Origin of the sequence: Actinoplanes sp. NPDC000266 (assembly GCF_042899005.1) — a bacterium.
Classification (GTDB): Bacteria; Actinomycetota; Actinomycetes; order Mycobacteriales; family Micromonosporaceae; genus Actinoplanes.
Genome location: NZ_JBIAZI010000006.1, coordinates 57,364 through 167,601, shown reverse-complemented (window position 1 = coordinate 167,601; position 110,238 = coordinate 57,364). Strand labels below are relative to the sequence as shown.

General features: G+C 69.7%; 121 protein-coding genes, 4 tRNA genes, 2 pseudogenes and 1 riboswitch (2 of these 128 cut by a window edge). Of the genes and pseudogenes, 97 read left to right on the top strand and 30 right to left on the bottom strand.

Features of this window, described 5'->3' with window-relative positions:
- Window positions 1–153: the 3' end of a DUF8832 domain-containing protein gene (locus tag ACFY36_RS24980; protein ID WP_499748347.1), read on the top strand. Its footprint begins 945 nt before the window's first position; only the last 153 of its 1,098 coding nucleotides appear in the window; the start codon falls outside the window, past its left edge; its stop codon occupies window positions 151–153.
- Here ACFY36_RS24980 and ACFY36_RS24975 read toward each other — a convergent pair.
- On the bottom strand, window positions 150–1,280 hold the full coding sequence (locus tag ACFY36_RS24975; RefSeq protein ID WP_499748346.1) for a class I SAM-dependent methyltransferase: 1,131 nt from the start codon (window positions 1,278–1,280) through the stop codon (window positions 150–152). The genes ACFY36_RS24980 and ACFY36_RS24975 overlap by 4 nt on opposite strands.
- 94 nt (window positions 1,281–1,374) lie before the next feature.
- Between ACFY36_RS24975 and ACFY36_RS24970 the strand changes: the two genes are divergently transcribed.
- Together ACFY36_RS24970 and ACFY36_RS24965 are read left to right on the top strand one after the other, a co-directional pair.
- Window positions 1,375–2,034 (top strand): biliverdin-producing heme oxygenase, encoded by a 660-nt coding sequence (locus ACFY36_RS24970; RefSeq protein ID WP_499748345.1) that lies wholly within the window; start codon window positions 1,375–1,377, stop codon window positions 2,032–2,034.
- 1 nt (window position 2,035) lies between these two features.
- On the top strand, window positions 2,036–2,335 hold the full coding sequence (locus tag ACFY36_RS24965) for a DUF2470 domain-containing protein (protein ID WP_498694257.1): 300 nt from the start codon (window positions 2,036–2,038) through the stop codon (window positions 2,333–2,335).
- A gap of 28 nt (window positions 2,336–2,363) precedes the next feature.
- Here ACFY36_RS24965 and ACFY36_RS24960 read toward each other — a convergent pair whose 3' ends face one another.
- From ACFY36_RS24960 to ACFY36_RS24950, 3 genes are all read right to left on the bottom strand, one after another.
- Window positions 2,364–4,343, bottom strand: a complete 1,980-nt coding sequence (locus tag ACFY36_RS24960) for a DEAD/DEAH box helicase (protein ID WP_499748344.1) — start codon at window positions 4,341–4,343, stop codon at window positions 2,364–2,366.
- Window positions 4,344–4,601: 258 nt separating this feature from the next.
- Complete coding sequence (locus ACFY36_RS24955; RefSeq protein ID WP_498656917.1) at window positions 4,602–4,826, bottom strand: DUF3107 domain-containing protein; 225 nt, start codon at window positions 4,824–4,826, stop codon at window positions 4,602–4,604.
- 37 nt (window positions 4,827–4,863) lie between these two features.
- Window positions 4,864–5,523: a TetR/AcrR family transcriptional regulator gene (locus ACFY36_RS24950; protein WP_498656919.1), complete on the bottom strand. Its 660-nt coding sequence runs from the start codon at window positions 5,521–5,523 to the stop codon at window positions 4,864–4,866.
- A 143-nt stretch (window positions 5,524–5,666) separates the two neighbouring features.
- Here ACFY36_RS24950 and ACFY36_RS24945 point away from each other — a divergent pair, with 143 nt between their 5' ends.
- The 6 genes from ACFY36_RS24945 (at window position 5,667) to ACFY36_RS24920 (ending at window position 13,541) form a co-directional block, all read left to right on the top strand.
- Window positions 5,667–8,636: a hypothetical protein gene (locus ACFY36_RS24945; RefSeq protein WP_499748343.1), complete on the top strand. Its 2,970-nt coding sequence runs from the start codon at window positions 5,667–5,669 to the stop codon at window positions 8,634–8,636.
- Window positions 8,633–9,595 (top strand): alpha/beta fold hydrolase, encoded by a 963-nt coding sequence (locus ACFY36_RS24940; protein WP_499748342.1) that lies wholly within the window; start codon window positions 8,633–8,635, stop codon window positions 9,593–9,595. The genes ACFY36_RS24945 and ACFY36_RS24940 overlap by 4 nt, the downstream gene beginning before the upstream one ends.
- Before the next feature lie 67 nt (window positions 9,596–9,662).
- A complete protein-coding gene (locus tag ACFY36_RS24935) occupies window positions 9,663–10,553 on the top strand; it encodes a DUF3152 domain-containing protein (protein WP_499748341.1) in 891 nt (296 codons plus the stop codon).
- 106 nt (window positions 10,554–10,659) lie between these two features.
- Window positions 10,660–11,841, top strand: coding sequence for an adenylyltransferase/sulfurtransferase MoeZ (moeZ, locus tag ACFY36_RS24930; RefSeq protein ID WP_499748340.1), 1,182 nt, complete (start codon window positions 10,660–10,662; stop codon window positions 11,839–11,841).
- A 106-nt stretch (window positions 11,842–11,947) separates the two neighbouring features.
- Window positions 11,948–12,754 carry a prenyltransferase/squalene oxidase repeat-containing protein gene (locus ACFY36_RS24925; RefSeq protein ID WP_499748339.1) on the top strand — a complete coding sequence of 269 codons (807 nt, stop codon included), beginning with the start codon at window positions 11,948–11,950 and terminating at the stop codon, window positions 12,752–12,754.
- Window positions 12,755–13,028: 274 nt separating this feature from the next.
- Window positions 13,029–13,541 carry a hypothetical protein gene (locus ACFY36_RS24920; protein WP_499748338.1) on the top strand — a complete coding sequence of 171 codons (513 nt, stop codon included), beginning with the start codon at window positions 13,029–13,031 and terminating at the stop codon, window positions 13,539–13,541.
- Between the two features lie 368 nt (window positions 13,542–13,909).
- Here ACFY36_RS24920 and ACFY36_RS24915 read toward each other — a convergent pair whose 3' ends face one another.
- The 3 genes from ACFY36_RS24915 to proB all read right to left on the bottom strand — a co-directional run bounded on the left by ACFY36_RS24915 (window position 13,910) and on the right by proB (window position 16,880).
- The gene (locus ACFY36_RS24915) at window positions 13,910–14,326 is read right to left on the bottom strand and encodes a hypothetical protein (RefSeq protein WP_499748337.1); all 417 of its coding nucleotides are present in this window, start codon (window positions 14,324–14,326) and stop codon (window positions 13,910–13,912) included.
- A 186-nt stretch (window positions 14,327–14,512) separates the two neighbouring features.
- Window positions 14,513–15,757, bottom strand: coding sequence for a glutamate-5-semialdehyde dehydrogenase (locus tag ACFY36_RS24910; protein ID WP_499748336.1), 1,245 nt, complete (start codon window positions 15,755–15,757; stop codon window positions 14,513–14,515).
- A 10-nt stretch (window positions 15,758–15,767) separates the two neighbouring features.
- Window positions 15,768–16,880, bottom strand: coding sequence for a glutamate 5-kinase (gene proB, locus ACFY36_RS24905; RefSeq protein ID WP_499748335.1), 1,113 nt, complete (start codon window positions 16,878–16,880; stop codon window positions 15,768–15,770).
- Between the two features lie 61 nt (window positions 16,881–16,941).
- Here proB and ACFY36_RS24900 point away from each other — a divergent pair, with 61 nt between their 5' ends.
- The gene (locus ACFY36_RS24900) at window positions 16,942–17,247 is read left to right on the top strand and encodes an MGMT family protein (RefSeq protein ID WP_499748334.1); all 306 of its coding nucleotides are present in this window, start codon (window positions 16,942–16,944) and stop codon (window positions 17,245–17,247) included.
- The gene (locus tag ACFY36_RS24895; RefSeq protein ID WP_499748333.1) at window positions 17,244–18,053 is read left to right on the top strand and encodes a class I SAM-dependent methyltransferase; all 810 of its coding nucleotides are present in this window, start codon (window positions 17,244–17,246) and stop codon (window positions 18,051–18,053) included. Before ACFY36_RS24900 ends, ACFY36_RS24895 begins: the two co-directional genes overlap by 4 nt.
- Here the strand turns inward: ACFY36_RS24895 and ACFY36_RS24890 are convergent.
- Window positions 18,046–18,726 carry a TetR/AcrR family transcriptional regulator gene (locus ACFY36_RS24890; protein WP_499748332.1) on the bottom strand — a complete coding sequence of 227 codons (681 nt, stop codon included), beginning with the start codon at window positions 18,724–18,726 and terminating at the stop codon, window positions 18,046–18,048. The genes ACFY36_RS24895 and ACFY36_RS24890 overlap by 8 nt on opposite strands.
- Before the next feature lie 103 nt (window positions 18,727–18,829).
- Here ACFY36_RS24890 and ACFY36_RS24885 point away from each other — a divergent pair, with 103 nt between their 5' ends.
- Complete coding sequence (locus tag ACFY36_RS24885; protein ID WP_499748331.1) at window positions 18,830–19,762, top strand: NAD-dependent epimerase/dehydratase family protein; 933 nt, start codon at window positions 18,830–18,832, stop codon at window positions 19,760–19,762.
- Between the two features lie 7 nt (window positions 19,763–19,769).
- Here the strand turns inward: ACFY36_RS24885 and ACFY36_RS24880 are convergent, their stop codons facing one another.
- Window positions 19,770–21,161: a gamma-glutamyltransferase gene (locus ACFY36_RS24880; RefSeq protein WP_499748330.1), complete on the bottom strand. Its 1,392-nt coding sequence runs from the start codon at window positions 21,159–21,161 to the stop codon at window positions 19,770–19,772.
- Between the two features lie 49 nt (window positions 21,162–21,210).
- On the opposite strand from ACFY36_RS24880, the gene ACFY36_RS24875 reads away from it, so the two are divergent.
- From ACFY36_RS24875 to nuoH, 6 genes are all read left to right on the top strand, one after another.
- The gene (locus ACFY36_RS24875) at window positions 21,211–22,539 is read left to right on the top strand and encodes an MFS transporter (RefSeq protein WP_499748329.1); all 1,329 of its coding nucleotides are present in this window, start codon (window positions 21,211–21,213) and stop codon (window positions 22,537–22,539) included.
- A 72-nt stretch (window positions 22,540–22,611) separates the two neighbouring features.
- The gene (locus ACFY36_RS24870; protein WP_499748328.1) at window positions 22,612–24,075 is read left to right on the top strand and encodes a pyridoxal phosphate-dependent decarboxylase family protein; all 1,464 of its coding nucleotides are present in this window, start codon (window positions 22,612–22,614) and stop codon (window positions 24,073–24,075) included.
- Between the two features lie 13 nt (window positions 24,076–24,088).
- Window positions 24,089–24,637 carry an NADH-quinone oxidoreductase subunit B gene (locus tag ACFY36_RS24865; RefSeq protein WP_498700786.1) on the top strand — a complete coding sequence of 183 codons (549 nt, stop codon included), beginning with the start codon at window positions 24,089–24,091 and terminating at the stop codon, window positions 24,635–24,637.
- Between the two features lie 11 nt (window positions 24,638–24,648).
- Entirely contained in the window at window positions 24,649–25,947 is a 1,299-nt protein-coding gene (locus ACFY36_RS24860) for a DUF2252 domain-containing protein (RefSeq protein WP_499748327.1), read from the top strand.
- A 21-nt stretch (window positions 25,948–25,968) separates the two neighbouring features.
- A complete protein-coding gene (locus ACFY36_RS24855; RefSeq protein ID WP_499748326.1) occupies window positions 25,969–26,574 on the top strand; it encodes an NADH-quinone oxidoreductase subunit C in 606 nt (201 codons plus the stop codon).
- Window positions 26,574–27,533: an NADH-quinone oxidoreductase subunit NuoH gene (gene nuoH / locus ACFY36_RS24850; RefSeq protein ID WP_499748325.1), complete on the top strand. Its 960-nt coding sequence runs from the start codon at window positions 26,574–26,576 to the stop codon at window positions 27,531–27,533. The genes ACFY36_RS24855 and nuoH overlap by 1 nt, the downstream gene beginning before the upstream one ends.
- Before the next feature lies 1 nt (window position 27,534).
- Here the strand turns inward: nuoH and ACFY36_RS24845 are convergent, their stop codons facing one another.
- A complete protein-coding gene (locus ACFY36_RS24845) occupies window positions 27,535–27,822 on the bottom strand; it encodes a hypothetical protein (protein ID WP_499748324.1) in 288 nt (95 codons plus the stop codon).
- A 12-nt stretch (window positions 27,823–27,834) separates the two neighbouring features.
- Window positions 27,835–28,377 carry a Uma2 family endonuclease gene (locus ACFY36_RS24840; RefSeq protein ID WP_499748323.1) on the bottom strand — a complete coding sequence of 181 codons (543 nt, stop codon included), beginning with the start codon at window positions 28,375–28,377 and terminating at the stop codon, window positions 27,835–27,837.
- Between the two features lie 74 nt (window positions 28,378–28,451).
- On the opposite strand from ACFY36_RS24840, the gene ACFY36_RS24835 reads away from it, so the two are divergent.
- From ACFY36_RS24835 to ACFY36_RS24790, 10 genes and pseudogenes are all read left to right on the top strand, one after another.
- Window positions 28,452–29,072, top strand: coding sequence for a NuoI/complex I 23 kDa subunit family protein (locus tag ACFY36_RS24835; RefSeq protein ID WP_499748322.1), 621 nt, complete (start codon window positions 28,452–28,454; stop codon window positions 29,070–29,072).
- Window positions 29,069–29,626 (top strand): annotated as a pseudogene (locus tag ACFY36_RS24830) (NADH-quinone oxidoreductase subunit J family protein); the annotation flags it as partial. The gene ACFY36_RS24835 and the pseudogene ACFY36_RS24830, both read left to right, overlap by 4 nt.
- 392 nt (window positions 29,627–30,018) lie before the next feature.
- Window positions 30,019–30,393 (top strand): NADH-quinone oxidoreductase subunit NuoK, encoded by a 375-nt coding sequence (gene nuoK, locus ACFY36_RS24825; RefSeq protein ID WP_499748321.1) that lies wholly within the window; start codon window positions 30,019–30,021, stop codon window positions 30,391–30,393.
- The gene (locus tag ACFY36_RS24820; protein ID WP_499748320.1) at window positions 30,390–32,285 is read left to right on the top strand and encodes an NADH-quinone oxidoreductase subunit 5 family protein; all 1,896 of its coding nucleotides are present in this window, start codon (window positions 30,390–30,392) and stop codon (window positions 32,283–32,285) included. The genes nuoK and ACFY36_RS24820 overlap by 4 nt, the downstream gene beginning before the upstream one ends.
- On the top strand, window positions 32,282–33,736 hold the full coding sequence (locus ACFY36_RS24815; protein ID WP_499748319.1) for a complex I subunit 4 family protein: 1,455 nt from the start codon (window positions 32,282–32,284) through the stop codon (window positions 33,734–33,736). The genes ACFY36_RS24820 and ACFY36_RS24815 overlap by 4 nt, the downstream gene beginning before the upstream one ends.
- Window positions 33,733–35,190: an NADH-quinone oxidoreductase subunit N gene (locus ACFY36_RS24810; protein WP_499748318.1), complete on the top strand. Its 1,458-nt coding sequence runs from the start codon at window positions 33,733–33,735 to the stop codon at window positions 35,188–35,190. Before ACFY36_RS24815 ends, ACFY36_RS24810 begins: the two co-directional genes overlap by 4 nt.
- Window positions 35,191–35,387: 197 nt before the next feature.
- Window positions 35,388–36,257 carry a zinc metalloprotease HtpX gene (gene htpX / locus ACFY36_RS24805; protein ID WP_499748317.1) on the top strand — a complete coding sequence of 290 codons (870 nt, stop codon included), beginning with the start codon at window positions 35,388–35,390 and terminating at the stop codon, window positions 36,255–36,257.
- Window positions 36,258–36,403: 146 nt separating this feature from the next.
- Window positions 36,404–37,672 carry an MFS transporter gene (locus ACFY36_RS24800; RefSeq protein ID WP_499748316.1) on the top strand — a complete coding sequence of 423 codons (1,269 nt, stop codon included), beginning with the start codon at window positions 36,404–36,406 and terminating at the stop codon, window positions 37,670–37,672.
- A 648-nt stretch (window positions 37,673–38,320) separates the two neighbouring features.
- Entirely contained in the window at window positions 38,321–38,692 is a 372-nt protein-coding gene (locus ACFY36_RS24795) for a hypothetical protein (RefSeq protein WP_499748315.1), read from the top strand.
- A gap of 108 nt (window positions 38,693–38,800) precedes the next feature.
- Window positions 38,801–39,259, top strand: coding sequence for a DUF4396 domain-containing protein (locus tag ACFY36_RS24790; RefSeq protein ID WP_499748314.1), 459 nt, complete (start codon window positions 38,801–38,803; stop codon window positions 39,257–39,259).
- Here ACFY36_RS24790 and ACFY36_RS24785 read toward each other — a convergent pair.
- Complete coding sequence (locus tag ACFY36_RS24785; protein WP_499748313.1) at window positions 39,250–39,870, bottom strand: class I SAM-dependent methyltransferase; 621 nt, start codon at window positions 39,868–39,870, stop codon at window positions 39,250–39,252. The genes ACFY36_RS24790 and ACFY36_RS24785 overlap by 10 nt on opposite strands.
- A gap of 56 nt (window positions 39,871–39,926) precedes the next feature.
- Here ACFY36_RS24785 and ACFY36_RS24780 point away from each other — a divergent pair, with 56 nt between their 5' ends.
- The gene (locus ACFY36_RS24780; RefSeq protein ID WP_499748312.1) at window positions 39,927–40,385 is read left to right on the top strand and encodes a DUF1707 SHOCT-like domain-containing protein; all 459 of its coding nucleotides are present in this window, start codon (window positions 39,927–39,929) and stop codon (window positions 40,383–40,385) included.
- Here the strand turns inward: ACFY36_RS24780 and ACFY36_RS24775 are convergent.
- On the bottom strand, window positions 40,382–42,514 hold the full coding sequence (locus tag ACFY36_RS24775; protein ID WP_499748311.1) for an acyltransferase family protein: 2,133 nt from the start codon (window positions 42,512–42,514) through the stop codon (window positions 40,382–40,384). The genes ACFY36_RS24780 and ACFY36_RS24775 overlap by 4 nt on opposite strands.
- 120 nt (window positions 42,515–42,634) lie before the next feature.
- Here ACFY36_RS24775 and ACFY36_RS24770 point away from each other — a divergent pair, with 120 nt between their 5' ends.
- Genes ACFY36_RS24770 through ACFY36_RS24760 form a run of 3 tightly spaced genes read left to right on the top strand, consistent with a single transcriptional unit; the run spans window position 42,635 to window position 45,184 of the window.
- On the top strand, window positions 42,635–43,645 hold the full coding sequence (locus ACFY36_RS24770) for an LLM class flavin-dependent oxidoreductase (protein WP_499748310.1): 1,011 nt from the start codon (window positions 42,635–42,637) through the stop codon (window positions 43,643–43,645).
- 43 nt (window positions 43,646–43,688) lie between these two features.
- A complete protein-coding gene (locus ACFY36_RS24765) occupies window positions 43,689–44,522 on the top strand; it encodes a GNAT family N-acetyltransferase (protein WP_499748309.1) in 834 nt (277 codons plus the stop codon).
- Window positions 44,519–45,184 carry an MOSC domain-containing protein gene (locus ACFY36_RS24760; RefSeq protein ID WP_499748308.1) on the top strand — a complete coding sequence of 222 codons (666 nt, stop codon included), beginning with the start codon at window positions 44,519–44,521 and terminating at the stop codon, window positions 45,182–45,184. Before ACFY36_RS24765 ends, ACFY36_RS24760 begins: the two co-directional genes overlap by 4 nt.
- 30 nt (window positions 45,185–45,214) lie before the next feature.
- Here the strand turns inward: ACFY36_RS24760 and ACFY36_RS24755 are convergent, their stop codons facing one another.
- Window positions 45,215–45,772: a Uma2 family endonuclease gene (locus ACFY36_RS24755; RefSeq protein WP_499748307.1), complete on the bottom strand. Its 558-nt coding sequence runs from the start codon at window positions 45,770–45,772 to the stop codon at window positions 45,215–45,217.
- Between the two features lie 175 nt (window positions 45,773–45,947).
- Window positions 45,948–46,028, bottom strand: a tRNA-Tyr gene (locus tag ACFY36_RS24750).
- Window positions 46,029–46,177: 149 nt separating this feature from the next.
- Here ACFY36_RS24750 and ACFY36_RS24745 point away from each other — a divergent pair.
- Genes ACFY36_RS24745 through ACFY36_RS24735 form a run of 3 tightly spaced genes read left to right on the top strand, consistent with a single transcriptional unit; the run spans window position 46,178 to window position 47,835 of the window.
- On the top strand, window positions 46,178–46,672 hold the full coding sequence (locus tag ACFY36_RS24745; RefSeq protein ID WP_499748306.1) for a YajQ family cyclic di-GMP-binding protein: 495 nt from the start codon (window positions 46,178–46,180) through the stop codon (window positions 46,670–46,672).
- Between the two features lie 30 nt (window positions 46,673–46,702).
- Entirely contained in the window at window positions 46,703–47,011 is a 309-nt protein-coding gene (locus ACFY36_RS24740; RefSeq protein WP_499748305.1) for a hypothetical protein, read from the top strand.
- A gap of 14 nt (window positions 47,012–47,025) precedes the next feature.
- The gene (locus tag ACFY36_RS24735) at window positions 47,026–47,835 is read left to right on the top strand and encodes a sulfurtransferase (RefSeq protein WP_499748304.1); all 810 of its coding nucleotides are present in this window, start codon (window positions 47,026–47,028) and stop codon (window positions 47,833–47,835) included.
- Here the strand turns inward: ACFY36_RS24735 and ACFY36_RS24730 are convergent.
- A complete protein-coding gene (locus ACFY36_RS24730; RefSeq protein WP_498694319.1) occupies window positions 47,830–48,156 on the bottom strand; it encodes a hypothetical protein in 327 nt (108 codons plus the stop codon). The genes ACFY36_RS24735 and ACFY36_RS24730 overlap by 6 nt on opposite strands.
- 465 nt (window positions 48,157–48,621) lie before the next feature.
- Here ACFY36_RS24730 and ACFY36_RS24725 point away from each other — a divergent pair, with 465 nt between their 5' ends.
- From ACFY36_RS24725 to truA, 55 genes are all read left to right on the top strand, one after another.
- On the top strand, window positions 48,622–51,156 hold the full coding sequence (locus ACFY36_RS24725) for a putative bifunctional diguanylate cyclase/phosphodiesterase (RefSeq protein WP_499748303.1): 2,535 nt from the start codon (window positions 48,622–48,624) through the stop codon (window positions 51,154–51,156).
- Window positions 51,157–51,277: 121 nt separating this feature from the next.
- Window positions 51,278–51,350: transfer RNA gene (locus ACFY36_RS24720), tRNA-Thr, on the top strand.
- A 46-nt stretch (window positions 51,351–51,396) separates the two neighbouring features.
- Window positions 51,397–51,469, top strand: a tRNA-Met gene (locus ACFY36_RS24715).
- A 107-nt stretch (window positions 51,470–51,576) separates the two neighbouring features.
- A complete protein-coding gene (gene rpmG, locus ACFY36_RS24710) occupies window positions 51,577–51,744 on the top strand; it encodes a 50S ribosomal protein L33 (protein WP_184953737.1) in 168 nt (55 codons plus the stop codon).
- A 71-nt stretch (window positions 51,745–51,815) separates the two neighbouring features.
- The gene (locus ACFY36_RS24705; RefSeq protein WP_499748302.1) at window positions 51,816–52,265 is read left to right on the top strand and encodes an FAS1-like dehydratase domain-containing protein; all 450 of its coding nucleotides are present in this window, start codon (window positions 51,816–51,818) and stop codon (window positions 52,263–52,265) included.
- Window positions 52,266–52,649, top strand: coding sequence for a MaoC family dehydratase (locus ACFY36_RS24700; protein ID WP_499748301.1), 384 nt, complete (start codon window positions 52,266–52,268; stop codon window positions 52,647–52,649).
- A gap of 281 nt (window positions 52,650–52,930) precedes the next feature.
- Window positions 52,931–53,003, top strand: a tRNA-Trp gene (locus ACFY36_RS24695).
- A gap of 104 nt (window positions 53,004–53,107) precedes the next feature.
- Window positions 53,108–53,476 carry a preprotein translocase subunit SecE gene (secE, locus tag ACFY36_RS24690; protein ID WP_499748300.1) on the top strand — a complete coding sequence of 123 codons (369 nt, stop codon included), beginning with the start codon at window positions 53,108–53,110 and terminating at the stop codon, window positions 53,474–53,476.
- Between the two features lie 81 nt (window positions 53,477–53,557).
- Complete coding sequence (gene nusG / locus ACFY36_RS24685; protein ID WP_499748299.1) at window positions 53,558–54,337, top strand: transcription termination/antitermination protein NusG; 780 nt, start codon at window positions 53,558–53,560, stop codon at window positions 54,335–54,337.
- 63 nt (window positions 54,338–54,400) lie between these two features.
- Entirely contained in the window at window positions 54,401–55,114 is a 714-nt protein-coding gene (gene rplA, locus ACFY36_RS24680) for a 50S ribosomal protein L1 (protein WP_499748298.1), read from the top strand.
- 69 nt (window positions 55,115–55,183) lie between these two features.
- The gene (locus ACFY36_RS24675) at window positions 55,184–56,038 is read left to right on the top strand and encodes an ATP-binding cassette domain-containing protein (RefSeq protein ID WP_499748297.1); all 855 of its coding nucleotides are present in this window, start codon (window positions 55,184–55,186) and stop codon (window positions 56,036–56,038) included.
- Window positions 56,035–56,715, top strand: coding sequence for a hypothetical protein (locus ACFY36_RS24670; RefSeq protein ID WP_499748296.1), 681 nt, complete (start codon window positions 56,035–56,037; stop codon window positions 56,713–56,715). Before ACFY36_RS24675 ends, ACFY36_RS24670 begins: the two co-directional genes overlap by 4 nt.
- A gap of 268 nt (window positions 56,716–56,983) precedes the next feature.
- Window positions 56,984–57,529: a 50S ribosomal protein L10 gene (gene rplJ / locus ACFY36_RS24665; protein WP_360245606.1), complete on the top strand. Its 546-nt coding sequence runs from the start codon at window positions 56,984–56,986 to the stop codon at window positions 57,527–57,529.
- Window positions 57,530–57,583: 54 nt separating this feature from the next.
- Complete coding sequence (rplL, locus tag ACFY36_RS24660) at window positions 57,584–57,967, top strand: 50S ribosomal protein L7/L12 (protein ID WP_499748295.1); 384 nt, start codon at window positions 57,584–57,586, stop codon at window positions 57,965–57,967.
- 467 nt (window positions 57,968–58,434) lie between these two features.
- Window positions 58,435–61,875, top strand: a complete 3,441-nt coding sequence (rpoB, locus tag ACFY36_RS24655) for a DNA-directed RNA polymerase subunit beta (RefSeq protein WP_097322784.1) — start codon at window positions 58,435–58,437, stop codon at window positions 61,873–61,875.
- A 90-nt stretch (window positions 61,876–61,965) separates the two neighbouring features.
- Window positions 61,966–65,856: a DNA-directed RNA polymerase subunit beta' gene (locus ACFY36_RS24650; protein WP_499748294.1), complete on the top strand. Its 3,891-nt coding sequence runs from the start codon at window positions 61,966–61,968 to the stop codon at window positions 65,854–65,856.
- A 96-nt stretch (window positions 65,857–65,952) separates the two neighbouring features.
- The gene (locus ACFY36_RS24645; protein ID WP_499748783.1) at window positions 65,953–66,267 is read left to right on the top strand and encodes a hypothetical protein; all 315 of its coding nucleotides are present in this window, start codon (window positions 65,953–65,955) and stop codon (window positions 66,265–66,267) included.
- A 26-nt stretch (window positions 66,268–66,293) separates the two neighbouring features.
- A complete protein-coding gene (locus ACFY36_RS24640) occupies window positions 66,294–66,755 on the top strand; it encodes a hypothetical protein (RefSeq protein ID WP_499748293.1) in 462 nt (153 codons plus the stop codon).
- A gap of 433 nt (window positions 66,756–67,188) precedes the next feature.
- Window positions 67,189–67,563, top strand: a complete 375-nt coding sequence (gene rpsL / locus ACFY36_RS24635; RefSeq protein ID WP_014440718.1) for a 30S ribosomal protein S12 — start codon at window positions 67,189–67,191, stop codon at window positions 67,561–67,563.
- 1 nt (window position 67,564) lies between these two features.
- On the top strand, window positions 67,565–68,035 hold the full coding sequence (rpsG, locus tag ACFY36_RS24630) for a 30S ribosomal protein S7 (RefSeq protein ID WP_097322781.1): 471 nt from the start codon (window positions 67,565–67,567) through the stop codon (window positions 68,033–68,035).
- 87 nt (window positions 68,036–68,122) lie between these two features.
- Window positions 68,123–70,219: an elongation factor G gene (gene fusA, locus ACFY36_RS24625; RefSeq protein WP_499748292.1), complete on the top strand. Its 2,097-nt coding sequence runs from the start codon at window positions 68,123–68,125 to the stop codon at window positions 70,217–70,219.
- A 131-nt stretch (window positions 70,220–70,350) separates the two neighbouring features.
- The gene (gene tuf, locus ACFY36_RS24620; protein WP_499748291.1) at window positions 70,351–71,544 is read left to right on the top strand and encodes an elongation factor Tu; all 1,194 of its coding nucleotides are present in this window, start codon (window positions 70,351–70,353) and stop codon (window positions 71,542–71,544) included.
- 306 nt (window positions 71,545–71,850) lie between these two features.
- Window positions 71,851–72,159, top strand: a complete 309-nt coding sequence (rpsJ, locus tag ACFY36_RS24615) for a 30S ribosomal protein S10 (RefSeq protein WP_097322778.1) — start codon at window positions 71,851–71,853, stop codon at window positions 72,157–72,159.
- 13 nt (window positions 72,160–72,172) lie between these two features.
- Window positions 72,173–72,823: a 50S ribosomal protein L3 gene (gene rplC / locus ACFY36_RS24610; RefSeq protein WP_499748290.1), complete on the top strand. Its 651-nt coding sequence runs from the start codon at window positions 72,173–72,175 to the stop codon at window positions 72,821–72,823.
- Window positions 72,820–73,467, top strand: a complete 648-nt coding sequence (gene rplD / locus ACFY36_RS24605) for a 50S ribosomal protein L4 (protein WP_499748289.1) — start codon at window positions 72,820–72,822, stop codon at window positions 73,465–73,467. The genes rplC and rplD overlap by 4 nt, the downstream gene beginning before the upstream one ends.
- Entirely contained in the window at window positions 73,464–73,766 is a 303-nt protein-coding gene (gene rplW, locus ACFY36_RS24600; protein ID WP_499748288.1) for a 50S ribosomal protein L23, read from the top strand. The genes rplD and rplW overlap by 4 nt, the downstream gene beginning before the upstream one ends.
- A gap of 14 nt (window positions 73,767–73,780) precedes the next feature.
- Window positions 73,781–74,620 carry a 50S ribosomal protein L2 gene (rplB, locus tag ACFY36_RS24595; RefSeq protein ID WP_499748287.1) on the top strand — a complete coding sequence of 280 codons (840 nt, stop codon included), beginning with the start codon at window positions 73,781–73,783 and terminating at the stop codon, window positions 74,618–74,620.
- Between the two features lie 13 nt (window positions 74,621–74,633).
- A complete protein-coding gene (gene rpsS, locus ACFY36_RS24590; protein WP_097322773.1) occupies window positions 74,634–74,915 on the top strand; it encodes a 30S ribosomal protein S19 in 282 nt (93 codons plus the stop codon).
- Between the two features lie 31 nt (window positions 74,916–74,946).
- The gene (gene rplV, locus ACFY36_RS24585) at window positions 74,947–75,408 is read left to right on the top strand and encodes a 50S ribosomal protein L22 (RefSeq protein WP_499748286.1); all 462 of its coding nucleotides are present in this window, start codon (window positions 74,947–74,949) and stop codon (window positions 75,406–75,408) included.
- The gene (gene rpsC, locus ACFY36_RS24580) at window positions 75,408–76,238 is read left to right on the top strand and encodes a small ribosomal subunit protein uS3 (protein WP_498694336.1); all 831 of its coding nucleotides are present in this window, start codon (window positions 75,408–75,410) and stop codon (window positions 76,236–76,238) included. Before rplV ends, rpsC begins: the two co-directional genes overlap by 1 nt.
- Before the next feature lie 3 nt (window positions 76,239–76,241).
- Window positions 76,242–76,667 carry a 50S ribosomal protein L16 gene (rplP, locus tag ACFY36_RS24575; RefSeq protein WP_097322770.1) on the top strand — a complete coding sequence of 142 codons (426 nt, stop codon included), beginning with the start codon at window positions 76,242–76,244 and terminating at the stop codon, window positions 76,665–76,667.
- On the top strand, window positions 76,667–76,900 hold the full coding sequence (gene rpmC, locus ACFY36_RS24570) for a 50S ribosomal protein L29 (protein ID WP_360245572.1): 234 nt from the start codon (window positions 76,667–76,669) through the stop codon (window positions 76,898–76,900). The genes rplP and rpmC overlap by 1 nt, the downstream gene beginning before the upstream one ends.
- Window positions 76,897–77,175: a 30S ribosomal protein S17 gene (gene rpsQ, locus ACFY36_RS24565; RefSeq protein WP_499748285.1), complete on the top strand. Its 279-nt coding sequence runs from the start codon at window positions 76,897–76,899 to the stop codon at window positions 77,173–77,175. The genes rpmC and rpsQ overlap by 4 nt, the downstream gene beginning before the upstream one ends.
- 140 nt (window positions 77,176–77,315) lie before the next feature.
- Window positions 77,316–77,684 (top strand): 50S ribosomal protein L14, encoded by a 369-nt coding sequence (rplN, locus tag ACFY36_RS24560; RefSeq protein ID WP_015619002.1) that lies wholly within the window; start codon window positions 77,316–77,318, stop codon window positions 77,682–77,684.
- Window positions 77,681–78,001 (top strand): 50S ribosomal protein L24, encoded by a 321-nt coding sequence (rplX, locus tag ACFY36_RS24555; protein ID WP_498661509.1) that lies wholly within the window; start codon window positions 77,681–77,683, stop codon window positions 77,999–78,001. The genes rplN and rplX overlap by 4 nt, the downstream gene beginning before the upstream one ends.
- Entirely contained in the window at window positions 78,001–78,570 is a 570-nt protein-coding gene (gene rplE, locus ACFY36_RS24550; RefSeq protein WP_499748284.1) for a 50S ribosomal protein L5, read from the top strand. The genes rplX and rplE overlap by 1 nt, the downstream gene beginning before the upstream one ends.
- A gap of 2 nt (window positions 78,571–78,572) precedes the next feature.
- Complete coding sequence (locus ACFY36_RS24545) at window positions 78,573–78,758, top strand: type Z 30S ribosomal protein S14 (protein WP_023358191.1); 186 nt, start codon at window positions 78,573–78,575, stop codon at window positions 78,756–78,758.
- 121 nt (window positions 78,759–78,879) lie between these two features.
- Entirely contained in the window at window positions 78,880–79,287 is a 408-nt protein-coding gene (rpsH, locus tag ACFY36_RS24540; RefSeq protein WP_499748283.1) for a 30S ribosomal protein S8, read from the top strand.
- A gap of 17 nt (window positions 79,288–79,304) precedes the next feature.
- Window positions 79,305–79,844: a 50S ribosomal protein L6 gene (gene rplF / locus ACFY36_RS24535; RefSeq protein ID WP_499748282.1), complete on the top strand. Its 540-nt coding sequence runs from the start codon at window positions 79,305–79,307 to the stop codon at window positions 79,842–79,844.
- Complete coding sequence (gene rplR, locus ACFY36_RS24530; RefSeq protein WP_498656988.1) at window positions 79,841–80,236, top strand: 50S ribosomal protein L18; 396 nt, start codon at window positions 79,841–79,843, stop codon at window positions 80,234–80,236. Before rplF ends, rplR begins: the two co-directional genes overlap by 4 nt.
- A 13-nt stretch (window positions 80,237–80,249) precedes the next feature.
- Window positions 80,250–80,873, top strand: a complete 624-nt coding sequence (gene rpsE, locus ACFY36_RS24525) for a 30S ribosomal protein S5 (RefSeq protein ID WP_097322762.1) — start codon at window positions 80,250–80,252, stop codon at window positions 80,871–80,873.
- Window positions 80,873–81,055: an uL30 family ribosomal protein gene (rpmD, locus tag ACFY36_RS24520; RefSeq protein ID WP_498694339.1), complete on the top strand. Its 183-nt coding sequence runs from the start codon at window positions 80,873–80,875 to the stop codon at window positions 81,053–81,055. The genes rpsE and rpmD overlap by 1 nt, the downstream gene beginning before the upstream one ends.
- Window positions 81,055–81,498, top strand: a complete 444-nt coding sequence (gene rplO / locus ACFY36_RS24515; RefSeq protein WP_097322761.1) for a 50S ribosomal protein L15 — start codon at window positions 81,055–81,057, stop codon at window positions 81,496–81,498. The genes rpmD and rplO overlap by 1 nt, the downstream gene beginning before the upstream one ends.
- Before the next feature lie 243 nt (window positions 81,499–81,741).
- Window positions 81,742–83,085, top strand: coding sequence for a preprotein translocase subunit SecY (secY, locus tag ACFY36_RS24510; RefSeq protein WP_498656991.1), 1,344 nt, complete (start codon window positions 81,742–81,744; stop codon window positions 83,083–83,085).
- A 65-nt stretch (window positions 83,086–83,150) separates the two neighbouring features.
- A complete protein-coding gene (locus tag ACFY36_RS24505; protein ID WP_030436520.1) occupies window positions 83,151–83,804 on the top strand; it encodes an adenylate kinase in 654 nt (217 codons plus the stop codon).
- Window position 83,805: 1 nt separating this feature from the next.
- Window positions 83,806–84,639, top strand: coding sequence for a type I methionyl aminopeptidase (map, locus tag ACFY36_RS24500; RefSeq protein ID WP_499748281.1), 834 nt, complete (start codon window positions 83,806–83,808; stop codon window positions 84,637–84,639).
- A 45-nt stretch (window positions 84,640–84,684) separates the two neighbouring features.
- Window positions 84,685–85,242: a DUF1707 SHOCT-like domain-containing protein gene (locus ACFY36_RS24495; RefSeq protein WP_499748280.1), complete on the top strand. Its 558-nt coding sequence runs from the start codon at window positions 84,685–84,687 to the stop codon at window positions 85,240–85,242.
- A 189-nt stretch (window positions 85,243–85,431) separates the two neighbouring features.
- Window positions 85,432–85,653, top strand: a complete 222-nt coding sequence (gene infA, locus ACFY36_RS24490) for a translation initiation factor IF-1 (protein ID WP_007073013.1) — start codon at window positions 85,432–85,434, stop codon at window positions 85,651–85,653.
- A gap of 49 nt (window positions 85,654–85,702) precedes the next feature.
- Window positions 85,703–85,819: a 50S ribosomal protein L36 gene (rpmJ, locus tag ACFY36_RS24485; protein ID WP_015619018.1), complete on the top strand. Its 117-nt coding sequence runs from the start codon at window positions 85,703–85,705 to the stop codon at window positions 85,817–85,819.
- A 147-nt stretch (window positions 85,820–85,966) separates the two neighbouring features.
- Window positions 85,967–86,347: a 30S ribosomal protein S13 gene (gene rpsM / locus ACFY36_RS24480; RefSeq protein ID WP_097322757.1), complete on the top strand. Its 381-nt coding sequence runs from the start codon at window positions 85,967–85,969 to the stop codon at window positions 86,345–86,347.
- 17 nt (window positions 86,348–86,364) lie between these two features.
- Window positions 86,365–86,772: a 30S ribosomal protein S11 gene (gene rpsK, locus ACFY36_RS24475; protein WP_014440747.1), complete on the top strand. Its 408-nt coding sequence runs from the start codon at window positions 86,365–86,367 to the stop codon at window positions 86,770–86,772.
- 16 nt (window positions 86,773–86,788) lie between these two features.
- Complete coding sequence (gene rpsD, locus ACFY36_RS24470; protein ID WP_097322756.1) at window positions 86,789–87,415, top strand: 30S ribosomal protein S4; 627 nt, start codon at window positions 86,789–86,791, stop codon at window positions 87,413–87,415.
- Window positions 87,416–87,502: 87 nt separating this feature from the next.
- The gene (locus ACFY36_RS24465) at window positions 87,503–88,525 is read left to right on the top strand and encodes a DNA-directed RNA polymerase subunit alpha (RefSeq protein WP_097322755.1); all 1,023 of its coding nucleotides are present in this window, start codon (window positions 87,503–87,505) and stop codon (window positions 88,523–88,525) included.
- 35 nt (window positions 88,526–88,560) lie between these two features.
- On the top strand, window positions 88,561–89,145 hold the full coding sequence (gene rplQ, locus ACFY36_RS24460; protein ID WP_499748279.1) for a 50S ribosomal protein L17: 585 nt from the start codon (window positions 88,561–88,563) through the stop codon (window positions 89,143–89,145).
- A 65-nt stretch (window positions 89,146–89,210) separates the two neighbouring features.
- Complete coding sequence (gene truA, locus ACFY36_RS24455) at window positions 89,211–90,020, top strand: tRNA pseudouridine(38-40) synthase TruA (RefSeq protein ID WP_499748278.1); 810 nt, start codon at window positions 89,211–89,213, stop codon at window positions 90,018–90,020.
- On the opposite strand, the gene ACFY36_RS24450 is transcribed toward truA, so the two are convergent.
- Window positions 89,998–90,789 (bottom strand): hypothetical protein, encoded by a 792-nt coding sequence (locus ACFY36_RS24450; protein ID WP_499748277.1) that lies wholly within the window; start codon window positions 90,787–90,789, stop codon window positions 89,998–90,000. The genes truA and ACFY36_RS24450 overlap by 23 nt on opposite strands.
- A 95-nt stretch (window positions 90,790–90,884) precedes the next feature.
- On the opposite strand from ACFY36_RS24450, the gene ACFY36_RS24445 reads away from it, so the two are divergent.
- Both ACFY36_RS24445 and ACFY36_RS24440 read left to right on the top strand, forming a co-directional pair.
- A complete protein-coding gene (locus tag ACFY36_RS24445; RefSeq protein WP_499748276.1) occupies window positions 90,885–91,484 on the top strand; it encodes a class I SAM-dependent methyltransferase in 600 nt (199 codons plus the stop codon).
- 23 nt (window positions 91,485–91,507) lie between these two features.
- Window positions 91,508–93,163 (top strand): ABC-F family ATP-binding cassette domain-containing protein, encoded by a 1,656-nt coding sequence (locus ACFY36_RS24440; RefSeq protein WP_499748275.1) that lies wholly within the window; start codon window positions 91,508–91,510, stop codon window positions 93,161–93,163.
- Window positions 93,164–93,202: 39 nt separating this feature from the next.
- Here the strand turns inward: ACFY36_RS24440 and thiC are convergent, their stop codons facing one another.
- The 11 genes from thiC to ACFY36_RS24385 form a co-directional block, all read right to left on the bottom strand.
- Entirely contained in the window at window positions 93,203–94,735 is a 1,533-nt protein-coding gene (gene thiC / locus ACFY36_RS24435) for a phosphomethylpyrimidine synthase ThiC (protein ID WP_499748274.1), read from the bottom strand.
- A 75-nt stretch (window positions 94,736–94,810) separates the two neighbouring features.
- Window positions 94,811–95,569, bottom strand: a complete 759-nt coding sequence (gene thiD / locus ACFY36_RS24430; RefSeq protein ID WP_499748273.1) for a bifunctional hydroxymethylpyrimidine kinase/phosphomethylpyrimidine kinase — start codon at window positions 95,567–95,569, stop codon at window positions 94,811–94,813.
- Window positions 95,566–96,123 (bottom strand): thiamine phosphate synthase, encoded by a 558-nt coding sequence (locus ACFY36_RS24425; protein WP_499748272.1) that lies wholly within the window; start codon window positions 96,121–96,123, stop codon window positions 95,566–95,568. The genes thiD and ACFY36_RS24425 overlap by 4 nt, the downstream gene beginning before the upstream one ends.
- Window positions 96,117–96,863 carry a thiazole synthase gene (locus ACFY36_RS24420; RefSeq protein ID WP_499748782.1) on the bottom strand — a complete coding sequence of 249 codons (747 nt, stop codon included), beginning with the start codon at window positions 96,861–96,863 and terminating at the stop codon, window positions 96,117–96,119. Before ACFY36_RS24420 ends, ACFY36_RS24425 begins: the two co-directional genes overlap by 7 nt.
- Window positions 96,860–97,060 carry a sulfur carrier protein ThiS gene (gene thiS, locus ACFY36_RS24415; RefSeq protein ID WP_499748271.1) on the bottom strand — a complete coding sequence of 67 codons (201 nt, stop codon included), beginning with the start codon at window positions 97,058–97,060 and terminating at the stop codon, window positions 96,860–96,862. The genes ACFY36_RS24420 and thiS overlap by 4 nt, the downstream gene beginning before the upstream one ends.
- Window positions 97,060–98,055, bottom strand: a complete 996-nt coding sequence (gene thiO, locus ACFY36_RS24410; RefSeq protein ID WP_499748270.1) for a glycine oxidase ThiO — start codon at window positions 98,053–98,055, stop codon at window positions 97,060–97,062. Before thiO ends, thiS begins: the two co-directional genes overlap by 1 nt.
- Window positions 98,052–98,639, bottom strand: coding sequence for a thiamine phosphate synthase (locus tag ACFY36_RS24405; RefSeq protein WP_499748269.1), 588 nt, complete (start codon window positions 98,637–98,639; stop codon window positions 98,052–98,054). The genes thiO and ACFY36_RS24405 overlap by 4 nt, the downstream gene beginning before the upstream one ends.
- Window positions 98,633–98,744, bottom strand: a riboswitch (TPP riboswitch). It overlaps the preceding gene by 7 nt.
- A 48-nt stretch (window positions 98,745–98,792) precedes the next feature.
- The gene (locus tag ACFY36_RS24400) at window positions 98,793–99,227 is read right to left on the bottom strand and encodes a ribonuclease domain-containing protein (RefSeq protein ID WP_499748268.1); all 435 of its coding nucleotides are present in this window, start codon (window positions 99,225–99,227) and stop codon (window positions 98,793–98,795) included.
- A gap of 75 nt (window positions 99,228–99,302) precedes the next feature.
- Entirely contained in the window at window positions 99,303–100,523 is a 1,221-nt protein-coding gene (locus tag ACFY36_RS24395; protein ID WP_499748267.1) for a hypothetical protein, read from the bottom strand.
- A gap of 122 nt (window positions 100,524–100,645) precedes the next feature.
- Complete coding sequence (locus tag ACFY36_RS24390) at window positions 100,646–101,395, bottom strand: ABC transporter ATP-binding protein (RefSeq protein ID WP_499748266.1); 750 nt, start codon at window positions 101,393–101,395, stop codon at window positions 100,646–100,648.
- Entirely contained in the window at window positions 101,392–102,513 is a 1,122-nt protein-coding gene (locus ACFY36_RS24385) for an ABC transporter substrate-binding protein (protein WP_499748781.1), read from the bottom strand. Before ACFY36_RS24385 ends, ACFY36_RS24390 begins: the two co-directional genes overlap by 4 nt.
- A 409-nt stretch (window positions 102,514–102,922) precedes the next feature.
- On the opposite strand from ACFY36_RS24385, the pseudogene ACFY36_RS24380 reads away from it, so the two are divergent.
- The 4 genes and pseudogenes from ACFY36_RS24380 to ACFY36_RS24365 all read left to right on the top strand — a co-directional run bounded on the left by ACFY36_RS24380 (window position 102,923) and on the right by ACFY36_RS24365 (window position 107,333).
- Window positions 102,923–105,933, top strand: a pseudogene (locus tag ACFY36_RS24380) (sensor histidine kinase).
- A complete protein-coding gene (locus ACFY36_RS24375) occupies window positions 105,930–106,337 on the top strand; it encodes a roadblock/LC7 domain-containing protein (protein WP_097322740.1) in 408 nt (135 codons plus the stop codon). Before ACFY36_RS24380 ends, ACFY36_RS24375 begins: the two are co-directional and overlap by 4 nt.
- A 32-nt stretch (window positions 106,338–106,369) precedes the next feature.
- Entirely contained in the window at window positions 106,370–106,732 is a 363-nt protein-coding gene (locus ACFY36_RS24370; RefSeq protein WP_097322739.1) for a DUF742 domain-containing protein, read from the top strand.
- Window positions 106,713–107,333: a GTP-binding protein gene (locus tag ACFY36_RS24365; protein WP_097322738.1), complete on the top strand. Its 621-nt coding sequence runs from the start codon at window positions 106,713–106,715 to the stop codon at window positions 107,331–107,333. Before ACFY36_RS24370 ends, ACFY36_RS24365 begins: the two co-directional genes overlap by 20 nt.
- A gap of 184 nt (window positions 107,334–107,517) precedes the next feature.
- Here ACFY36_RS24365 and ACFY36_RS24360 read toward each other — a convergent pair whose 3' ends face one another.
- Window positions 107,518–108,321, bottom strand: a complete 804-nt coding sequence (locus ACFY36_RS24360) for an SDR family oxidoreductase (RefSeq protein ID WP_499748265.1) — start codon at window positions 108,319–108,321, stop codon at window positions 107,518–107,520.
- A gap of 72 nt (window positions 108,322–108,393) precedes the next feature.
- Between ACFY36_RS24360 and ACFY36_RS24355 the strand changes: the two genes are divergently transcribed.
- Entirely contained in the window at window positions 108,394–109,011 is a 618-nt protein-coding gene (locus ACFY36_RS24355; protein WP_499748264.1) for a TetR/AcrR family transcriptional regulator, read from the top strand.
- Between the two features lie 182 nt (window positions 109,012–109,193).
- On the opposite strand, the gene ACFY36_RS24350 is transcribed toward ACFY36_RS24355, so the two are convergent.
- Window positions 109,194–110,238, bottom strand: the 3' portion of a protein-coding gene (locus tag ACFY36_RS24350) for a uroporphyrinogen-III synthase (RefSeq protein ID WP_499748263.1). 59 nt of this gene lie beyond the right edge of the window; 1,045 of the gene's 1,104 nt are visible here — the last part of the coding sequence; the start codon falls outside the window, past its right edge — the gene reads right to left on this strand; it ends in the stop codon at window positions 109,194–109,196.

Here is a 110,238-nt window from a genome sequence, read left to right as displayed (position 1 = left end):
GCGTACGTCCACGTGCACCCGGAGACGCAGCTGGTCGACGGCAAGGTCAAGTTCTGGCTGGCTCTGCCGAGCGCCGGCGCCTATCGGATGTTCTTCGACTTCCAGGTTGCCGGCGCGGTCCACACCGCGGCGTGGACCGCGCGCGTCGACTAGGAGAGCATTTTCTCCAACGCCGGCGTCACGCCCCACTGGGTCGTGAGCGCCTCGTACTCCGCCCGCTGCGCGTCGGTGGGCGGAGTCGTCGTCCTCCGGGCGCGCAGCAGCAGGTTGCGGGGCGTGTGGGCCGAGTCGATGAACTCGACCACCTCGACCTTGTAGCCGCGCAACCGCAGCAGGCCGGCCCGCAGCGAGTCGGTCAGCACGTCCGCGAACCGCTCGCGCATGATGGCGTGCCGGGTCAGCTCGCCGAACGGGGCCGGCGCCGGGCGGCCCTTCAGCTGCGCCGCGATGTCGTGGTGGCAGCACGGCGCGGCCAGCACCCACTCGGCGTTCCAGCTCACGGCCCGGGCCAGCGCCTGGTCGGTGGCCGTGTCGCAGGCGTGCAGCGCGAGCACCAGATCGGGATTGAACGGCAGCTCCGCGTCCTCGATCGTGCCCGCCACGAACGTGACGTCCTCGGCGCATCCCAGCTCGGCGGCCACCTCGGTGTTGCGTACCCGCTGGTCCTCCCGGACGTCGACCCCCACGACCTGGACCTTCACGCCCCGCCCGGTGAGATAGCGGTACGCGGCGAACGTCAGATAGGCGTTTCCGCAGCCCAGGTCGACCACGCGCAGCGGCGACGGCAGCTCGGCCGGCAGCGCGGCGGCCAGGGACCTCAGGAACGCGTCGACCTGGCGGCGCTTCGCCGCGTTGCCACCGATGACCTTGAAGAGCGGGTCGCCCGGATCGAGCAGCCACTGCTTGGCCCGGTCGTGCTCACTGGTCGCCGGAGCGGCGGCAACGGCGGCCGATCGGTGCACCTGTGCGTCACCCTTCTTGGTGACACGCAGCTGCAGCGTGCCCGTCGAGGACTCGACATGCCAGTTGCCGAAAGGCTCGCTGAGCAGCTCGTCGATGGCCGGCGAGGAAGGGTCGACGTTGCGGGTGAACGGACGGGAACCGTCGTTGGTCACGATCTGCAACTTCGGCCCGGCCTTGAGCGTCACCGGGCGTACCTCGGCACGAACGATTGATGGGGTGTGACCACGACGCTTGCCCGCCGCCACCGCACGGGTGAGACCGGGAGCAAGGATCATGTCCCGGACCTCGGCCAGGGCGTCGTCGAGCGATTGGGGCATCCCTCAATAATGCCTCGGAGCGGCGGGCACCCTCGCAAGTGCTTGCCGTGGCAAAAGACTAGGCTGTCGGCGCGAGAAGCGAGGTGCCACGTCGATGTCGTTGATGGCCGACCCGCCCGGGGCCGACCGGCTCTCCGTCCGCGTGCGCCGCGGCACCAGCGCCTGGCATGACGCCGCGCAGCGCAGCGGCTTCCTCGACGCCCTCGCGGGCGGCCGTCTGGCCTGGGAGGCCTACGCCGATCTGACCGCGCAGCATTGGTTCATCTACGAGGCGCTGGAGTCGGCCGCCACGACCATGGCCGACGATCCGGTCGTCGCCACCTTCCTCTTTCCCGAGCTGCGGCGCCTGCCTTCGCTCGAGGCCGACCTGCGTTTCCTGTACGGCCCGAACTGGCTGGACCAGGCGACCGCGCTGCCCGCCACGACCGTCTACTGCACGCGGTTGCGTGACGTGGCGTTCCGCGCTTCGACGGGCTTCGTGGCGCATCAGTACACGCGCTACATCGGCGATCTTTCCGGAGGCCAGTACCTAGGACCGGCGATTGCCCGGGCGTACGGCTTGCCGAGCCCCGACGGACACCGGTTCTTCCAGTTCGCCGGGGTCGACCCGCAGGCGTTCAAGGCGCACTACCGCGGCCTGCTCGACGGTGTGCCCTGGTCGCACCCCGAGCAGAACGAGTTCATCGCGGAGGTCTCCGAGGCGTACCGCCTCAATATCGACCTGCTGACCGAGTTGCAGCACAAATGGAGCTGACATGACGGACCCGTTCACTCCCGAGGTCGTGGAGCAGATCGCCCACCACATGAACGGCGACCACGCCGAGGACAACGTGCTGATCGTGCGCGCGCTCGGCGGCATGCCGACCGCGACGGCGGCCCGGATGTCCGGGCTGGACGCCGACGCGATGGAGTTCGCCGCGGTGGTCGACGGGATCGAGGTGCCGGTGCGCATACCGTTCTCGGAGCACCTCACCGAACGCCGTCAGGTGCGGGCCGAGGCAGTCCGCATGTACCGGGACGCCTGCGCCGCCCTGAACGAAGAGCCCCGCCACTGAGTGACGGGGCTCTTTCGGTAGTACGGAATCAGGCGGTCGTTCCCACGCCGGCTTCCGAGCCGCCGGTCATCTCGGCCGGAGCGCCGGCTGCCTCGGTTGCGTTGGTTGCCTCAGGCGCGTTGGTTGCCTCAGTCGCGTTGGTTGCCTCAGGCGCGTCGGTCGCCTCGGTCGCGGAACCCGAGCCGGATCCACGGCTTCCCCGGCCGCCACGGCGACGGCGGCGGCGCGGCGCGCCCTCGTCGTCCCCCTCCGGAGCCGACGATTCGGAGATTTCCGAAATGTCGGAAGCGGTGGGCTCGGTGTCGGTGCTGTCGGAGAAGATCGGCGTGGACACTCGGCGACGGGTCCGGGTCCGGGGCTTGACCTCCGCCTGGTCCGAGCCGGTGGCGTCCGAGTCGGTGGCTACCGAGCCTGTGGCTACCGAGCCTGTGGCAACCGAGCCTGCGGTGTGCGAGCCTGCGGTGTCCGAGTCGATCGCCTCGGTGGCCGCCGGGGCGTCCGCGCCCGGCTCGGAGACCCGGCGACGACGGCGCTGGCGCTTGGGACGCTCGGCCTCGTCATCGCCGCCGCTCGAAGGCGCGGAGCTGGACGGGCCCGAGCTGGACGGCGCCGATCCGCCACGCGGTGAACGTCCACCGCGCCCACGGTCGCGGTCGCCCCGTCCGCCGCCGTCACGGCGACGGCGTCCTCCTCCGCCCAGGTCCTCCTCGACCTCGGCCGACAGGCCGGCCCGGCTGCGGTCGGCGGTCGGCAGCGTGCCCGAGACGTCGGCCGGGATGTCCAGGTCGCTGAACAGGGCCGGGCTCGTGTGGTACGTCTCCGGCGGCTGCGGCATGTTCAGGCCCAGCGACTTGTCGATGAGGACCCAGCGGGGCATGTCCTCCCAGTCGACGAAGGTCACCGCGACGCCGGTCGCGCCGGCACGGCCGGTGCGGCCGATGCGGTGCGTGTACGTCTCGGGGTCTTCCGGGCAGTCGTAGTTGATCACGTGGGTGACGCCGGAGACGTCGAGGCCGCGGGCCGCGACGTCGGTGGCCACGAGCACGTCGATCTTGCCGGTGCGGAACGCCCGCAGGGCGCGCTCGCGCGCACCCTGGTTCAGGTCACCGTGCACCGCGGCGACCGCGAAGCCGCGGAAGTCGAGGTCTTCGGCGACCCGGTCGGCGGCCCGCTTGGTGCGCGTGAAGATCATCGTGAGGCCGCGGCCGTTGGCCTGCAGGATGCGCGCGACCATCTCGAGCTTGTTCAGCGGGTGGGTGCGGTAGACGACCTGCTTGGTCAGCGGCGACGCGGCGCTGTCGGCGGTGTGGCCGGCGTGGATCGTCACCGGGTGGTGCAGGAAGCGCCGGGACAGCGCCACGATCGGGTCGGGCATGGTGGCCGAGAAGAGCATCGTCTGGCGCTGCTCGGGGAGCATGGCCAGGATCTTCTCGACGTCCTCGAGGAAGCCCAGGTCGAGCATGCGGTCGGCCTCGTCGAGCACGAGCGCCTTGATCGAGGTGAGCTTGAGCTGCTTCTGCTTGGCCAGGTCGAGCAGGCGGCCGGGCGTGCCGACCAGGATCTCGACGCCCTTCTTGAGCGCCTCGACCTGCGGCTCGTAGGCGACGCCGCCGTAGATCGGGAGGACGCGCACGCCGCGGGTGCTGCCGGCCGCGGCCAGGTCACGGGCGACCTGGAGGCCGAGCTCGCGGGTGGGCACGACGACGAGGGCCTGCGGCTTGCCGTCGGCGCCCTCGGACGGCGCGGTCATGCGCTCGAGGATGGGCAGGCCGAAGCCGAGGGTCTTGCCGGTGCCGGTCGGCGCCTGGCCGATCAGGTCGGTGCCGCGCAGCGCGATGGGCAGCGCGTATTCCTGGATGGCGAAGGCCCGGGTGATGCCGGCCTTGGCCAGCGCCTCGACGGTTTCGGCACGGACGCCCAGCTCGGCGAAGGTGGGGCTGTCGACGCGGACCGGAGCGCGATCGGTGACTGGTACCAGTGCGGGTTCAGTGGACTCGATGTCGGTCATGAAGTTTTACGGGTGCCTCTCGTGGTGCGCCCGTGGAAGTCTGGGGCGCGGTATGGGTAGGGCGCGGGCCACACGCTGGAAAAGCGGGCCGCGCGCGCGTTGGCCGCCACAATCAGTGGAGATGGCGATCGGAGGAGATCGACGTCGACGGCAACTACGCCATTCTACCTGACTCCGCGATCGTGCACCTCAGAGCGGATATACGCCGAGGGCGCCCCCTCGAAATGAAGGGGCGCCCTCGTGCGGTGCTGAAGCGAATCAGCGCGAGGTGAAGCCGAACGGCCGGTTGCTCGACTCGGCGATCTCCACGTAGGCCACCTTGGCGATCGGAATGATCACCTTGCGGCCCTTTTCATCTGTGAGCGACAGGACGCTGTCCTTGGCCATCGCCTCGGTCACGGCCTGCTCGACCTCCGCCGGGGTCTGCGCGCTCTCGAGCACCAGCTCACGCGGCGTGTGCTGCACGCCGATCTTGACCTCCACGGGGCCCTCCCTTTTCGCGGTCTTACCGCTGGCAAGGCTATCCGATTTCCGCCGCCGCGCCCCCCGATGTGCCGCCCTGTAGCGGGAAGCTGGCGATCCCGCGCCAGATCAGCGCAGCTACGAGCGCTTCGGCTTCAGCTTTGGGCGTACGCCGGCCGTTCGCCAGCCAGAACTGGGCCGACTGTCCGGCCGCGCCGACGAGGCCGGACGCGAGCAGCTCGGCCTGGTCGCCGCTGAGGTTGGTGTCGGAGATGATCGTGTCGGTGACGGCCGCGATGCAGCCCTGCTCGACGCGCTCGACCCGCTGCCGCACCTGGGCGTCGTTGCGCAGATCGGACTCGAAGACGAGACGGAACGCCTCGCTCTCGTGGTCCATGAAGTCGAAGTACGCCCGGACGGCGCCCTTGACCCGCTCCTTGTTGTCCGCCGTGGCGAGCATGGCGTCACGAACCTTGGCGATTATCGCGTCGCAGTGCGTGTCCAGCAGCGCCAGGTAGAGCTCCAGCTTGCCGGGGAAGTGCTGGTAGAGGACGGGCTTGGAGACGCCGGCCTTCTCCGCGATGTCGTCCATCGCGGCCGCGTGGTAGCCGTGCGCCACGAAGACCTGCTGAGCGGCGGCCAGCAGCTGCTTGCGGCGCGCGGAGCGCGGCAGCCGGGTCGGCCGTGCGGTCTGGGCCCCGCCGGATGCAGCGGTCATATCTGTCGAACCTCCAGGGGGAGCCTGCTCGGATTGCCCGGATCGGCGTGTGATGCTGTCGTCGGGCAATTGTCGCGCCGCTGCAACTTATCGCCACTGCAACCACACGGTAGCCTCAGCGGGGGCGGAGCGAGGAGCGCGCGGTGGATGAATCAGGGCATTCCGGAGACACCGGAGCCGCGGAGAGCGGCGACGGTGGTGAGTCGCGTGAGCGCACCAGGGTGAACGGCTGGGCGACCTCCGACAGCCCTTGGTCCTACCAGGGTCCCGCGGCCGATCCGGAGTCCGAGGTGCCGGCGTGGCGCCGTTCCGGGGCCGAGAGCCGAGCGTTCCCGCGTAATCCGGCATTTCCGTCATCGGCCGTCCCCGCTTCGAGTGCGCCCGCACCCGCCCCGCCCGGCTTCGTCGAGGCCGGCCGCACCGGCGAGATTCCCCCGTCCGTGGCGCCCGAGTCACCCGCGCCGCGCTGGGACAACCGCCCCCGCTACAGCGACCTCCTCTCCCACCTGGCCCCGTCGTCCGGCACGAGCGCCCCCTCGTCCGACGCGAGCGCACCGTCCTCCGGCACGAGCGCCGCGTCCTCCGGCACGAGCGCCCCGTCCTCCGGCGCGGGCGCCCCGTATTCCGGCGCGAGCGCCCCGTCCTCGGGCATGAGTGCCCCGTCGTCCGGCACAGGCGCCTCGTTCTCAGGCACGGGCGCCTCTTTCTCCGGCACGGGCGCCTCGTTTTCCGGTGCGAGCGCTCCGTCGTCCGGCACGGGCGCCTCATTCGCCGGCGCGAGCGCGCTGTCGTCCGAGACGCGCCCGCAGAGCCTTTCCAATTCGCCGCCGCCGATCGCGCAGACCAGCGCGCCCGCCCATCCCGGCATGACCACCGGCGAGATCCGCGAGCCGGGCCTGCGCACCGGCGAGATCCGCGAGCCCGGCCTGCGTACCGGCGACCCGCTCATGTCGCTGCGCCGCTTCGATGTGCCGACACCCAACAGCGCACCCCCTTATCCGTACGAGGGTGACCTCGACGAGACGCAGGACGCGCCGCCCCCGCCGCCGATCGCCCGGCAGCGCTCCGCCGTGCCGATGGTCCGCCCGGCCGCGCCCGACGCCCGACGCCCCGACTGGGACGCCGGCGAGCCGGCGCGGCACGCTCTGAACACCCCGGCCCAGGGCGTTCCCCGGGTCGAGCGGGTACGTCCCGAGGCCGCCGCCGAGGAGCCCGAGCCGTCCCGCCCGGCGTACGACCCGTCGAGCTTCCCGCGCCGCCTGTCCTACGAGCCGCCGACCCCGGCGCCGTACGAGCCGCCGTTCGGGGGATTCGGCAGCCGGGCCGGCGAGACCGACCCGCGAGGGTTGCCCCAGCGCGTGCCGGCCCAGCCGGACGTGCCCCAGGTTCCGGAGCCGCCATTGGTGGAGCCCACCGCCGAGACGCCCGCGCTGGCGCGGATCGCCACCCATCTGCGCCGCGGTGACGTGCTGCCGGTCGAGGAACGCCAGGAGGGTTTCGACGTGCGAGCGATCCTCGCCGCGGTCCGTGAGGTCGAGGGTGTCCGGGACGCCTCGCTGCGCTCCACCCCGGCCGGCGCGCACAGCCTGCGCCTCGACCTGGCCGAGGGCGCCGACCCGGCCGAGGTGAGCCGCCAGGTCGCCCGCCTGCTCCAGGACCGGATGGGCCTCGACGCCGCCATGCAGGGCGAGGGCCAGCCCACCCCGCCCCCGGCCGACTCACCGGCCCCGGCGCCGGTCTCACCGTCCGCGCTCGTTCCCCGGGCCCGCCCACAGGTGCCCACGGCCTCCCACGCGCCGACGACCTCGCAGGCCCCGGCGTCCGCCGCCCCGGTCTCCCCGGCCCGGACCTCCGCCCCCTCCGCCGGCCCGGCCTCTCCCGCCTGGTCCTCCGAGACGCCTTCCGCCCGCCTTCCCGAGACGTCTCCCGCCTGGTCTTCCGAGGCGCCGGCCCCTTCCTCCCGGCCCTCGACGGCGCCGACATCTCCCGCCTGGTCCTCCGAGGCCTCGCCGACTTCCACGCCGACTTCCACGCCGACGTCCTCTTCGGGCTCGACGGCTCCCTCGCAGGTCTCCGCGGCGCCGGTCTCACCCGCCCGATCGTCCACGGCGCCGGTGTCACCCGCCCGGTCGTCTACAGCCCCGGTGTCACCCTCCCGGTCGTCCACGGCGCCGACGTCTCCCGCTCGCTCCTTCCCGGCGCCGGCCTCAGCGCCGCCGATCAGCCCGGCGGAGCAGCTGGCGCCCGTCTCCTCCCCGCCGGCCGCGGCGACGCGCCCCGACACACCGGCACGCTCGGACCCGGGGACGCGCTTCGATCCGACACGCCCAGATCCGACACGCCAGGATGCGGGGGCGCGGGCGGACACAGCGCGCTCGGACCAGGGCCGCTCCGACACGCTGGGCCGGCCCGACACGCTGGGCCGGCCCGACACGCTGGCGCGTTCGGACTCGGCGCGGTCGGATCGGGGCACGCGCTCCGACACGGCACGGTCGGACACCACGACGCGCCCGGGCGGCCGGGCCGCCGCCGCCCCACAGGCAACGGCGACCCCCACGCGATCGGCCGAGCCGGTGTCGCGCCGGAGTGAGATCTTGGCGCAGCACGCCAAGCCGGACACCTCCGAGACCTTGGAGGGGGCCGAGGTCGTACCCAGTGGCCTCGACTGCGGCCCGCCCCGCCCGCTCTATCCCGGCGAGCATCCCGGTCCCCGCGTCGTCATCGAGAACGTCCAGGTCAACACCTTCGGCGCCGATGCCACGGTCGAGGTCAAGCTGGCCGTCGGCCCGCGCACCGCGTCCGGTGTGGCCACCGGCCCGGCCGTGGACGGCTATCTGCTGCGGCTCTGCGCCATGGCCACCGCCGGCGCCGTCGACGAACTGCTGGCCACCTCCGAACATCCCGAAGGGCCGGCCCGCTGCTTTGTGGAGCACGCCGCCGCCGTCCCGTTCGGAGCATCCCAGGTCGCCGTCGTCGTGCTCTTGCTGTCCTGTGGCGGCTGGGTGGAGCAGCTGGCCGGCTCGGCCGTGGTGACCAGCGACGACCGGCACGCGATGGTCCGGGCCACTCTGGCCGCGGTCAACCGCCGGCTTGAGGCACTCTTGACCAGATGAGAGGCGCGATCCTGGCTCCCGACGGCGCACTGCTGCCGGAGGGCGAAGCACCAGCACCCTGGCCCGCCCGCAGGGTCACGATCGGCGGGGCGATGCTGCACGTCCGGGACACCCCCGGCACCAGCTCCACCGCCGAGCCGGCCGTCTACGTGCACGGTCTCGGCGGTTCGTCGCAGAACTTCACCGACGTCGCCGGCCTGCTCGCCGAGCGGTTCGACGCGCAGGCGGTCGACCTGCCCGGCTTCGGATACAGCGATCCGAGCCCGCGCTATTCGATCCCCGCGTTCGCCGCCACCTTGATCGGATATCTCGAGCACGACGGCCGTGGCCCGGTCCATCTGGTCGGCAACTCACTGGGCGGGTCCATCGCCGTACGGGTCGCCGCTCTGCGCCCTGATCTCGTGCGGACCCTCACTCTGATCTCACCCGCGATGCCGTTCCTCGACCCACGGCGTACGGCGCAAGGTCCTGTCCTGCCCTTGCTTGCCTTGCCGCGTGCCCATCGCTTGCTTGCGTGGGGAATGGCCCGGCTGACCGCCGAGGAGATGGCCGAGCAGGTCTTGGCCGCGTGCTTCGGCGACACCAGCAAGGTCACCCCGCAGCGCCGGGCCGAGGCCATGGAGGAGATCAAGCTCCGCTACACGGTCGCGCACTATCCGAAGGCCTATCTCGGGACGCTGCGCGGACTGGTCTCCAGCTTCCTGCGGGCGTACCTGCCGGGGGAGAACTCGCAATGGCGTCTCGCGGCCCGGGTCGAGGCGCCGACGCTGGTCATCGGCGGCCTCAACGACAAGCTGGTCGACGCGCGGGTGCCGGTGCAGGTGGCCCGTACGATCCCGGACTCGCGCCTGTTGATCCTGCCCGGCGTCGGTCATGTCGCCCAGATGGAGGTGCCGCGCCTGGTGGCCCGCGCCGTCGTGGGCATGCTGGACGACGTCGCGGCCCCGGTCGGCCGATAGCGAAACCGGCTACACAAGATCCATACGGTGCGACAGTCCCCGGCCTCGTGTGCGAGGCTGGCGGACGATGATCGACGAAGCACCGGCACCGCGAAGAGACCGTCCCGATCGGTGGCGGCGCTGGTGGCTTGTGGTGTTCGCCCTGGTCATCGTGGTTGCCGCGGGCTTCGCGGTGGGCCGGCGCATCGAGCAGGGCAACCCGGCGTCGGCCGCGCCCTCGGTCTCGTCCGCGCCCGTCGTCGCCTCCTCACCGACGTACTCCTCCTCGCCGGCGCCTTCGATCGAAGCGACCACGGCGCCCTTGAACGAAGCGACCACGGCGCCTTTGATCGAAGCGACCACCAAGCCGGCGCCGACGAAGGCCACCCCGCCGCCCACGCACGGTCCGGGCGTTTTCACGTACGCCGCCACGCGCGGCCCGGTGATCGGCACGAAGGGGCCGCTGCGCCGTTTCAAGGTGGCCGTCGAGCGGGGCAGCGGCGAGAACGTGACCGAGTTCGCGGCCGCCGTCGCCGGCACGCTGGGTGACAAGCGCAGCTGGACCGGCACCGGCCAGCTGCGGCTCCAGATGGTCCCGGGCGCGGAGAAGGCCGACTTCACGGTCTTCCTGGCCACCCGCGACACCGCCGGCAAGATGTGCCTTCAGGGCGGCACCAACATCCGGGTCGGCGGCGTCCCGTACACCTCGTGCCGCACGACCGGGCGCGCCATCATCAACCTCGATCGCTGGCGGCTCTCCGCGCCGCCGTACCTCAAAGCAAAGGTCTCCCTCGGCGTCTATCGGCAGTACGTGATCAACCACGAGGTCGGCCACGAGCTCGGACATCACCATCAGAACTGCCCCAAGGCCGGCGGACCGGCTCCGGTGATGGTGCAACAGACATTGACCTTGCGAGGTTGTACGGCCTACGCGTGGCCCACGCGCAACGGCAAGATCTTCACCGGACCGGCCATCTAAAATTCCCGCATCCCGCATGTCGGGCCGGTGGTGATTGTCATGGCCCCCATCGGCCGGTACGAGCGACAATGGGTCCCGATCCTTACCGTCAACCCGGGGAGTTAACGTGGCACTGCCCCCGCTCGTCGAGCCGGCCGCAGAGCTGTCGATCGATGAGATCCGCCGCTATTCGCGGCACCTGATCATCCCGGATGTCGGGATGGACGGTCAGAAGCGGCTGAAGAACGCCAAGGTCCTGGTCGTCGGCGCGGGCGGTCTCGGTTCGCCGGCGCTGCTCTACCTGGCCGCGGCCGGCGTGGGCACGCTGGGCATCGTCGACTTCGACACGGTCGACGAGTCCAACCTGCAGCGCCAGGTCATCCACGGCGTCTCCGACGTGGGCCGGCCCAAGGCCGAGTCCGCCGCGGCGAGCATTCGCGAGATCAACCCGCTGGTGAACGTGGTCATCCACAACACCGCGCTCGACCGCGACAACGTCAAGGAGATCTTCAGCCAGTACGACCTGATCGTCGATGGCACCGACAACTTCGCGACGCGTTACATGGTCAACGACGCCGCGGTGCTGCTCGGCAAGCCGTACGTCTGGGGCTCGATCTATCGTTTCGACGGCCAGGCCTCGGTCTTCTGGGAGGAGCACGGTCCCTGCTACCGCTGCCTCTACCCGGAGCCCCCGCCGCCCGGCATGGTGCCGAGCTGCGCCGAGGGCGGCGTCCTCGGCGTGCTGTGCGCGTCGATCGGCTCGATCCAGGTCAACGAGGCCATCAAGCTGATCACCGGCATCGGTGAGCCGCTGGTCGGCCGGCTCATGGTCTACGACGCCCTCGAGATGGAGTACCGCAAGATCAAGGTTCGCAAGGACCCGGACTGCGCGCTCTGCGGTGACAACCCGACCGTCACCGACCTGCTCGAGGACTACGAGGACTTCTGCGGCGCCGTCTCGGACGAGGCCCAGGAGGCCACGCTCGACGCCACGATCACCGCCCGTGAGCTGAAGGACTGGCAGGACGCCGGCAAGGACGTGTTCCTGGTCGACGTGCGCGAGCCCGCCGAGTACGAGATCAACCGGATCCCGGGCTCGGTCCTGATCCCCAAGGGCGAGATCCTGTCCGGCGAGGCGCTGTCGCGCTTCCCGCAGGACCGGCAGATCGTGCTGCACTGCAAGTCGGGCGTGCGCTCGGCCGAGGCGCTGGCCGCGATCAAGGCGGCCGGCTTCAAGGACGCCGTGCATGTCCAGGGCGGCATCGTGTCGTGGGTCAACACCGTCGACCCGTCACAGCCGTCGTACTGATACACCCATCGGGTGTCACGCTGGGGAGTCGTCCATCGATTCCCCAGCGTGATTACCGGCCGAGACGGCACAGCGGAACGCGTCCCGTGGTTGTAGCGTCACCGGAGTGGTAGATATCGACGCCGCCATCGGGTATGTCGTGGCGCACGGGGACCCGGTCGAGCGGGCGCGGCTGTCCTACCTGCGCACGGGGCAGCGTCCCGACCCGCAGGTGATCGAGCGCATCGTCGCCGGTCAGCTCGAGAGCGGGGGATGGCCCGCGGCGGCCGACGCCTCGACCCCCTCGATCGACGCCACCGCGTTCCGCCTCAACGAGCTCGACGACCTCGGCGGCCTGCACGGCGAGCCGGTCGACCGCGCGCTGGCCTGGCTGGCCACCGTGCAGCGCCAGGACGGCACCTGGCAGGAGGACGAGTCGCTGGCCGGCGAGGCGCCGGCGTGGGCGATGCCCGGCGATCCCGAGGCGACCCTCTACCTGACGGCCCTGGCCGGCTTCTGGATGACCGTGGCCGAGTTCGAGGCCCACCCCCATCTCGACGTGCCGGCCCGGTACGGCTCGGCGCTGGCCGCCGCGGCCCGGTGGGTCGTCGTCCAGCTGCGCCCGGACGGTACGTGGCCGTCCTTCCTGGCCGCCGGATGGCACGCGGCCGGCCTGCTGCACGGCCAGCAGTACTTCTACGAGTCGGCCCGCCTTCAGCTGGTCCTCGGCGACCGGCTGCCGGAGATGTCGCCGGCCGACATCGCCTCGATGGCGGCCGCGCTGCGCCGGATGAACCTGGGCGACGACTGGCTGTTGCAGAGCGTGCGCAAGCGGCTGGGCGACACCCAGCGCACCGACGGCGGCTGGGACAGCGCCGAGGGCCCGATCTTCGACGTGAACACCACGCTGACCGTGCTCCGCGCCTGCCGCTGAAACTCTCAGTGCCCGCACAGGTCGGACACAGGGTCAAGTGCTGCAACCAAGCTGCACCCCAATGTGCCTGCTCGGCTACCGTCCCGCTACCCGAGCGACATCACGCTCCGTAATAACGGCTTATGGGCTGTCCCGGACAAGACCGGCATAGTGATGGCAGGCCCAGCGAGGGCCGAGGCGAGGCGAAGATCCGCTGGGCGATGAAGATGGTCGCTCCAGTCCGGCGGGGAGTCAGTAGCGAAACCGGCGCCTCCTTACCTGGAGGAACGCCATCATGCGTAAGTCAATCAAGCGCGCCGTCGTCGCCGGTACCGCCATCGCCGCCGTGGGCGTGGTCGGGGTCTCGTACGCCGCCTGGGACGCCAACACCACGGGCAAGGCCTACGCCAAGGCCGAGACCGGCACGAACGTCGTGGTCACCCAGGCCACGACCGACGCCTCGCTGTTCCCCGGCGCCACCGGCGACGCGTACATCAAGGTCGAGAACCCGAACAAGTACCCGGTCCGCATCAGCAAGATCGCCTGGACCCCGTCGGACGGCGTCGCGGCGACCCCGGTCGCCGGCAGCACGTGCAACAACACCGGCGTCTACTTCGGTGACTTCAGCACCGGCCCGGTCGGCACCAACGGCGTTCTCGCCGGCCTCGAGCTGGACCTCAAGGCCGGCCAGACCCGGACCTTCAAGCTGAAGGACGCCGTCCGCATGATCAACAATTCGGAGAACGGCTGCCAGGGCGCGACCTTCAGCATCCCGGTCGCCGTCACCGCCGCCAGCAACGCCAGCTGATCCGGCTCCGGCGGCGGGGAGCGATCCTCGCCGCCGGCCCGTTCTCCGGAGATACCCATGAGAATGCCTCGTTCCGCGATCGGCGCCGGCCTGATGGCGCTCACTGTGCTGACCACCCCGGCGGCGGCCCTGGCCAACTGGGACGCGACCACCGACGGCCCGGCCGTCGTGCGGGCGGCCGAGCTGCCCCGCACCGGATCACCGGTGACGGCCGTGAGCGGCTCCCGGGTGAAGGTCGACTGGCCGAACACGACAGGGGTACCGATCCGCGGCTATCGGGTGACACGCATCGATCGGTCGACCGGACACACAGTCAGCGCGGCCGGCAGCTGCGGCGGCTTGGTGACGAAGAGCAGTTGCACGGACCGTCACGTCGGGGCCGGCCTGTGGTCGTACGAAATCGTCGCCGTAGCCGGAAAGAACTGGATCTCCCCGCCGGGCGTGAGCGCACCGATCCGCGTGGGCAGTGAGCCGACCGCAGTGGACAAGCCAACGTCACCCGCCCGGCCCGAGCCGTCGAGTTCACCCGAGTCGACCCATACGCCCGGGCCGTCCAACCCGCCGGAGTCCTCCAACGCGCCCGAGCCGTCCAACCCGCCGGAGTCGTCCAACGCGCCCAAGCCGTCCGACGCGCCCGAGCCGACAGCCTCGCCGCGGCCGTCGCCGCCCTCAATGTCGCCGCGGCCGTCATTGCCCTCGGCCTCGCCATCGGCGCCGGCATCCTCAAGGACTTCGTCCGCCCCGTCTCCTTCGGCTTTGCCAACAGGGTCGTAAAAGTCCGCCAAGCCCGCATCGTCCGCAAACCGAAATCTCGGGCAAGCCCGAAATATCCGGCTGAGCTGGCGGCGTCGCCGAATCCCCAGTCGGCTGACTCTGCGCTCGGCGGAAAGTGGCTCTCCGGACAAATCCGAAAAGTCGGGCCGGGAGGTCGACGTGGAGTCGGCGGGCTGGCGGCCTCGCGCTACTTCGTCCTACCTCGTGTGGCCGTTGCCGGTGACGATGTACTTCGTCGAGGTCAGCTCGGGCAGACCCATCGGGCCCCGGGCGTGCAGTTTCTGGGTGCTGATGCCGATCTCGGCGCCGAAGCCGAACTCGCCGCCGTCGGTGAAACGGGTCGAGGCGTTGATCATTACCGCGGCGGCGTCGACACGGGCGGCGAAGCGGCGGGTGGCCGCCAGCGACTCGCTGATGATCGCCTCGGTGTGGCCGGTGCCGTAGCGGCGGATGTGCTCCAGCGCGTCGTCGAGCGAGTCGACCACGCCGACTGAGATGTCGGCCGACAGATATTCCGTTCCCCAGTCCTCTTCGGTCGCCGGCACCACGTTCTCGTCGTACGGCGACACCCGGGCGTCGCCGTGCACCGTCACCCCCGCGTCGGCCAGCTCGGCCAGCATCAGCGGCAGGAAGCGGTCGGCGATCTCGCTGTGCACCAGCAGCGACTCCGCCGTGTTGCACACCGACAGGCGCTGCGTCTTCGAGTTCAGCACCACCGCGAGCGCCTTTTCCAGGTCGGCTGCCTCATCGACGTACACATGGCAATTGCCCACGCCCGTCTCGATCACCGGCACCGTCGACTCCTCGACCACTGCCTTGATCAGCGAGGCGCCGCCGCGCGGGATCAGGACGTCGACCAGGCCGCGCGCCCGCATCAGCTCCTTCACCGAGTCGCGGGTCGTGGCGTCGAGCAACTGGATCGTGTCGGCCGGCAGGCCGGTGTCGGCGACCGCCTTGCGCAGCACCGCCACGATCGCCGCGTTCGAGCTGAGCGCCGAGCCCGAGCCGCGCAGCAGCACCGCGTTCCCCGACTTCAGGCAGATGCCGGCCGCGTCGGCCGTCACGTTCGGCCGGCCCTCGTAGACGATCCCGACCACGCCGAACGGCACCCTCACCTGGCGCAATTCGAGGCCGTTGGCCAGCGTCGAGCCGCGCACCACGTCGCCTACCGGGTCGGGCAGCGCCGCCAGCTCGCGCAGTCCGTCGGCCATCGCCGTGACGCGCTCGGGGGTCAGCGTCAGCCGGTCGATCATCGCGTCGGACAGCGAGGCCGCGCGCCCGTTCCGTACGTCGACCTCGTTGGCCGCGACGATGTCGCCGGTGCTCGCCTCCAGGCGGTCCGCCATCAGCAGGAGGGCTCGGTCCTTCTCGGCCCGTGTCGCGCTGGCCAGGTCGATCGAGGCCACCCGTGCGTCGGCGGCCTGCTGCAAGACGGTGCTCATGGTGGCCCTCTCAGAGGAGTACGAGGTCGTCGCGGTGGACTACTTCACGTTCATAGCCTGGCCCGAGCGCCGCGGCCAACTCGGGGGTGGAGCGTCCCAGCAGCGCCGGCAGCTCGACGGCGTCGTAGTTGACCAGCCCGCGAGCGACCGGGGCGCCCGAATCGGCGTCGACCAGGTCGACCGGGTCGCCGGCGGCGAACGAGCCGTCGACCGCCGTGATACCGGCCGGCAGCAGCGACTTGCGGCGCGCCACCACCGCGGCCACCGCGCCCGGGTCGAGGTGGAGCCGCCCGCGCGGCGCGGTGGCGTGGGCCAGCCAGAAGAGCCGGGCCGCGGGCCGGTGCGCCGCCGCCCGGAACAGCGTGCCGACCTCCTCGCCGGCCAGCACCGCGCCCGCCTGCGGGGCGGCCGTGAGCACGACCGGGATGCCGAATCCGGTGGCTATCCGGGCCGCCTCGACCTTGGTCACCATGCCGCCGGTGCCCACTCCCGACTTGCCCGGGGCGGCGATGCTGATGCCCTCGAGGTCGGAGTCGTCACCGACGTACGAGATCTTGCGGGAAGTGGGGTCGGACGGGCTGCCGGTGTAGAGCGCGTCCACATCGGAGAGCAGCACCAGCAGGTCGGCGTCGACCAGGGCCGCCACCAGCGCCGCGAGCCGGTCATTGTCGCCGAAGCGGATCTCCTCGGTGGCGACCGTGTCGTTCTCGTTCACGATCGGCAGGGCGCCCAGGTCGAGCAGTTTGCGCAGCGTGCGATAGGCGTTGCGGTAGTGCGCCCGCCGGGTCACGTCGTCGACGGTGAGCAGGATCTGGCCGACCGTCAGCCCGTGCCGCGCGAAGCCGGCCGTGTACCGCCCGATCAGCAGGCCCTGCCCGACCGACGCGGCTGCCTGCTGGGTGGCGAGGTCGCGTGGTCGCCGGCGCAGCCGCAGCGGGGCGAGCCCGGCCGCGATCGCTCCGCTGGACACCAGCACCACTTCGCGTCCGCCGGTCGCGAGACCGCCGAGCGCGTCGACCAGCGCGTCGACGCGCTGCTCATCGATACCGCCCGAGGCCGTGGTCAACGAGGACGAGCCCACCTTGACCACGATCCGCCGGGCATCGGTCACTTCTTCGCGCACCCGGCCAATTCTGCTCGGACGGGCGCCCGGAACCGGGCCGAGATCCCATATCGTGGCCCGAGTGACACCGCAGGAGTACGTCGAAGAGGTGCTTTCACTCGTCGAGCGGATCCCCGAGGGGCGCGTGATGTCGTACGGCGCGATCGCCGACGTGCTCGCCGATCTCTCGGGTCGCAACTCGGCCCGCCAGGTCGGCAGCATCATGGCCCGGCACGGCGGCGGTGTCCCCTGGCACCGGGTGGTGAACAGCGCGGGCCGCATGCCGCCCGGCCACGAGCGGGAGGCCCGTCAACGTCTGCTCTCCGAGGGCGTCCCCCTCAAGGGTGACCACGTGAACATGGCCCTCGCCAGCTGGATGCCGTCATGAGGACCGGAGAGCCGAGCCGTACGGCGATGAGCGCGGCCCGCTACCGCGCGGCGCACCAGATCCTGGAGCAAGGCAAGATCTTCAAGGACGATGTGGCCGTACGTCTCCTCGGGCTCCCGGAGGAGGAGTTGCTGGCCGACGCCCCGCGCCGGGCGATGCGGGTCTTCATCGCGGCCCGCCACCGCTTCGCCGAGGACGCGCTCGCGGCCGCCGTCGACCGGGGCGTCCGCCATGTCGTGGTGCTCGGGGCCGGTCTCGACACGTTCGCGTACCGCAACCCGTACGCCGAACTCAGAGTGACCGAGGTCGACCACCCGGACACCCAGCGCTGGAAGCGCGAACGGCTCGCCGCCGCCGGCATCACGGTCCCGCCGTCGGTGACCTATCGGGGCGTGGACTTCGAGCGCGAGTCGTTGAGGCTCGAGTTGGAGGAGCCGGCGTTCTTCCTGTGGCTGGGCGTGGTGCCCTATCTGACCAGGGAAAGCTGCCTCGCCACACTGCGGTTCGTCGCCGAGCGTGACGGCAACGAGGTCGTCTTCGACTACGCGCAGTCCCCGGCGACCATGCCGCGGGAGCGTCGTGAGCAGCTCGAGGCGCGGGCTTCACGGGTGGCCCGGCTGGGGGAGCCGTGGCTGACGTATTTCGAGCCGCCGGAGATCGCGGCCGAGTTGACCGGGCTCGGTTTCGGGGCGATCACCGATCTCGGGCCGTCCCAGCTCGCGGCCGCCTATTTCGGCCGGCCGGACGTCCCGCCCTCAACACCGGGCGGCCACGTGCTGCACGCGGCTACTTCGGCCATCAGATGAGGCCGATGCGGTCGGCCTCGCCGCGCATCTGATAGTCGAAGAAGCCGCGGCGGTCCTCGTCGACCGAGTTCTTGAGCTGGCCGAAGAGCTCGGCGCTGATCGCGCCCCCGAGGTGCAGGAAGGACGACAGGGCGGCCGCGACCAGCCGGGGCGGCGCGCCCGGGGTGTACTGCTCGGCGACCCGGCCCAGCTCGTCGGCGAACCCGCCGGTGATCGGCTCGCGGTCGGCGACCCGGCCGGCCAGATAGGCGTCCCGCACGATGCCCGCGATCAGCAGGATGACCCTGGTCGCGGGGCCGACGGTGTCCTGCGGGGCCTCGTATCCGGGCACCGGGCTGCCGTAGATCAGGGCCCATTCGTGCGGATTGGCCAGCGCCCAGTCCCGTACGGCGTGGGTCGCACCTAAAAAGCGATCAAGGTCGCCGGCCGGCGCGGCGGCCGCCCGCTCGGCCGCGTCACCCACCGCGTTGTAGGCGTCGATGATGAGCGCCGTCAGGAGTTCGTCGCGGCTCGCGAAATAGCGGTAGACCGCGGACGAGGCCATGCCCATGTCCCGCGCGACCGCACGCAGGGAGAGGTTCGCACCGTCCGTGACCAGGTGACGTTTCGCCACTGCCTTGATCTCTTCGGTCATCTCGGCCCGCACCCGGGCACGTACTCCTGAGGCGCTCATGCAGACCAGTGTGCCATAACGAGAGCAGTGCTCTTGCTTTTACTCAGTGCTCGTGCCATCGTTGGTCCTGTCAGAGAGCACTGCTCGCAAAGGAGAACACCTAATGGCTTCGCATGTGATCGTCGGTTCCGGCCCGATCGGTTCGAACGTCGCCCGCCTGCTCGCCGACCGGGGCGAGAGCGTCACGATGGTGACCCGCAGCGGCAGCGGCCCGTCGCATCCGCTGATCGAGCGGGTCGCCGCGGACGCCTCCAACGCCCGCCGGCTGACCGAGCTGACCGAGGGCGCGCAGGCGCTCTACAACTGCGCGAACCCGAAGTACACCGAGTGGGAGAAGCTCTGGTTCCCGATGAACGACGCGATGATCGCCGCTTCCAAGGCCAACGACGCGGTGTACGTCATCACGGGCAACCTCTACGTCTACGGCCCCCAGCCGGGCGGCCACATGACCGAGAGCACCCCGATGGCAGCGGTCGGCCGTAAGGGCAAGGTCCGCATCAAGATGTGGCAGGACGCCCTGGCCAGCGGCGCCCGCACGGTCGAGGTGCGCGGCTCGGACTACATCGGCGAGGGCGCGGTCGGCGTCTTCTCGGCGGTCCTGTTCCCCGCCATCGAGAAGGGCAGCAAGTCGGCCTGGGTCCCCGGCGACCCGACCATGCCCCACAGCTTCACCTACACCGGCGACATGGCCCGCACGATGGTCACCTTGGCCGCCGACTCACGCGCCTGGGGCAGCGCCTGGCACACCCCGACCAATCCGGCCATCACCATCAAGGAGCTGGCCGACCGTTACTGCACCCTGACCGGCAAGCCCCACCTCACACTGCACAAGATGCCCCGCTTCATGATGCGCACGGCCGGCCTGGTCCACCCGATGAGCCGCGAACTGGCCGAAATGGACTATCAGTTCTACGCCCCCTTCCATCTGGACAGCTCCCTGACCGAGCGCACGTTCGGCCTGACCGCGACCCCGCTCGACATCGGCATCCAGGAAACCGCCGACGACGCCCGGTCCATCGCCTCCCGCACGATGTGACCGCCTTTCACAGGAGCAGGCCGACGCCGTCGCGGCGGGGATCGCCGGAGGCGCCGGCCTGACCCACGGCGGTCACGCCGCCGAAGTAGTGGTTCTTGTCCGGCCACTGCCTGATCTGGAACCCCGCCCCGGCCAGCGCGGCCAGCTCGTCCCGCCGGCATCCCGGCTCGGCGTGCACGGTGTCGTCGACCACGTGGAACCGCGACCGCCCGATCGCCCCGCCCATGTCGAGACCGTCGACCAGCACCCCGAGCAACGTGGTGATCAGCGCCGTCCTGATCCGCGACGCCCCGGCCGACCCGGCCGCGACCGCCAGATCGCCCTCCGGGTCGATCACCACGAGTGGGCACATGTTCGACGACATCCGCCGGCCCGGCGCCAGGTCGCTGGTGATCAGCTCACCCTCGCCCAGCATCGAGTTCAGGTTGATGCCCAGCCCCGGCAGCCAGACCCCCGACCCCAGCCCCAACGTCGTGGTGATGACGCAGGCGTTCCCGTCGGCGTCCACCACCGACACGTTCGTGGTGTCACCGATCTTCTGCCGCCCCTGGTCCCGCAACGCCGTGGCGACCCCGACGGCCCGTCCCGGCAGGCTCAGATCGTCCGGCAGCCCGGCGATCGTGTCGACCGTCCTATTGAGATCGTGCCGCGCCCGCACCCGGTGCCCCGCCAGCATCGCGTGGTCGACCGGCGTCTCCAGCACCCGGTAGTCGGCCAGGTCCCGCAGCCCCAGACTGCCGTTGGCCGCCCGGACCGTGTCGACCATGAGCTCCGCGTACTCACCCGTGTAGAAGATCTCCGGCCCGGCCGCCGCGAGGTTCTCCATCGCCGTGCCGAGCCCCTCGTGGCGCAGCAGGTCGCCGCCCTGAAGGCGCCGCCCACCCGGCATGTAGACGTCGGCGCCTTCACCCCAGGCCAGTGCGGGCGCACAAGCGTCGAGCGTCTGCGCGTGCGCCGGCGGCACCGCCACCCCGCTGTGCGCGATCGCCGTCGCCGGCGCCACCACGTCGGCCCACGGCAGACGCCCCCACCGCCGGTGCACCTCGCCGCAGCCGGCCGGCACCCCCGGAACCGCGACGCTCGCCCCGCCGATCGAGTAGACCTGCGGCATCCCGCCGAAGAACACGTCGACCGCCAGCATCGGCCCGGCCTCGCGATCCCCGTCGGTGCCCGGCACCGCGACGAAGAAGTCGAGGCACGTGACCTCGCCGGTGGCCGCGTCGAAGTAGGTGGCGAACCCGCCGCCGCCCAGCCCGGTGTAGATGGTCTCGGCCACGCAGCAGGCGAGAACGGCCGCGACCGCCGCGTCGGCCGCCGTGCCGCCCGCGCGCAGGATGCGCAGCCCGGCCTCCGCGGTCGCGGGATGGCTGGCGGCGACCCCCGCAGGAACCCGTTTCATTTCGCGAAGCGTAGAGCCAAGCGCGTGATCATGGTTACCATCCGCGTTCATGACGACTGCGGGTCCCTCTCCCGACGTACGGCCGGCGCCGGCGCTGCCTCGTCGTGTTTTAGCCGGATATTCGGTGGGTTCGCTGGTGACCGGCGCGTTCGGCACCGTGCCGGGTTTGCTCCTCCTGCCCTATCTGACGGATACGTTAGGTGTGGCGGCTGGCGTCGCCGGCCTCCTCGTCCTGCTGCCGAAGGCGTGGGACGTCCTGGTCAACCCGGTCGCCGGCCGGATCTCCGACCGCAGCGGCGACCGCCGTCCCTTCCTGCTCGTCGCCGGCCTGCTCCTGGGCGTGCTCTTCGCCGCGATCTTCGCCGGCCCGTTCGGCAGCGGGGCCGCCGCCGGCGCCTACGTCGCCGTCGCCTTCCTGGTGGCCGCCACGGCGTACGCCTTCTTCCAGGTGCCCTACGTCGCCATGCCGGCCGAGCTGACCGACGGCTACGGCGAGCGGACCCGCCTCATGACCTGGCGCGTCGCCGTCCTGGCGCTGGCCATCCTGATCTCCGGCGCGCTGGCCCCGCTGGTCGTCGAGCAGGCCGGCGGCGGCTTGGTGGGCCATCGCTGGTCGGGCATCTTCGTCGGCCTCCTCATCATCGTGGGCACGCTGGGCGTCTACTTCGGCACGCGCGGCGCCGCCACCCGCACCGCGCCGGCGGCCGAGCCCGACCTGCGGACCCAGCTGCGCGTCGCGGCGGCGAACCGCCCTTTCCGCGCGCTGCTGCTCTGCTGGGTGATCCAGGCCGTCGGGATCGGCACCATGCTGGCCGGCGTGCAGTACTTCGCCGACCACGTCGTGGACCGGGATTCGGGCGCCACCTTCCTCTTCGCCGCCTTCGTCGGGCCGGCCCTGCTCGTCATGCCACTGTGGACGCGGGCGGGCCACCGTTACGGCAAGCTGCGCTCGCTGGTGGCCGGGTCGCTGCTCTTCGCGGCCGGCGCGCTCGTGCTGCTCGCCGCGCCGGCGCTGCCGCCGCTGCCGATCTATCTGATCGTCGCGGTCATCGGCGTGGGTTATGCCGGACAGCAGGTCTTCGCGATGGCCATGCTGCCGGACTGCATCGCCCACGACACCGAGCGAACCGGGAAGAGGCAGGCCGGCGTCTTCACGGGCCTCTGGACAGCCGGTGAGACGCTGGGCCTCGCGCTGGGTCCGGGGCTTTTCGCATTGGTCCTCCAGGTCTTCGGATATGTGTCGTCGTCGACGGGCGAGGCCGCCCCGCAGGACGACACCGCCCGGCTGGGCGTGCTGCTCGGTTTCACCGTGGTGCCGGCCGTGCTGGTGGCTGCCGCGGTCCCGCTATTACGCGCCTACAGGGACATCGAGCGCTAGATACTTTGGTAGGGGTCGGGCCGATCCTTTGGTCGCTTATCGCCGAGAGGGCCGTGGGCTAGCGTCATCGGCATGTTCGAGGCACTGCCCGACAAGGGCGTTCCAGGTGACCAGATCCTCGCCGAGCTCCAGCAGCTGCGGTCGGCCGATCTGCCGACACACGGCGGCCGCCTGTTCGCCTATGTCTACGACCCGGCGCTCGACGGCCTCGACGACCTGGCCCGCGCCGCCTATGCCATCTCCGCGCATGTCAACGGCCTCGACCCCACCGCGTTCCCGTCACTGCTCGCCATGGAAAACGCTCTGGTCGGCGCCGCGGCCGGCCTTCTCGGCGGCGACGAGCAGACGGTCGGCAGCGTCACCAGCGGCGGCACCGAGTCGCTGATCCTCGCCGTGAAGGCGGCCCGCGATTCCCGCCCCGATCTGGCGACGCCGCGCCTGGTGATCCCGTCCACCGCGCACGCCGCCTTCGCCAAGGCGGCGCACTACCTGCGCGTGGCCCTCGACGTCGTCCCGGTCGGCGACGACCTCCGGGCCGACCCGGCCGCCCTGGCCGCGGCCATCGGCCCCGACACCGTCCTGGTCGCCGCGTCCGCTCCTTCTTATGCACACGGCGTCGTCGACCCGATCCCGCGGATCGCGGCCGTCTGCGCCGAGCGCGGCGTGCGATTCCACGTCGACGCGTGCTTCGGCGGCTGGGTGCTGCCCTATCTGCGGCGCCTGGGCGCCGACCTGCCGCCGTTCGACTTCTCGGTCCACGGCGTCACGAGCATTTCGGTCGACCTGCACAAATACGCGTACGCGCCCAAGGGCGTGTCGATCCTGCTCCACCGCGACGAGACCCTGCGCCTGCCGCAGTATTTCGCGTATGCGGGCTGGCCCGGCTACACGATGATCAACCCGATCATCTCGTCCACCCGCTCGGGCGGCCCGATCGCCGCCGCCCTGGCCACCCTGCGCCACATCGGCGACGCGGGCTATCTCGAGCTGGCCGGCCGCACGCGCGAGGCCGTGAAGCTCCTGGCCGACGCGGTGACGGCCACCCCCGGTCTCCGCCTCTTCGCCCCACCCGAGACCAGCGTCGTCTGCCTGACCTCCGACGAGGGCGGCGGCGGGGTCGACCTCTTCGTCCTCGCCGACGAGCTGGCCGCGCGCGGGTGGCACACCCAACCGCAGATGGCGTACGCCGGCATGCCGCCCACGATCCATCTGACCGTGACGGCCTCGGTGCGCGCGACGGCGCCCGAATTCGCCGGCGACCTGGCCGATGCCGTCGCCGCGGCCCGGGCGGCCGGGCCCGTCGTGCTGCCCGCGCCGTTGCTCGAGGCCGCCGGGGCGCTGACCCCCGAGATGGTCACGCCCGACCTCATCGCGGGGCTGGCCGAGACCATGGGGCTCGGCGGTGGCGACTTCACCAAGATGGCCGCCGTCAACTCCTTGCTCAACGTGGCGCCGCCCGGCCTGCGTGAGGCGCTGCTCACCGGCTTCCTGAGCCTGCTCCAGCGGCCAGGTGGCCAGGGACAGGGAGTAGGTTGAGGCTGTGTCCGGTCTGCCAGGTGTTGTCGGGGATCCCATCAAGTTCGTGCTGAACTGGGGGCGGCGCTATTCGCTCTGGGTGTTCAACTTCGGGCTCGCGTGCTGTGCGATCGAGTTCATCGCGTCCAGCATGAGCCGGCACGACTTCATGCGGATGGGGGTCATCCCGTTCGCCCACGGGCCCCGGCAGGCCGACCTCATGGTCGTGTCGGGGACGGTCACCGACAAGATGGCACCGGCCATCAAGCGGCTCTACGACCAGATGCCCGAGCCCAAATACGTGATCTCGTTCGGCTCCTGCGCCAACTGCGGTGGGCCGTACTGGGACTCGTACTCGGTCACCAAGGGTGTCGACCAGCTGATCCCGGTCGACGTCTACGTGCCGGGGTGCCCGCCGCGGCCCGAGGCGCTGCTGCACGGCATTCTGCGACTGCAGGAGAAGATCGCGGCCGAGCAGGCCGGGCCCGGCGGGGTGTCCCGGCCCGACCCGTTGGCCGGTAGGCGGGATGTCTCGTCACTCAGCGCTCCGATCGTGACCCCGCAGGGTGCAAGCGGGGACTAGTCTCCGCAGGTATGACTGAGCACCGCGCGGACTTCATCATCGAAGTTCTGACCAGGGAATTCGGCGGGTTGATCGCGGTCGATCCGGCCGCTTTCCGGCGCAAGTTCCGCAAGATGGCCGCGTCGCCGTTCGCCTTCTACCGGGGCAGCGCCTCGCTCTTCTACGCCGACCTGTCCGGCGGGTTCGCGGACGACAGTTTCCTCGACGAGCGGACCAGCCGGGTCTGGATCCACGGCGACCTGCACGCCGAGAACTTCGGGACGTACATGAACTCGTCCGGGCAGCTCGTCTTCAACGTCAACGACTTCGACGAGGCGTACGTCGGACCCTTCTCCTGGGATTTGAAGCGCTTCGCGGCCAGCGTGGCGCTCATCGGATATCAGAAAGCCCTGTCCGACGACAACATCACCGCCCTGGTCACGACGTTCGCGCGGTCCTATCTGACCGAGCTGCGGGCCATCGCGACCGGCGGCGACGACGCCATCGGCTCGATCACCCTGGACAACGCGGACGGTGTGCTCCGGCGCGTGTTGCAGGAGGCGCGCCTCAACACGCGGGTCGACCTGCTCAGCACCCAGACCGTCATCGACGACTACGAGCGGCGGTTCGCGCTGCTCGACGGCGTCTACGAGACCGACGAGGCCACCGACGCCGCCGTCACAGAAGCCTTCGAGCAATATCTGACCACGCTGCCGCACGCCACCCGGCCGGTGGCCAGCCACATCAAGGACATCAAGCTGCGCAAGGGCGTCGGCATCGGCTCGGCCGGGCTGCCCAGCTACAACCTGCTGCTCGAAGGGCACACACAGGCCCTCGAGAACGACGTGATCATCTACATGAAGCAGGCGCAGGTGCCGGCCGTGGCGCGCTGGATCGACGACGAGCGGGTCCGCTCCTACTTCCAGCACCAGGGCCACCGTACGGCCGAGTCGCAGCACGCGTTGCAGGCGCACGCCGACCTGTGGGTCGGCTACACCACGCTGGACGGTGTCGGCCAGCTCGTCGCCGAGGTCTCGCCGTACGCGGCCGACCTCGACTGGGCCGACGTCAACGAGCCCGAGGAGCTCACCGGCGTGATCTCCGATCTGGGCCGGGCCGTCGCCCGCATGCACTCGGTGGCCGACGACGAGTCCAGCCACGACCTCGTCGACTTCTCCACCGAGGAGGCCATCGTGGCCGAGATCGACAAGGACGAGGCCGGTTTCGTACGGCACCTGGTCGAGTTCGCCCATCGGTACGGCGACCAGGCCCGGGAAGATCATCAGGACTTCGTCGACGTGTTCCGCAACGGGCGACTGCCGGGCTTGTGAAAGCCCCCATAAGATGACGCCATGACGCCTGAAGAGGTCGGCGAGCGCCTGGTCGCGCTCCTGACCGACGACTCCCCGGACGCGCCTCCGGGCGAGATCGTCGCCGGCCTCTCCGGTGGCGGCCCCGGCCACGAGCGGGCCGTCCTCGACGTGCCCGCCGCCCGGTGGTGGGAGACGGTCGGCACGGCCAAGCACAACGGCGCCCTCGGCTGCGACTTCTTCGACTGGCTGTCCGCCGTCGACGAGGGCGACGACGGGTTCCGCGTCGTCGCCCACCTCTACTCGACGCGCCGCCGGCACGCGCTGCTGCTGCGCACCCTCGTGCCCCGCGACGAGCCGGTCATCGAGTCGGTCACCGAGCTGTTCGCAGGGGCCGACTGGCACGAGCGCGAGACGCACGAGATGTTCGGCATCACCTTCGCCCGCCACCCCGACATGCGCCCGCTGCTGCTGCCGCCCGGCTTCGAGGGCCATCCGCTGCGCAAGGAGTTCGTGCTGGCCTCCCGTGTCGCCAAGGCCTGGCCGGGCGCCAAGGAGCCGGGCGAGTCCGAGGCGGGTACGGCGAAGCGCGCACCCATGCGCCCGCCGGGCGTGCCCGCCCCCAACGAGTGGGGACCCCAAGCCTGATGCCACTGTGGCTCGATCTCACGATCAGGGTGCTGGCCGTCGTTGCCGGCTTCCTGGTGCTGCCGCTCGTCGTCGGCCAGACCGAGCACAAGGTGATGGCCCACATGCAGGGCCGGCTCGGCCCGATGTACGCCGGTGGCTATCACGGCTGGGCGCAGCTGGTCGCCGACGGGGTGAAGTTCGTCCAGAAGGAGGACATCACACCCCGCGACGCCGACCGGCGGGTCTTCCGCCTCGCGCCTCTGGTCGCCCTGTTCCCGTACCTCCTGGTCCTGCTCGTCATCCCGCTCGGACCCGGCGGCCTCGTCGCCCAGGCGCTGGACGTGGGTCTGTTCTTCGTCCTGGCCGTGCTGGGCGTGGGCGTGGTGGCCGTGCTGATGTCGGCGTGGGCCTCGGCCAACAAATACAGCCTGCTCGGCGGCCTGCGCGGCGCCGCCCAGCTGCTCGGCTACGAGCTCCCGCTGGTGCTGGCGGCGGCGAGCGTGGCGATGGCAGCCGGCACATTGAGCCTGCCCGGCATCGTCGAGGCGTGGCGTCCCTGGTGGCTGCTCTGGCAGGCCCCGGCCGCGATCGTCTTCTTCATCGCCGGCCTGGCCGAGATCCGCCGCCCACCGTTCGACATGCCGATCGCCGACTCGGAACTGGTCTTCGGCTACATGACCGAATACACGGGCCTGCGCTTCGCGTTCTTCCTCCTGGCCGAATACGTGGGCATCGTCGTGATCGCGGCCCTGACCACGGTCCTGTTCCTGGGCGGCTGGCACGGCCCGTTCGAAGACCAGCTCGGCTGGCTGTGGACGCTGGTGAAGATCTTCGCCGTCTCGTTCGTCATCATCTGGCTGCGCGTGAGCTACCCCCGCCTGCGCGAGGACCAGCTGCAACGCCTCTGCTGGCTGGTCCTGGTCCCGCTCTCCCTGGCCCAGCTGGTCCTGACCGCGACCGTCAAGGTTCTGACGTAACTCAGAGATAGCGCGGAGCGAGCACCACTTCCCTCGGCTCGTAGAAGGCGGCCCTCCGCTGTGCCGCCGCGTCGGTCGCCGCGAGGACGTCCGGCCTGAACGCGCACTGCCGGCTGATCCGCACCTCGACGCCCTGCGTGACCTGGAACGACGAAGGGCAGGAGTCCTCCATAGACGACATGAGACGCATCGCGATGATCTGGTGGACATCCGTGGGGGAGGGATGCACGAGAAGCACGCCGTCGAGCAACTCGGTGGTCCAGGCACCCTCGGGAGGGCGGCTGGTCATCACGGACCTCATCTAGAGATTTCGCGGGCGAACGCTGGCCAGCGGGATCTCGATGGCCCAGGGCTGCTCGACACGGATGGTGTCGTCGCCCGAGAAGACACCGGTCTCCTCGTAGCTCTGGGTTTCCGGGTTCAGCTCGAAGGCGGTGACTTCCAGGCCGTTCAGGGTTTCGATCAACCAGAAGTGGGGGATCCCGGCCCGGGCGTAGGCGGCCGGTTTCGTCACGCGGTCGATGCCCTGGGTGCCCGGCGAGACGATCTCGGCGACGAGGGTGACCTCGGCGGCGGGGAACTTGCCGGCTCCGGAGCGTGTCGCCTCGAAGTCGACCGCCATCAGATCGGGGATGAACACGTTGTGGGGATCCAACTCGACTTCGTTCGCGTGGGTGACGAAGAGATGGCCGGGGCAACTTCTCGTCAGGGCGACGCCGAGCGACACCGTCAGTGCTTGGTGAGCGCACGGGAACGACGAGGACGTGTGCAGCCTGCCGTTGAACAGTTCGCGGCGGATGTTGTCGACCGGGAAATTCTCGAGATCGCTCGTCGTGGCGGTCATTGGACGCACCGTACTGGAAGATCTGGCGGGGGTGTGCTCGCGTCACTCGGCCGGACGGGGCAGGATGTCTCTTTGTGAGTGACGACGGGGAGCGCGGCACGCCCGGCAAGGGTCTGGTCCAAGGGCTCGCGGTCACGCTCAAGACGATGACCAAGCGGTCCACCACTCAGCAGTATCCCGATGTCGAGCCTGATCTGCCGCCTCGTAGCCGTGGCGTGATCGCTCTTCTCGAGGAGAACTGCACCGTCTGCATGCTCTGTGCGCGCGAGTGCCCGGACTGGTGCATCTACATCGACTCGCACAAGGAAGAAGTCGTCGTGCCGGGGGCGGCTCGGGCGCGTCAGCGCAACGTGCTCGATCGGTTCGACATCGACTTCTCGCTGTGCATGTACTGCGGCATCTGCATCGAGGTCTGCCCGTTCGACGCGCTGCATTGGACGCCCGAGTTCGAATACTCCGAGGTCGACGTCCTCGACCTGCTGCACGACAAGGACCGGCTGGGCGAGTGGATGCGCACCGTGCCTCCGCCGCCGGCTCACGACGTGCTCGGCGAGCCCTCCAAGGAGGAGGCGACGGCGGAACGCAAGGCCGCGGGTCCGGGTGCGGCCACTGCCGCCAAGACCGCGAGGCCTTCCGTACGCCGTCCCGCCGGCCCAGCCGCACAGCGCCCCGCCCCGACGGAGCCGGAGCAGTGACCGTCGCGGACGCGCTGATGCTGGCTCTCGGCGTGATCGCGGTCGGTTCGGGCGCCCTCGTCGTCACCAGCACCCATCTGGTTCGGGCCGGTCTCTATCTGGTCGTCAGCCTGGGCGCGATCGCCGGCCTCTATCTGGTGCTCGGCGCCGAGCTGGTCGCCTGGGTCCAGGTTCTCGTCTACGTCGGCGCCGTCGTCGTCCTGCTGCTGTTCGCCGTGATGCTCACCCGGGCCCCGATCGGTCCGTCGCCCGACCTGGACCGTCCGGCCGGGCCGGCCGCCCTGATCGGCGCCGGCGTCGGTGTCGGGCTGTCCGTGCTGCTCATGGACGCCTTCCGCTGGACCCGGTACGAGCTGCCCCCGCCGGGCACCGGCCGCCGGGTCGGTGAGCAGATCTTCGGCGCCTGGGTGCTGCCGTTCGAGGTCCTCTCGATTCTGCTGCTGGCCGCCCTGGTCGGCGCCATCGTCCTCTCCCGTCCCGACATCGGCGCCCGGCCCGGCGCCGACCCCGCCGACGTGGGGCCGCCGCCGAGCCCGATCGACGAGTCGCCCGAGGTGGTGGCCCGCCTGGAGCGGATCGCCGCCCGCCAGGCCGCCGCCCAGGCCCGGGTCCGCGCCCAGCACGCGGCCGAGGTGGCCGCGGCCAACCAGGCCGCCGCGGCCGAGAACGGGGCCGCCGAGAGCGTCGCCGTCACGGGCGTGGACACGAAGACCGCGGAGCGCCGCGACCCTTCCGAGATGACCCGCGACGAACTGCTCCGCGAGCAGGCCCGCGACGTCGTCTTCCGCGCCCGCGAGGCCGGCCCGGCGCTCGGCGGTGAGGATCCGCCCCCGCCCGACACCGGCCCGCGCAAGGTGGAGAACACGGTCGGCGAGCCCATCCCCGACCAGGAGCAGCCGGCGCTGCCGCCCGCGCCGAGGGAGCTTCCGAAGGGGGATGACGCCTGATGCACGCCGTCATCCCGTACGTGATCGCCGCCCTGCTCTTCGCCCTTGGGGTCTACGGCGTGCTGCGCCGGCGCAACGCGATCCTCGTGCTGATGGCCGTCGAGCTCATGCTCAACGCCGTCAATCTCATCCTGGTCGCGGCCGACGCGTCGATCAAGTCGACGCTCACCGGCGTACAACCGGAGGCCTGGGCCTATCCCTCGGCCGAGCCGAAGGCCGGCGCGATCTTCGCGCTCTTCATCATCGTCATCGCGGCCGCCGAGGTCGGCGTCGGACTGGCCATCGTGTTGCAGTACTACCGTCTGCGCCGCGCCGTCGTGCTCGACGACGTCGCGCTGCACCAGCACGAGGACGAAGAGCAGGTGACCGGGTGATCGCCGCCTTGATTCCCGGCGTGCCGCTGCTGCTGGGCCTCATCGGTCTCCTGCTGCCACCGGGCGACGGCGACCGGCGGCGCCCGGCCGCCACGCTCGGTATCGCCGGGGCCGCCGCCTCACTCGTCGTGACGCTCGGCCTGTTGCTCTTCGCGCACAAGCCGATCGACTCCAGCGCACACTGGGTGAGCATCGGCGACATCGACCTCACGGTCGGTTTCAGCGTCGGCGTGGCCGCCCTCTACGTCGCGCTCGCCGTCGCCACCGTCGCCCTCTTCGTGCAGATCTACTCGGTCGCCTATCTGCACGACGATCCGCGCTATGCCCCGTACGCGGCCCAGATCAGCCTCTTCACCGGCGCCATGCTGCTGGTCGTCACGTCCGGCGACCTGATCGGCGTGCTGGTCGGCTGGGAGGTCATGGGCGCCTGCTCGTACCTGCTCATCGGCCACGACCGCCGGCTGCCCGAGGCGCCCGCCGCCGCCGTGAAGGCCTTCCTGGTCACCCGGGTCGGCGACGTCGGCTTCCTGCTCGGCGTCGCGATTCTGATCGCCGGTGCCGGCACCTCCCGGATCGCCGACCTGCTCGCCCACGACTACTCCAGCGGCACCCTCACCGCCGCCCTGCTGCTGATCCTGGCCGGGGTGGCCGGCAAGAGCGCCCAGTTCCCGCTGCACACCTGGCTGCCCGACGCGATGGCCGGCCCCACGCCGATCTCGGCGCTGATCCACGCGGCCACGATGGTCGCCGCCGGCGTGTACGTGGTCTTCCGGCTCTACCCGCTCTACGACGAGTCGCCGGCCGCGCTCGCCACCCTCGGTGTCATGGCCGCGATCACCATCCTGCTCGGTGCGCTCAGCGCGACCGCGCAGGACGACATGAAGCGGGTCCTGGCCTGGTCGACGGTCAGCCAGATCGGTTACATGACCGGCGCGCTCGCGGTCGGCTCGCCCGCCGCGGCGCTGTTCCACTTGCTCACCCACGCCGCGTTCAAGGCGCTGCTCTTCCTCGCGGCCGGTGCGGTGATCCATGCCGTCGGCACAAACTATCTCTCCCGGATGGGCGGGCTGCGCGAGCACATGCCCGTGACGTTCTGGTCGTTCGTCGTGGGCCTGGGCGCGCTCGCCGGCGTACCCCCGCTGTCGGGTTTCTGGTCCAAAGAGAACGTGCTGACCGCGGCCGCCCATGCCACCGAGGGTGGCGAGACGGCGCCCGTGTGGGTCGGCTGGGTGGTCTGGCTGGCCGCCCTGTTCGCCGTCCTGGTCACCGCCTGGTACGCGACCAGGCTCCTGCTCCGCGCCTTCTTCGGCATCTCGCGCGCCCACGGCCCCGACGGCCCGGACTGGGAGATCGGCTTCGACGACGCCCGCTACACGGCGCCGAGCACCGCGCATGATCCGCCCGGTGCGATGCGCTGGCCGATTCTGATCCTCGCGATCCCGGCCGCGCTGCTCGGCCTCGTCGCGTACGCGCCGGGCTTCCGGACCGCCCTCGAGATGGAAGATCCGCACTTGAGCGTCGCCATCGTCCTGCCGTTGCTGCTGCTGGCGGCCGGTGCGGGCGCGGCGTGGTGGCTCTGGCAGGCGGTTCCGGGCGCCGATCCGGCCGCGGCGCTGGGCCCGGCCCGGCATCTGTTCGCCTCCGGCTTCCACCTCGACACCATTCAGGACCGCTTGGTGGTACGCCCGGTACGCGCGGCCGCGAAGGTCATCACCGCCACTGACGAGAAGGTGGTGGACGCGGCCGTCGAAGGCACCGGCACCGGAACCACCGGTGTCGGGAACGCGCTGGCCGTGGCCCACCGGGTGCCGCTGCCGGCCGCCGCCGTGGCCGTCCTCGCCGGCGCCCTGCTGCTCGGCGCCGTGGCTGTCTGGTTCGGAGCCGCCACATGACGATCTACCAAGTCGCGCTGGTCGCCGTCGTCGCGCTGCCCGCACTGGGCGCGGCCGTGGTGGCGCTCCTGCGGGACCGCACCGCCCGCATCGTCGGCACCGCCTTCGCCGCGGCCACACTGGTGCCGATCATCCTGCTGCCCTTCGGGAAAAATGAGGCGTCGCGCCTCTGGACCGAGGTGGACGTCTCCTGGGTCCCGGCGCTCAACCTCGATTTCCACCTCGGCGTGGACGGCGTCTCCTACCCGCTTGTCGCGTTGACCGGCCTGCTCACGGTGCTCTGCACGGCGTACATCCAAAAAAGCTCCGGCCGTGCCCTGACCGCCCTGCTGTTGGTCCTCGAAGCCGGCATAGCCGGCACCTTCCTCTCCTTCGACCTCATCCTGTTCTTCCTGTTCTTCGAGGTCGTGCTGCTTCCGATGTACGCCGTGATCGCCGGCTGGGGTGGCGAGGACCGGCGCCGGGCGGCCCGCAAGTTCGTGCTCTACACGCTCTTCGGCTCGGTGTTCCTGCTGCTGGGCGTCGTCACCGTCACGGTGTCGGCCGGCACCGGCGACCTGGCCGCGCTGGCCGGTGGCGCCGGGCTCGACCGCACCACCCAGTACGCGGCCTTCACCCTGCTGGCCATCGCGTTCGCGGTGAAGGCGCCACTCTGGCCGCTGCACACGTGGCTGCCCGACGCGCACACCCAGGCCCCCACGGTCGGCTCGGTGATCCTGGCCGGGGTGCTGCTCAAGATGGGCACCTACGGCCTGATCCGGGTCGGCGTCGGCGTCGCCCCGCTCGGCGCCGAGAAGGCGGCGCCGGTGCTGGGCATCCTGGCCGTGGCCGCCATCCTGGCCGGCTCGCTGATCTGCCTGCGGCAGACCGAGCTGAAGCGGCTGATCGCCTACTCCAGCGTCGGGCACATGGGCTTCGTCCTGCTCGGCATCGCCACCCTGAGCGAGACCGGCCTCCAGGCGGCGCTGCTCGGCAACGTGGCGCACGGGCTCATCACCGGCCTGCTGTTCTTCCTGGCCGGTTCGATCAAGGACCGGGCCCACACCGGCGAGCTGTCCGAGCTCGGCGGCCTGCGCGAGACCGCGCCCCGGCTGGCCGGCGTGCTCGGCTTCGCCGCGATCGCCTCCCTGGGCCTGCCCGGCCTGGCCGGCTTCTGGGGAGAGGCCTTCGCCGTCGTGGCCGCGGTCCAGCGCGGTGGCGGCCTGTGGACGACGCTGGCCGTGCTCGCGGCGATCGGCGGCGCGCTCACCGCGGCGTACTTCCTCCGGCTTCTCCGCAGGGTGACGCACGGGCCCGCTCCCCAGTCGGCTTTGATGCCGGGAGTGACCGGGGCTGAGTGGCTGGCCTGGTCGCCGCTCGCCGCCCTGACCCTGGCCGTCGGGCTCGCGCCGGCCCTGGTGCTGGTCGCGACGAGCGCACCCATGCGAGCCCTGACGGAGGCCCTGCCATGACGGCGCAGACAGTCGACCACGTCTCGCTGCTGCCGCTGTATGCCGCGGCCGGCACCGCGGTCCTCGTACTCCTGGCCGACCTGCTCTTCGCCTCCCGCGCCGCGATCTTCGCGGCGCTGACGGCCGGCGGCGTCGCCACCGCGGCCGGCGCGATCGTCGTCGGCGGGTCCCGGGTGGGTACGTTCTGCGCGCCGTCCTGCTCCTGGGTGCCGAGCCCGCTGGCCATGGTGTCCGCCGTCGTCTTCGCCGGTCTCACCGTCGGCGTGCTCGGCCTGTCGGTGCCGTCGCTGCGCCTCGGGACCGCCCCGGCCGGGGAGTTCTGCTTCCTGCTGGCCTGCTCGATGACCGGCGGCGTGGTCGTCGGCTACGCCGGCGACCTCATCACGCTGATCGTCGGCGTGGAGACGCTGACCCTGCCGCTCTACCTGCTCGTGGGCCTGCGCCGCTTCGCCCCCGGCGAGAAGGCGAGCACCGCCTCCGCCTCCGCGTCGGTGACGTTCTTCCTGATCAGCGTCATCTCGACGGCGATCGCCCTGCTCGGCGCGGCCCTCAACTACGCGGCCACCGGCGCCCTGCACCTCGACCGCCTCGTCGACGGCACCGGCCCCTTCGCGCCCGTGGCCGACGCCGGAATCGCGCTGCTGGTCATCGGCCTGGCCTTCAAGGTCGCGGCCGTGCCCCTGCACGCGTGGGCCCCGGCGACGTACGAGGGCGCGCCCCTGCCGGTCGCCGCCTACCTGTCGACGGCCTCGAAGCTGGGCGGCGTCCTCGCCCTGGCCGCGATCGTCGCCCGGGTCGACGCGGCCGCGCTGACCGGCGTCCTGGCCGTGCTGACGATGACGGTGGGTAACCTCGTCGCCCTCCGGCAGACCCGCATGGTCCGGCTGCTGGCCTGGTCGTCGATCGCTCAGGCGGGCTACATCCTGGCCGCGCTGGCCCTGGGCGGCGCGGGCGTGGCGGCCGCGGTGGCGTACTCGGTCTTCTTCGTGGTCCTGGAGTTGATCGCCTTCGGCGTGGTGGTGGCATTGCGGGCGCCGGGTGCGGACGGGGGACCGCTGCTCGCCTATCGCGGGGCGGGCCGGCGCTCACCGTGGCTGGGCGCGGCATTGGTGCTGGCCTTCGCCGGCCTGGCCGGGTTGCCGCCGGGCCTGGCCGGGCTCTTCGCCAAGGTCACGGTGGTGGACGCCCTGATCGACAACGACCATGGGTGGCTGGCCGGGGTGGTGGCGCTGAACGCGGTGATCGGCCTGGCCTACTACGTGAGGGTGTCGGCGCTGCTCTACACAAAGCCGGAGGCACCGGGCATTTCGGTCGCCGACCCGGCACTGCTGGAGGCGGCCACACACCCGCGCTTGCCCGTCTCCCGCACCGTCGGCTTCGTCGTGGCCGCCGCGTCGCTGGTGGCCGTGGCCCTCGGCTTCGCCCCGCAACTGCTCTTCGACGCCCTCAGCTGAGACACCCCGCCCTCCCAAAGGGGGCCCCCATCCTGACACCCATTCTCGCCAAAAACCGCAAGATCGTGCGGGTGCCTGTGGATAACTCCCACGCCCCGGCCTTCAGCGAACTCACAGTCCGTGACGGATGAATTTCCCGGCGGGCGATGTTCCATGGGATGCGGGTCCTACCGGATCCGCATGCTGAAGGAGTTGCTGTGCACAGCCATCACAACGGCCTCAAGACGGCCGCTCTGCTGGGTCTGCTCACCGCCCTCATCCTGGGCGCGGGCTATTGGCTCGGCGGCAGCGGCGGCCTGGTGTTCGCGGTGGTCATCTCGCTGGCCCTGAACGCCGGCTCGTATTTCTTCTCCGACAAGCTGGCCCTGCGGGCCATGCGCGCCCAGCCGGTCAGCGAGGCCGAGTTCCCGGCCCTCCACCAGATCGTCCGTGAGCTGGCGACCACCGCCGGCCAGCCGATGCCGCGGCTCTACGTCTCGCCGACGATGCAGCCGAACGCGTTCGCGACCGGCCGCAATCCCCAGCATGCCGCGGTCGCCGTGACCACGGGCATCACCCAGTTGCTCGACCGGCGTGAGCTGCGGGCCGTCATCGGCCATGAGCTCTCCCACGTCTACAACCGGGACATCCTGATCTCGAGTGTGGCCGCCGCGCTGGCCGGCATCATCACGAGCATCGCGCAGCTGGCGATCTTCCTGCCGCTGGGCGGTTCGGACGACGACGACAGCCCCAACCCGGCCGCGCTGCTGGCGATGCTGATCCTCGGCCCGATGGCCGCGACGATCATCCAGCTGGCCATCAGCCGCAACCGCGAGTACCAGGCCGATGCCGACGGCGCCGCGCTGACCGGTGACCCGCTGGCTCTGGCCAGTGCACTTGAGAAGATCTCGTACGGGGCGCAGCGCATGCCCCTGCCGGCCGACAACCGCCTCACCAGCGCCGCGCACCTGATGATCGCCAACCCCCTCAAGGGCGGCGGCATCGCCTCGCTGTTCTCCACCCACCCGCCGATGGAGCAGCGCGTCGCCCGGCTGCGCCAGCAGGCCGGTGCCATTCAGTACCGCTGACCGTTCTCTCTGATGGACCGCCCGTTCGCGGGCGGTCCATCGCTGTGTTTCCGGACACCAGCGCTCAGATTTCGGATGTGTTGCGACCCGGACCGGCGTTAGGGTCGGGAGCCGTATCGGTCGTTACTGGAGTGGGGAGCGAAGAAGTGACCGCGTTGCGTCAGTACCTGGGCGTTTGGCACCTGCCGGGCGGGTGGGTCCTGCTCAGCGTGGGGATACTTGCCCGGCTAGGTATCGGCATGACCCCGCTGGCTCTGCTGCTCCTCGTCCAGCAGGAGACGGGCCGCTATGCCGCGGCGGGTCTCGCCGGCGGTGTGTACGCCCTGGCGGGCGCCGCGGTCAGCCCGATCGCCGGCCGCCTGGCCGACCGCATCGGACCGTCCCCGATCCTCTTCGCCACGGCGATCCTGCACCCCGTGGCGCTGGTCGCCCTGGTCCTGGTCAGCCGTTCCGGCGAGTCCGCCCTTCCCTGGATCTTCGTGGCCTCGGCGGTGGCCGGGGCGACGTACCCGCCGCTGACCGCGGCCATCCGCCGGGCCTGGACCGACATGACGGAGATCGGCGGCGGCAACCACCACCTGCGAGGCGCCGCCATGGCCGCCGAGACCTCCCTGTTCGAGCTGGTCTTCGTCCTCGGCCCGATGCTGGTGGCCGCACTGGTCGTCCTGACCAGCAACCCGGCCACGGCCCTGCTGGGCGCGGCCGGCGCCACCCTGCTCGGCACGCTGGTGATCGCCCGCCTGCCCGTGATGCGCCACTGGCACCGCCACGAGTCCCTCGACGCGGCCCGGGGCCTGGGCCCGCTGAAGGTCTCGGGCTTCCCGGCCCTGCTCCTGTGCGTGGTGGCCCTGGGCATGGCGTTCGGCGCGGCCGGCGTCATCGTCCCGGCGTACGCCACCCACCACGGCGGCGGCGACGGCCTGGGCGGCGTCCTGCTGGGCATCTGGGGCGTGGGAAGCGCGATCGGCGGCATCTGGTTCGGCACGCGCCGCCCGGCGATGCCCCTCCCGCGCCAGTTCGCCTGGCTGCTGGGCAGTGTCTCGCTGAGCTTCCTGATCCTGGCGTTCATGCCGAGCCCGCTGTGGCTGGGAGCGGCCCTGGTCCTGGGAGGAGCGACGATTGCCCCCGCCCTGACGGTGGAGAGCAACCTGGTGGGCCGCCTGGCCCCACCATCGATGCTGAACGAGGCCTACACCTGGATCGTCACCGTCTCGGTAACAGGAAGCGCCGCCGGCGGAGCCGTGGCCGGCGCCATCGTCGACCGCCCGGGCGGCCTGCCGTGGGCTTTCGTCTTCGCCGCCGTGGTCTTGATGGTGGCCGCCTTGGTCGCCGCCATCCCGCACGGCTCGATAGCTCAGGCCGACCGCCGAGCGTCCGACCGCCTGAGTCAGGCCTTGGCCGCCGAGCCGGCCTGACCCCAGCCGTCGCGACGGACTGCAATCCGTCGCGAAAGCTGCAGAGGTTCGAACCCACTACCCGCCACAGGCAGACAGAGCGGCCCCGGTACCAGCGGAAACGCGGTTCCGGGGCCGTTCTCGTCGCCTCGGTCCTCATCACCATCGATATACGCGGCCGTCGCCGGGAGGCAGCACGCTACGCGGAAGAGCGCCTGGTTCAAGCCCAGGAGCAGCGCGAGCGCGAAGGGCGGCAGAAAGACGCCGACGCATGGCGGGCGCGGCTCATCCTCGCCCAAGCTGCCGGGCTCGAGCCGAACCCTGACGACCCCGGCGAGTCACACGAACTTCTGGTCGACGTCGTGAACGAAAGCGATGCCTTCGTCTTCGACGTTCTGGTTCGAGTTCCTGGATCGCCGGTCCGTCGCGTGATCCACTTCATGAGGCCTGGCGGCACAGGGTCGACTGAGTTCCGCGAAGTTCCGGCTGACTACTTCGTCCGGCACGTCAGTTGTGGCGGGCCGATGACTCCCAACGAACTTCGAGCGGTTGTCACCAGCCTCAACGCTTGCCCGACGAATTGGCAGACTCGGCTGAGCCTGGACTGCTGACATCCGCCGCTCGATATTTCAGTCGCGCCGGCGTCGAGGGGTCCGGGATCCTGGCGGCATGTGCCGGTACGCCCAGGTCTTCTACAGGGTTCATTACGTGTGCGTGCCGTGCCGCCACAGCAGCAAGCAGCCGTGGGACGGGGTGGTCCATCCCTGTCCGCGCTGCCGTGTGCCGATGGTGCGGGCGGGTCACGATTTCGCCGCGCCCCGCCGCCGTGACTCCTCCGGCTGGGCGGCCGTGGCGGCCGTGCTGGGTGCCGGGTTGCGTTATGAGGGCTTCGAGACCTGCGGGTGCGGCCGCGACCCGAAGTTCCGGCCCCGTACCCGGGCCGAGGTGCGCCGGCGCCGCCGCCTGGCCGTGCGGCGCGGGGTCGCGCTCGCCGACATGCTGGGTGCCCGCGATCCCTACGACGAGCACCCACCGGCGTAGCTCCCCGTCGCTGAGCCGCAACCCGGCTGGGCCATGGCGTGACGCCCATTACTTGTTTTCGTCGCTTCCGCGTCCGCCGCATATACCCCTGGGGGGTATGTTCGGAGTATGACTACGGCATCGAAGGAACTGACTCGGTCGGCGATCTCGGCAACTCTGCACTGCCTTACCGGCTGTGCCATCGGGGAGATTCTGGGCATGGTCATCGGGACGGCCCTCGGGTGGGGGAACGCGCCGACCATCGCGCTCTCCGTCGCGCTGGCCTTTCTCTTCGGCTACACGCTGGCCATCCGGCCCGTTCTCGCGGCCGGGGTCGGCTTCAAGCGGGCTCTCGGTGTCGCCCTCGCCGCCGACACCGTCTCCATCGCCGTGATGGAGCTTGTCGACAACGCCGCGCTACTTGTCATCCCGGGCGCCATGGAAGCGGGGCTCGCCGACTTCCGCTTCTGGGGGAGCCTCGTCGTCGCGCTTGCCGTCGCCTTCGTCGTCACCGTGCCGGTCAACCGGTGGATGATCTCGCGGGGCAAGGGGCACGCCGTAGCGCACCACTACCACCATCACCACTGAACCGGACGGACCAGCGTCAGCGACTGATAGCGGAAGCCCATCACGTGCACGTGGAAGTCGAGGATCTCGAAATGCCGGGCCGCGTGGGTGAGCATCTCCTCGTCGGAGCGGAAGGCGAAGAACCTCGGCGGCACATGGTGGTCGTTGGTGGCCACGCCCTCCTCGTGGGCGCCTCCGTAGACGCCCAGGTGGAACAGGCCGCCGGGACGCAGGACCGAGCAGATCGACATCAGCGCGTCGTTCAGGGCGTCCGTCGGCACGTGCAGCAGCGTGTTCATCGAATACACCGCGTCGAACGACTCGGCCGGAAAACCGAGGTCAAGGACGTCTCGCGCGTACGCCCGGACACCCTTGGCCTCGGTGCGGGAGACCATCGACGGCGACAGGTCGACCGCCGTGACCTCCAGGCCCTCGGACTGGAACCAGGCACTGTCCTGGCCCGTACCCGAACCGATCTCGAGCAGCGACGAGGCGCGGGCCGCGCGGAGCCGGTCGAGGAACGCCGCGCGCTCGGAGCGCTTCCACGGCTGCTTGGTGAACGTGTCCCGATCGGCGGCGGCTTCCGGCCCGTACGCCTCCCGGTTGCGGGCCACCACGTCGCTGTATCTCATAGTGGTCTCACTCCGATAGCCTGGCCCGGTCGGCGGGGTGTGTAAAGGAGTGTCCGATGACGAAAGAGGTCCGGACCGACATCGAGTCGATGCGTGCCGCCGACGCCGATCGGCACAAGGTGGCCGAGCAGCTCAAGGCCGCGCTCGACGAGGGCCGGCTCAGCCTCGACGAATACGACGACCGCGTGCGTGTGGCCTACGGCTCCAAGACGTACCAGGAACTGCTCCTGCTCCTCACCGACCTGCCGCGTCCCGGCCTCAGCGCGACCGAGGTCCGCGCCCGGCGCGAGGCCGAGCGGCGCCGTGAGGCGCGCCGGCTGCCGACCGCGATGATGGTGCTCTGGACCATCTGGGCCGCCCTGGCCACCGTCAACCTGGTCGTCTTCGGGCTGGTCGCGGTCACCGTGGACGGCGACGTCTATCCGTGGCCGGTCTGGCTGCTCGCGCCGGGCGCGGCCCTCGCCGCGGTGACGGTCGGCGTCCAGGCCATCCGTCACCAGCAGCGTCGGCCTTAGCGTCCGGCCGGGAAGAGCGCCTGGTCCAGCACGGGCACGAGAGCCTGCGAGTACGCCAGCGACATGTGGTTGTCGTCCTTGTAGACCAGCGTGTTGCCGACCAGGATCGGGCATTTCTTCTCGGCGCAGAACCACGGCGTCGGATCGATCACCCGGATGCCGTTCTTCGCGGCCTGCTCGGCCACCATGGCCCGGCGCTGCGGCTCCTGGATGGCCCGGGTCTCCGAGCGGTCGCACTTGAAGATCTGGCGCGGGTTGGTCGCCGCGCACTCCGGCACCACGTCCACCGGATAGGGCGTGTCCTGGAGCAGCACCTTGTTCTTGATGCCGCCGAGCCGGGCCCACGTCTTCTGCCAGGCCTGCACCCAGGCCGGGTTGTCGGCCAGGCCGGGCCGCTCGATCAGCTTGCCGGCCGCATCGTAGATGCCGCCGTTGTCGAGGTCGTTGGAGGCCATGACGACCAGGTCGGGCTTGTCGGCCACGACACGGTCGACGATCTGGTCACGCCAGGCGACGCATTCGGTGTACGGCTTGTTGAGCACCGTGTTGAAGTTCAGCACCGAGGGCAGCTGGCAGGCCGCCTTGGTGAGCGCGACCAGCTTCCAGCCGTGCGCCCGGGCCACCCCGTCGACCGCCGCGAACCACTGGGCCGCGTGCGAGTCCCCGATCAGGTACATCGTCTTCGCACCGTTCGGGTCGCCGTAGACGCAGGGGCGGTCCTGCTTGCTCTCGCCGTATCCGAGGTGGCAGAGGTCCTTGTAGATGACCGGGTTGAGACCCTGCGCCTCGGTCAGTTTCGGCGTCAGGTTGTCCGGCAGCCGGGAGCCGCGGATCGAGCCGCTGATCAGCTGGGTGAGCCGGGCCCGCGGGTCGCTCGCCTTGGCCACCTCGGCCGCGGTGTCGAATGTGGCCGGTCCGGTCGGGATGGGCGGGGTGAACTGCCCGGCGATCAGCGAGAGGGCGGCCACCCCGGCCGACAGGATCAGGCCCAGGGCCAGGCCGCGCCGGGCCCGTGAACGCAGCCACGGGCGCATCCGGACCGGGTTTTCGACCAGGTGGTACGTGATGAACGCGAGCCCGAGCGCACCCACGGCGAACACCAGGTTCGACTTCACGCCGGCATCCCGCATGAAGGCCAGCGGCCAGATCATCAGGACCGGCCAGTGCCACAGGTACCAGCCGTACGACAGCTTGCCGATGAACCGGAACGGCGCCGTGCCGATGACGCGGCCCGCGCCCCAGCCCTCGGCCGACGTGCCGCCCGCGATGACCGCGGCGGTGCCGAGCACCGGGAGCAGGGCGGCCGAGCCGGGGAAGGCCGTCGACTCGTCGTAGGTCACGGCCGCGACGACCACGGCCACGAGGCCACCCCAGGTCAAGACCGCGGCCAGAGGCTTGGGGGTACGGCTGAGCCGGGCCGCCGCCAGCGCGACAAGCGCACCGATGCCGAGCTCCCAGGCCCGGGTGTGCGAGCCGAAGTAGGCCCAGGGCGCGGCGCTGGCCGTCTGCTGGATGCTCACGATCAGCGAGACGACGACCAGGGCGCTCAGCGCGATCGCGGCCCGGCGGTTCTTGCGGGCGCCGGCCCAGACGGCGAGCAGCAGCAGCGGCCAGACCAGGTAGAACTGCTCCTCGACGGCGAGCGACCACAGGTGCTGCAAGGGCGAGGGCGCCGCGGTGGCGTTGAGGTAGTCCGTCCCCTCGTACGCCAGACGCCAGTTGATGCCGTAGAAGGTGCTGAAAAGCCCGTCCAGCGTGATCGACTTGAACCGGGTGGCCGGCACGAAGAGCCAGGCGGCCACGATCGTCGCCACCACGACGACCGTCGAGACCGGCAGCAGGCGGATGGCCCGCCGGGCGTAGAAGCCGGGCAGCGAGATCTTCCCGGTCTTGTTCAGCTCCTTCAGGAGCAGCGTGGTGATGAGGAAGCCGGAGATGACGAAGAAGACGTCCACGCCGACGTATCCGCCGGCGAAGGTGCTCATGCCGGCGTGGCTGAGCACGACCAGCGTCACGGCGATGGCCCGAAGACCCTCGATGTCCGGGCGGAAGCCGATGTGCGCGCCCTCCGCCCGGCGGGCGGGCGGGGTGGCCGGGGCTTCCCGGACTTCGATGGTGGAGGACACCATGAGTTGCTGCTCCAGTCGAGGGTTGACAGTCACCGCACGTCGAGGGTTCATGGTCGTCGCACAAGATACCGATGACCTGCGCACAGGTCGACCCGGTAGCCGACGCGCTAGGGTCGGATCGTGACCACCGCGGACCGTGTCCCACTTTCCGTCCTCGACCTGGCCACGGTGCGTGAGGGGCATTCCAGCGCGGATGCCCTGCGCGGCACGGTCGAGATCGCGCAGACCGCCGACCAGTTGGGCTACGCCCGTTTCTGGGTAGCAGAGCACCACAACATGCCGGCCGTCGCGTCCACCTCACCGCCGGTCCTGATCGGTGCGATAGCCGCACAAACCACAACGATTCGTGTCGGATCGGGTGGCGTGATGCTGCCCAACCACATGCCGTTCGTGGTCGCCGAGCAGTTCGCCATCCTCGAGGCGCTCTACCCCGGGCGCGTCGATCTCGGCATCGGCCGCGCCCCCGGCACCGACCAGGTCACCGCGGCCGCGCTGCGCGGCGTCTCGCCCCACCTGACCGTCGAGCAGTTCCCCGAACACCTGCAGACCGTGCTGTCCCTGCTGGGCGACGACCGCATCGAGCCGTCATCCCTGCGGGCGACGCCGGTGGCCGAGAGCCACCCCGAGGTCTGGATGCTGGGCTCCTCCACCTATGGGGCTCAGGTCGCGGCCGCCCTCGGCCTGCCGTTCTGTTACGCATATCACTTCGCGATGAGCTCCGATGTGGACAAGGCGCTGAGTCTCTACCGCGACGGCTTCAAGCCGTCGCCCCGCCACCCCGAGCCGCACGCCATGGTCAGCGCCTCGGTGATCGCCGCCGAGACGGCCGAGGAGGCGCACTACCTGGCCGGCCCCAGCCGCATCATGGCGCTGAGCCTGCGCACCGGCCGGCTCGGCCCGATCGTCTCGCCCGAGACGGCGGCGTCGGTCGAGCTCAGCGACCTCGACCACGCCATGCTCGAGTCGCTGCCGGGAACGCAGTACGCGGGCACCGCCGACGAGGTCGTGGCCGCCCTCGACGAACTGGTCGAGCGCACCGGCGCCCAGGAGCTGATGCTGGCCGGCACGGTCTACGACCCGGCCACCCGGCAGGACTCCCTGACCCGGATAGCGAAGGCGTGGGGCCGGTAGAAAATCGGGTGCGCCACCGGCGGCCACTGACGAGGATCGCTGCATGAGCTGGCGGCTGACCCACGACATCGACGAGTTCGCCACGGCCGCGGGCGACTTCCTCGCTTCGCGGCCGGTCCAGCACACCGTCTTTCTCACGGTGATCGACGCCTTGCGGCGCCGGGGGCTTCGGGCGTACGGGCCGTCGGATCCGCTCTTCGGCTATTGGCGTACGGGGTCGGGCCCCGTCGACGGCGTGCTCCTGAGAACCCCGCCGCACCCGATGATGACGAGCGCGCTGCCACCCGATGCGGTGGCGGCCGCGGCCACAGACGTACCCCCGGCTCCGCAAGTGAATCTCCTGGCCGAAGCCGAGGAGACCTTCGCCGCCGCCTGGCAGAAGCGCACCGGGACGTGGCCGTCGGCCGGCCGCAGGACCCGGCTCTACCGGCTGGAGTCGCTCGCCGACCCGTCACCGCCGGGCCGGGCCCGCCTCGCCACCGCCGCCGACCGCGACCTGCTCGTCGAGTGGCAGAAAGCCTTCTACGCGGAGATCGGCGAGGAGGGCTTCGGCGACATCGGCGCGGTGATGGACGACCGGATCGGGTACGGCGGCGTGCTGCTCTGGGAGGACGGCGCCGGCCCGGTCTCGATGGCGATCCGCTCCCGCCCCGACGCCGGCATGGCCCGCGTGCAGATCGTCTACACGCCACCGGCCGCCCGCGGCCACGGCTACGCGGCCGGCGCCACCGTGGCCGCCACCCGATCGGCCCAGGCGCTGGAGGTCACCGAAGTGGTGCTCACCACCGACCTGGCCAACCCGACCAGCAACCGGCTCTACCAGCGGCTGGGCTACCGTCCCATGGAAGATCGAGTGATCCTGGAGTTGGCGGCATGACAGACGGCAAGGTCCTTTCGGTGAACGTCGGCGCGATGCGCCCGAACCCGGCCAAGAAGGTAGGAAGGACCGGCATCTACAAGGAGCCGGTCGCCCACCCGGTCGACGTGCGGGCTCCCGGCCCGCGCCGCACCGGCCTGCACAGCGGCGTCGTCGGCGACGAGATCGGCGACACGAAGCACCACGGCGGCGACGACCAGGCCGTCTACGCGTACTCCCGAGAGGACTACGCCTGGTGGGAAGCCGAGCTGGGCCGGGAACTCCCGGACGGCATGTTCGGCGAGAACCTGACCACGGCCGGTCTCGACCTGCTGGCCACCCAGATCGGCGAGGTCTGGCGGATCGGCGACACGCTGGAGCTCTCACCGACTTTCGGCCGCATCCCGTGCGCCACGTTCCAGGCGAAGATGGGCGAGGAGAAGTGGCTGAAGCGCTTCGCCCGCGAAAACCGCACAGGCACATACCTGCGCGTGGTCACCCCGGGCCAGGTCCGAGCGGGCGACCCCATCGAGATCATCCACCGCCCCGCCCGAGGCATGACGGTCACCGAGGCCTTCGCCATCTACATGTTCGACCCGGCTTCCCTCCCGCGCCTGCTGGAGGCCGACGGCATGTCCGAGCACCTGCGGGCCGAGGTGGAGGAGCGGATCGCCCGCCTCTGACCCGTGGCACCGCCGCGATGGCGGCGTCTCTCAGCGACGTACGAGGGACCGGGTGTCGAGCTCGAACCGGAACGGGTGCTCGGAGGTCAGGCTCGCGCCGGTCTTGACGACGGCTTCCTCGACGTAGTGCTGGTCATCGAGACGGTTGAGCCGCAGGGTCAGCGAATCCGGCGCCTCATGCTCGACCAGGAGGTACCACTCGATGCCGGCGGCGGCGTAGAGCTGCATCTTGAGGACGCGGTCCATGGCGGCGTTGCTCGGCGAGACGATCTCACCGATCAGAAGCACCCGGGAGGCGTCCGCCGTGACGGCTTCCTCGTCCACGTCCACGACGGCCAGATCGGGGATCACGATGCGACCGGTGTGCAGCCGGACGTTGATCGCTTCGTAGACGAAGAGCCCGGCCGGCTCGGCGCCGTCTTCAAGTGCGTTCGCCAGACGGCGCGAGAGGCGCTGATGGCTCATGCTCGGCGCGGGGCTCACGACCAGGCTCCCATCGATGAGCTCGATCCGGTCCGTCGTCTCGCCGAGCGCAAAGTACTCGTCCTCAGTCCATGGACCGACGTGGTCAACCACTCCCACGCTCATCGACGACGTCACCTCCAGCGGCGGTTCACGACAAGGTGCTTCCGCCCACGGTACGGCACCCCACGCGGCGCGGCGTCCCTGGAAAGCGGCACGCTGCCGTGCGGCGGGATCTGACGGCAACGAGAACGGCCCCGGTCAGCGTTTCCGCTGGTTCCGGGGCCGTTCTGTCTGCCTGTGGCGGGTAGAGGATTCGAACCTCTGTAGCTTTCGCGACGGATTTACAGTCCGCTCCCATTGGCCGCTCGGGCAACCCGCCTGGGCACACCACTTCGGTCTCCCGAAGCAGCGGAGAACAGAATAGCCAACCCGTCGGGCGTTCACGCAACCGGGTACGGTCGGCATGTCGGAGGCCGCTCGGCGGTCTCCTCCTCCCATTGACGTACGCCAGCTTCGCAGGAGTCTTTCATGGCAGCCAGCCCGTCGTTCGACATCGTGAGCAAGGTCGACCAGCAGGAGGTGGACAACGCGTTCCACCAGGCGGAGAAGGAGCTCGGCACCCGCTTCGACTTCCGCGGCACGGGCACGAGCATCGCCAAGTCGGGTGATTCCGGCGTGACCATCACCTCCGAGACCGAGGAGCGGGCCACCGCGGCCCTCGACGTCTTCAAGGAGAAGCTGGTCAAGCGGAACATCTCGCTGAAGGCGCTCGACGCGGGGGAGCCCCGGCAGTCCGGCAAGACGTACAAGATCGACTGCAAGGTCATCGAGGGCATCGAGACCGACAAGGCCAAGGCGATCAGCAAGAAGATCCGGGACGAGGGCCCCAAGGGCGTGCAGGCCCAGATCCAGGGTGACCAGCTCCGCGTCATCGGCAAGAAGCGCGACGATCTCCAGGCCGTGATCGCCCTGTTGAAGGCCGAGGACTTCGGCGTGGCCCTCCAGTTCACCAATTACCGCTAAAAAGGCGCACATCAGGCCCAGACTGGGCCTATGAGCACCAGTACGTGGACCCTGGTGGTCGGCGGAGTGGCCGGTGCCGCGTTGGCGATCTTCGGAGCGTCGATGCTGATCACCGGCCGGGCCCCGCAGGCCACCGCCCGTGCCTTCCGGAGCGTCCGGGACGCCGGCTTCTACCACCTGCTCTTCGGGGTCGGGCTGGGGCTGGTGTCGCTGGGCACGGCTCTCGACAATCCCGTGGTCACCATGACCGTCACTATTCTGGCGGTGGCCATGGTCGGCGTGGCCCTGGTCCGTTTCCGGCCGCGCGCCCGGCGACGGGAGCACCCGGTAGGCAAATAGCGGAGAGGAACGGCGTGATCGAGCCGGTAGTCGATGTCGAATGGGTCAGGGCGCATCGGGACCGGCTGGTCCTCGCGGACGTCCGCGCTTATCTCGACGGCCGTTCGGGCCGCGAGGCGTACCACCGTGGTCATCTGCCCGGCGCCGTCTTCACCGATCTCGATCAAGATCTCGCGGCCGCGCCCAGCGCGGCCGAGGGGCGCCATCCTCTGCCCGATTTCCAGGCTTTCGCCGTACGCATGGGTGAGCTCGGCATCGGCGACGGCGACACGGTCGTCGCGTACGACGACGCCGGCGGCGTGATGGCCGCCCGCCTGGTCTGGATGCTGCGGGCCCTCGGCCACGACGCGGCCCTGCTCGACGGCGGCATCGGCGCGTGGAGTGAGGAGCTCGAGACCTCCGTACCCCGGCCGGCGGCCAAGGTCTTCACGGCGAAGCCGTGGCCGGCCGAGCGGCTCGCCACCATCGACGAGGCGGCCGGCGGCGCGAGTGTGGTGATCGACGCCCGCCAGCCGGAGCGTTTCCGCGGGGAGTCCGAGCCGATCGACGCGCGCGCCGGCCACATCCCGGGCGCCCGCAACGTCTCCTGCCGGGAGAACGTCGACGCGTCCGGCCGCTTCCTGTCACCCGGGGCGCTGCGTGAGCGGTTCGCCGCGGCCGGGGTGACCGGCGGCGCCGACGTCGTCTCCTATTGCGGCTCGGGTGTCACCGCCTGCCACAACCTGCTCTCGCTCGAGCGCGCCGGTTTCGGTCCGGGCCGTCTCTATCCAGGGTCCTGGTCCCAGTACGCAGCCACGGAGCGCCCCGCCGCCACGGGCTCATAGGGCCTGCTCTTCCACCCAGCGGTTGTGCGCCTCCCAGGCGGCCTGCTTCGTGCTGCCGAGCGCGGCCCCGATCTGCGTCCAGGACGCCCCGGCGTCGCGCGCCGTGCGCACCATCGCCTGCCGCCCGTATCCCGCCTTGCGGATCACCACTTCGTTCAGGGCGAGCAGCTCGAGCGCCTCGGACCGGCTCAGCGGCTCGGCCCGCTCGCCGGCCATCGAGGCCAGGGCGGTGCGCATCCTCAGCTCGTCGTATCGCGTTGTAGCCGAGGACAGCGTGTGCTGGCGCTCCAGATCGTCGGGGGAGAAGGAGTACGCGGTCACGCGCGACAGCTTGGCGTCAGGGCGACTTGACGTCAAGACGACCTGACCGGGCGACGCGAATTGCCCTCACTTCTCCCGTTATTTCGGTCGTAAAGTCGTCAATTCTGCGCTCGGCCCTGGGGGAGGAAGCTCAACCGTTCGGTCAGGATTTCGGAAAGTGCGGTTTCGACCCGCCCGTGGACGCTGCCAGTCGCACAACTGGTGTGGCACCATCATGTGACCCCCCACGAACGCCTGTTACACACCCGCAGGAGTCATACATGTCTGCAAAGAGGCTAGGCCGCCTCGCCGGCTTGGTTCTCGTCCTCGCCGCCGTTTTCGGTGGCGTGGCCGGCCTGAGCGGGCACCCGTCGGCCGTTGGTACTGGGGCCGGACAATCCGCCAACCTAGTTGTGGATTGGGACTAAAGGTTCAGCCACGCATCGACCTGGCGTTGCGAACCGCGTCGACTGACGAGGGAGTGCGATGGTCGGGCGACCGCGGGCTAGGCGGCGTTCTGCGCGATACGCCTGGCTGGTTACCAATCCTTTGGCGCTTTTCGCCGTCATCTGCACTATCGCGTTCTGGGTCCAGCAACCTCGCTGGTTCGACGATTGGCTCGGCGGCCTCGTCGCTCTCGTAGGCATCAGCGTCGCCTATATCGGCGTGGTCAACGTCGTGATCCGCCGCAGCACGATGAGCTTCTACATCACCGAAGTTCCGTTCCTGCTGGCGCTCTACTACCTGTCCCCGGTGATGGTCATCGTCGTGATGACCCTGGCCGCGCTGACCGCCCAGCTCACGCGCCGAGCCGTGCTGGTGCCGAGCAAGCTCTGGTTCAACGTCGCCAAGTCGACGGCCGGGGCGGCCGCGGCCGTGCTCGTGCTCGAGGCCATGCCGCCGATCCGGGGCGCCGGACCGGGCACCTGGGCCATCCTGTTCGCCGCGGTCGGCGTCAGCGTTCTGGTCGAGGTTCTCAGCCTGGCCGCGGTCATGGCGGTGGTCCAGGGCGGCCGCGCCGGCCAGGAGGTCATCCGCGGCTCGCTGTCGATCTGGATCGGCGCCGGCGTCAACGTCGTGCTCGGCCTGATCTTCCTGGTCGCCCTGGTCGCCACCGAGTGGTCGGCGTTGTTGCTCGCGACCCTGGTGGTCGCGCTCGTCCTCATGCTCCGCTCCTTCGCCGAGTTCTTCCGGCAGCATCGCACCCTGGCCGACGTGTACGAGCTCACCAAGGCCGTGCGTGACGAGGGCAGTGACTCCGGCCTGCCCGACGTGATGCTGGAGCGGATGCGGGCGCTGATGCGCTCGGAATACGCGACACTCTGGCTGTCGCCGCAGGGCCGCCATCCCGAGGTGCTGCTCACCGCCCGGGTGGAGAACAAGGGGCTGCTCGACCTCTCGCCCACGCCGGCCGCCATCCGGGAGAAAGCCATCGGCGAGGGGCACACCGTCGCGGTCGGCAACCAGTTCCCCGACTCCGAGCCGCTGCGCCACACCTTGCGCAACACCAAGGTGAAAGACGTCATCGTCGTGCCGCTGCGGTCGGGGCACACCCCGATCGGCAGCCTCGAGGTGGTCAACCGGCTGGGCGACTCCCGCACCTTCCGGGCCGCCGACGTGCAGGTGCTCGAGACGATCGCCGCTCACGTCGCCGTCGCCGTCGAGAACACCCGGCTGGTCGACCGGCTGCGCTACGACGCCTATCACGACCGGCTCACCGGTCTGCCCAACCGGCGGCGGATCACCGACGCGCTCGCCGAGTCGGTCAAGGTGCGGGCCGAGGACGAGGTCGTCGCCGTGCTGTTGTTCGACGTCGACGGGCAGCGCGACGTCAACGAGTCGATGGGGCACGCGGCCGGCGACAAACTGCTGGCCGAGGTGGCCGGCCGGCTGCGCGGCATCGCCGGGCCGGGCGCGCTGGTCGGGCGGATCGGCGGCGACGAGTTCGTGGTGACCCTGCGCGCCGAGAGCACCGACGCCACCGTCCAGCTCGCCACCGAGATGCGCGAGCAGCTGCGCGGCCCGATGACCGTGGGCACGCTCACCCTCGACCTCGACACCGCGGTCGGCGTGGCCGTCTACCCCGATCACGGCACCGATCCCGAGACGCTGATTCAGCGGGCCGAGCTGGCGGCCAACGCGGCCAAGGTCCTTCCGTACGGCGTGCAGCTCTTCCATCCGGCCCTGGAGTCCCGGGCCGTGCGCCGCCTCGGCATCGCCGCCGACCTGCGGGTGGCGCTCGACAGCGGCGCGATCGACGTCTACTTCCAGCCCAAGGTGACCCTCACCGACCGCCACCTGGTCGGCGTGGAGTGCCTGGCCCGGTGGCAGCACCCGGCGCAGGGCGAGGTGGCGCCGGACGACTTCGTGGCCGTGGCCGAGCACACCGGCCAGCTGTCCCGGCTCACCGAGGTGGTGCTCACCGAGGGCCTGCGGCGCTGCCGGGAGTGGGCCGACCAGGACCGGCCGCTCTCCATCGCGGTGAACCTGTCGGTGCGGACCCTGCTCGACTCCCGTTTCCCCGACCAGGTGGCCGCCCTGCTGGAGCGCTTCGCGGTGGCCCCGGCCCAGGTCACCTTCGAGATCTCCGAGCCGGGCATGCTCGGCGACATCGAGCGGGTGCTGCCGACCCTCTACCGGCTGCGCGATCTGGGCGTGCGGCTCAGCGTCGACGACTTCGGCACGGGCGCGTCGTCCTTGTCGTACCTGCGGCAGTGGCCGGTCCACGAGGTGAAGATCGACGACAGCTTCGTGCAGGGCATGGCGACCGACACCGGCGATCTGGCGATCGTGCGGGCGGTGGTGAGCCTGGCCCGCGAGTTCGGTCTCACCGTGGTCGCCGAGGGCGTCGAGAGCGAGCTCACCCTCGACCTGCTCGAGGAGATGGGCTGCGAGATCGGCCAGGGCTATCTCTTCAGCCGCCCGCTGCCGTACGAGCGTCTGGAGGCCTGGTTCAACGCTCAGACCGAGCCGGCCAGCACCCCGGCGGGCGAGGTCCGCAAGCTCCGAGCGGTCGGATAAACAAACGCTGACCTGCCCTTTCGAGGCAATGGGGGAGTCGATTTCACCCCCGATGCGGGGCCGTGTAGTCTTACTCCTGCGCAACAAGCGAGCGATCGCGCTGGTCTTGACGTGCGAATAGGCCCCCTTAGCTCAGTCGGCAGAGCGTCTCCATGGTAAGGAGAAGGTCTACGGTTCGATTCCGTAAGGGGGCTCTACCGGGTTCGTTCCCGCCGGAGGCGCTGGACTTGAGCCTGGCTCGGCGGTGTAGCTCAGATGGCAGAGCAAGCGGCTCATAATCGCTGTGTCGCCGGTTCAAGTCCGGCCACCGCTACTTGCAAGTAGAGGGATCCCGCCCGGGGTCCCACTTTGCATGTCGGCACTCTTAGCGAGTACGCTGGAGCGTCGTTAAGTTTCCCGTTAGCAGGAAGGCAATCCGTCGTGGCCAAGGCGACCGACGTCCGTCCGAAGATCACCCTGGCGTGTACGGAGTGCAAGGAGCGGAACTACATCACCCGTAAGAACCGCCGCAACGACCCGGACCGCGTCGAGCTGAAGAAGTTCTGCCCCCGGGACGGCAAGCACACCCTGCACCGCGAGACCCGCTGATCTCAGCACCTCACAGCTTCACTCTGCGCCGCTCGGTCATCGACCGAGCGGCGCAGAGTAGTTTGTGGGCCATGCCCCTCGACCAGTCTTTCCAGGGCCGTAGCTGGCCCGCCACGGAGCCTTATCTGGTCGGCCGCGAGAAGATCCGCGAGTTCGCCCGCGCGATCGGCGCCGCCGACCCTGAGTACCACGACCCCGAGGCCGCCCGCGCCCTCGGCTACGCCGACGTGGTCGCTCCGCCGACCTTCCCGGTCGCGATCACCATGGCGGCCAGCCGGCAGATCATCGAGGACCCGGAGCTCGGGCTCGACTACAGCCGCGTGGTGCACGGCGACCAGAAATTCGCGTACACCCGGCCTGTGGTGGCCGGCGACGCGCTCGTGTGCGTCAACTCGGTCGACGAGATCACCTCACGCGGGGGGCACGACTTCCTCACCACCCGCACCGAGGTGACCACCGAGTCCGGCGAGCAGGTCGTGACGGTGTGGTCCAAGCTGGTCCAGCGGGGCGGGGAGGCGTAAATGGAGCCGCAGACCTTCCGGGTGACCCGGGCTGACCTGGTGCGCTACGCGGGCGCCTCGGGCGATTTCAACCCCATCCACTGGAGCGACCGTGTCGCCACCGGCGTCGGCCTGCCCGGCGTGATCGCGCACGGCATGTTCACCATGGCCCTCGTCGGCCGCGCGGTGACCGCCTGGGCCGGCGCGCCCGACGCGGTCGTCGAGTTCAGCGTGCGCTTCTCACGCCCCGTCCCGGTGCCCGACACCGACGAGGGCACCGAGGTGGTCGTCACCGCCACGGTGAAGGACAGCACCGACGACGGCCTCACCAAGCTCGCCCTGACCGCCACCTGCCAGGGCGAAAAGGTCCTGTCGCTCGCTCAGGCGATCATCCGCAAACGTTAGTTCCTGTTTCGTGGCTGGGGCGGGAGCGAGGCGGGTCCAGGTTTCGGCTGGTGGTGGCCTGTGGATGCCCGGCTACCGGTGTTGTAACCGGGCATCCACAGGACGCCGCCAGACGGGAGCTGGGCCCCTCCGCAGCCCTGTCCCAGCCACGAAACAGGGACTAGGCGAGCCCGGGTTGGGCAAGCGCCCTGTGAACCCGTACACTGGTGCGCCGTGGGGCAGTGACCCCCCGAACCAGCCTGCCCCAAGCAGGCAGATTCGGGGATTCAGCCGCCTCGCACAGGGGTGTAGCTCAATTGGCAGAGCAGCGGTCTCCAAAACCGCAGGCTGCAGGTTCAAGTCCTGTCACCCCTGCGCAAGCCCTCGAGACGTGCCCGCCCGGTGCGCGGTCCGCACGACGCCGCGCCGGACGCAGCGTGGCGGGGACCCATCACCACCGATGACGGAAGTAGGGCGCCATGGCCGAGAGGAACCGACCCGGTGACGCCGGCGACCCGGCCGACGACGAGGTGTTTGACGACGCTGTCGAGGACGATAAAGACGTCCCGGGCGACGACGACGCCGAGCCGGTAGGCCGCGGCGGCACGGCTCTCGCCGAGCGGACCCCGAAGTCGAAGAAGGAAGCCCGCCAGGCCGGCTTCTTCGGCCGTATCGGTGGTTTCTTCCGTGAGGTCGTCAGCGAGCTGCGTAAGGTCATCTGGCCCACGCGCAAGGAACTGCTGACCTACACCACGATCGTCATCGTGTTCGTGGCCGTGATGACCACGATCGTCGGCCTTCTGGACCTCGGCCTGGGCAAGGCCGTCCTCTGGGCGTTCGGCGGCTGATCGCCGCCGGGCCCGGCCCGACGGCCGGCAGGGGCCTGAGCGCCCGCATGAAGACCATGACTTACCTGGAAGTGAGCGAGCGTGCCTGAGTACGACGAGGAGACCGCGGAGTCCGTCGACGAGCAGTCGTCGGTGGCGACGGCGGACGACGACGAGTCGGTCGAGGCCGCCCAGCCGGAAACCGCCCAGACCGAAACCGCCCAGACGGAAACTGCGGAGCCCGAGGCCGCCGAGCCGGAGGCCGCGGCCGCCACGGAGCCCGACGAGGACTACGACCCGGTCCAGGAGCTGCGGCAGAAGCTGCGGTACGCCCCCGGTGACTGGTACGTGGTGCACTCGTACGCGGGTTACGAGAACAAGGTCAAGACCAACCTCGAGACCCGCATCACGAGCCTCGACATGGAGGACTTCATCTTCCAGGTCGAGGTTCCGACCCGCGAAGAGGTCGAGGTCAAGGGCGGCAAGCGCGTCCAGGTCAACAACAAGGTCTTCCCGGGCTACATCCTGGTCCGCATGGACCTCAGCCCCGAGTCGTACTCGTGCGTGCGCAACACGCCCGGTGTGACCGGCTTCGTGGGCGCGACCGACCGGGTCGACCGGCCGGCCCCGCTCTCGCTCGACGAGGTGCTGAAGTGGCTCGCCCCTGCCGTCGAGCAGGAGGAGAAGAAGGCCAAGCCCGAGATCAAGGTCCTCGACTTCGAGGTGGGCGACTCGGTCACGGTCACCGACGGCGCGTTCGCGTCGCTGCCGGCCTCGATCTCGGAAATCAACGCCGACCAGCAGAAGTTGAAGGTTCTGGTCTCCATCTTCGGCCGTGAGACGCCGGTGGAGCTGAACTTCAACCAGGTCACCAAGATCTGACAAGTACGTCAGTGGGAGGGCCGCGGCTAGAAGCGGCCCGCCATCTACCACAGGAGTAAGAACATGCAGCGCAGCAAGGGCTACCGCAAGGCGGCCGAGTCGATCGACGCCAACAAGCTCTACGAGCCCGCCGACGCCATCAAGCTGGCCAAGGACGCGAGCCCGACCAAGTTCGACGCGACCGTCGAGGTCGCGATGCGACTGGGCGTCGACCCGCGTAAGGCCGACCAGATGGTCCGCGGCACCGTCAACCTGCCGCACGGCACCGGCAAGACCGCTCGGGTGATCGTCTTCGCCCAGGGCGCGAAGGCCGAGGAGGCCGTCGCGGCCGGCGCCGACGAGGTCGGCACCGACGAGCTCGTCGCCCGCATCCAGGGTGGCTGGCTCGACTTCGACGCCGCCATCGCCACCCCGGACCAGATGGCCAAGATCGGCCGTATCGCCCGGATCCTCGGCCCGCGTGGCCTCATGCCCAACCCGAAGACGGGCACGGTCACCGTGGACGTGACCAAGGCCGTCAACGAGATCAAGGGCGGCAAGATCACCTTCCGGGTGGACAAGCACTCGAACCTGCACCTGATCATCGGCAAGGCCTCGTTCTCCGAGGACCAGCTGGTGGACAACTACGCCGCGGTGCTCGACGAGATCCTGCGGGCCAAGCCGTCCGCGGCCAAGGGCAAGTACCTCAAGAAGGTCGTCGTCACCACGACGATGGGCCCGGGCGTGCAGATCGACCCGAACGTCGTGAAGAACTTCAAGGCCGGCGCCGAGGCCTGATCGGCACAGGTCACCAGGAACGCCCCCGGGGTACACCCCGGGGGCGTTTTCTGTGGGAGGCTTCGGCTCGTGCGTTTCGACGGGGTGTGGTTCCGCTACGGGCGCCGCCTGCCCTGGGCCCTGCGCGAGATCGACGCCACTGTCGAGCCCGGTCAGACCGTCGTCGTGCTGGGCCGCAACGGCGCCGGCAAGTCGACGCTGCTCCAGCTGGCGGCCGGAGTCCTGCGCCCGGCGCGGGGCGTGGTCCACGACCGTCCGCCGGTCGTCGGCTGGGTGCCCGAGCGTTTCCCGGCCGATCAGCCCTTCACCGCGGGGCAATACCTGAGCCGCATGGCCCGGCTGCGCGGCGTGCCCGACAGCGCGGCCGGCGAGTGGATCGAGCGCCTGCTGCTCGCCGAACACGCCGGCACCCGCCTCGGCGATCTCTCCAAGGGGACCGCGCAGAAGGTCGGCGTCGCCCAGGCCCTGCTGGCCCGTCCCGGCCTGCTGGTTCTCGACGAGCCGTGGGAGGGCCTCGACGCCGCCGCCCGCACGCTGATCCCCGAGATCGTCGCCGAGGTCACCGCGGCCGGCGGCATCGTCCTGGTCAGCGACCACCGCAACGAGATCGCCGGTCTGCCGGGCGCCATCCACTGGACGGTCACCGAGTCGGTCCTGCGCCTCGAGACACCCGCCGCGCGGTCTGACGAGGTCATCATCGAGGTCGCCGTCCGCCGAGCGGACGCCGACCAGGCGGTGGTCCAGCTGCGTGCCGAGGGTCACCGCGTCTTAGGTGTACGAGACCTCGCCGCGTCCCAACCGCACAGCGGCCCCTCCGGGCCGGACGCGTCATCCGATCCGCCCACCAGCGGCGGGGCGCCGGGCGCACCCTCCCACGCCGACGGCGAAGCTGCTGGCGCACCGGCCAAGGGTGCGGGCCTATGACGGCGCTGCTTCGTATGCGGCTTGCTGCTTTCGCTCGCGGTGGGCGTGCCCTGGCGCCACTCATCACCGTGCTGGTGGTGCTCGGGGTGATCTACGGCGGGGGAGCGTCGCCGGCCTCCGTCGCCTACGGCTATTCGGCCGCCGCGCTGTTCCCCGTGCTGGCCTGGCAGTCCAAGCTCGTCCTGGACACCGAGCCCGACGTGCAGCGCCGCCTCGCCCGCACCGCCGTCGGCGCCCGGCGCGAGGCGATCGCCGGGCTGCTGGCGGCCGCGCTGCTCGCGCTGGCCGTCTGCGCCGCGGCCATGGCCGCCCCCTGGCTCTTCGGCGGCATCGAGACCGGGGAGGGCGCTCTGACCGGTTCGATGCTCGGCGTCCTGGCCCACCTGCTCGCGATTGTGCCCGCGGTGGCCGTGGGCGGGCTGGCCAGCCGGGCCGTGACCGGCGGCGTCCGCAACGGCGTGGCCGTGCTCGTCGTCGCCGCCGTCCTCGTGGTCGTGCTCGGGCTCCAGGGCTCGATCGCCCCGTGGATCGTCCCGCCGGTCATGGCGACCGCCCGGGCGCTGAACGACGCCGACCCACCGCCCGCGTCGACCCTCCTGGTGATCACCGGCTGGGCCGCCCTGTGGTGTGCGGCCGCGCTCGGCGGATACGGCTGGCTCCGCCGATCGAAGGCGTGAGGCCGCCGATTTGGCGGTGGCCGTATCACCCCGTACAGTTGCTTCTCGAAGTTCCACCCAAAGACCGCTGGTCGCCGCAACCACCGTCGCGAGACGGAGGTCGCGGTCGAAGGCCCCGCTGAGTGCGGGCGGCCCGCGCAGGGGAGAACGGTTCGTGACCGGGTGTTCCATGTGCCCGCTCCGCCCCGTGCGCCCTGCGCCGGGGCGTTTCTCATTCCGGCCCCTCCTTCGTTCCGGCCAGTGGCTCGAGCATTGAGAGAGGAGGGACATGGCGGACAAGCCGGTCCGGGCCGACAAGGCCAGCGCCGTTTCCGAGCTCACGGACGACTTCCGTAACTCGTCGGCCACCGTGCTGACCGAGTACCGCGGTCTCACGGTCAAGCAGCTCACGGAGCTGCGCCGTTCGCTGGGCAAGGACACCAAGTACTCGGTGTCCAAGAACACCCTGGCGAAGCGCGCGGCTACCGACGCGGGCATCGAGGGCCTCGACAACCTGTTTGCCGGTCCTACCGCGCTCGCCTTCATCAGCGGCGACCCGGTCGAGGCGGCCAAGGGCCTTCGTGCCTTCGCCAAGGCCAACCCCGTCCTGAAGATCAAGGGCGGTGTGTTCGAGGGCAAGGCGATCAGTGCTGACGACGTCAACAAGATCGCTGACCTCGAGTCGCGTGAGGTTCTGCTGGCCAAGCTGGCCGGCGCCATGAAGGGCAACCTGTCCAAGGCGGCCGGCCTCTTCCAGGCCCCGCTGTCGCAGGTGGCGCGCCTCGCGGCCGCTCTTCAGGAGAAGCGCGAGAAGGACGGTTCCGCGGAGGCCTGAGCCACCGCGCACCAGCAAGACTTTTTGATCAGTACCTAGGAAAGGTTGCCAGACATGGCGAAGCTCAGCACCGACGAGCTGCTTGACGCGTTCAAGGAAATGACGCTGATCGAGCTCTCCGAGTTCGTGAAGCAGTTCGAGGAGACCTTCGAGGTCACCGCCGCCGCTCCGGTCGCCGTCGCGGCCGCCGGCGCTGCCGCTGCCCCGGCCGAGGCCGAGGCCGAGAAGGACTCGTTCGACGTCGTCCTCGAGGGTGACGGTGGCAAGAAGATCCAGGTCATCAAGGTCGTGCGTGAGCTGACCGGCCTGGGCCTCAAGGAGGCCAAGGACGCCGTCGAGTCCGCCCCCAAGGCGATCCTCGAGGGTGTCAACAAGGAGAAGGCCGACGCCGCCAAGGCGAAGCTCGAGGCCGAGGGCGCCAAGGTCACCCTCAAGTGATCTGACGCTCCACAGTTTCACCTCGCGACGGCGAGGGCCCTGCTCAGGGGCCCTCGCCGTTCGTGCTTTCGGGCCCGACCCGCTCGGAGGCCCTTGACTGTGTGTCCGCTGACAGGCACGCTGATGGCAGCAAGTTTCCGCGCTTGCGACAGCCACGCCGTGGGTAATCCGGGTCTAGCCGGTCCTGCGGCCGGCACCCGAGGAAAGACCGCCGCGTCGAGCGGCCCCGCGTTAAGGCCCTGACCCATTGAGGCGCAGGTCAGAGGCAGCGAGGGCCACGCTCCGCAGGTTTCCTCCGGTGTGGGCTGGACAGCGGTTAGCCGAGCGGCTACACTGCTAGTTTGCGCTGCCTTCTGCCTTGAGCCCTGCCAGAATAACTTTCTGGGGGGCTCGTCAGAGTGCACGCAGACAGTTGCATACCGCAGCTGCAGCCGCATCAGCAGCACCGGTCCTCGGAAGGACGCATCTTGGCAGCTTCCCGCCCTGCGAAGACCAGCCGTACGTCGAGCGCTTACGCACCCCGCCGTGTCTCTTTCGGCAGGATCACCGAGCAACTAGAGGTCCCCAACCTCCTCGCCCTCCAGACGGAGTCCTTCGACTGGCTGGTCGGGAACGAGGCTTGGCAGGCCCGGTCGACGGACGACCCGCACGCCCAGTCGGGCCTCGCAGAGATCCTCGAAGAGATCAGTCCCATTGAGGACTTCTCCGGCACAATGTCGCTGTCCTTCTCGTCTCCCCGATTCGACGAGGTCAAGGCCTCGATCGAGGAGTGCAAGGAGAAGGATCTGACTTACTGCGCGCCACTGTTCGTGACCGCGGAGTTCACCAACAACACCACTGGCGAGATCAAGAGCCAGACCGTGTTCATGGGTGACTTCCCGATGATGACCCCCAAGGGGACGTTCGTCATCAACGGCACGGAGCGCGTCGTGGTGAGCCAGCTCGTCCGCTCGCCGGGCGTGTACTTCACCAAGGAGCCGGACAAGACCTCCGACCGCGACCTCTCCAGCGTCAAGGTCATCCCCAGCCGGGGCGCCTGGCTGGAGTTCGACATCGACAAGCGCGACACCGTCGGTGTCCGGATCGACCGCAAGCGCCGGCAGGCCGTCACGGTCCTGCTCAAGGCGATCGGCTGGTCGGCCGACCAGATCCGTGAGCGGTTCGGGTGGTCCGAGCTTCTCATGACCACCCTCGAGAAGGACCACATCGCCGGGCAGGACGAGGCCCTGCTCGACATCTACCGCAAGCTCCGCCCTGGCGAGCCCCCGACCAGGGAGAACGCGCAGACCCTGCTCGACAACCTCTTCTTCAACCCGAAGAGGTACGACGTCGCCAAGGTCGGCCGTTACAAGTTCAACAAGAAGCTCGAGCTCGACCTGCCGATCGACCGCGGGACGCTGACCGAGGAAGACATCGTCAAGACCGTCGAGTACCTCGCCCGGCTGCACGCCGGTGAGGAGGGCTACGAGGCCGACGACATCGACCACTTCGGCAACCGGCGTCTGCGCACGGTCGGCGAGCTCATCCAGAACCAGGTCCGCGTGGGCCTGTCCCGGATGGAGCGCGTCGTCCGCGAGCGCATGACGACCCAGGACGTCGAGGCGATCACGCCGCAGACCCTGATCAACATCCGTCCCGTGGTGGCGGCGATCAAGGAGTTCTTCGGTACGTCGCAGCTGTCGCAGTTCATGGACCAGACCAACCCGCTCGCGGGTCTGACCCACCGTCGCCGCCTGTCGGCGCTCGGCCCGGGTGGTCTGTCGCGTGAGCGTGCCGGCTTCGAGGTCCGTGACGTGCACCCCTCGCACTACGGCCGCATGTGCCCGATCGAGACGCCCGAGGGACCGAACATCGGTCTGATCGGCGCGCTCTCGACGTTCGCGCGGGTCAACCCGTTCGGCTTCATCGAGACGCCGTACCGCAAGGTGGAAGAGGGCGTCGTCACCGACGAGGTCCACTACCTCACGGCCGACGAGGAAGACCGGTACATCAAGGCGCAGGCGAACGCCACGCTGCGCAGCGACGGCACCTTCGCCGACGACCGCGTCCTGGTCCGCCGGAAGGGCGGTGAGGTCGACTACGTGCCCGGCACGCAGGTCGACTACATGGACGTGTCGCCGCGGCAGATGACCTCGGTCGCGACCGCGATGATCCCGTTCCTCGAGCACGACGACGCCAACCGTGCCCTCATGGGCGCGAACATGCAGCGTCAGGCGGTGCCGCTGGTCAAGGCCGAGGCCCCGCTGGTCGGTACGGGCATGGAGTACCGCGCCGCGGTCGACGCCGGTGACGTTGTCGTCGCCGAGGTCGGTGGCGTGGTCGAGGACCTGTGCGCCGACTACGTGACGGTCCACCAGGACGACGGCCACCGCCGTACGTACCTGCTGCACAAGTTCCGCCGCTCGAACGCCGGCTCCTGCGTCAACCAGAAGCCGGTCGTCTTCGAGGGTGACCGGGTCGAGGCCGGCCAGGTCATCGCTGACGGCCCGTGCACCGACGAGGGTGAGATGGCCCTGGGCCGCAACCTCCTCGTCGCGTTCATGTGCTGGGAGGGCCACAACTACGAGGACGCGATCATCCTGTCGCAGCGCCTCGTGCAGCAGGACGTCCTCACCTCGATCCACATCGAGGAGCACGAGGTCGACGCCCGTGACACCAAGCTCGGCCCGGAAGAGATCACCCGCGACATCCCGAACGTCAGCGAGGAAATGCTCGCCGACCTCGACGAGCGCGGCATCATCCGGATCGGCGCCGAGGTCGTCCCCGGCGACATCCTGGTCGGCAAGGTCACGCCCAAGGGCGAGACCGAGCTGACCCCCGAGGAGCGCCTGCTCCGCGCGATCTTCGGTGAGAAGGCCCGGGAGGTCCGGGACACCTCGCTGAAGGTGCCGCACGGCGAGACCGGCACGGTCATCGGCGTCCGCACGTTCTCGCGTGAGGACGGCGACGAGCTTCCTCCGGGCGTCAACGAGCTGGTCCGCGTGTACGTGGCCCAGAAGCGCAAGATCCAGGACGGTGACAAGCTCGCCGGCCGCCACGGCAACAAGGGCGTCATCTCCAAGATCCTCCCGGTCGAGGACATGCCGTTCCTCGAGGACGGCACCCCCGTCGACATCGTGCTCAACCCGCTCGGTGTGCCCTCGCGTATGAACATCGGCCAGGTTCTGGAGACCCACCTCGGGTGGATCGCCAAGACCGGCTGGGAGGTCGAGGGCGACGACACCGAGTGGAAGCGCCAGCTGCGCGCGATCGAGGCGCACGAGTCCCCCAAGGACTCGAACGTCGCGACCCCCGTCTTCGACGGTGCGCAGGAGGAGGAGATCAAGGGTCTTCTCGAGTCGACGCTGGTCAACCGCGACGGTAAGCGGCTGGTCAACGGTGACGGCAAGGCGCAGCTGTTCGACGGCCGCTCCGGCGAGCCGCTGCCGGACCCGATCTCGGTCGGGTACGTGTACATCCTGAAGCTGAACCACCTGGTCGACGACAAGATCCACGCTCGGTCGACCGGCCCGTACTCGATGATCACGCAGCAGCCGCTGGGTGGTAAGGCGCAGTTCGGTGGACAGCGGTTCGGCGAGATGGAGTGCTGGGCGATGCAGGCCTACGGCGCCGCTTACGCGCTGCAGGAGCTGCTCACCATCAAGTCCGACGACGTGCTCGGCCGCGTGAAGGTCTACGAGGCCATCGTCAAGGGCGAGAACATCCCGGAGCCGGGAATCCCGGAGTCGTTCAAGGTGCTGCTCAAGGAGCTGCAGTCGCTGTGCCTGAATGTTGAGGTGCTCTCCAGCGACGGCGTGGCTCTCGAGATGCGCGAGACCGACGACGAGGTCTTCCGGGCCGCGGAGGAACTCGGTATCGACCTGTCCCGGCGCCCGAACGAGGGCGTCAGCAGCGTCGAAGAGATCTGACGGAAGCGTCCCCCGGCCCTTTCACAGGGCCGGGGGACGCCACCGCCGGCCTGGAATCCATTCGAGCAAGAAATACGAGGGATAGACCAAGTGCTCGACGTCAACTTCTTCGACGAGTTGCGCATCGGCCTGGCCACCGCTGACGACATCCGGCAGTGGTCGCACGGCGAGGTCAAGAAGCCCGAGACGATCAACTACCGCACGCTCAAGCCCGAGAAGGACGGACTCTTCTGCGAGAAGATCTTCGGTCCTCAGCGGGACTGGGAGTGCTACTGCGGAAAGTACAAGCGGGTCCGGTTCAAGGGCATCATCTGTGAGCGCTGCGGCGTCGAGGTGACCCGGTCCAAGGTCCGCCGTGAGCGCATGGGTCACATCGAGCTGGCCGCTTCGGTCACGCACATCTGGTACTTCAAGGGTGTGCCGAGCCGGCTGGGCTACCTGCTCGACCTGGCTCCGAAGGACCTCGAGAAGATCATTTACTTCGCCTCGTACGTGATCACGAGCGTTGACGCCGAGTCGCGTCACCGCGACATGTCCACGATCGAGAACGAGATCTTCGCCGAGAAGCGCCAGTCGGAGAACGGCCGCGACTCCGAGATCGAGAAGCGGGCCGCCAAGCTGGAGCAGGACCTCGCCGAGCTCGAGGCCGAGGGCGCCAAGGCTGACGTGCGCCGCAAGGTCAAGGAGGCCGGCGAGCGCGAGATGCGCCAGATCCGTGACAAGGCGCAGCGCGAGATCGACCGGCTCGACGAGGTGCTCGACACCTTCCGCAAGCTCGACTCCAAGCAGCTGGTCACCGACGAGCTGCTCTACCGCGAGCTGCGGGACCGCTTCGGTGAGTACTTCACCGGTGGCATGGGCGCCGAGGCGATCAAGGCGCTGCTCGAGAACATGGACCTGGACGCCGAGGCCGAGAACCTGCGGGAGATCATCCGCACGGGCAAGGGCCAGCGGAAGATCCGTGCGCTCAAGCGCCTCAAGGTCGTCGCCGCGTTCCTGAACACCACCAACAAGCCGCTCGGCATGGTGCTGGACTGCGTCCCGGTCATCCCGCCGGACCTCCGCCCGATGGTGCAGCTCGACGGTGGCCGCTTCGCGACCTCCGACCTGAACGACCTGTACCGCCGGGTCATCAACCGGAACAACCGGTTGAAGCGCCTGATCGACCTGGGTGCGCCCGAGATCATCGTGAACAACGAGAAGCGGATGCTGCAGGAGGCCGTCGACGCGCTGTTCGACAACGGCCGCCGCGGCCGGCCGGTCACCGGCCCGGGTAACCGCCCGCTGAAGTCGCTGTCCGACATGCTCAAGGGCAAGCAGGGTCGTTTCCGCCAGAACCTGCTGGGCAAGCGCGTCGACTACTCCGGCCGTTCGGTCATCGTCGTCGGCCCGCGGCTCAAGCTGCACCAGTGCGGTCTGCCCAAGCAGATGGCCCTGGAGCTGTTCAAGCCGTTCGTGATGAAGCGCCTGGTCGACCTGAACCACGCGCAGAACATCAAGTCGGCCAAGCGGATGGTCGAGCGTCAGCGCCCGGTCGTGTGGGACGTCCTCGAAGAGGTCATCAGCGAGCACCCGGTGCTGCTGAACCGCGCGCCGACCCTGCACCGCCTCGGCATCCAGGCCTTCGAGCCGCAGCTGGTCGAGGGCAAGGCCATCCAGATCCACCCGCTCGTGTGTACGGCGTTCAACGCCGACTTCGACGGCGACCAGATGGCGGTGCACGTGCCGCTGTCGGCCGAGGCGCAGGCCGAGGCCCGGATCCTGATGCTCTCGTCGAACAACATCCTCAAGCCGGCCGACGGCAAGCCGGTCACCATGCCTACCCAGGACATGGTCATCGGGCTGTACTACCTGACCCACCTCACGCCCGGAGCCAAGGGCGAGGGCCGGGTGTTCAGCTCGGACGCCGAGGCGCGGATGGCCTTCGACAACGGTGAGCTGCACCTGCAGGCGCCGATCAAGATCCGTATGCACGAGGTCATCGGTGTCGACAACGGCGCCAAGGGCGCCAAGTGGGAGGCGCCGGAGGACTGGACCGAGGGCGAGCCGCTCCTGGTCGAGACCACCCTGGGCCGCGTCATCTTCAACGAGACGCTGCCCCCGGGCTACCGCTTCGTGAACTACGAGATCCGCAAGGGTCAGCTGTCGGCGATCGTCAACGACCTCGCCGAGCGCTTCCCCAAGGTCGCGCTGGCCGCGACCCTGGACGCGCTCAAGGAGGCCGGCTTCCACTGGGCCACCTGGTCCGGTGTGACGATCGGCATGGGCGACGTCATCGGCCCCCCGCGCAAGCCGGAGATCCTGCAGCGCTACCAGGTCGAGGCCGACCGCATCGACAAGCAGTACCAGCGTGGTCTCATGACCGCCGAGGAGCGTCGCGGCGAGCTCATCGAGATCTGGACGAAGGCGACGAACGAGATCTCCAAGGAGATGGAGAACTCGCTCCCGCAGGAGAACCCGCTCTGGGTCATGATCAACTCGGGCGCCCGCGGTAACCTGCTGCAGCTTCGGCAGATCGCCGCGATCCGTGGCCTGGTGGCCAACCCCAAGGGCGAGATCATCCCGCGGCCGATCACCTCGTCGTACCGTGAGGGCCTGACCGTGCTGGAGTACTTCATCTCCACGCACGGTGCTCGTAAGGGTCTGGCCGACACCGCGCTGCGTACCGCCGACTCGGGTTACCTGACCCGTCGTCTGGTGGACGTCTCGCAGGACGTCATCATCCGCGAGGAGGACTGCGGCACCGACCGCGCGATCCCGATGCAGGTGGGCGAGCGCGAGGCGGACGGCACCCTGGTCGTGCACGTGCACGCCGAGACCGGTGTGCACGCCCGGACGCTGGCCGACGACATCGACGACGCCCAGGGCAACCGGGTGGTGTCGCGTGGCGACGACCTGAACTCGATCCTGGTCGACAAGCTCGTCGCCGCCGGCGTCGAGAACGTCCGGGTGCGTTCGGTGCTGACCTGTGAGTCGAAGCTCGGCGTGTGCGCGGCCTGCTACGGCCGTTCGCTGCCGACCGGCAAGTCGGTCGACATCGGCGAGGCCGTCGGCATCATCGCGGCCCAGTCCATCGGTGAGCCCGGCACGCAGCTGACGATGCGTACCTTCCACACCGGTGGTGTCGCGGGTGAGGACATCACCCAGGGTCTTCCGCGTGTGCAGGAGATCTTCGAGGCCCGCGTTCCCAAGGGCAAGGCGCCCATCGCCGACACCCCGGGACGCATCCGCATCGAGGACGGCGAGCGCTCGCGCAAGATCATCGTGGTGCCGGACGACGGCAGCGAGGAGATCGTTTACGACAAGATCTCCAAGCGCGTCAAGCTCCGGGCCCACGACGGCGACCACGTCGGCGTCGGCGAGAAGCTCACCGAGGGCACCATCGACCCGCACGAGCTTCTGCGGATCATGGGCCCGCGGGCGGTCCAGGTCCACCTGACCAGTGAGGTCCAGGAGGTCTACCGCTCGCAGGGTGTGCTCATCCACGACAAGCACATCGAGATCATCATCCGCCAGATGCTCAAGCGGGTGACGGTCATCGACTCGGGTGCCGCGGAGTTCCTCCCCGGCGTCCTGGTCGACCGGGCGCTCTTCGAGTCGGAGAACCGCCGGATCGTGGGCGAGGGTGGCGAGCCCGCCGCCGGTCGCCCGGTGCTGATGGGTATCACCAAGGCCTCGCTGGCCACCGACTCCTGGCTCTCGGCCGCCTCCTTCCAGGAGACGACCCGGGTGCTGACCGACGCGGCGATCAACTCGCGTAGCGACTCGCTCGTCGGCCTCAAGGAGAACGTGATCATCGGTAAGCTCATCCCGGCCGGTACGGGCATCAGCAAGTACCGCAACATCCGGGTCGAGCCGACCGAGGAGGCCAAGGCCAAGGTGTACTCGATGACCGGGTACCCCGAGACCGACTACGGCTTCGGGCCGGCCAGCGGGCAGGCTGTGCCGCTGGACGACTTCGACTTCGGGTCCTACCGCTAAGTCTCATCGCTCCGAAGGGCGGCCGCGCACTGCGCGGCCGCCCTTCGGGCTTTCTACTATGGGTGGGTGACGCTTCCCGCCCTCACCCGCCACCCGATGGATCCTGACCCGGCGCCGTCGTCGAAGGCGCGGGCGGTCTTCGCTCTGGGCCTGGTGGGCTTCCTGACCGGCCCGTTCGTGGGCGGGGTGATCCCGGCCACCCTGGCCCTGGTGCTGGCGCGGCAGGCCGCGCGGCAGGCGTACGACGCCGGGGGCTATCTGACCGGCTCGGCCTGGATCCGCCGCGGGCGCCGGTTGGCCTGGGCCGGGCTCGTGCTGGCCCTCACGTCGCTGGTGATCGCCGCCATCGCCGGCCTGCTGCACCTGGCCGGCTCGCCCGCGGGCCCCGACTTCGCCCCGGGTACCGACTGACCCCGTTCGGGTGACATGCTCATGTCATGACGCAGCCGCCGGCGGCCATGCCCTATCCGCCTCCGCCTCCGCCGCCCAACGGGCGCTGGCGGCCGGAACGGGTCGACCCCCTGCCGGGCACCGAGTTCGGCCTGGTCCAGCTGCGTGTCGAGCCGATCACGTCCGGCCTGGCCATCGGCTCGCTGGTCGCCGGCATCGGCTCGATCCTGGTCTCCACGCTGGTCCTCTGCTTCGGCATCGCCGGCGCCTCGGGCGGCTGGGGTGGCTGGGTCGGCGGGGCCTTCACGGTCCTCAGCGTGCTCGCGGGGGCCGGCGCGATCATCGTCGGCGTGGTGGCCCGGCGGCAGATCCGCCGTTCCGGACAGGTCGGGCAGGTCCGCTTCACCGGCGCCGGGCTTGGTATGGCGGGGATCATCTGCGGATCGGCCGGCGCGGGAATTGCCCTGCTGTCACTGGCGTTGACCCTGGTGTTGCAGTTGTCATCCTGAGTGACTCGTGCGCTTCTCCGACCGCGGATCCGGCACCGCGACGCCGGTTCGTTTAAGCACCCGGTACACTTGTATCGGAGGTATCCGTCACGAGGACTGGGCAAAGGAGCTGGGTGCTCATTTTGACCTGGATGCTTGGGGTGGGTACTCTTTCCCCTCGTGCCCTGGCTTGCCAGGGCAACTCGTGCGTGCGCCCGAGTCGGTAGGACTACGACGGGGTCGACATGCGCCGAGCGCGGTGGCCCGAAAGGGCGCCGACACAGACAAGACCCGATGCGCGTTGACAGACGCGTGGCGGGACCGTGAGCCGGACGACACGCCCGACCGCGGGTGCCGGAAGCCCCCCGGGCATGGGGAGCCTTCGGCACACAGAGGCATATCTAAGACGGTGCGGTCGCGGTGAAAGGCGGCCGAAGGGAGCGGAGAGAACCCGGTGCCCACGATCCAGCAGCTGGTCCGAAAGGGCCGCCAGGCGAAGACGAGCAAGACCAAGACGCCGGCGCTGAAGGGAAGTCCCCAGCGGCGCGGCGTGTGCACGCGCGTGTACACCACCACCCCCAAGAAGCCGAACTCTGCGCTGCGCAAGGTCGCTCGTGTGAAGCTCAGCAGCCAGATCGAGGTGACGGCGTACATCCCGGGCGTCGGCCACAACCTGCAGGAGCACTCGATCGTGCTCGTGCGCGGCGGTCGTGTGAAGGACCTCCCGGGCGTCCGCTACAAGATCGTCCGTGGTTCGCTGGACACCCAGGGTGTCCGCAACCGCAAGCAGGCCCGCAGCCGTTACGGCGCGAAGAAGGAGAAGAGCTGACATGCCGCGTAAGGGCCCCGCTCCGCGCCACCCAGTGGTCGCGGACCCGGTTTACAACTCGCCGCTGGTCACCCAGCTGGTGAACAAGATCCTGGTCGGCGGCAAGCGTCAGCTCGCTGAGCGCATCGTGTACGGCGCCCTCGAGGGTGCCCGCGAGAAGAGCGGCACCGACCCCGTGGTGATCCTCAAGCGCGCCATGGACAACGTCAAGCCGACCCTCGAGGTCCGCAGCCGCCGCGTCGGTGGCGCGACCTACCAGGTCCCGGTCGAGGTCCGCACCCCGCGTCAGACCACGCTCGGCCTTCGCTGGCTCGTCCAGTACTCGAAGGCGCGCCGTGAGAAGACCATGATCGAGCGTCTCCAGAACGAGCTGCTCGACGCCAGCAACGGCCTCGGTGCCGCCGTCAAGCGGCGCGAGGACACCCACAAGATGGCGGAGTCCAACAAGGCCTTCGCGCACTACCGCTGGTAAGACCCCGCTGCCGGCCCGGTGACAACCGGGCCGGGAGGCAAGTCGGACCGGTTCACGAGACGACGACGAAGAAAAGTAGGGATTGAAGTGGCCGCCGCAGACGCGCTCGCCAACGTACGCAACATCGGCATCATGGCGCACATCGATGCCGGTAAGACCACGACTACTGAGCGAATCCTGTTCTACACCGGCATCACGTACAAGATCGGTGAGGTCCACGAGGGCGCCGCCGTCATGGACTGGATGGAGCAGGAGCAGGAGCGCGGTATCACGATCACTTCCGCCGCCACCAAGTGCGAGTGGAAGGGCCACACGATCCAGATCATCGACACGCCCGGCCACGTCGACTTCACGGTCGAGGTGGAGCGGTCGCTGCGTGTGCTGGACGGCGCGGTGGCGGTCTACGACGGCGTCGCCGGCGTGGAGCCGCAGACCGAGAACGTGTGGCGGCAGGCGGACAAGTACCACGTCCCCCGGATGTGCTTCGTCAACAAGCTCGACCGGACCGGCGCGGACTTCTTCCGCTGCGTGCAGATGATGATCGACCGGCTCAACGCGACGCCGCTCGTCCTGCAGATCCCGATCGGCCTCGAGGGCGACCACATCGGCGTCGTCGACCTGATCGGCATGCGCGCGCTCACCTGGCGTGGTGAGACCCAGAAGGGTGAGGACTACGCGGTCGAGGAGATCCCGGCCGACCTGGTCGACTCCGCGAACGAGTGGCGCGAGAAGCTCATCGAGACCCTGGCCGACGTCGACGACGCGGTCATGGAGAAGTACCTCGAGGGCGAGTCGCTGACCGAGGACGAGATCAAGGCCGCCATCCGGCGCGCCACGATCGCCAGCAAGGCCAACCCGGTGCTGTGCGGCTCGGCGTTCAAGAACAAGGGCGTTCAGCCCATGCTCGACGCCGTGATCGACTTCCTGCCGTCGCCGCTGGACATCCCGGCCATCGAGGGCACCGCGACCGACGGCGAGACGCCGCTGCAGCGCAAGCCGTCGAACTCGGAGCCGTTCTCGGCCCTGGCGTTCAAGATCCAGACGGACAAGCACCTCGGCAAGCTCACCTACGTGCGGGTCTACTCCGGCACGCTCGAGTCCGGTTCTCAGGTGGTCAACTCCACCAAGGACCGCAAGGAGCGGATCGGCAAGATCTACCAGATGCACGCGAACAAGCGTGAGGAGCGCGCCACCGCGCAGGCCGGCGACATCATCGCCGTCCAGGGTCTCAAGCAGACCACCACCGGTGACACGCTCAGCGACCCGGCCAACCCGGTCATCCTGGAGTCGATGACCTTCCCGGAGCCGGTCATCCAGGTCGCCATCGAGCCGAAGACCAAGTCCGACCAGGAGAAGCTGGGCACCGCGATCCAGCGCCTCGCCGAGGAGGACCCGACGTTCCGGGTCTTCAACGACGAGGAGACCGGCCAGACGATCATCGCCGGCATGGGCGAGCTCCACCTGGACATCCTGGTGGACCGCATGCGCCGCGAGTTCAACGTCGAGGCCAACATCGGCAAGCCGCAGGTGGCCTACCGTGAGACGATCCGCGGCACCGTGGAGAAGTACACGTACGTCCACAAGAAGCAGACCGGTGGCTCGGGCCAGTACGCGAAGGTCGTCGTCAACGTCGAGCCGCTGTCGCTCGAGGCCGACGGCCCCACGTACGAGTTCGTGAACGCGGTGACCGGTGGCCGCATCCCCAAGGAGTTCATCCCCTCGGTGGACGCGGGCGCGCAGGACTCCCTGCAGTACGGCGTTCTCGCCGGCTACCCGCTGGTCGGCGTGAAGTTCACGCTGGTCGACGGTCAGTACCACGAGGTCGACTCGTCCGAGATGGCGTTCAAGATCGCCGGCTCGATGGCGATGAAGGAGGTCGCCCGCAAGGCCGACCCCGCGCTGCTCGAGCCGATGATGTCCGTGGAGGTCACGACCCCCGAGGACAACATGGGCGACGTGATCGGCGACCTCAACTCGCGGCGTGGCATCATCCAGTCGATGGAGGAGCGTTCCGGCGCCCGCGTCGTCAAGGCTCTGGTCCCGCTCTCCGAGATGTTCGGCTACGTCGGCGACCTCCGGTCGAAGACCGCCGGCCGGGCTAGCTACAGCATGCAGTTCGACTCCTACGCCGAGGTCCCGCAGGGCGTCGCGAAGGAGATCATCGCCAAGGCTACGGGCGCCTGAGTCCGCAACTGAAGCGTTGAGGCGCGTGCGGGCCGTCGAGGTCCGCACGCGCGCGAGCAGTCGACAGAGTCCCCATCGCCTTATCGGGCGTGCCGGGCGAAAGTAAAACCACAGTCCACAGGAGGACACCAGTGGCGAAGGCGAAGTTCGAGCGGACTAAGCCGCACGTCAACATCGGCACCATTGGTCACATCGACCACGGTAAGACGACGCTGACTGCGGCCATCACGAAGGTCCTGCACGACCAGTACCCGGACCTGAACCCGTACACCCCGTTCGACGAGATCGACAAGGCGCCTGAAGAGAAGGCCCGTGGTATCACGATCTCGATCGCGCACGTCGAGTACCAGACCGCGGCGCGTCACTACGCGCACGTGGACTGCCCCGGCCACGCCGACTACATCAAGAACATGATCACCGGTGCCGCGCAGATGGACGGCGCGATCCTGGTGGTCGCCGCGACCGACGGCCCGATGCCGCAGACCAAGGAGCACGTGCTCCTGGCCCGCCAGGTCGGCGTTCCGTACATCGTCGTCGCCCTGAACAAGAGCGACATGGTGGACGACGAGGAGCTCCTCGAGCTCGTCGAGCTCGAGGTCCGCGAGCTGCTCAGCACCTACGAGTTCCCGGGCGACGACCTGCCGGTCGTGCGCGTCTCGGCGCTCAAGGCGCTCGAGGGCGACGCTCAGTGGACCGAGCGCCTCATGGAGCTGATGAACGCGGTCGACACCGCGATCCCGCAGCCCGAGCGTGACACCGACAAGCCGTTCCTCATGCCCATCGAGGACGTCTTCACGATCACCGGTCGTGGCACCGTGGTCACGGGTCGCGCCGAGCGCGGCATCCTCAAGCCGAACGAGGAGGTCGAGATCGTCGGCATCCGCGAGAAGTCGACGAAGACCGTCTGCACCGGCATCGAGATGTTCCGCAAGCTGCTCGACGAGGCCCGCGCGGGCGAGAACGTCGGTCTGCTGCTCCGCGGCATCAAGCGCGAGGACGTCGAGCGCGGCATGGTCGTTGTGAAGCCGGGCACCTCTACTCCTCACACGGAGTTCGAGGGCCAGGTCTACATCCTCTCGAAGGAGGAGGGCGGCCGTCACACGCCGTTCTTCCAGAACTACCGCCCGCAGTTCTACTTCCGCACCACGGACGTCACCGGCGTCGTCACGCTGCCCGAGGGCACCGAGATGGTCATGCCGGGCGACTCCACCAGCATGTCGGTCAAGCTGATCCAGCCGATCGCCATGGAGCAGGGCCTGAAGTTCGCGATCCGTGAGGGTGGCCGCACCGTCGGCGCCGGCACGGTCACGAAGATCAACGTCTGACGATCGGGTACCCCGATTAGCATTGCCGGCTCGTTTCCGGCATACTAGTCAGGTTGCGTCCGAGCGGGGTGGGTAGCTGCCTTGGTGGCTGCCCACCCTCGCCGGGTGTCTGGGGTGTGTTTCAACCGCCCGCTGGACACCTCAAGATCCCCGTGATCTGGATGAATGCTGTGCGCAGATTTCTGAGTGCAGGCGCGACACGCCCGACCGCGGGGGTCGGACAACGCAGGATCGACGGTCCTGCGGGCTGCGAGAGCCACCCGCTTTCGCACGTAGCGGCATCGAGAGAAGGAAACAGAAGCCACCATGGCGGGACAGAAGATCCGCATCCGGCTCAAGGCCTACGACCACGAGGTAGTCGACTCCTCGGCTCGGAAGATCGTCGAGACGGTTACGCGTACCGGTGCGTCGGTTGCCGGCCCGGTGCCGCTGCCCACGGAGATCAACCGTTTCTGCGTCATCCGCTCGCCGCACAAGTACAAGGACTCGCGCGAGCACTTCGAGATGCGCACGCACAAGCGGCTGATCGACATCATCGACCCGACTCCGAAGACGGTCGACTCGCTCATGCGCCTCGACCTGCCGGCTGGCGTCGACATCGAGATCAAGCTGTAGGGATCTGCGACTAATGGACAGGGAAGTTAAGGGGATCCTGGGCGCCAAGCTCGGCATGACCCAGGTCTGGGACAACAACAAGGTTGTCCCGGTGACCGTGGTCCAGGCCGGCCCTTGTGTCGTGACCCAGGTTCGTACCGATGAGAAGGACGGCTACACCGCCGTCCAGCTGGCGTACGGCGCGATCGACCCGCGCAAGGTGAACAAGCCCGAGGGCGGTCACTTCGCGAAGGCCGGTGTGTCGCCGCGGCGGCACGTCGTCGAGCTGCGCACCAGCGACGCCGGCGCCTACGAGCTCGGCCAAGAGGTCACCGTCGAGACGTTCCCGGTCGGCACGCCGATCGACGTCACCGGCAAGACCAAGGGCAAGGGCTACGCCGGTGTCATGAAGCGGCACGGCTTCCACGGCCTCAAGGCCAGCCACGGTGTCGAGCGCAAGCACCGCTCGCCCGGCTCGATCGGCGCCTGCGCGACCCCGGGTCGCGTCTTCAAGGGTGTCCGGATGGCCGGTCGCATGGGTAGCCAGCGCTTCACCGTGCAGAACCTGACCGTGCAGGCGGTGGACACCGAGAACAACCTGATCCTGGTCAAGGGCGCGGTGCCCGGCCCCAAGGGCGCGTTGATCCTGGTCCGCACCGCGGCGAAGAAGGGCGGTGCCAAGTGAGCTCGGTTGACGTGATCAACGCCGAGGGCAACAAGGCCGGCTCGGTCGAGCTGCCGGAGTCGGTGTTCGACGTGCAGGCCAACATCCCGCTGATGCACCAGGTCGTGGTGGCCCAGCTCGCGGCCGCCCGCCAGGGCACGCACAAGGCGAAGTCCCGCGGCGAGGTCGCCGGCGGTGGCAAGAAGCCGTACAAGCAGAAGGGCACCGGTCGCGCCCGTCAGGGCTCGATCCGCGCGCCGCAGTTCACCGGCGGTGGCGTCGTGCACGGTCCCGTGCCGCGCGACTACAGCCAGCGGACCCCCAAGAAGATGAAGGCCGCCGCTCTGCGTGGCGCCCTGTCCGACCGGGCCCGTGACGGCCGGGTGCACGTGGTCGAGTCCTTCGTCAGCGGCGAGACGCCGTCGACCAAGGCCGCCATCGCCACCCTGCGCAAGGTCGCCGAGTCCACCAAGGTTCTGGTCGTGCTCAGCAGCACCGACGAGCTCAACTGGCTCTCGCTGCGCAACGAGGTCACGGTTCACCTGCTCGAGGCCGGACAGCTCAACACGTACGACGTGCTGGTCGCCGACGAGGTTGTGTTCACCAAGGACGCGCTCGACGAGTTCCTGGGCACCCCGGCGACGGCCGAGGAGGGTAACAAGTGAGCACGATCGCTGACCCGCGCGACATCATCGTCCGCCCGGTGGTCTCTGAGAAGAGCTACAGCGTCCTCGACCAGAACTGGTACACGTTCGAGGTCGCTCCGGACGCCAACAAGACCGCGATCAAGATCGCGATCCAGCAGATCTTCAACGTCCGCGTTCTCTCGGTGAACACCGCGAACCGCGAGGGCAAGCGCAAGCGCACCCGGACCGGCTTCGGACAGCGCAAGGCGACCAAGCGCGCGATGGTCAAGCTGGCTGACGGCGACCGTATCGAGGCCTTCGGCGGCCCGGTCAGCTAAGGGGTTAGAAGACAATGGGAATCCGTAAGTACAAGCCGACCACGCCGGGCCGTCGTGGCTCCAGCGTCGCCGACTTCGCCGAGATCACCCGGTCGACGCCGGAGAAGTCTCTGCTGGCTCCGCTGCCCAAGAAGGGTGGTCGCAACGTCCACGGCCGCATCACCACGCGGCACCAGGGCGGTGGCCACAAGCGGCAGTACCGGCTGATCGACTTCAAGCGGGTCGACAAGGACGGCGTGCCGGCCAAGGTCGCGCACATCGAGTACGACCCCAACCGCACGTCGCGCATCGCGCTGCTGCACTACGCCGACGGCGAGAAGCGCTACATCCTCGCGCCGAAGGACCTCAAGCAGGGCGACCGGGTCGAGTCCGGACCGGGCGCCGACATCAAGCCGGGGAACAACCTTCCCCTGCGCAACATCCCGGTCGGTACGACGGTCCACGGTGTGGAGCTTCGTCCCGGCGGTGGCGCCAAGCTGGCCCGTTCGGCCGGTGTCGGCATCCAGCTGCTCGGCCGTGAGGGTGCGTACGCCACGCTGCGTATGCCCTCCGGTGAGATCCGGCGGGTCGACATCCGTTGCCGCGCGACGGTCGGCGAGATCGGCAATGCCGAGCAGTCGAACATCAACTGGGGCAAGGCCGGCCGCATGCGCTGGAAGGGCAAGCGCCCGTCCGTCCGCGGTGTCGCCATGAACCCGATCGACCACCCGCACGGTGGTGGTGAGGGTAAGACCTCCGGTGGTCGCCACCCGGTCAACCCGGCTGGTAAGCCGGAGGGCCGTACCCGCCGCAAGGGCCAGGAGAGCGACAAGCTGATCGTTCGCCGCCGCTACGCCACCCGCAAGCGCGGGTAACGGGAGTTAAAAGATGCCACGCAGCCTGAAGAAGGGCCCGTTCGTCGACGACCACCTGCTCAAGAAGGTGGAAGTTCAGAACGAGAAGAACTCGAAGAACGTCATCAAGACCTGGTCGCGCCGCTCGATGATCATCCCGGACATGCTCGGGCACACGATCGCGGTGCACGACGGTCGCAAGCATGTCCCGGTGTTCATCACCGAGGCCATGGTCGGCCACAAGCTCGGCGAGTTCGCTCTGACCCGCACGTTCAAGGGTCACGAGAAGGACGACCGCAAGAGCCGTCGTCGCTAGTCAGTCCACGGATAAGAAAGGGGTCACAGCGATGCCAGTCAAGAACGACGCACCGGCGCTTCCGGGCAGTCGTGCGGTTGCCAAGCACGTCCGCATCTCGCCGAGCAAGGCACGCCGTGTGGTCAACCTCGTCCGCGGTCTGCCCGCGAAGGAGGCTCTGATCGTCCTGCAGTTCGCGCCGCAGGCGGCGAGCGAGCAGGTCTACAAGGTGCTCGCGAGCGCTATCGCGAACGCGGAGAACAACGAGCGGCTCGACCCGGACGCGCTCCTGGTCAGCGAGGCGTTCGTCGACGAGGGCCCGACGCTCAAGCGGTTCCGTCCGCGGGCGCAGGGCCGGGCGTACCGGATCCGCAAGCGCACCTGCCACATCACGATCGCCGTCGAGGCGGTCCAGGTCGCCCGGCCCGCCAAGAAGGCGGCCGCGGCGAAGAAGGCGGCGCCGGCCAAGTCCGCGCCCGCCGCGCAGTCCCAGACCACGGAGGAGTCCGAGTAATGGGCCAGAAAGTTCACCCCACCGGATTCCGCCTCGGTATCTCCACCGACTGGAAGTCCCGGTGGTTCGCCGACAAGCTCTACAAGGACTACATCGGCGAGGACGTCAAGATCCGCCGCATGATGTCCAAGGGCCTCGAGCGCGCCGGCATCTCCAAGGTCGACATCGAGCGGACCCGTGACCGGGTGCGCGTCGACATCCACACCGCCCGGCCGGGCATCGTCATCGGCCGTAAGGGCGCGGAGGCCGACCGGATCCGCGGCGAGCTCGAGAAGCTCACCGGCAAGCAGGTCCAGCTCAACATCCTCGAGGTGAAGAGCCCGGAGTCGGACGCGCAGCTCGTGGCGCAGGGCGTCGCCGAGCAGCTGTCCTCCCGTGTCAGCTTCCGCCGGGCGATGCGCAAGGCCATGCAGTCGGCGATGAAGAACCCGATCTGCAAGGGCATCCGCGTGCAGGTCTCCGGCCGCCTCGGCGGCGCGGAGATGAGCCGTACGGAGTTCTACCGCGAGGGTCGCGTTCCGCTGCACACGCTGCGCGCGAACATCGAGTACGGCTTCTTCGAGGCCCGCACGACGTTCGGCCGCATCGGCGTGAAGGTCTGGATCTACAAGGGCGACGCCGTTCCGGGTCGCGAGGTCGTCACCGAGGCTCCGGCGCGTCCGCGCCGCGAGCGTGGTGACCGCCCCGACCGTCCGCGTCGTGGCCGTTCCGGTTCGTCCGGCACGACCGCCGGCGGCACCGAGGCCGGGCGTGCCGCCCAGGCCGCGGCCGCCGAGACGAACGAGACCGCCGCTGCTCCGGCCGCGGCCGAGAAGCAGCAGGAGGGCTGACCCATGCTGATGCCGCGTAAGCCCCCGAAGGGCTTCCGCAAGCCGCACCACCCGGACCGCCACGGCGCGTCCAAGGGCGGCAACCGGGTCGTCTTCGGTGAGTTCGGTATCCAGGCGCTGGAGCCCGCGTACGTGACCAACCGGCAGATCGAGTCGGCCCGTATCGCGATGACCCGCCACATCAAGCGTGGCGGCAAGGTCTGGATCTCGGTCTTCCCGGACAACGCACTGACGAAGAAGCCGGCCGAGACCCGCATGGGTTCCGGTAAGGGTTCTCCCGAGTGGTGGGTCGCGAACGTCAAGCCGGGACGGATTCTCTTCGAGATGTCCTTCCCGAACGAGACGATCGCGCGCGAGGCGATGCGCCGCGCGATCCACAAGCTCCCGATGAAGTGCCGCATCGTGACACGCGAAGTGGGTGAAAGCTGATGGCAGCGGGCGTTAAGGCAGCCGAGCTGCGCGAGCTCTCCGAGGAGGAGCTGATCGCGCGGCTGCGGGAGGCCAAGGCGGAGCTGTTCAACCTTCGCGTGCAGGGCGCGACCGGCCAGCTCGACAATCACCGTCGACTGCAGGTCGTCCGCAAGGACATCGCGAAGATCTACACGATCATGCGTGAACGTGAGCTCGGGCTCTCGGTTGCGCCGGACGAGGTGACAGCATGAGTGACGAGAGCACGGCCACCGCGGCCCGGGCGAACCGCAAGGTCCGCGAGGGTCTCGTGGTCAGCGACAAGATGGACAAGACCGTCGTCGTCGAGGTCGAGGACCGCGTGAAGCACGCCCTCTACGGCAAGGTTCTGCGTCGTACCCGCAAGCTCAAGGTGCACGACGAGCAGAACGCGTGCGGCGTTGGCGACCGGGTTCTCCTGATGGAGACCCGTCCGCTGTCCGCCACCAAGCGGTGGCGTGTCGTGGAGATCCTCGAAAAGGCCAAGTGAGTGCGCTGGGCCGGTCCCACGGGGCCGGCCCGGCCACCCCCGTCCAACCACCCCGCCGCCGCCCTTAAGCGGACTAAAGGCGGACTGTTCCGCCAAGCTTCGGCCCCCGGCTGAAGAACTGGCAGACATAGGAGACAGACGTGATCCAGCAGGAGTCGCGACTGCGCGTCGCCGACAACACGGGTGCCCGGGAGATTCTGTGCATCCGCGTGCTCGGCGGCTCCGGTCGCCGTTACGCGAGCATCGGCGACGTCATCGTGGCCACGGTCAAGGACGCCATTCCCGGCGCCGGTGTGAAGAAGGGTGACGTCGTCAAGGCCGTCATCGTCCGCACCGCCAAGGAGAAGCGCCGTCCCGACGGCTCGTACATCCGCTTCGACGAGAACGCCGCCGTCATCATCAAGGACGGCGGGGACCCCCGCGGCACCCGCATCTTCGGCCCGGTCGGCCGCGAGCTGCGCGACAAGCGGTTCATGAAGATCATCAGCCTGGCGCCGGAGGTGCTCTGACCGTGAAGATCAAGAAGGGCGACACGGTCGTCGTCATCGCCGGCAAGGACAAGGGCGCGAAGGGCAAGGTCATCGCGGCCTACCCGACGCGGGACAAGGTCCTGGTCGAGGGCGTCAACCGCATCAAGAAGCACGAACGTATTCGCACCACCCAGCGTGGTTCGAAGACCGGTGGCATCGTCACCCAGGAAGCCGCGATCCACATCTCGAATGTGCAGCTCGTGGACGACCAGGGCAAGCCGACCCGCGTCGGGTACAAGGTCGACGAGAACGGCACCAAGGTCCGTATCGCGCGTACGACCGGTAAGGAAATCTGATGACTGCCGCCACCGAGACCAAGACGCTTCCGCGTCTGAAGCAGAAGTACCGCTCGGAGGTCGTCGCCGGCCTTCAGGAGCAGTACAAGTACGGCAACCCCATGCAGGTTCCCGGCCTGGTGAAGGTCGTCGTGAACATGGGTGTTGGCGAGGCCGCCCGCGACGCCAAGCTGATCGACGGCGCCGTGCGTGACCTGACCACCATCACCGGTCAGAAGCCGCTCGTGCGGCGGGCGACCAAGTCCATCGCGCAGTTCAAGCTGCGTGAGGGCATGCCGATCGGCGCGAAGGTGACCCTGCGCAACGACCGGATGTGGGAGTTCCTCGACCGGCTTCTGTCGATCGCCCTCCCGCGTATCCGTGACTTCCGCGGCCTCGACGGGCGCAAGCTCGACGGGCACGGTAACTACACCTTCGGCCTGACCGAGCAGTCGGTGTTCCACGAGATCGACCAGGACCGGATCGATCGCCCGCGGGGCATGGACATCACGGTGGTCACCACCGCGACGACCGACGACGAGGGCCGGGCGCTGCTCAAGCTCCTGGGCTTCCCGTTCAAGGAGAACTGAGCATGGCTAAGAAGGCGCTGATCATCAAGGCGGCCGCGAAGCCGAAGTTCGCCGTGCGTGCCTACACCCGCTGCCAGAAGTGCGGTCGCCCGCACTCGGTCTACCGCAAGTTCGGCCTCTGCCGTGTTTGCCTGCGGGACATGGCGCACCGGGGCGAGCTGCCCGGCGTGTCGAAGGCTTCCTGGTAACCCCCGTCCAACCGCCCCGCCGCCGCCCTTAAGCGGACTAAAGGCTGTTTACTTTGTACTACCGCTTCGCCGTAGGCCCGGCCCGGCTGGGAACCCCGGCGAGAAAGGTTGACGAACACCCATGACGATGACGGACCCGATCGCAGACATGCTGACGCGTCTGCGTAACGCCAACCAGGCGTACCACGACAAGGTGACCATGCCCTTCTCGAAGATCAAGGCGAACATCGCCGAGGTCCTCAAGAGCGAGGGCTACATCGCCTCCTGGACGGCCGAGGAGCCCGAGGAAGGCGCCGTCGGCAGGCGTCTGGTCGTTGAGCTCAAATACGGCCAGAACCGCGAGCGCAGCCTCGCCGGAATCAAGCGCGTCTCGAAGCCCGGCCTCCGGGTTTACGCCAAGTCCGAGGAGCTCCCGCGGGTGCTCGGCGGACTCGGTGTCGCGATTATTTCGACGTCCCAGGGGCTGCTGACCGACCGGCAGGCCCGCAAGCGGAGCGTTGGCGGGGAAGTCCTCGCCTTCGTCTGGTAACTGGAGACTGAGAAACCATGTCGCGAATCGGACGTAAGTCGATCCCGGTCCCGGCCGGCGTCGACGTCACCATCACGGGCCAGACCGTCAAGGTCAAGGGCCCCAAGGGCGAGCTGTCGCACACCGTCTCGGAACCGATCACGGTCGAGAAGGACGGTGCCGAGCTGCACGTCAACCGCCCCAACGACGAGCGCAAGGCCAAGGAGCTCCACGGCCTGTCGCGTACCCTCGTCGCCAACATGATCGTCGGCGTCACCGAGGGCTACAAGAAGACGCTCGAGATCAACGGCACCGGTTACCGGGTCACGGCCAAGGGCAAGGACCTCGAGTTCGCCCTGGGCTTCTCGCACCCGGTCAACGTCGTGCCGCCGGCTGGCATCAGCTTCTCCGTCGAGAAGCCGACCCAGTTCACGGTCGCGGGCATCGACAAGCAGCTGGTCGGCGAGGTTGCCGCCAACATTCGGAAGATCCGCCCGCCGGAGCCCTACAAGGGCAAGGGCGTGAAGTACCAGGGCGAGGTCATCCGCCGTAAGGCTGGAAAGGCAGGTAAGAAGTGACCGCCACGCTTCTCAAGCGTCGCAACGGCGCGGGTGTGTCCGCCAAGCGGGCTGTCGGGAAGGCGCGTCGCCACTTCCGAGTCCGCCGGAACGTCTTCGGCACGGCCGAGCGGCCGCGTCTGGTCGTCACCCGTTCCGCGCGGCACATCACCGCGCAGATCATCGACGACCTCAAGGGCCACACCCTGGCCTCGGCCTCCACGCTCGACACCTCCCTGCGGGGTGGCGAGGGTGACAAGAGCGCGAAGGCCGGCAAGGTCGGCGCTCTCCTCGCCGAGCGGGCCAAGGCCGCGGGCGTGTCCAAGGTCGTCTTCGACCGCGGTGGCAACAAGTACGCGGGGCGGATCGCCTCGCTGGCTACTGCCGCTCGCGAAGCCGGACTCGAGTTCTAGGAGGAATTGACCAATGCCTGGTCAGCAGCGCCGAGGCGGCGGGTCCGGCGGTAACACCGAGGGTGGCAACCGCCGGGACAACCGCCGTGAGGGCGGCCGCGGCAACGCGCCCGTCGAGAAGACCCCGCATCTCGAGCGGGTCGTCGCGATCAACCGTGTCGCCAAGGTCGTCAAGGGTGGTCGTCGCTTCAGCTTCACCGCCCTGGTGATCGTGGGCGACGGCGACGGCACCGTCGGCATCGGCTACGGAAAGGCCAAGGAGGTGCCCGCGGCCATCGCCAAGGGTGTCGAGGAGGCCAAGAAGCACTTCTTCAAGGTTCCGCGGATCGGCGCCACGATCCCGCACCCGATCACCGGCGAAGCCGCCGCGGGTGTCGTGCTCCTCAAGCCGGCCTCCGCCGGTACCGGTGTTATCGCCGGTGGCCCGGTGCGTGCCGTGCTGGAGTGCGCGGGCATCCACGACGTGCTCTCGAAGAGCCTCGGCTCGTCGAACCCGATCAACATCGTGCACGCGACCGTGGCCGCTCTGAAGGGCCTGGAGTCGCCGGAGGCCGTCGCGGCCCGTCGTGGCCTGCCGGTCGAGGACGTGGCGCCGGCGGCCATGCTGGCGGCGCGTGCGGAAGCGGCGGTGCGGTGATGGCTCGTTTGAAGGTCACCCAGGTCCGGTCCGCCATCGGGCGCAAGCAGAACCAGCGGCACTCGCTGCGTTCGCTCGGCCTGAAGCGGATCAACGACGTGGTGGTCAAGGAGGACCGTCCCGAGATTCGGGGCATGATCTTCGCCGTGAACCACCTCGTCACTGTTGAGGAGGTCGAGTAATGGCGATCAAGGTCCACCACCTCCGCCCGGCGCCCGGAGCCAAGACCCCGAAGACCCGCGTGGGTCGCGGTGAGGGCTCCAAGGGTAAGACCGCCGGTCGCGGTACCAAGGGCACCAAGGCCCGCTACCAGGTTCCGGCCCGCTTCGAGGGTGGGCAGATGCCCATCCACATGCGGCTGCCGAAGCTGAAGGGCTTCAAGAACAAGAACAAGGTCGTCTTCCAGGTCGTGAACCTGGACCGTCTCGCCGCGCTGTTCCCGAACGGCGGCGAGGTCGGACCGGACGAGCTGGTTCAGGCCGGCGCGGTCCGCAAGGGCCAGCTGGTCAAGGTGCTGGGCTCGGGCGAGCTGGACGGCGTGTCGCTGACCATCTCGGCGCACGCGTTCAGCGAGTCGGCCAAGGAAAAGATCGCCGCTGCTGGTGGTTCCGCCACCGAGCTGTGATGCTCGTGGGGGTGCTCGCCCGTGCGACGCGAAACGCGTCGTTCGGGCGGCATCCCCATTCTGGCGTCTGACCTGGGGTTTCATAACCGGGTGAAATGCCTACCCGCGGTGACGGCTACCGTGCTCCACCGTGGGGCGACAAGACTGTTAGAGTCCGTTCCCAGCTAGAGATATCGGTCGTCCGGACCGATGCCTTCCCCCACCCGCCCGCCGCGGCGGAAAACCTCGCGCAGGAGGAAGAAGTTGCTCTCCGCCTTTACCAGTGCGTTCCGGACGCCTGACCTGCGCAAGAAACTTTTGTTCACGGTCGCGATCATCGCTCTGTACCGGCTCGGCGCTACCTTGCCCAGCCCCGGTGTCTCGTACACCAACGTGCAGAAGTGCATCCAGATCGTGAATGACCAGAACTCCGGCGGCGTCCTCAACCTGCTGAACCTGTTCTCGGGTGGCGCGCTGCTCCAGTTGTCGGTGTTCGCGCTCGGCATCATGCCGTACATCACCGCCTCGATCATCCTGCAGCTGCTGACCGTGGTGATCCCCCGCCTCGAGCAGCTCCGCAAGGAGGGCCAGTCCGGCCAGGCGAAGATCACGCAGTACACGCGCTACCTGACGCTCGGCCTCGCGGTCCTGCAGTCCTCGGCCTTCGTCGCCCTGGCGCGGACCGGCCAGCTGTTCGGCAACGCGTGTGACCAGAGCGACCCCTCGATGCAGATCATCCCGGAGAACACCGGGCTGCCGATGTGGCTCACGCTCTCGGTCCTGGTGCTGACGATGACCGCCGGCACCGGCATGGTCATGTGGCTCGGCGAGCTCATCACCGACCGCGGCGTCGGCAACGGCATGTCCGTCCTGATCTTCACCTCGATCGCCGCCCGCCTCCCCGGCGAGGGCTGGACGATCAAGGAGTCGAGCGGCGTCGGCAAGTTCGTGCTCGTCATCGTCCTGGTCCTGGTCATCATCGGCCTGGTGGTCTTCATCGAGCAGGCCCAGCGCCGCATCCCGGTGCAGTACGCCAAGCGGATGATCGGCCGGCGGATGTACGGCGGCACGTCGACCTACATCCCGCTCAAGGTCAACCAGGCCGGTGTCGTCCCGGTCATCTTCGCCTCGTCGCTGCTCTACCTGCCGCAGCTCTACCTGCAGTTCTTCGACCCGAACAACCTCAAGGGTTACCAGGTCTGGATCCAGAAGTGGCTGGCCGACCCGACGAGCGAGATCTACATCGGCGTCTACTTCCTGCTGATCATCTTCTTCACGTACTTCTACGTCTCGATCACGTTCAACCCGACCGAGGTCGCGGACAACATGAAGAAGTACGGTGGTTTCGTGCCGGGCATCCGCCCCGGTAAGCCGACCGCCGACTACCTGGACTTCATCCTCAGCCGGATCACCCTGCCGGGCGCGCTCTACCTGGGCCTGATCTCGGTCCTGCCGAACTTCTTCTTCATCTGGCTGAACCAGCAGCAGTACCAGAACTTCCCGTTCGGTGGTACGGCTGTGCTGATCATGGTGGGTGTGGGTCTGGAGACGGTGAAGCAGATCGAGAGCCAGTTGATGCAGCGCAACTACGAAGGATTCCTCCGGTAGTGGCGACCGGGAGCCGGGGGGCTCTTGCGTCGAGGATCTCAACGACTCAAAGCGAGGCGATGTAGGTGCGGCTGGTGCTGGTGGGCCCTCCGGGGGCCGGCAAGGGGACCCAGGCTGAGTTCATTGCCGCCCATCTCGCCGTACCGAAGATCTCGACGGGCGACATCTTCCGGGCGAACGTGTCGCAGGGCACGCCGCTCGGTGTCGAGGCGAAGCGGTACATGGACGCGGGCCAGCTCGTCCCGGACGAAGTGACCATCAACATGGTCCGGGACAGGCTGGCCGAGCCGGACGCCGGCGACGGCTTCCTGCTCGACGGCTTCCCGCGCACGGTTCCCCAGGCGTCGGCCCTCGACAAGCTCCTGGCCGACCTGGGCACCGCGCTCGACCTCGTGATGGAGCTCGTGGTCGACGACGACGAGGTCATCCGGCGGCTCTCGGGCCGCCGGACCTGCCGCGGCTGCGGCAAGATCTGGCACGTCGAGTTCGACCCGACCAGCAAGGAGAACATCTGCGACCGCTGCGGGTCGGAGCTGTTCCAGCGGGACGACGACAAGGCCGAGACGATCGCCAACCGCCTGGTCGAGTACGCGGAGAAGACCGCTCCTCTGGTCGACTTCTACGGCGCTCAGGGCAAGCTGGTGGGCATCGACGCGACCGGCCCGGTCGAGGACGTCACCGTGCGCGCCATCGACGCCCTGCGGTCCTACGGGGGCTGACGTGCGCCGCCCTCAACTCGACATCCAGATCAAGACGCCCGAGCAGATCGAGAAGATGCGTGCCGCCGGCCTGGTGGTCTTCGCCGCGCTCGACGCGATGCGTGAGGCCGTGGCACCGGGCGTCTCCACCGGCGACCTCGACGCGATCGCCGAAAAGGTCATCCGCGACGCCGGCGCCGTCCCCTCGTTCAAGGGCTACCACGGCTTCCCGGCCTCGATCTGCGCCTCGGTGAACGACCAGGTCGTGCACGGCATCCCGAGCACCGAGCAGATCCTGGCCGAGGGCGACCTGCTCTCGCTCGACTGCGGGGCGATCCTCGACGGCTGGCACGGTGACTCGGCCATCACGATCGGGGTCGGCGAGACCGACCCGGCGCTGCTGCGCATGGCCGAGGTGGCCGAGGACGCCATGTGGGCCGGCATCGCGGCCGCCGCCCGCGGCGCGGCCAACGGCCGGGGCAAGCTCACCGACATCTCCTTCAACGTGGAGAAGGCGGTCCGCAAGGGCGGGCGGTACGGCATCGTGGACGGCTACGGCGGCCACGGCATCGGCACCGAGATGCACCAGGACCCGCACGTGCTCAACCACGGCAAGCCCGGCAAGGGCCCGCGGCTGGTGCCCGGCCTGTGCCTGGCGATCGAGCCGATGATCACGATGGGCTCGCCGCGGACGGCCGAGCTCGACGACGGCTGGACCGTGGTGACCCGCGACGGCTCCTACGCCGCTCACGTGGAGCACACCATGGCCCTGCTGGAGGACGGTGTGTGGGTCACCACGGCGCCGGACGGCGGCCGGGGCCGCCTGGGCGATCTGGTGACGTCCCGACAGCCCTGAGGCCGAAGCTTCCGGTTCTGGTGCCGGGCTGGCACTCTGGGTGGTATGAGCCGTGACCAGATGCGCGCCGGCGACGACGATCGCCGGCAGACCGCCGACACGCTCAAGACCGCGCTGGACGAGGGCCGGCTCGACCTCGCCGAGTACGACGAGCGCCTTCAACGGGCGTACGCCGCGAAGACGTACGCCGAACTGGATCTTTTGATCGCCGATCTTCCCGGCAGTCAGCCGGCCCAGCCGGCGCCGGTGGCCAAGCCGGTGAAAGCCGGCCGCGAGGCGACGGTCGAGTGGGTCGGGCAGGTGTGGAGCGCCTGGGCGTTCGTGACGCTGCTGACCACGGCCATCTGGCTCATCACGAGCCTGGCCGGCAACGAGTGGCAGTATTTTTGGCCGATCTGGGTCGCCGGCCCGTGGGGCGTCCTCCAGCTGTTCGCGACGATCGGCGGTCTGGCCGGCGGCGCCCCGCGCAAGATGGTCGAGGAGCGGGAACGCAAGCGTGAGCGCAAGGAGCGCAAACGTGAACGCCGCGCCCTGAAGGCTTCCCCCGCGGAAAAATGGGATATGTCCGATTCAAAGGTCGCCGACACACCCGACCACGGGTAGCGCAGACCTCGGTTTGGTGTCCCTGCTGAGCGGGCGTACACTGGCTAGCTGGCGCGCCTGCGTCCACTCCCGCATGTCTTCAGCGCTTCGAAGGCGAGTGGGAGCCGCGGCTGGCTCAGGTCACTATGTGACCTAAGTGAGACGTCAGGTCGCGTTAGCCCCGATTCCCAGTGTCAGGTAGCGGAGGACATGCCCAAGAAAGACGGAGCCATCGAGATCGAGGGCCGCGTGATCGAGCCCCTGCCGAACGCCATGTTCCGCGTTGAGCTCGCCAATGGTCACAAGGTACTTGCACACATCTCCGGCAAGATGCGGCAGCACTACATCCGCATCCTTCCCGAGGACCGAGTTGTCGTCGAGCTTTCGCCGTACGACCTCACCCGTGGGCGAATCGTCTACCGCTACAAGTGACTGGGCGCGGGGACCTCGTATCCCGTCCCGCTGAGAGTTAAGGCAAACCGTGAAGGTCAAGCCGAGCGTCAAGCGGATCTGCAACAACTGCCGGGTCATCCGGCGGCACGGCCGCGTCATGGTCATCTGCAAGACCGACGCGCGCCACAAGCAGCGCCAGGGCTGAGCCCCGGAGCTGCCAGATCCGGCACATGCAAGAGCCTTTCCCAGTCACCTCGGTGACTACACCCCCGGCGCGGAGGCCGGGGCCCGTCCGGGCAGACGGGGTGGGAAGGCCCAGACCTCCGAACGATTCTGAGGAGTACGCCCACTTATGGCTCGACTCGTCGGCGTCGATCTTCCCCGCGAGAAGCGGATGGAGATCGCGCTCACCTACATCTACGGGATCGGTCGCACCCGTGCCGTCGAGGCACTGACCGCCACCGCGATTGACCTGAACAAGCGCGCCAAGGACCTCACGGACGAGGAGCTGGTCCAGCTCCGCGACTACATCGAGGGCAATTTCAAGGTTGAGGGTGACCTGCGCCGCGAGGTCGCCGCGGACATCCGCCGCAAGGTCGAGATCGGCTCTTACGCCGGCATCCGCCACCGCCGGGGCCTGCCCGTGCGCGGTCAGCGGACCCGGACCAACGCTCGTACCCGCAAGGGCCCGAAGCGCACGGTCGCCGGTAAGAAGAAGCCCGGTCGGAAGTAATAGGAGCGCACTGACTTATGCCACCGAAGGCACGCGCTGGGGCCGCTGTAAAGAAGGTCCGGCGCAAGGAACGCAAGAACGTCGCCCACGGGCAGGCGCACATCAAGAGCACCTTCAACAACACCATCGTGTCGATCACCGACCCGACCGGTGCTGTCATCTCCTGGGCCTCCTCCGGCCAGGTGGGCTTCAAGGGCTCCCGCAAGTCGACCCCGTTCGCCGCGCAGCTGGCCGCCGAGGCCGCCGCTCGCCGTGCCATGGAGCACGGCATGCGCAAGGTGGACGTGTTCGTCAAGGGTCCGGGCTCCGGTCGTGAGACCGCGATCCGTTCGCTGCAGGCCGCCGGCCTCGAGGTCGGGCAGATCTCCGACGTCACGCCGCAGCCGCACAACGGTTGCCGTCCGCCGAAGCGCCGCCGGGTCTAAGGGAGAGATCGAAGCAATGGCTCGTTACACAGGTGCGGACTGCAAGCGCTGCCGCCGCGAGAAGATGAAGCTGTTCCTCAAGGGCAGCAAGTGCGACGGGCCGAAGTGCCCGTTCGAGTCGCGTCCCTTCCCGCCCGGCCAGCACGGCCGTGGCCGGACCAAGGAGACCGAGTACCTGCTGCAGCACCGCGAGAAGCAGAAGGCCCGCCGCGTCTACGGCGTGCTCGAGAAGCAGTTCCGCGGTTACTACGAGGAAGCGGTCAACAAGCAGGGCAAGACCGGTGAGGTCCTCCTGCAGATCCTCGAGTCCCGTCTCGACAACGTCGTCTACCGGGCCGGCCTCGCGCAGTCCCGGGACATGGCCCGGCAGCTGGTCAAGCACGGCCACTTCCTGGTCAACGGCGTGAAGGTCGACATCCCGTCGTACCGCGTCAAGGAGAAGGACATCATCACGACCCGGGAGAAGTCGAAGGAGATGACTCCTTTCGTCGTCGCCCAGGCTCAGGCCGGTTCGCGTCCGGTTCCGGCGTGGCTGGAGCCGATCCCGAGCGAGATGAAGGTCCTCGTGCACTCGCTCCCGGCCCGGGCTGTCATCGACACCCAGGTCCAGGAGCAGCTGATCGTCGAGCTCTACTCCAAGTAGTGCTCTACCGGGGGCGCCGATCGGCGCCCCCGGTGCATCACCGAAGGCCATCAAATAGTGGGTGGCCCGACAGAAAGAAGAAGTAGCGTGCTCATCAGCCAGCGGCCGACCCTCTCCGAGGAGTCGATCAGCGAGACCCGCTCCCGGTTCACCATCGAGCCCCTCGAGCCCGGTTTCGGGTACACCCTCGGCAACTCGCTGCGGCGTACCCTGCTGTCGTCCATCCCCGGTGCTGCTGTCACCAGCATCAAGATCGACGGCGTTCTGCACGAGTTCACCACCATCCCCGGTGTCAAGGAGGATGTGGTCGAGCTGGTCATGAACGTCAAGGAGCTCACCGTCAGCTCCGAGCACGACGAGCCGGTCAGCATGTACCTGCGCAAGCAGGGCCCGGGCGACGTCACCGCCGGTGACATCCAGCCCCCGGCCGGCGTGTCCGTGCACAACCCCGACCTCAAGCTGGCCACGCTCAACAGCAAGGGCCGGCTCGACATGGAGCTCACCGTCGAGCGGGGCCGTGGCTACGTCACGGCGGCGCAGAACAAGAGCGCCGGCGCCGAGATCGGCCGCATCCCGGTCGACTCGATCTACTCGCCGGTCATGAAGGTGACCTACCGCGTCGAGGCGACCCGTGTCGAGCAGCGCACCGACTTCGACCGTCTGATCATCGACGTCGAGTCCAAGGCTTCCATCTCGCCGCGCACCGCGCTGGCCTCGGCCGGCTCGACGCTGGTCGAGCTGTTCGGCCTCTGCCGCGAGCTGGACGAGACCGCCGAGGGCATCGACATCGGCCCGTCGCCGCAGGACGCGCAGCTCGCTGCCGACCTGGCGCTGCCGATCGAGGAGCTCGACCTGACCGTCCGGTCGTACAACTGTCTCAAGCGTGAGGGCATCAACAGCGTTGGTGAACTCATCGGGCGGACGGAGGCCGACCTTCTGGATATAAGGAATTTCGGTCAGAAGAGCATCGACGAGGTCAAGATGAAGCTCGCCGGAATGGGCCTGGGCCTCAAGGACAGCGCGCCGTCCTTCGACCCCGCTCACGTCGTGGACTCGTTCGGCGACGTGGACTACGACACCGACGATTACCGCGAGACCGAGCAGCTCTGAGTTTTTAAGCTCGGCCATCTAAAGGAGCATTGGAAATGCCCACGCCCACCAAGGGAGCCCGCCTCGGCGGCAGCCCGGCGCACGAGAAGCTCATCCTGGCCAACCTGGCCACCGAGCTTTTCCGGCACGGGAAGATCAAGACCACTGAGGCCAAGGCCCGCCGGCTGCGCCCCCTGGCTGAGCAGCTCATCACCAAGGCCAAGCGCGGCGACCTGCACAACCGTCGCCGGGTGCTGGCCACGGTGAAGGACAAGGACGTCGTGTACGCCCTGTTCGAGCAGATCGCGCCGCGCTACGGCAACCGCCCGGGCGGCTACACCCGGATCACCAAGACCGGCCCGCGCAAGGGTGACGCCGCTCCCATGGCCGTCATCGAGCTGGTCGAGGAGCTCCAGGTGGCGGCGACCACCGCGCCGGCCAAGAAGGCCGCCCGCAAGGCCACCGCGCAGCAGGACAAGGTCGAGGCCCTGGCCCGCGAGGACGAGGCTCCGGCCACCGCGCCGGCCGCCAAGGCCGACACCGACGCCGACCAGGACGCCGAGGCTCCGGTCAACGCGTCCGGTGACAAGGGTGCCGAGGGCCCGGGCGACCAGGCCGAGGGCGACGACACCAAGGCGTGACGTAACGCGAAAGACCCGGTGCTCCCTGATATGGGGGCGCCGGGTCTTTTCTTATGGGGAGAGACATGGAATCGATCCGGCTGCGGCTGGACGTGTCGTACGACGGGGGCGACTTCTCCGGATGGGCCGCGCAGCCCGGGCGGCGGACGGTGGCCGGGGTGCTCGTGGCGGCGCTCGGCCGGCTGGTCGACGCCTCCTCCCTGGGGCTGACGGTCGCCGGGCGTACGGATGCGGGGGTGCACGCCTCCGGTCAGGTCTGCCACATCGATCTGCCCCTTGAAGCGTTCACCCAGCTCGAAGCCTCGCTGATGCGGCGGCTGGCCGCGCTCATGCCGCCCGACGCGCGGGTGCGGGCGATCCGGCCGGTGCCGGCGACCTTCGACGCGCGGTTCTCGGCCACGTTCCGCCGGTACGAGTACCGGGTCGCCGACACCGGGTGGGGACCGGAGCCGCTGCGGCGGCACGACACCATCGGCTGGGTGCGGCCGCTCGACCTGGACCGGCTCAACGCGGCCTCGCAGTGGCTGACCGGCGAGCACGACTACGCCGCGTACTGCAAGCGCAAGGAGCACGCCACCACGATCCGGGCCATCAACCGGCTCGACTGGCGGCGCGACCCGGACGGCGTCTGCGTGGCCACGGTGCAGGCCGACGCGTTCTGCCAGTCGATGGTCCGCAGCCTGGTCGGCGCCCTGCTGACGGTCGGCGACGGGCGCCGCGACCCGGGCTGGCCGGCCACCCTGCTGAGCCGCACGGAGCGCTCCAGCGAGGTCACAGTGGCCCCGGCCCACGGGCTTACGCTGGTCGAGGTGGGTTATCCGGCGGAGGCCGATTACGCCGTACGGGCCGAAGCTACCCGGCGACTACGGGCCTGAGCAGCGACTCGGCCAGGTGGGTGTCGATGATCTCGGCGGTGATGCGCACGGCCGCCGGATCGTCGCTGGGCACCAGCTGGCCGTCGGCCCGGGTGATCACGCAGTAGAGCAGGTAGTGGCCCCGGGCGTGCCAGCCCACCTGCGGCGTGGTCGTGCCGGCCTCGGCCGCGGGCAGCGTCGCGAACCCGCCGTCGCCGCCCTCCACCACGTCGCGCAGCAGATCCTCGACCTCGGCCGCGCCGGCCTCGTCGGCCAGGTTGAACGCCCCGGCCGTGACCCGATATCCGGGGTACGGCGCGATCAGACCGGCCCGGACCACCTCGCCGCAGCCGTACCGTTCGAGCAGGACGCCGAGCTCACCCGTCGTCGCCTCGGCGCAGTCGGCGCTCATATGGCGAAGATCGATGGTGTACGGGCCGGCCGCGCCCTCCGGGCGCAGCTGATCCCGGTCACCGAAGACCGAGCCGAGCGAGAGCGCCTGGGGCTGGGACACCTCGGCCGGCGCGAGGGTGGTGGCCGGCGCCCGGTCCCGGAACCGGTCGGCGAAGACCAGGAAACCGAACATGCCGAGCAGGGCGAACAGGATCAGGGCGGCCAGGCCGCGGGTGAGCAGCTGAAAAGGGCGCAACGGCTCCGCGCGGGCGCGGCGCCGGGCCCGGGGCGGGTCCGGGCGGTGCTGCCCGGCGGACGCGGCGCCCCGCACCAGCAGGGCCAGGCCGCCGTCGGCGGTCGCGCGGTGGGCCGGTCGGGAAGGGGTGCCGTACCGCATGCGGTCACGCTAGGAGCGCATGGTGATCAATGAACGCACAGTTTGTGCGGCACCCCGGAGGTTGGCGCCGTGGTGAAAACCGGCAGACTTGACGGGTGACCGCCGACCATTACTTCAGCGCCGAGCCGACCACGCCCGACCAGCGGCGTGAGATCCGGTTCAGCGTCTCGGGCCAGGAATACAAGCTCGCCACCGCGGCCGGCGTGTTCTCGTCGGGACGGCTCGACCCGGGCACGACCGTGCTGCTGGAGAAGGGCGACCTGCCGGCGGGCGGGGTCCTGCTCGACCTCGGCTGCGGATATGGGCCGATCGCGTGCGTGCTGGCCCGCACGGCCCCCGGCGCGGTGGTGCACGCCGTCGACGTCAACTCGCGGGCCCGGCAGCTCACCGGGGAGAACGCGGCCGCGCTCGGCCTGACCGTCCACGTGGCGGCGCCCGACGACGTGCCGGCCGGCGTCACGTTCGACGAGATCTGGAGCAACCCGCCCACCCACGTCGGCAAGGCCGAGCTGCACGCGATCATGGAGCGCTGGCTGCCCCGGCTCGCCCCCGGCGGCGTGGCCTGGCTGGTGATCAACCGCAATCTCGGCGGCGACTCCCTGCACGCGTGGCTCGTCGAGAAGGGCTGGGACGTCTCGCGGGTGGCCAGCAAGAAGGGCTTCCGGGTGCTGCGGGTGACCGCGAAAACCGGCTGACTTCCGGGCACTCACCGGGGAAGATGTCGGCCATGGGGTACGTGGATGTCGCCGGCGCCGGATTCGTGCTGCCCGACGGGCGGCGGCTGTTCGCCGACGTCTCGTTCCGGGTCGGTGAGGGAGCCAAGGTCGCCCTGGTCGGGCCGAACGGCGCGGGCAAGACCACGCTGATGCGGATGGTCGCCGGTGACCTGTCCACGCCGGAGGGTGGCATCGCGCGCTCCGGTGGGCTCGGCGTCATGCGCCAGTTCATCGGCATGATCGGCGACGACCGTACGCTGGCCGATCTCGCTCTTTCCCTGGTGAAACCGGCGCTGTCCGAGGCGGGGGAGCGGCTCGAGAAGGCCGCGGCGGCCCTCGACGACTCGGAGCGCAGCCAGCTGGCGTACGCCAATGCCCTGGCCCATTGGGGCGAAGTCGGTGGTTACGACGCCGAGGTGCTCTTCGACACCGTGGCCGTCGCGATCCTCGACAAGCCGTGGGACCTGGTCAAACAGCGTCCTGTGCGGACACTCAGCGGCGGTCAGCAGAAAAGGTTCGCGCTCGACCTGCTGCTGCGCGGCGACGACGAGGTCCTGCTGCTCGACGAGCCGGACAACTTCCTCGACGTGCCGGGCAAACGCTGGCTCGAGTCGCGCCTGCGCGAGTCACCCAAATCGGTCCTCTACGTCTCGCACGACCGCGAACTGCTGGCGCAGACGGCCGACCGCGTGGTGACGGTCGAGGGCGGCAGCGCGTGGACCCACCCGGGCGGCTTCGCGTCGTGGCACGAGGCGCGGGTGCACCGCCACTCCCGCCTCGAGGAGAACCGCCGGCGCTGGGAGGAAGAGCATCAGAAGCTTCGCGAGCTGGTGTTCATGTACAAGCAGAAGGCGGCCTACAACTCCGACATGGCCTCGCGCTACCAGTCGGCGCAGACCCGGCTGCGCAAGTTCGAGGAGGCCGGCCCGCCCCCGCTGCCGCCGAAGGACCAGTCGCTGCGGATGAACCTGCGCGGAGGCCGTACGGCGAAACGCGCGGTGATCCTGGAACAGCTGGAGCTGGAGGACCTGACGTTCCCGTTCGACCTGGAGATCTGGTACGGCGACCGGGTGGCGGTGCTGGGCGCGAACGGCACCGGCAAGTCACACTTCCTGCGCCTGCTGGCGGCGGGCGGCTCGGACCCCGAGGCGGAGAACAAGCCGGTCGACGGCGCCCCGCTGGCCCGCGTGGCCCACAACGGGGTGGCCCGGCTCGGCGCCCGGGTGCGGCCCGGCCACTTCTCGCAGACCCACGACCGTCCCGAGCTGCTCGAACGCACCCTGGTCGAGATCCTCTGGCGAGGCGACGACCACCGTTCGGGCATGGATCGGGCCGGGGCGATGAAGGCGCTGAACCGCTACGAGCTGGCCGGGCAGGGCGACCAGCTCTTCGGCACCCTGTCCGGCGGCCAGCAGGCCCGTTTCCTGGTGCTGTTGCTGGAGCTGTCCGGCGCCACGGTCCTGCTGCTCGACGAGCCGACGGACAACCTCGACCTGGCGTCGGCCGAGGCCTTGGAGGAGGGTTTGCGCCTGTTCGAGGGAACGGTGATCGCGGTAACTCACGACCGCTGGTTCACCCGCTCGTTCGACCGCTTCATCCTCTTCCAGGGCGACGGCGAGGTCGTCGAGACCCCAGAGCCGGTCTGGGACGTCCGTTGACCAGAGGGCGTCCCGGCCGGAGCTGGGACGCCCACAGGGTCAGGCGTTGGGGGCTACCTCGGCCAGTGGGACGTAGACCTTGCCGCCGGACTCGACGAACTCGGCTGACTTCTGGGACATGCCCATGGCCTTCAGTTCGTGGCTGATTTTCATGGAGCAGAACTTCGGGCCGCACATCGAGCAGAAGTGGGCTGTCTTGGCGGCCGGGGCCGGCAAGGTCTCGTCGTGGTAGGCGCGGGCCGTCTCCGGGTCCAGGGCCAGCTCGAACTGGTCCTCCCAGCGGAACTCGAAACGGGCCTTGGACAGGGCGTCGTCCCAGGCCTGGGCGCCCGGGTGGCCCTTGGCCAGGTCGGCCGCGTGTGCGGCGATCTTGTAGGCGATCATGCCGGCCTTCACGTCGTCCTTGTCGGGCAGGCCCAGGTGCTCCTTGGGGGTGACGTAGCAGAGCATCGCGGTGCCGAACATGCCGATCATCGCGGCGCCGATCGCTGACGTGATGTGGTCGTAGGCGGGGGCGATGTCCGTGGCCAGCGGGCCCAGCGTGTAGAACGGCGCGCCGCCGCACAGCTCGACCTGGAGGTCCACGTTCTCCTTGATCTTGTGCATGGGTACGTGGCCTGGGCCCTCCACCATCACCTGCACGTCGTACTCCCAGGCGCGGTGGGTCAGCTCGCCCAGCGTGCGCAGCTCGGCGAACTGGGCCGCGTCGTTGGCGTCGGCGATCGAACCCGGGCGCAGGCCGTCGCCCAGGGAGAACGTGATGTCGTACCGGGCGAAGATCTCGCAAAGCTCGTCGTAGTGGGTGTAGAGGAAGTTCTCCTCGTGGTGGGCGAGACACCAGGCCGCCATGATCGAGCCACCGCGGGAGACGATCCCGGTGACCCGGTCGGCGGCCAGCGGCACGTGCGGCAGCAGCACGCCGGCGTGGATCGTCATGTAGTCGACGCCCTGCTCGGCCTGCTCGATGATGGTGTCGCGGAACAGTTCCCAGGTCAGCTTGACCGGATCGCCCTTGACCTTCTCGAGCGCCTGGTAGATCGGCACGGTGCCGATCGGGACCGGCGCGTTCCGGATGATCGCCTCGCGGGTCTCGTGGATGCGGGGGCCGGTCGACAGGTCCATCACCGTGTCCGCGCCCCAGCGGGTCGCCCACGTCATCTTCTCGACCTCCTCGGCGACCGACGAGGTCACCGCGGACGTGCCGATGTTCGCGTTGACCTTCACCAGGAAGCGGGAGCCGATCACCATGGGCTCCGACTCGGGATGGTTGACGTTCGCCGGCAGCACGGCCCGGCCGGCCGCGATCTCGTCGCGCACCAACTCCACCGGGACGTTCTCGCGGACGGCGACGAACTCCATCTCGGGCGTCGTCTCGCCGGCCCGGGCCGCGGCGAGCTGCGTCTTCCGGGTGCCCCACGGTTTACGCAGCGGCGGCAGGCCGACCTCCGGATCGCTGCCCGGGCCCGAGGTGTCGTAGAGCCGCACGGGGTCGTTCCCGTCGCTCAGCACGACCTCCGAGAACGGCACCTTCATGTCGGGCCGCGATCCCTCGACGTACACCTTGCGCCTCATGCTTTTCCTCCCCAATCGTGACAAAACCGGCGGCGGACGGCAGCACGGAACCCCGCGCCACAGCCGTCGGAGCCTTTAGATGAAGTGGTTCAGCGGACCGGGCCCCGCGCCCAGCCGCCATTCGCGCCCGCCGGCCAGCGCGGTGCGCACATAACGCTTGGCCTTCCGCACGGCGACCGGCACCGGATCACCGGACGCCAGGAAGACCGCCACCGCCGAGGAGAAGGTGCAGCCCGACCCGTGGTTGTTCGCCGTCCGCACCGGCTCGCCGCGCAACGTCTCGGCCACGCCGTCGTGCCACAGCACGTCGGCGGCGGTCTCGCTGCCGGTCACCACGACGGCGCGCGCGCCCTGCTTGGCCAGGCTTTCGGCGGCCAGGACCATCTCCTCGGCCGTCTCGACCGGGCTTCCGGTGAGGGCGGCGGCCTCCTGCCGGTTCGGGGTCAGGACACAGTTGTACGACACCAGGGGCGCGACAGCCGCAGTGTCCGCGAGCCGGGCGCCTGACGTGGCGACCAGCACGGGGTCGACGACGAGGTGGGGCAGGCGGCCGGCCCGGTCGGCGATCAGAGCGGCCACGGCGGGGTCGCCGATCATGCCGACCTTGACGGCGGCGACCGGGAAGTCGGCCAGGACGGCGTCGAGCTGGGCGGCGACGATGTCGATCGGGATGGGGTGGATGGCGGTGACGCCGAGCGTGTTCTGGGCGGTGACAGCGGTGATGACGGAGGTGCCGTAGGCGTACAGGGCGGCGAAGGTCTTGAGGTCGGCCTGAATGCCGGCGCCACCCCCGGAGTCGGAGCCGGCGATGGTGAGCACGACCGGCGGCGTCATCGGGCGGCCGCCGCTAGCTCCGCCGCCGCCAGTTCCGGATCGTCGGCGCGCATGACGGCGCCGAGCACCGCGACCCCGCGGGCCCCGGCGGCCACGCAGGCGGCCGCCCGCGACGGCGTGTCGATGCCGCCCAGCGCCAGCCACGGCACCTCACCCGCGAGCGCCGCCGCCTTCTCCGGTCCCAGCGCGGGGCCGTACCCCGGCTTGGTCCTGGTCAGGAAGACCGGCGAGAGCGTCACGTAGTCCTCAGTGGACAATTTCGGCGCGCCATGAGCCGATCTCCCGATCAGGCCGGCGGCGGGCACCGGATCGGCCTCGGCCAGGTGCACCGCGTCGCCGCCGAGCGGGTCCGGCCCGGCGACGATCAACCGGCCCGGCGGCAGCAGGGAGCGCAGTCGCTCGGCGAGCGCGGCCCTTTCGGCGTACGGCAAATCTCTCTCCCGCAGAATGACCCACTCGGCGCCGCCGCGGATCGCCGCCTCGACCACCGGAACCAACGGCCCGGCGGCGGACCGCCGGTCGGTGAGAACGACGAGCCCGCCCGGGATCACCACTGGGCCCGCCCCTCGTCCGATGTGGACGCCAATGCGTGGAAGCGGCGTGGGATGCGCCCGGCCGTGTAGGCCAGCCGTCCCGCCAGCACCGCGTGGCGCATCGCCGAGGCCATCGCCGCCGGGTCGTCGGACCGGGTGATCGCGCTGGCGATGAGCACGGCGTCGCAGCCCAGCTCCATGGCCAGGGCCGCGTCCGAGGCCGTGCCGATGCCCGCGTCGAGCACGACCGGGACGTCGACGCTCTGCCGGATCAGCCGGATGTGGTGTGGGTTGGAGATGCCCAGGCCGGAGCCGATCGGCGAGCCCGCCGGCATCACCGCCGCGCAGCCCACGTCGGCCAGGCGGCGGGCCAGGATCGGGTCGTCGCTCGTGTACGGCAACACGGTGAACCCGTCGCCGGCCAGCGTCTCGGCCGCGCGCAGCAGCTCCACGCCGTCGGGCAGCAGGGTCCGGTCGTCGCCGATGACCTCGAGCTTGATCAGGTCGGTCTCGAAGGCCTCGCGGGCCAGGTGGGCCGTCTTCACCGCGTCGCCCGCCGTATAGCAGCCGGCCGTGTTCGGCAGCACTCGCACGCCGAGCCGGTCGAGCATCGGCAGCAGTCCGGGCCCGGCCGCGTCGACCCGGCGCAGGGCGACCGTGACCAGGTCGGTCCCGGAGGCGACGATGGCCTCCTCCAGGGCGGCCAGGCTGTTGGCGCCGCCCGTGCCCAGAATGAGCCGTGATTTGTCGAACACGGTCAGCCTCCCTGTGCCGCGGTCAGCACCTCGACCGCGTCGCCTTCGGCCAAGGGCACCGCGCTCCACGTCGAGCGGGGAACCACCTCGCCGTTGACCGCGACCGCGACGCCGCGGCGGGCCTCGGTGAGCGTCTCGACCAGGGCCAGCACCGACAACTCGGTCTCGGTGTCGAAGCTGCGCCCGTTGACCGTCAACCGCATCAGAACCTCCCGGGGTCGAAGTCGGGGCATTCCTTGCCGTCCAGCACGAGATCGGCGATGAGCTCGGCGGTGACCGGGGCGAGCAGGATGCCGTTGCGGTGGTGGCCGGCGGCCACGAAAACGCCCTGGCCGATGGGCCCGATCAGGGGCGCGTTGTCCGGGGTTCCGGGCCGGTGGCCCACGGTTGTCTCGGTCAGTTCCAGCTCGGCCAGGCCCGGCACCAGCTCGATCGCGGCCCGCAGCAGGTCGTGCACGCCGCCCGCGGTGACCAGCCGGTCGGTGCGCTCCTCCTGGGTGGCGCCGACGACGATCTCGCCGTCCCGGCGGGGCACGATGTAGACCGGCCGCCCGTCGACCGTCGCGTCGAGCACATGCCGCAGAAGCCCCGGCTCACCCCGCAACCGCAGGACCTGACCTTTGACCGGCCGTACGGGGAGACCGGTGAGCCGCGCGGTGCCACAACCGGCCGCCACGACGACCGTCGTGGCCTCCACATCGGACAGCGACTCGATCCGCTTCGGCACGATCCGGTCGCGCAGCCGCTCGCGGAGTGCGGCGACCACGCGGCGCGGGTCGACCTGGCGTTCCCGCGGTGAATGCACGCCGACGCGCACCCGGGGCGAGAGCGCCGGCTCCAGCTCACGCAACTCCGAGGGGCGCAGCAGCGGCAACTGCTGCCTGGTCCAGACCCGGGCCGCCTCGGCCACGTCGTCCGCGGTCATGGCCAGGCTCAGCGTTCCGGTGTCGTCGTAGCCGACGTCCACGCCCAGCTCGGCCGCGAAGCCGGGCCACAGATCGGCCGACCGTTCCATCAGCCGCACCAGGGCCGGATCTTCGAACGCCGACTCGCCGCCGGGCGCGAGCATGCCGGCCGCGACGTGCCAGGCCCCGTCGTCCCCGTCGTCGAAGACGGTGACGTCCTGCCCGCGCTCGACGAGCCGCCACGCGACAGCCAGCCCGATGATCCCGCCACCGACCACCGCGATGTCGCTCATGCCCGGCCTCCCAAGGCCTGGAGGAAGGCGACCGTGGCGCGGGCCGGGTCGCCGGCGATGGCCGAGATCGCCGCCACGCCGTACGAGTCGAGCAGAGCGACCCGGTCGACGGTGACCCCGCCGATGGCGATGACCGGCGTGCCCGGCACCGCCGCGACGACTTTCCCGACCCCTTCGGGCCCGATCGGCTCGGGAAGCCCGGCCTTGCTGACGGTGGCGAAGGCGGGCCCCACGCCGAGATAGGACGCTCCGTCGTCGACGGCTTTCAGAGCGGCTTCGGGTGTACGGCACGTGGCGCCCACAACCGCGTCGGAGCCCAGAACCCGACGAACCGCGGCCACCGGAAGATCTTCGGCGCCCACATGGACGCCATCGGCGCCGGCCGCCAAGGCCACACCCACCCGGTCGTCGACCAGGCAGAGCGCGTCACCGGCACGCCGGCACACATCGAGGGCGGCGACGGTCAGCTCATAGGCCGCACGATCGGACGACTTCACCCGCACCTGCACGGCGACCGGCCCATGGCCGACCACCCCTCGCACCACGTCGAGCGAGTCGGTGACTACATGCAATCGAGGAAACAACGAACGCTCCTCCCTGCGCCGGCATGACCCGGATCAGGTTCGACGGTCGGGGGCTGCTTCGGCCCCCCTCTCAGCCCGGTGCACCGGACTCCCGTGGGGTTGTGCTCGGACCATAACCGGTCCGCGTCAAGAAAAGCTAGAGTGCCCGTTGTCTCACAGCTTGTAGAACGTCACGTAGTGGTCGGGGGTGAACCAGGTCTCTCTTGTGGAGCGGTTGACCACGATGCGGTAGGCGTCCCGGGCCGCGCCGCGCGTGCGGGAGTAGACGTCGTACTCGCTGTAGGTGGCGTTCAACGGGAGCTGCTTCTCCCGGTTCTGGAACGTGCCGCCGGTGTAGTTGTACTGGCCGTACGGCCACGCGTACCAGCCGCTGCTCGTCGGCCAGCCCAGCGTTGACCAGCCCGTGCGGGCGGTGCGGGCGGCCGAGCAGCGGGAGATCGTGCAGCTCGAGTGGACGGCGGCCTGGGCCGCGTCGGTGCTTGTCGGCGCCACCACGGCCGGCACGACCAGTGCCGTGCCGGAGAGGGCGAAGACCAGGGCGAGGCCGGTGAGGAACCGGCGGAGGCGGGGGTACCGGTCAGCGGTCATGGACGACATCGTGCGACGGTGGGAGGCCGCGCGGTACCTCCCGGTCACATCATTCCATTGACGTTCGCCTATACGTTACCGGCCAAGGCCTCCGACCCAGTCGGTCAGCTCGTTGTCTTTGCCCTGCTGGCGCGGCTGCGGTGGGGTGAAGCCGTCGAACGACGGCGTCGGCAGCACTCCGGTGTCGGACGGGCGCAGCTCGTGGTCGGGGCGCTGGGCGGCGGCCGACGCGCGGGCGGCGACGGAGGCGCGGGCCGCGGCGACGTTCGCGCGGCCGGTGATGGCCTGGGCGGCGCCGGCGCCGGGCAGCGGGCCGGTGGGGGCGCCGGCGGCGGGGAGCGGGCCCGTGGGAGCTCCGGCCGACGGGCCGCCCGCGGCCTGGGCGATCGCCGAGTGGGGCTGGGCGTCGCGCTGGGGCAGCGGCGGGCGGTCGGGAGTGGGCGGAGCGTCGGCGCCGGCCGGGCCGCGCCGGAAGACCGCGGCCAGCACGGAGCCGAAGACCCCGGCGCCGGCGGCCGTCATCGCCGCCCAGTACGGGACCTCCTGGTAGCGGTCGGCGCCCGCGCCGGGGCCGGCGATCAGGTAGGCCACCGTGAGCAGGGCCGGGCCGGGCAGGCCGGAGAGCGCGATGGCCACCAGCGAGTGCCGGCCGCGGCGGGCGGCCAGGCCGATCACCACGCCGCAGATCAGGGCGAGCGCCGGCATCGTGAAGAGCGCGGCCTGGTCGACCGCCTTGTCGGGCAGGATGCTCAGATCGAGCACGCCGAGGCGTACGGAAACCGGGTCTTGACCTGGCCTCAGCGACGGCGCCACCGAGGCGAGCGCCACGACCCACGTGGCGACCGTCAGCGTCAGGATGCTCCAGCGGGCGACGGCGCTGCGCAGGGCCGCGTACGCCGCGAAGATGCCCACGGCCGCGCCGAGCGCGGCGCACGCGCCCACCACGAAGACCGGGTCGACGCCGGTGACCTCGGCCGCCCGGGCCGGCTGCATGGTGAGCGGCACGATGGCGGCCGCGCCGAAGCCGGCCACCACGGCGGGAACGAACCGGGCGCCGGCGGGAGCGCGTTTCGGCAGCTGAGTGCGGCCGACGATGGCGCCGAGCGCGGCCGCCGTCATGGCGAACCACGCCACCCAGGCCAGCTGGGCGATCCACTCGTCACGCGCAGTGACCTCAACGACGCGGGTGAAGCGCAGGACGCCCAACCCGTAGGCCAGGCCCAGCTGAGAAGCCCCGGCCAGCGCGGCAACGCCGAACGAGGCACCCAACAACTTCGCCCAGGTGCGGAAAGTCATGCCCGGCACGTTACGGAATCCTCTCCCGTGAACGCCACTGGGACGTCCGATTCTTAAGGCAGTCCAAAATCCCGCTTAGAAAGCCCTTGTACGCAGCGTGATCTCGCTGCGCCATGAAGAGATCAAGCCATCAAGAGATCATGAAGCTGGGCGCTGCACCGGGCGACCTCGTCCAGGTTGGCCGTGCGGCCGAGCGTGCGGGGACGCGGGATGCGCACGTCGATGATCTCGCGGACCCGGCCCGGCCGCGGGCTCAGCACCACCACCCGGTCGGCCAGCAGCACCGCCTCGTCGATCGAGTGGGTGACGAAGACCGTGGTCGGCGCCTGCTCCATGTGGATGCGCTGGAGCTCGACCGACAGCTCCTCGCGGATCAGCGGGTCGAGCGCCGAGAACGGCTCGTCCATCAGCATCACGCGGGGGCGCCCGATCAGCGCGCGGCACAGCGCCACCCGCTGCTGCATGCCGCCTGAGAGCTCGTGCGGCAGCCTCTTCTCGAAGCCGGTCAGGCCGGTCAGCTCGAGCAGGTCGTGGGCGCGGGTGACGTATTCCGCCTTGCGCCAGCCGAAGATCTGCACCGGCAGCAGCACGTTGTCGAGCACCGACCGCCACGGCAGCAGGGCCGGGCGCTGGAACATCATCGCCACGTCCCGGCGCGGCTTGACCACCCGCTCGCCGGACACCTGGATGGCGCCTCCGGTCGGCGGGAGCAGGCCGGCGATCAGCCGCAGCAGCGTCGACTTGCCGCAGCCGGACCGGCCGACCACGGCCACGAACTCGCCGTCGGCCACCGTGAGGCTCACGTCGCGCAGCGCCTCGACCGTGCCCGAGCGGCCGGTGAAGGTCCGCGACACGTTCTCGACGCGGATCATGAGGCGAGCCGCCAGCGGCCGGCCCGGGCCACCAGCACGGTGAGCGCCTGCGGCATCAGGCCGGAGTGGTTGTCCGGTGTCAGCCGGAGCGGGCCGGACAGGCCGTCGACCTGCGAGGTCTCCAGGATGTCGCGGATGCCCTCGCGGTCGGCGCCGACCCGGGCCACCGCGTCGGCCACCAGGTCGACCGCGTCGGCCGCGAAGGCGGCCACGCCCGAGTAGCTGCCGTAGCGCGAGGTGTAGTCGCGGAACCACTGCTTGCGCGACGATTTCGCCGGCGTGGTCGCGATGACGTCGTCGATGGCCAGGATCTGGGTGAAGACCATCCGGACGTTGTTCGTCGCGGACGAGGCGGCGGCCGGGATGAACAGGTCGCCGGCGGCCGCGGCGTCGAAGTAGACCCGGCCCTTGAATCCGACCTGCTTCAGGTTGACCGCGGCCAGCTGGGCCAGGTCGGGCGCGGTCAGCACCACGATCGCGCTCGGGTTGCCGTCGGCCAGCGTGCCGATGGCCTGGGTGATGTCGGTGGCGGTCGGCTTGACCGCGCGGGCGGCCTGGCGGGTGATGCCGGTGCCGGTCAGCTTGGCGAACAGCGCCCTCTGGGCCCCGCGCCCGTACAGGTCGTCGGAGTAGAGGATCGCGATGTTCTTGGTCTTCGCCTTGCTCAGCTCGGAGACCATCGCCGACGCGTTGTCGGCCGAGTTCGGGCCGATCTTGAAGATGTACCGCCGGCTGGAAACCGGGTTGACGACCTCTTCGGAGGCGCCCAGCGAGATGGTCGGCACCTTCTTGTCGTTGATCGTCTTGGCCGCGCCGACCACGCACTGGTCACAGGCGCCGGAGACGATCGCGGCGACCGAGGGGTCGTCGGCGAACGCGCCGATGTTGCGCATCGAGGACGTCGGGTCGTTCCGGTTGTCCTGCGTGGTCAGCTTGAGCTGCCGGTCGCCGAGCTGGCCCGAGGCGTTCACCTGCTCGATCCGCAGTTGAAGGGCGCGCGCGTACGCGATGTCGACGGCCGACGAATTGTCGAGGTCGGCGGCGATCGTGATCACTTCGGACGCCTTCGGCTGGCCGTCGTCCGAGGAGCAGCCGGCCGCACCGGCGACGAGGAGCATCGATGCCACGGCGGATGCCGCGGTGATGCGGGGGAGCCGCACTGCGGTGCCTCCTAGAAAGGCGATACGGACAAGATGTCCGTTCGAACGCGCCAAACCTTGCCAACGTGAGGGCCCCTGGTCAAGCAGAGGTCCATCGATGGAGCGAGACGCTTGTCTCACATATTGGTTGGAATCTTGCAGTTTGATCGTGACCGGGTCATCACGGAATGTCGTGGTCGGCATATTCGTGCACGTCAAAGAGGTGTGAATGTCGATTGTGGAACTGGCAATGCATCCAACAGTCCGGCGCGGAGTTCGTTTCGGGGAGTTTCCGGACTTCCCAAACCAATGTCCGTTCTGATGAAATTCCCGGGCCGCAGCGCTCAGGCGGGCACGGAGACACGGGGATGACCACGGAGGAGAAGTCGTGAGCACCGGATCTTCGACCCAGGTGGCACGCCGTGGTGTCTTTCCCCGGCTTCGGGATGCGCGCATCCGTTCGAAGCTGGCGCTGATCCTCCTCGTGCCCCTGGCCGCAGTAATCGTTCTCGCCACCACGCGACTCGTCGACATCGGACAGCGCGCGTCAGCCGCCGGTCAGGTGGAGGAGCTGACCAAGCTCGACACCGACATCTCGGCGCTGACCCAGCTGCTGCACACCGAGCGCATGGCCGCGGCGTCCTATCTGGCCGGCCCGGCCGGGGCCAAGCCCGACGCCTACGACACCGCGGTCCGCGACAGCGACGCGCAGATCGCCGTCTACCGCTCGCACCGGGCCGGTGTCGACGACTCGCCCGGCGCGGTGGCGACCGCCTGGCCCGCATCGACGACCACCTCAACACGATGGACGCCACTCGCACGGCGGTCAGCAAGCGGGAGGGCATCGCCGTGGCCGAGGCGGTCTCCCGCTACGGCGTGGTCATCACCGACCTGGTCGCGTACGGCGACTCGGTCAGCCAGCTGGCCGGCGACGGCGACATCGCCGACAGCCTGCGCGCGCTCTCCGCGTTCTCGCGGGCCAAGGCCGGCACCGCCGAGCAGGAGGCGGTCTCGTACGCCGCGCGGGTCGCCAACGACCTCAGCGAGGAGCAGCGGGTCACCTTCATCGCGACGCAGACCAGCCAGCAGGAGGCGCTGACCACCTTCTCGCTGGTCGCCAGCCCCGAGCAGCGCGCCCTGGCCGACAAGGTGGTCAGCGGCGACGCGGTCAACCTGGTCGACGGCGTCGCCACCCAGCTCGGCCGCGGTGAGGCGGTGCCGGCGGCCGACATCACCGAGGCGTTCGGCGCCGTGGTCGACCTGATGCGCTGGGCCGAGCAGCAGCTCGAGTCGAAGATCGTGAAGGCGACCGCGGACGACCGCGACTCCGTCGTCCGGCAGGCCGCGATCGAGTCGGCGCTGGTCGTGATCGTGCTGATCGTCGCCATCGCGCTCGCCGTCATCCTGGCCCGCTCGCTCAACATGTCGCTGCGCCGGCTCCGTGAGGGCGCGCTCGCGGTGGCCAACCGCGACCTGCCCGACGCCGTGGCCAAGCTGCGCGACGCCAAGAACCTCGGCGACGGCGGCGCCGACGACATCGTCCGCCAGGTGCGCGACCCGATCAAGCTGCCCAACCGCGACGAGATCGGCCAGGTCGCCCAGGCGTTCAACGTGGTCCACCGCGAGGCGGTCCGCATCGCGGCCGAGCAGGCGGCCCTGCGCACCAGCGTCTCGACCATGTTCCTCAACCTGGCCCGCCGCTCCCAGTCGCTGGTCGACCGGATGATCGGCGAGCTCGACATGATCGAGCGCAACGAGGAGGACCCGAAGAGGCTGGCCCAGCTCTTCGAGCTCGACCACCTGGCCACCCGGATGCGCCGCAACGACGAAAACCTGCTCGTGCTGGCCGGCGCCGACTCGAGCCCGCCCCGGCGCGAGGACGCGCTGGTCGTCGACGCGCTGCGCGCCGCGCAGTCCGAGGTCGAGCTCTACAACCGCATCGAGTTCGGCACCGTCGACACCGACGTCTCCATCGCCGCGCTCGCGGTCAACGACGTGGTCCGCCTCGTCGCCGAGCTGCTCGACAACGCCACCCGCTTCTCGCCGCCGACCACCGTCGTGGTCGCCGACGGCCGCCGGATCCGCGACTACGTGGTGATCCAGGTCGAGGACCGCGGGCTCGGCATGTCCGAGGAGCAGATGGACCAGCTCAACCGCCGGCTGGCCGAACCGCCCAACGTGGACGTCGCGGCGTTCCGCCTGATGGGTCTGGCCGTCGTGTCCCGGCTCGCCTCGCGCTACGGCATCAAGGTCGAGCTGCGGGCCAACCTCGAGGGTGGCACGGTCGCCCAGGTCACGCTGCCGAGCAGCATCGTCGTCACGCCGCGCCGCTACGACACGTTCGGCGGCGGACCGCGGCCGGAGCTGGGCGCGGCCCCGTCCGGCGGCTGGGACGCCCGGTCCTCCCGGGCCGCCACGGCCACGCTGCCGACCATCGAGCCGCCGGCCCCCGAGCCGGTCCAGGAGATCCCGGCGCACCCGCAGCTGCCGGTCTTCCCGTCGCAGCGCCCGGCGAGCGACCCGGCCGAGGTGCGGCCCACGCCGAACCGCCCGCCGCTGCCGACCCGGGTGTCGAAGACGATCTCGCAGACGCAGAACGCGCCGACGATGAACGGCTTCACCCCGACGATGCAGACGCCGATCGTCGCCCCGCCGGTCTCCACGCCGCCGGTCTCCGCCCCACCGGTTTCCGCTCCTCCGGTCTCGAGCCCTCCTGTCTCGAGCCCGCCCGTCTCGAGCCCGCCGGTCTCCGCGCCGACCGGCGGCTGGGGCGCCGCGCTCGCGGCCATGCCCCCGGTGCCGGCCCAGCCGCTCGCGCCGCCGGCCGAGGACCGCAACGAGGCCCCGATCTTCGTTCAGATGCAGCAGAGCTGGTTCCGCAACCACGACGGGGCGAGCCAGGAGCAGTTCGGCATGCCGACGGCGGGCTACGCGCCCCCGCCGAACGCGGCGCCGGTCGCGTCGGCCCCGACGCCGGCCCCGGCGTCACCGGCGCCGGCGCCGGCGCCCGTGAAAGCCCCGGCACCCGTGTCGCCGCCGCCCGCTCCCAAGCCCGAGAAACGGGCGCCGACGGCCACCGGGCACAATGGACCGTCGGTTCCGAGACAGCGCCCCGCTGAGGAGGACCGGTGGAAGACTGCGGCGGACGACGGATGGAAGTTGGCCATGGCGGCGGCTGAGCCGGTCGACGCCGGCACCACGAGATCCGGCCTCCCCAAGCGCGTACCCCAGGCTCAGCTCGTGCCCGGTGGCGTGCAGCCGGGACCCAAGGCACAGAACCGCCGCAGCCCCGACGAGGTCCGCGGGTTGCTGTCCGCGTACCACCGGGGAGTGCAACGCGGGCGGACGGACGGCACCGCCGAGTCCGCCGCCTCCCAGGCTAAGGAGACCGAACAGTGACCAGGCCCCCCACCATGCAGGACATGGGCTGGCTGCTCAACAACTTCGCCAACAGCGTCGCCGGCATCGCCCACGTCGTGGCCGTGTCCGCCGACGGATTGCTGCTGGCGGCCTCACGCGACCTGCCGGCCGACCGGGCCGACCAGCTGGCCGCCATCACCTCCGGTGTGGTCAGCCTGACCGACGGCGCCTCCCGCATGTTCAACGCGGGCACCGTCCAGCAGACGATCATCGAGATGGAGAGCGGATACCTGTTCCTCATGTCGATCAGCGACGGCTCGGCGATGGCCGTCCTGGCCGCCCGCAGCTGCGACGTCGGCCAGGTCGGATACGAGATGGCGTTGCTGGTCGAGCGGGTCGGCGCGGCGCTCTCGCCGGTCGCGCGTGAAGCAGTCAGTCATTAGAGGCCGGACCGCCGGAACGGGGTGAGGAGCGGATGGGACAGCCACAGGACCCGAGAGGCAACCTTGTGCGCCCGTACGCGGTCACCCGCGGGCGGACGGAACCACGCCGGGACATCCCGATCGAAGCGGTCCTGGTAGCCAGCCAGGCCGGCCTGCAAGAGGCCCGGTTCGCCGGGCATGACAAATACCGCATCGCTGTTCTGTGCGAGGCGAAAGCGCAGTCCCTCGCCGAGCTGTCCGCGCTCTCCCGGTTGCCGCTGGGTGTCGCGCGGGTGCTCGTCGCGGACATGGTGGCCGACGGGCTGCTGTCGTTGCACAGCGCCGCTCCCAAAACTGGGTTCACGGAGCGGATGGACCTGCTGGAAAGGGTGTTAGGTGGACTTCGCAAGCTCTGAGCGGGCGGGGGCGCAACCCAAGGAGATCACCTCCGCGAAGATCGTCGTCGCCGGAGGTTTCGGCGTCGGCAAGACGACGCTGGTCGGTGCGGTCTCCGAGATCGAGCCGCTGACGACCGAGGCCGTGATGACCTCGGCCGGCCAGGGGATCGACGACGCGTCCAAGGTGCCCGGCAAGGGGACCACCACGGTCGCCATGGACTTCGGCCGCATCACCATGGCCGACGACCTGATCCTCTACCTCTTCGGCACCCCAGGTCAGACCCGTTTCTGGTTCATGTGGGACGAGCTGATCCGCGGCGCCGTCGGCGCGGCCGTGCTGGTCGACACCCGGCGGATCGCCGACGCGTTCGCGCCGCTCGACTACTTCGAAAACCGTCACCTGCCGTACCTGGTCGCGCTGAACTGCTTCGACGGCGCACCCCGGTACGAGCCCGACGAGGTCCGCGAGGCGCTGGCCATCCCGCCACACGTCCCGCTGATCATGTGCGACGCCCGCCATCGCGAGTCGGTCAAGCAGGTGCTCGTAGGTGTCGTCGAACACGCGATGGCGACGTTGGTGGCTGAGCAGTCGGGCGGCTATCCGGCCCCCGTCGGCTAAAGATCAGAGGATCGATGTCGTAGCTGGGTGGTGGGTACGGATCGCTGCTCACGCCGAGGGCCGCGGCGGGGTGAGCTGGGCGCTGGCGCGCCCAGAACGCTCACCCCACCACGGCGACGTGCGTGAGTGGTCGCGCTTCTCAAAACCCCGCATACCGCCGGTCAAGGTCCGGGGTCGAGTGTGGTTACATGGCGGCTACGACTCCGCCGTCGACCAGCAGGTCGGTGCCGGTGATGAAAGTGGAGTCGGGGCCCAGCAGGAAAGCGGCGGCCGCGGCGATGTCGGCGGCTGTGCCCTCGCGGCCGGTGCCGGAGGCTTCGATCATTGAGCGCATCATGGCGCCGCTCTCGCCCGACAGCTCCTGGCGGCCCATCGGGGTGGCGATCACGCCGGGGCTGATGCTGTTCACGCGGGCGCCGCGGGCGCCCCAGGCGCGGCTGGCCGTTCGCACCCGTAGCTGGTTGGCCCGCTTGGCGATCCCGTAGGCGGCGCCCGCGTCGGGCAGCGCGCCCGCCTGAAGGAACGGAAGTCCGAGCAGGTCGTCGGCCGCGGTGGTGGCCAGAGCGGCCTCCAGCTCGGCGGGCAGGCGGCCGGCGGCCATGGTGCCGGCCATGCTGGCAATAACCACGCCGGACCCGCCGGGAGCGATGACCCGGCCGAACTCCTCGAGCGCGTACGCGACCCCGGCCAGATCGACCCGCAGGATGGCGTCGACCGGGGCCTGAACCGGCGAGAGCCCGGCGGTGTGCGCCACCTGCGTCACCGGGCCCAGATCGGCGGCCGCGCCGGCCAGCGCCGCCACCGACGCGCGGTCGCCGACGTCGACCCGCTGGGCCGTGACGTCGTAGCCCTCACCGCGCAGGGTCTCCGCGACCCGCTTCAGCGCCACCTCGTCGAAGTCGGCCAGCAGTAGCCGCCGGCCCGCACCCTGACGCCGGGCGATCGCCTCACCCATCCCACCAACACCGACAACAACGACCACAGACATGACCCGCTCCTCAAAACGAGACTTTTTGTCTCGTATAAGCCGCAGCGTACGCCCGTTGCTACGGTCATGACCATGGCCGAAGTGCCCATTTCCCCAGCGCCGACTTCCGCAGCACCACCGCTGTCTCGGCGGGGGCGGGCGCGCAGTGAGTCGACTCGGCGCGCGATTCTCGGGGCCGCGCGTGCTGAGCTGACGGCGCACGGATACGACAAGCTTTCGATCGACCGCATCGCGGCGGCGGCCGGCGCCGGCAAGCAGACCGTCTATCGCTGGTATCCCTCGAAGAGCTCGCTGATCGCCGACTGCCTGATCGAGGGCGATGTCCTCGATGGACCTTCGATTGCCGACTCCGGGGATGTGCGGACTGATCTGCGCGCCTGGCTGCACGCCTTCGCGGCCCAGTTCGACCGGGATGACTCCGCGGCCTTCATCCGGGCCGCCACGGCCGCCGCGGCGGAGAGCGATGAGGTAGCGGCCCGGTTCTACGAGGCGACCACCGCCGGGGCCGAGGCCGAGCTGACCGCGCGGCTGCTGGCGGCGGCCGAAGCTGGTCAGCTGCGCCGGGGCGTCGTGCCGGGGGCGGCGGCGCAGGCTCTGATCGGGGCGCTGCTCTATCGCCTGTTGACACGGCAGCCCTTCAGCGTTTCTTTCCGTGACGACCTCGTTGACACGCTCTGTGGTGAATCTTGAAGCGTGACCACTCACGCACGTCGCCGTGGTGTGGTGAGCGTTCTGGGCGCGCCAGCGCCCTGCTCGCCCCGCCGCGGCCCTCGGCGTGAGCAGCGGTCCGTACCCACCACCCAGCTACGACATCGCCTTTGAAATCTTGCGCCGGACGCGGAATCCCCTGGGCCGGCCCGACGACGGCAGTCTCATGCCGGTAGGCGATATCCCCGTTTGACCACGGTTTGGACGACGCCGGGGATCGACAGGCCCGCTCTCAAGCGAGCCACTGCCATCTCGACGGCGTGTTCGTCGGCGCCCCGGGGGAGGGAGTGCAGCAGGGCGGCGCGGGAGAGCACTCGCCCGGGAGCGGAGGCCAGCGCGCGGAGAACGGCCATCGGAGCGGGCGCCAACGGGCGTAGCTCTCCGTTCACGATTGCTGCGTGGCCACGCAAAGTTATGGTGTGGCCCGCTACCTCCAGTGAGACGGCGCGCTTGGGGAGTTCGTCGGCGATGGTGCGGACGAGCGCGCTCAGCCGGGCTCGCGGGGGCGCCACCACCGGAATGTCGTGGCGGCGCAGGGGAGCGGCGGTGACCGGGCCGGCGCAGGCGACCAGGACGTCGGAGCGCAGCGCCTCGAGCACGGCGTCGGCGGCGGGACCGGCCGCGCGGAGCAGGGCGGTCACGGCGGGGGCGGCGGTGAAGGTCACCGCGTCGACCAGACGGCCGGTGATCAGGTCGACCAGGCGGTGCAGCGGGGCCGGATCGGCCGGGGGCGCCCAGCGGTAGACCGGGACCTCGATCACGTGGGCGCCGTTCTCGCGCAGCGCCTCGGCGTATTCGGGCTGGCTCTCGCCGTGCAGTTGCATCGCGACGGTCCGGCCGGCCAGGCCCCGGGCCCGGAGGTGCTCGACGACCTCTTCGTAACTTTCGCCCTCGGGGGACCACTGGTCGTGCAGGCCGGCGGCGCGGACCGCGGCCCGGGCCTTGGGGCCACGGGCGATCAGATAGGCGCGCGAGAGCACCGTGCGCAGCGGCTCGGACAGGCCCCAGCCGTCAGCCGCCTCGAGCCAGCCGCGCATGCCGATGCCGGTGGTGACCAGCACGACGTCGGGTGGGGTCTCCAGGCAGGCCCGGGTGGCCGCCCGGAGCTCGGCGTCGTCGGCGATCGGGACGATGCGCAGCGCCGGCGCCAGGACCACGCGGGCGCCGCGGCCCTCGAGCAGGCTCGCGAGCTCGTCGCGGCGACGGTCG

Coding starts and splice junctions, on each gene's coding strand:
- ACFY36_RS24975 (WP_499748346.1), bottom strand. CDS start 1,280: ATGCCCCAATCGCTCGACGACGCCCTGGCCGAGGTCCGGGACATGATC.
- ACFY36_RS24970 (WP_499748345.1), top strand. CDS start 1,375: ATGTCGTTGATGGCCGACCCGCCCGGGGCCGACCGGCTCTCCGTCCGC.
- ACFY36_RS24965 (WP_498694257.1), top strand. CDS start 2,036: ATGACGGACCCGTTCACTCCCGAGGTCGTGGAGCAGATCGCCCACCAC.
- ACFY36_RS24960 (WP_499748344.1), bottom strand. CDS start 4,343: ATGACCGACATCGAGTCCACTGAACCCGCACTGGTACCAGTCACCGAT.
- ACFY36_RS24950 (WP_498656919.1), bottom strand. CDS start 5,523: ATGACCGCTGCATCCGGCGGGGCCCAGACCGCACGGCCGACCCGGCTG.
- ACFY36_RS24940 (WP_499748342.1), top strand. CDS start 8,633: ATGAGAGGCGCGATCCTGGCTCCCGACGGCGCACTGCTGCCGGAGGGC.
- ACFY36_RS24935 (WP_499748341.1), top strand. CDS start 9,663: ATGATCGACGAAGCACCGGCACCGCGAAGAGACCGTCCCGATCGGTGG.
- ACFY36_RS24920 (WP_499748338.1), top strand. CDS start 13,029: ATGCGTAAGTCAATCAAGCGCGCCGTCGTCGCCGGTACCGCCATCGCC.
- ACFY36_RS24910 (WP_499748336.1), bottom strand. CDS start 15,757: ATGAGCACCGTCTTGCAGCAGGCCGCCGACGCACGGGTGGCCTCGATC.
- ACFY36_RS24895 (WP_499748333.1), top strand. CDS start 17,244: ATGAGGACCGGAGAGCCGAGCCGTACGGCGATGAGCGCGGCCCGCTAC.
- ACFY36_RS24890 (WP_499748332.1), bottom strand. CDS start 18,726: ATGAGCGCCTCAGGAGTACGTGCCCGGGTGCGGGCCGAGATGACCGAA.
- ACFY36_RS24885 (WP_499748331.1), top strand. CDS start 18,830: ATGGCTTCGCATGTGATCGTCGGTTCCGGCCCGATCGGTTCGAACGTC.
- ACFY36_RS24880 (WP_499748330.1), bottom strand. CDS start 21,161: ATGAAACGGGTTCCTGCGGGGGTCGCCGCCAGCCATCCCGCGACCGCG.
- ACFY36_RS24875 (WP_499748329.1), top strand. CDS start 21,211: ATGACGACTGCGGGTCCCTCTCCCGACGTACGGCCGGCGCCGGCGCTG.
- ACFY36_RS24870 (WP_499748328.1), top strand. CDS start 22,612: ATGTTCGAGGCACTGCCCGACAAGGGCGTTCCAGGTGACCAGATCCTC.
- ACFY36_RS24860 (WP_499748327.1), top strand. CDS start 24,649: ATGACTGAGCACCGCGCGGACTTCATCATCGAAGTTCTGACCAGGGAA.
- ACFY36_RS24855 (WP_499748326.1), top strand. CDS start 25,969: ATGACGCCTGAAGAGGTCGGCGAGCGCCTGGTCGCGCTCCTGACCGAC.
- nuoH (WP_499748325.1), top strand. CDS start 26,574: ATGCCACTGTGGCTCGATCTCACGATCAGGGTGCTGGCCGTCGTTGCC.
- ACFY36_RS24845 (WP_499748324.1), bottom strand. CDS start 27,822: ATGACCAGCCGCCCTCCCGAGGGTGCCTGGACCACCGAGTTGCTCGAC.
- ACFY36_RS24840 (WP_499748323.1), bottom strand. CDS start 28,377: ATGACCGCCACGACGAGCGATCTCGAGAATTTCCCGGTCGACAACATC.
- nuoK (WP_499748321.1), top strand. CDS start 30,019: ATGCACGCCGTCATCCCGTACGTGATCGCCGCCCTGCTCTTCGCCCTT.
- ACFY36_RS24815 (WP_499748319.1), top strand. CDS start 32,282: ATGACGATCTACCAAGTCGCGCTGGTCGCCGTCGTCGCGCTGCCCGCA.
- ACFY36_RS24810 (WP_499748318.1), top strand. CDS start 33,733: ATGACGGCGCAGACAGTCGACCACGTCTCGCTGCTGCCGCTGTATGCC.
- ACFY36_RS24795 (WP_499748315.1), top strand. CDS start 38,321: ATGTGCCGGTACGCCCAGGTCTTCTACAGGGTTCATTACGTGTGCGTG.
- ACFY36_RS24790 (WP_499748314.1), top strand. CDS start 38,801: ATGACTACGGCATCGAAGGAACTGACTCGGTCGGCGATCTCGGCAACT.
- ACFY36_RS24785 (WP_499748313.1), bottom strand. CDS start 39,870: ATGAGATACAGCGACGTGGTGGCCCGCAACCGGGAGGCGTACGGGCCG.
- ACFY36_RS24780 (WP_499748312.1), top strand. CDS start 39,927: ATGACGAAAGAGGTCCGGACCGACATCGAGTCGATGCGTGCCGCCGAC.
- ACFY36_RS24775 (WP_499748311.1), bottom strand. CDS start 42,514: ATGGTGTCCTCCACCATCGAAGTCCGGGAAGCCCCGGCCACCCCGCCC.
- ACFY36_RS24765 (WP_499748309.1), top strand. CDS start 43,689: ATGAGCTGGCGGCTGACCCACGACATCGACGAGTTCGCCACGGCCGCG.
- ACFY36_RS24760 (WP_499748308.1), top strand. CDS start 44,519: ATGACAGACGGCAAGGTCCTTTCGGTGAACGTCGGCGCGATGCGCCCG.
- ACFY36_RS24755 (WP_499748307.1), bottom strand. CDS start 45,772: ATGAGCGTGGGAGTGGTTGACCACGTCGGTCCATGGACTGAGGACGAG.
- ACFY36_RS24745 (WP_499748306.1), top strand. CDS start 46,178: ATGGCAGCCAGCCCGTCGTTCGACATCGTGAGCAAGGTCGACCAGCAG.
- ACFY36_RS24740 (WP_499748305.1), top strand. CDS start 46,703: ATGAGCACCAGTACGTGGACCCTGGTGGTCGGCGGAGTGGCCGGTGCC.
- ACFY36_RS24725 (WP_499748303.1), top strand. CDS start 48,622: ATGGTCGGGCGACCGCGGGCTAGGCGGCGTTCTGCGCGATACGCCTGG.
- ACFY36_RS24705 (WP_499748302.1), top strand. CDS start 51,816: ATGCCCCTCGACCAGTCTTTCCAGGGCCGTAGCTGGCCCGCCACGGAG.
- ACFY36_RS24700 (WP_499748301.1), top strand. CDS start 52,266: ATGGAGCCGCAGACCTTCCGGGTGACCCGGGCTGACCTGGTGCGCTAC.
- secE (WP_499748300.1), top strand. CDS start 53,108: ATGGCCGAGAGGAACCGACCCGGTGACGCCGGCGACCCGGCCGACGAC.
- rplA (WP_499748298.1), top strand. CDS start 54,401: ATGCAGCGCAGCAAGGGCTACCGCAAGGCGGCCGAGTCGATCGACGCC.
- ACFY36_RS24670 (WP_499748296.1), top strand. CDS start 56,035: ATGACGGCGCTGCTTCGTATGCGGCTTGCTGCTTTCGCTCGCGGTGGG.
- rplJ (WP_360245606.1), top strand. CDS start 56,984: ATGGCGGACAAGCCGGTCCGGGCCGACAAGGCCAGCGCCGTTTCCGAG.
- rplL (WP_499748295.1), top strand. CDS start 57,584: ATGGCGAAGCTCAGCACCGACGAGCTGCTTGACGCGTTCAAGGAAATG.
- ACFY36_RS24645 (WP_499748783.1), top strand. CDS start 65,953: ATGGATCCTGACCCGGCGCCGTCGTCGAAGGCGCGGGCGGTCTTCGCT.
- ACFY36_RS24640 (WP_499748293.1), top strand. CDS start 66,294: ATGACGCAGCCGCCGGCGGCCATGCCCTATCCGCCTCCGCCTCCGCCG.
- rpsG (WP_097322781.1), top strand. CDS start 67,565: ATGCCGCGTAAGGGCCCCGCTCCGCGCCACCCAGTGGTCGCGGACCCG.
- rpsJ (WP_097322778.1), top strand. CDS start 71,851: ATGGCGGGACAGAAGATCCGCATCCGGCTCAAGGCCTACGACCACGAG.
- rplC (WP_499748290.1), top strand. CDS start 72,173: ATGGACAGGGAAGTTAAGGGGATCCTGGGCGCCAAGCTCGGCATGACC.
- rplB (WP_499748287.1), top strand. CDS start 73,781: ATGGGAATCCGTAAGTACAAGCCGACCACGCCGGGCCGTCGTGGCTCC.
- rpsS (WP_097322773.1), top strand. CDS start 74,634: ATGCCACGCAGCCTGAAGAAGGGCCCGTTCGTCGACGACCACCTGCTC.
- rplV (WP_499748286.1), top strand. CDS start 74,947: ATGCCAGTCAAGAACGACGCACCGGCGCTTCCGGGCAGTCGTGCGGTT.
- rpsC (WP_498694336.1), top strand. CDS start 75,408: ATGGGCCAGAAAGTTCACCCCACCGGATTCCGCCTCGGTATCTCCACC.
- rplP (WP_097322770.1), top strand. CDS start 76,242: ATGCTGATGCCGCGTAAGCCCCCGAAGGGCTTCCGCAAGCCGCACCAC.
- rpmC (WP_360245572.1), top strand. CDS start 76,667: ATGGCAGCGGGCGTTAAGGCAGCCGAGCTGCGCGAGCTCTCCGAGGAG.
- rpsQ (WP_499748285.1), top strand. CDS start 76,897: ATGAGTGACGAGAGCACGGCCACCGCGGCCCGGGCGAACCGCAAGGTC.
- rplE (WP_499748284.1), top strand. CDS start 78,001: ATGACTGCCGCCACCGAGACCAAGACGCTTCCGCGTCTGAAGCAGAAG.
- ACFY36_RS24545 (WP_023358191.1), top strand. CDS start 78,573: ATGGCTAAGAAGGCGCTGATCATCAAGGCGGCCGCGAAGCCGAAGTTC.
- rpsH (WP_499748283.1), top strand. CDS start 78,880: ATGACGATGACGGACCCGATCGCAGACATGCTGACGCGTCTGCGTAAC.
- rplF (WP_499748282.1), top strand. CDS start 79,305: ATGTCGCGAATCGGACGTAAGTCGATCCCGGTCCCGGCCGGCGTCGAC.
- rpsE (WP_097322762.1), top strand. CDS start 80,250: ATGCCTGGTCAGCAGCGCCGAGGCGGCGGGTCCGGCGGTAACACCGAG.
- rpmD (WP_498694339.1), top strand. CDS start 80,873: ATGGCTCGTTTGAAGGTCACCCAGGTCCGGTCCGCCATCGGGCGCAAG.
- rplO (WP_097322761.1), top strand. CDS start 81,055: ATGGCGATCAAGGTCCACCACCTCCGCCCGGCGCCCGGAGCCAAGACC.
- ACFY36_RS24495 (WP_499748280.1), top strand. CDS start 84,685: ATGAGCCGTGACCAGATGCGCGCCGGCGACGACGATCGCCGGCAGACC.
- infA (WP_007073013.1), top strand. CDS start 85,432: ATGCCCAAGAAAGACGGAGCCATCGAGATCGAGGGCCGCGTGATCGAG.
- rpsM (WP_097322757.1), top strand. CDS start 85,967: ATGGCTCGACTCGTCGGCGTCGATCTTCCCCGCGAGAAGCGGATGGAG.
- rpsK (WP_014440747.1), top strand. CDS start 86,365: ATGCCACCGAAGGCACGCGCTGGGGCCGCTGTAAAGAAGGTCCGGCGC.
- rpsD (WP_097322756.1), top strand. CDS start 86,789: ATGGCTCGTTACACAGGTGCGGACTGCAAGCGCTGCCGCCGCGAGAAG.
- rplQ (WP_499748279.1), top strand. CDS start 88,561: ATGCCCACGCCCACCAAGGGAGCCCGCCTCGGCGGCAGCCCGGCGCAC.
- truA (WP_499748278.1), top strand. CDS start 89,211: ATGGAATCGATCCGGCTGCGGCTGGACGTGTCGTACGACGGGGGCGAC.
- ACFY36_RS24450 (WP_499748277.1), bottom strand. CDS start 90,789: ATGCGGTACGGCACCCCTTCCCGACCGGCCCACCGCGCGACCGCCGAC.
- ACFY36_RS24440 (WP_499748275.1), top strand. CDS start 91,508: ATGTCGGCCATGGGGTACGTGGATGTCGCCGGCGCCGGATTCGTGCTG.
- thiC (WP_499748274.1), bottom strand. CDS start 94,735: ATGAGGCGCAAGGTGTACGTCGAGGGATCGCGGCCCGACATGAAGGTG.
- thiD (WP_499748273.1), bottom strand. CDS start 95,569: ATGACGCCGCCGGTCGTGCTCACCATCGCCGGCTCCGACTCCGGGGGT.
- thiS (WP_499748271.1), bottom strand. CDS start 97,060: ATGCGGTTGACGGTCAACGGGCGCAGCTTCGACACCGAGACCGAGTTG.
- thiO (WP_499748270.1), bottom strand. CDS start 98,055: ATGAGCGACATCGCGGTGGTCGGTGGCGGGATCATCGGGCTGGCTGTC.
- ACFY36_RS24400 (WP_499748268.1), bottom strand. CDS start 99,227: ATGACCGCTGACCGGTACCCCCGCCTCCGCCGGTTCCTCACCGGCCTC.
- ACFY36_RS24395 (WP_499748267.1), bottom strand. CDS start 100,523: ATGACTTTCCGCACCTGGGCGAAGTTGTTGGGTGCCTCGTTCGGCGTT.
- ACFY36_RS24390 (WP_499748266.1), bottom strand. CDS start 101,395: ATGATCCGCGTCGAGAACGTGTCGCGGACCTTCACCGGCCGCTCGGGC.
- ACFY36_RS24385 (WP_499748781.1), bottom strand. CDS start 102,513: ATGCTCCTCGTCGCCGGTGCGGCCGGCTGCTCCTCGGACGACGGCCAG.
- ACFY36_RS24370 (WP_097322739.1), top strand. CDS start 106,370: ATGGGACAGCCACAGGACCCGAGAGGCAACCTTGTGCGCCCGTACGCG.
- ACFY36_RS24360 (WP_499748265.1), bottom strand. CDS start 108,321: ATGTCTGTGGTCGTTGTTGTCGGTGTTGGTGGGATGGGTGAGGCGATC.
- ACFY36_RS24355 (WP_499748264.1), top strand. CDS start 108,394: ATGGCCGAAGTGCCCATTTCCCCAGCGCCGACTTCCGCAGCACCACCG.